The sequence below is a fragment of the Legionella fairfieldensis ATCC 49588 genome (genome assembly GCF_000621525.1).
Lineage (GTDB): Bacteria > Pseudomonadota > Gammaproteobacteria > Legionellales > Legionellaceae > Tatlockia > Tatlockia fairfieldensis.
The window spans coordinates 1-112,100 of the sequence record NZ_JHYC01000001.1; the positions used below are offsets into that span (position 1 = coordinate 1).

Here is a 112,100-nt window from a genome sequence, read left to right on the forward strand (position 1 = left end):
GATCGCTTCCTCATGCCTCGTTAATAACTCCTTATCTCCTAATGCCCCGCGTAAATAATATAATTTCATCGTTTTATTCAACTATGACTGGAAAAACTTAGTGTTAGATCAGAAATTATAATACTTGCATTCCTTTTACAACCAACAAATCAGATCACGGTTTAATATCAGACAACATATTTTCTTCGCCAAATACGTCACTTCGTGTATATAATCATAAACTTGCAGGGACAATTGCCATTCAAAAGGAACGGATATGCTGAAACGTGACATCTCACGCACCAATGTATTAATTGCTGCTGCTGGAGGAATGATTGGCTCTGGCTGGTTATTTAGTCCTTTTATCAGTGCACAAATGGCGGGTAGCAATGCCTTAATCAGTTGGGTTATCGCAGCCATTTTTATGTTGTTTATTGCTTTACCGCTTTGCGAATTGGGTACAATGTTTCCTATTTCAGGTGGAATGACTAATTATCCCAGCTTCACCCACGGTAAGGATGTGGGGTTTTTGTTTGCCTGGACATCCTGGCTCTCTTATGTGGTTATGACGCCCATTGAAATTCAAGCCATTTTGCAATATACAGGACATTTTTTCCCCTCTTTACTTGTTAAAGATACCACAACGTTTGCGCTATCAGGACCAGGATATCTCATTGCCATTGGTATTATGCTTTTTGTTGTTTTTATTAATTCTTATGGCGTCAAGATACTGGCTGAATGTAATAAAATTGCCAGTATTATCAAATTTTTTGTTCCAGGTCTTGCTATTGTTTCTTTGTTATACGTTGCACCATCAATGGATAATATTCAATTAAACTTGACTAGCAAAAGAGCCTGGTTCGAAATATTTACGGCCCTTTCAACAGGCGGCATAGCCTTTGCTTTTACGGGATTTCAAAATGGTTTAATGCTCGCTGGCGAAGTGCAAAATCCTCAACGTAATATCCCTATCGCCATTCTGGGTGCCGTTCTGATCGGCTTTATTTTGTATTTCATGCTGCAACTCAGTTTTTTGGCAGCTATTCCACAATCTTATTTAAATCAGGGGTGGCAACATTTAAGTTTTCCTGGTGATAGCGGCCCGCTGGTGGGTTTAACGTTACTACTAGGTCTGGGGGTGGTGGCTATGTTATTAATGTTTGATGCCGCATTTTCACCCTTTGGCAGTACGCTTATTTTTACTGCGGCTACCTCCCGTATTTTGTATGGCATGGCTTTAAACAATCATTTACCGCGTTTATTTACAAAATTAAATCGCCACAGAATCCCGTACATATCACTATATGCTAATTTTTTAGTCGGTGTTTTATCCTTCTTGCCTTTCCCCGGTTGGCAGAAAATGGTCGCTTTTCTTTCCTCTTGCAGTATTTTATCTTATGGTATCGGACCTATTTGCCTGTTAGCCATGCGGAAACTACAGCCTGATCACGAGAGGCCCTTTAAACTCTCAGCCAGCCTCTTTTTTTGTCATGCTGCTTTTTATGCTTGTAATTTAATGCTTTACTGGTGTGGTTTTGATATTTTATGGAAACTTGATTTGGCGTTAGCCATTGGTTTTATCATTAATCTCATCTATCAAAAACGCAGTGTTACCTCGTGTAGCCGTAGTTTATACTGGTTTGGCTTTTACATGGCTTCCATGTTGTTGTTATCTTATTTAGGTTCGTTTGGAGGGACCCGGCTTTTACAATTTCCGTTTGATATAGTTGTTATTCTTCCACTGAGTATAGTCATTCTCCACTTCTCTCAACGGGTAATTATCGATAGTAAAGTTCATGAAGAGTTAACATCGAACATGATAATGGCAGAAGCTACAGAGACTTAGGTATAACATTGCCTTGAATAACGGGCAGCAAACATTCAGACTTTACCTGTGCGTTAAAAAATGATTTAATTTTTTTTCAACACTTAACTATTGTCTCTGAGGAGAAGTAATTTCCAACTACTAAATATAGGGATTTAATCAATGAAAAAACTTTCTAATCAATTAATAAGCCTGTTTATACTGCCAATATTTTGCACAACGATATGGGCGCATGGCGTTATCGAAAAACCGGCTTCTCGAGAGCAGTTTTGCGGTGTAGAAACCAAACCTCATGAAATTTATAGTGATAAAATGACTCATGAAAAATGCCGTCCTGTAATGACTTTAAGTGATGGGTCCATAGACAACAGCATTTATAATTTTATGGCTGTTCTTACTCATACCACGGGGCGTTCTGATAAACCCATCGACCAATTGCCTGTCAATGTTTGCGGATTTAACTCTGAAACCTGGCATGGAGGAAAAACACCTTGGGACAAAGCAATGGATTGGCCCACTGTACCTATAAAAGCAGGTCCTGAGCAATTTATCTGGAATATTTCCTGGGGAAATCATTTTGGTGACACAGAAGAATTTGTTTATTGGATCACAAAACCTGATTTTCAATTTGATCCCAATAAGGAACTAACCTGGAATGATTTCGAATCCACTCCTTTTTGTAAACTTAAATACAATGATCAAAGTCCGGATGCAAACCCTAATGTCATACCTGACAAGGTAAATAATAAATTTATCACGCTTTGCAACGTACCCGAACGTGCTACCAGAGCAGTGATCTATGCGGAATGGGGTAGGAACTCATGGACCTACGAGCGATTTCATTCGTGTATGGATGTTGTTTTTTCTGATACGCCACCACCATCAACTGAGGTTAAAGCTATAATCAAGTCTATTCCCACCCAAATAACAGGAGCTCAGGAAATTGATTTGGATGGAACTCAATCGACAGGTTCAAATTTAACCTATACCTGGTCTGTAGATGCTGATGATCTCACACCTTATCAATTAACTAATGCCAATACTGCTACAGCACATCTATCGCTCCAGAATATACAAGCCAGTCAACCGGTAACGATTTACTTGACGGTGACGCAAAATAATGTCCGCTCACAAACCAGTGTGACATTTACCCACGCCCCTGCGATAAGTTCTCCCTGGCAATTAGTAGGCAACGCAACGGTTGCAGAAACGTTAAAATCCGAGGATAAAATCCAATTAAGATTAGTTGATAGTGCGGGAAAAGATTATTTTCTTCCTTCAGTACCTTTGGTACTTGACGCAGAATCGTCTAAAGCAGAAAACATTGCCTATACTCTTGCTCAAGTCATCAACCCGGATAATAACTTCTCTGTAAAAATTGGCGTTCCTGATGCAAATAATGTCATTGAGCCGGTAAGAAATTTATCTAACAAAATTTATGTACCAGTAAATAGTATTATAAAGAATGCTTATATTCACGTTGTGCCACCCACAAATACGGTAGAAACCTGTACTGTTGAAAGACAAAATGGTGCAAGTAGTTACTGGATGGGATATAACATTTATGTGGATAAAGCGCCCTTTATTTTAGACTTTAGCTCAATTGGTATAGATTTGGATAAAGTTAATATTTCTGGTGTATTTACCGATGTAATCAAACAAAGCAGCACCGAACTGTTAATTAAAACCAAACCTTCCTGGGTTTCTAAAACGACACCAGGATATATGGGATTTCATCCCAAAAGTGGCAGTTATCCTCCACTCGATAAAACCACTCCTGCCAGCTGTCAGACAGATAGCTCTAAATAATAATAGATCCCTGAATACCTGATTTTAAGGTATTCAGGGATTTAACATGAAAGTCAAGTCTATCTCTTTCCCTTTTTTTTCTATAGAATGACAAAGTTCCAATGTTTTATTCAGCTTTTCTTCCTGTGGATAGTTTCATAAATTAACCAATCTGACAATTCATAAAAATGCCCTTTGTTGAGGCAATGATCCTTATTTTAAGAGGCTTTTCTTCTATTACTCCTAAAGAGACTTATCCCCAGAATGTGTGGATAACCTTGTGTATAGTACGTTTAAATCCTTGATAATCCTTGTAAAGTCTCTTGCCGCACCAAAGCTATCGAGCTGCTTCTTTTTTTGCAAAAAACTTATGTAATATTAGACAATGAACGAATATATTGCCGTATTCTGATTGATGCAATCCATGGTGCAAGTAAATTTGCTCTGTTATGAGCCAAATGCTTCAGCAACCGCTAAAAACGCCAATAAACGTTAAAGTAATGAATTATTTTGGACAAAAAAACATTCGAAATTGTTACAAACATTAACGCTTTTTGGGTTAAAAAAGCGATTCAACTACGCTATGATTTGCGCTCAAATGATTGCCAGTGACTGGCATCAAGATACTCTCATTACCGTTGTATTTCATGTTGTAACAACCTGTCTTACACGTTAACCCGTAACAAGGAATCAAGGATATGATGTTTAAAGTGTTTAACATTCCTGCTCGTAGTTTCCTGCAACAAATTCAAAATGCCCTGAATAAAGGCGTGAAAGTTTACAATGTCCATGCTGAATTGGGCGGTCATATCAACGAACTTTCAAGTACCGAATACAATAGCCAGCGCCAAATCGCTGAACGGCTTTTAACGGAACAAGACAATAATACGTCCTCCAAACAAGTATTAAAGACCAAAAAGCATGAAGTGCGGCAAATCAATTATTTAAAGTTCAATGAAAGATATCGTAATAAAGACTTCTGGCGCAAACTGCAATTGGATCACTCGGGTAGTCAGGACCTCATTAGGAAGCTCGAAAGAGAATGGAGTCGTCAAGCCAGTCATTCTCATTTTACGGTAGACGCTCTTTTTGAGAGTGAAGCACAGTTACAAGAGTTCCAATTACTCCTTAAATACGCCCAACAAGAGGCAGCTAAAAAACAGTATAGAAAGGATGAAGCACTTAAGTCTTACCTGGATTATTTATGTCAGTTTACAGAGACGATAAAACAAGAAAAGGAGGCAATCGCTGAAGCACTCTACTATCGTCTTAAAATAGCCTTTAGTAATAAAAGCGTTACCCATTATAATCCAACATTTTACTTGCTAACGACACTGCATACTCAAGGCATCAATCCAGTTAAGGGTATGACAACCAATGAATTACTTGTTCATTCAGAACCGCCTTTCCCGTTTGCCAAAGCCATTGCTTATATCCAACGTGAGGGTTCTGCACCCCTTCAACACGCCTTGGCCAAGTTGCTTGAATTAGCGAAGGATTACCCTAGCGCGCTTGAAGTGAGGCAACAAGGCCATCGTATTTTTTTAATTCCGAACGCATTAAGTCATTATATTCCCAAATCTCGTTTTATGAGCGCTCTCTTTTCAGGCGCTCAATTACGTTATCAGTTCTTCCAGAATAAAACGGATTTACTCATCAAACTTGCCATGCTGTATACTCCCTTTAAACCACCCAAAACCACTTGGGAAAGTATGCAAAACGAGTGGCAAACGCTCGTTGACTTACAAAAAAACCTGGACACTGAATTACAGACCACGCAACAACGAAAACGAACCTGGTTTGCGTTTCTCTTTAAGAAGACCAACACATTCCTCGATAAATGGCAAATGATGGTTCAGCATGAACAATATTCGGTAACAAGCAAACAATTAACTCAGCTAAAACGTATGCTCAAAATGCCCTTGCCATTAAATTATGCGTTTGCTGAGGCAACTAACGAGTCCGTCAGCACGTTTAAGCAAACTATGCGCCTGCAATTGAGCGCGCTGGAAACAAGACTGAAAAATGACACGAAGTGGGTTAACTCCAGAGAACAACAGGAGTTTCAGGCGCTAAAACAAGCGATAATAACTCAGTGGGATCTTTATGATACACAGAATAAAGCCCCTTCTATCGAATCGGTTCTTTTTCATTTATCCACCAAACCCGCCGTCTTCCTTTCAACGGATAAATTTGCCTTACTTGAAAAGGAATTGGCTACCCAAGACTCTATTCAATTGGAAACGTGGGCAAAGACTGTTGAAGTGGAACGAATTGCTTTGCATGTGAGCACTCTTTTAGAGAACTTGCCCTCATTAATGACCACGCAATCCGCTCTTGATGCTGATTTATCGTATGATAAGGCGCTGCGTTATTTGCATCAAGTCAGTCGCGTCCTGTCTTTTTTTTCACATACACACTTAAGTCAATCACTAGAAATGATAACAATTCACAATCGATTAACTGCTTTTGTGTTGTGTTATCAAAATTTTATTGAAGGACAGACTCAAGATACGGTACAAAAAGACAATGCTTCATTGATTCGCTTGGAAAAAACCATCCATGCCGTGATATCCATACAACCGGAATGGGAATCAATCCGCCATCTTTTGTTTAACGCCGAAGGGGAGCGTGACCTGATCCTCAAAGGTCAGCCCGCTATCGATGTGCATGCTTGTCTTGTGCAATCTCAACAGGAAGAAAACATACGACGGGAACAACTTAATGCCCTGCTCACTCAACACGACATACTTTCTAACGATATTCAAGAAAGCATTGCACGTTCAAAACAAGGTCGAGAAACAAGAAAAGCCAGGCTTGCCGCTTTTTTTACGCCGAAAGATAACTTGCCTGGAATCATTTCAGAAACCATCGTAGCCCCTAGTAGCCAGCCTTGATCTAATTTTGTTAAAAGGAGTCATTATGACAAACACGTTAAAAGAATTTAAAAATGCAGTCGGTCTTCAAATTAGCAATTACCTACAGGAACATCATCCTGTTAATTATCGTAATACATCATCAAGACATCTCATTGTCATTAAACTTCATGGAGACTCTTTCGCTTATTTGTTGGATTTTGAAGAAAAAACCTGTCAATTTATTACCGATACAAAAATCATCGATGACCTCACCGAAACAGAAAACGTCAGTAAATTATACGATACAGATGAAAAAGAAAAACGCTCTATTCATCAGTTGCTCAGTCAATTAGTGCAACCCATTGAGGAAATGGTGGGTTTTGAACTCTGGAAATCCATTCGAGAAGAACTGAAAGCAATGCCAGGATTTTGGAGTTTTCTAACGCCTTTACGCGCATTGACTTTAAGTTTACAAGACATACTCAAAGAATTTTCACCGAAGGCACTTCATCAAGAGGATAATGCTCTATTCAGAACATTAATTAACAAACTAAAAGCTGAAATCGAATATTTGCTCCAGTTAATTACTGAATTAACTCAACAAAGCCGGGAGCTTACACTCGAAAATGAAAAACTGAGAATACAGGCTGATGCCGGCGAGATGAGTGCCGAAGAAGCTGAACGAACAATTAAAAAAAAATACGACCATATCCTTTCTCAAAATGCTGGTCTTGTCGAGCAGTTAAACCAGGCAAAAACAAACTACGAGACCCTTGCTAAAAAATACAAGCAGGCTAAAACAGACACTACTGAAGCCAATAACGAAATAAGGGCACTGAATATTGAAAATGAACAATTAGCGGAAAAATTGGAACAGACCATAGCCTCTGTAGAAGAGAGCAGCCAGGAAATAGAAACTATTATTGATTCATTTATTAAGGTTCACGGCCCCCATTCAAATGAGCCTAAAACGACCGCTACAATACACAATATGCTATCAATCCGTGCAATCAATGAGCGACATAAACAATACCGTCTTGCGTCAGGTGGTGGCAATTACTCACAATTCTTTAAGAGAACTATGGCGACTGGCCAAACCACTTCAGTTCCTGGTCATCACCATAACAATGGATTCGCGATGTAATCGCGAGTCCGACAACTTTATTTATTAGAACCTCTTTATCAACAAGCTTTATACGTTATTAATGAAAGCATTTATGAAATAATCGGTGGTTAAAAACGCATTAAGTTAATGATCAGAAAAACATTGTTGTTCTTGTGTGAGACTCGTGATTTAAAAAGGAAGCACTATCGTTAAAGAAACGAAAAATAGTAAGGGCATTTTCATACCCTTACTATTAAAATTACGCACTTAATCAATTTTTATTTTTATTTTCCACGTGAGCAGCATGATGTGCTGGCGTAGGCATTTTATGGTCGTGCATACCCACTTTTCGTTCTGCCATATTTGTTTTAGATTCCGGCATATTGATCTTGCTATCAATTATTTTGTGTTCAGGCATGCTCATTTTATGATGAGACATACTCATCTTATGCTCAGAAGATGAGGCTGGTTTATGAGCAGGCATATTTATTTTACGTGCTGATGAGCTACTTGCCTTCCGGCTGGACGCACTTGCTTTACGAGTGGAACCAGCACGGGCAGAAGTACTCGCTTTATGGCTGGTAACTCCTGTTTTGCGCGCAGGAGCTGCTTTTTTGGCGGCTGCACTGCGAACAGAGCTGCTTGCCTTGCGTACCGAAGCAACCGATTTACTACCAGCTTTTGCGGCTGCCCTGGATTTGGTGGATGAGGCTTTACTTGGTGAAGCGGCTTGTGCTGCTTTTTTTATTGCTCCAGCTGCTTTACTTTTTGCCTTCAAGGGATTTTTCTTGCTTACAGAAGAGCGTAAAGAAGACATAACTTCTGGCATCATTCTATTCTTAAACAAATTTCTTTCCACGTGTGTGCCCTGTTCTCTCATTTCGTTTGACAAAGTCAAGAACGCACGCTCCATAAGCTCGAAAGATTGCTGCATACAATCCAGCACACGATGACTATTTTCCATTGCCAAACTAACTTGTTTTCCTAAAAATTCTTCAGGTCGATGCATTTGAGATAACTCATCAAATCGAAGATAACTTAAATTTTTAAAGGTTCTTACTTGCAAATCCAATAATGCTTGAAATGGTTTTTGCATTTCATTTGTTATTGCACTCCAATTCTTTAAATAATCCTGATTCATGATTTTTTCTCCATTTTTGTTGCGTTGCACTATTTTATCCTAGTAGAAGAATTAAAATTTTGCGAATTTTTTAATAATTAAAGCAACTCAAATGGAATCCTGATCTGCAACACTGAACAGACACTCCGCATATTTTGTACACACAAAACCACCATACGTATCAATCCAGTTAGCATCTTCCCGCGCGGGGATTTTGATTCGTCCCGGCCACCAGATGGAATAAAAACCTACAGAATTTTTATAGGTACATACGGCACCGCGACCTAATCCGGCAACTAATATATTGGCTCGAACGAATTGAGTCCCTACCTCTCCTTGTGGACGATTCAATGAATAGGGATCAGCAAACCATGGCTCAGGAACTTTGCCCCATTGAAGAGAGCTGGTATTGGGATCGGGGCATTTCACCGTGGCAGCTTGCGCCATTGAAGCAATCAGGAAAAAAAGTATCCATCTTCCTTTCATTATTAATTTGATCCTACTTACTTGATGAATATTTTTTACATTATACCATTGTACACTAAAATTTCTTTGTTATAATGGCCACCTGTGCCGGGGTGGCGGAATTGGTAGACGCGCCGGATTCAAAATCCGGTGGTGGTGACACCGTGTGGGTTCGAGTCCCACCCTCGGTACCATTAAGGGTCTTTTAAGGACTCTTGATGGATCTCAAACACTACCACAAATTAGCCTTTACATCGCCCTTAATTGTTCGTTATTTTCATAGCGAGAGGCGGCTCCCTGAACATTATTTTAATTTCTCTATATTTCACATTGAACGATCGTTAGAAAATTATAGAATGATAAAACTGAATATAGTAAATTGACTATCGTTTGTATTAACTCCAGATTAAAGGCTCAATATGTTAGATATAAAATTAATAACAGAAAATACAGAAAGTATCAGAGACAGTATCCGCAAAAGAGGAGTTAATGCTGATTTAGATACGTTATTAAACCTTTATACTACACGCAAGTCACTGATGTTGAATGTAGAAAACCAACGAGCTGAATCCAATCAAATTGCAAAAATAATACCTCAGTCACACGGAGAGGAAAAACAGGAGCTTATTAATAAAGGACGTACCTTAAATCATAAAATTGCCATGCTCGAAGAGGAGCTGCGAAAAATTGATGAACTCTATAACGAAGCAATGCTTAATATACCTAATCTTCTGGCCGATGATACCCCTCCTGGTGAAAGTGACGCAGAAAACGTAGTGTTGAGAACCCATTTGGTTCCTCGCGAGTTTGATTTTGTACCCAAAGATCATATCGAAATAGGAAAAGCACTTGATTTAATCGATTTTGACAGCGGTACCAAAGTCACTGGTGCAAAATTTTACTTTCTAAAAAACGAAGCTGTGCTGCTCGAATTAGCGTTAAAGTTATTTGCGATGAAAATTGCCGCTGAGTTTGGCTACACCACTCTTATTACTCCTGATTTGGCGAAAAAGTCTATCCTGACTGGAACCGGTTTTTCTCCGAGAGGCGAAGAGTCTAATATTTATAATTTGGAAGATCTGGATCTGAGCCTCATCGCAACCGCTGAAATTACTGTTGGTGGAATGCATGCGGACGAGATCGTTGATGAAAATAAATTACCACTGAAATATGTAGCTGAGAGTCATTGCTTTCGTAGAGAAGCTGGCGCAGGCGGCAGGGAAAGTAAAGGCTTATACCGTGTACATCAATTTTCCAAAATTGAACTTTTCCAAATTACCAGGCCAGAAGATGGTGAAGCTGCTTTGGAAGAGATTTTAAAAATAGAAGAAACAATCTATCAAAAACTTCAATTACCCTATCGAGTTGTTCGTATATGTGCTGGCGATTTAGGGGCAGCAGCTTTTAAAAAATATGACATTGAAGCATGGATGCCCGGTAGAGACTCGGATGAAAAATATGGTGAAGTAACCTCTGCTTCGAATTGCACCGATTTCCAATCACGTCGATTGAATATCCGATATCGCGATAAAGAGAACAAAAGAGTGTACCCGTATACTTTAAATGGTACCGCTATCGCTTTAAGCCGAACATTAATGGCAATCCTCGAAAACTACCAGCAAAAAGACGGCAGTGTAGTCATTCCCGAAGTATTACGTACTTACATTGGCAAAGACATCATAGGAAGATAAATACAATGAAGAATTTGATGGGCTTATTTAAAGTCAAACATAACACCAGAGATAATATTTTATCTCCTTTAGAACAACTTCCAGAATGGCTTGCATCAGAGATTGCATCTAAAATTGACAAGAACAGTTTTGCTAATCTTCGCCGTGCCTCTAAAACAACCTTGAGGCTATTTCATGAGTTATCAAGTGCCCATAAGCTCCTCTATCATGTAGAAAGAGCTAATTATGCTGCTGCGGCAAAAATGGTAGAAGAACATCCTATGCTAATGTTCCAACATGTTCAGTAAGACCATAAAAATACCCGGCTTAAGACAGATTAGAACAATGATAATACGCATGCCCTCGCATGGAATGACGGCAGTTTAGTATTTTATTAATGCTGCACCCTGATTTCTCCATGCTCTGAATAAAATTGGCGGTAGCGATACCAGTTCTTACCTTTGAGACGAAAAAGATAGTTTTGGATATGATAAAGCACTTTATGAAGCAAGTATTAATAATCAACCTGACACTGTAAGATTTTTGATGGAGGCTAATGCGAGTCTAAGAGAAAAACGTGAATACAGCTTTAGTAGGGATTTCCGTATCGGATACGAAGAGTATGACTATTATAATGCTTTAGTTGCAGCTGCCTCTCGTCAATCTTGGATGGCAGTTTTAAGTATAATAGAAACAGTAAAAGCAAATTCTACGAATGATTGTGGGCATGACATCGCTTTTTATTTTGCATGTAAATATAAAAATCTAGATGCGGCTAGAAAGTTATATGCTGCTGGAGCTAGCATTCGGCATAAATTCATAGAAGTCTATAAGACTTCTATGAATAATCAATTTCCTCCTATGTATCAATTTAACAGTATGCAGTGGGCATTACTTAACGATGATCCTGATATGGTTTGTTTTTTGCTTAGCGCTGGTTATGAACTCAGCTCCTCATTGTTATATACTACAAAAAATCAACAAGGGGATGGTTATTCAAAGCAAACAATGGATCTTGACCAGTTTGTTACTTTATATGATTGTCGTGCCACTTTATCTAAAGGATTGTTAGATTTCAAAAATGATTATCAAAATATAAAAAATAATCAGATATTTAAAGAGCATACGTGTCATTTAGAATCCATTGCTAAAGAGAAGCACAAAGAAAAAGCTGCTTCAGAAAAAACAGAAACTTTAAAAAATAATAAACAGAACTTTTTAACGAGTGTAAATGATTTTCTTCGTCCGCTAAAAAAACAAAATCACTTTGAACGATGTTTAATATGGAAGTCAAACGAGCGTAAAGATATTGATACAATTGAGCAATTGCATAAATCAAAAGATGTTGAGGAAATAAAAGCTTTTATTAAGAACACTAAAGGAACGAGCAAAGTTTCAAAAAAACTGTCAGAATTCTTAGAACAAAATCAAGTCAATCAAGATTTTTCCGGTTCAATCGATATGCAAGGCCCAAGTATATGATAAAGTAGAGAGGCAGGTTCTGTGGAAAATGGAAGAAACCCGTTAGCAGTAACTGGAGGGTGGATGAAACATACATCGTAAGTATTCACGTAATGTCGTCAACTTAAGAAGAAATTTGTGCCACAGCTTCAAGCTGTCTCTTTCTCGCATAGGCACCCTCATCCCCAACCCTTCTTCCTCAAGGGAGAAGGAAGTCAAATTCCTGGTGAGTGTTCACGGAGTATGTAATTAAGAAGTATATAACGTCAATGTCTTTCCCGCGCACAGGCAGGAAAGACGAGTCATGGAACAAAGTCTGGCAGAGAAAATTTGCATATCCCGTGAACGCTTAATGGCACATAGGTTTATCTTTATCATGCTGTAAATGTCCATGTTTGGTAAGGGTTATAGGTCGTTTTCAAAATAAAGATGATATGGAAACCTTCCAGCGTCTTTATGAAGTAAGAGCTAATGAGTTTAAGGAGCTCCTGTCTCAACCAGAATCCTTGTTGAGTCAAAATAAAACACCTGCGTTTTAATGCTTTTAATAAGTGAGTTAATTAATCAACCGACCAAATTCTGCGGGTATTTTAACATAGAATAACTCTACCTTTTTCTGAGCTAAAAAAGCCAATAACTTCTCTGCCTCCTGTTCAGTGACAAGCATCACAATCGCAACGGGCTGATCTAACAATTCAAAAAAATGAGCGCTGTGTAACTGACGATGAAGGCCAAAACCAAGCGCGCCCGTAAATGCCGTAGCACCGCTAATACCGTGATCGCGAGCAATGTCTATAAGCCACGCATAAAGTGGTTGCTTTCCATGATTCTCATTCTGTTCGATAAAAAATTCTAACTGGTAGCCTTTCTGCATAAAATGGTTTCCTTCCCGTCAAGCGTTTGTTCGGCATCCATATCAGTATGTTCACGTATCATAAAAAGAAATGGGATAAATCCTAAAGCAAGTACAAAAGCAATTTGATACAAACCAACCCATCCAAACCACATCTGCAACATGGCCGCCACGGGGCCGGAAAAAATACGAGGTAAAGCAGACAAAGCAACCAGTAGAGAAAACTGGGTTGCAGTATAAGGTTGTTTTACCAAACGCATAAAAAAAGCGACTAAGGCCGTTGATCCCATGCCTGCTGCAAAGTTATCGCAAACGACTGCTGTAGCAAATAAAAAGAGATTTTTACCAGTAAGTGCTAAAGCAACAAATAAACTATTAGTCAATGCCTGTAAAAGGCCAAAAACAAGCAAGGCTCGAAACAACGACCAATGAATAAGTAAAAAACCAGCGGCTAAACCACCTAAAATAATCGAGCTAATACCCATTACTTTATTCACATAACCAATAGTATCTAACGAAAAGCCAACTCCTTGAATTAAAAATGGCATCACAATCCCACTCGTTGTGGTGGTAAAAGCCTCTCCCAGCTTGTAAAATAAAATAAAAAGTAATAAAGGAATAATGCCTCGCCGAGTAAAAAGCTCTCTAAAAGAAGTAAGAAACATCCCTGCAAAGCTCATGTCATTTGTGAGATAGTTTGAAGGTTCACGGCTCCAGAGAGTAGCGGTCATGCCAATCAACATTAACATTCCCATCAGACGATAAGTATAAGGCCAACCAAAATGTTTTGCCATGATCAAGGCAAAACCACCACCAATCAGGAGAGCCAAACGATAGCCCAAAACAGCTAAAGAAGCGCCTAATCCATGTTGTCGAACTGGTAAATATTCAATACGGTGCGCATCAATAGCTACATCTTGAGTGGCCGAAAAACAGGCCAAAGCAAAAGCGAGAATTCCCATCCATTGAGGCGATGTTTCAGGCGATAACCAAGCCATTGCATTAAAACCAATTAACAAAGCAAACTGCATTAAAAAAATCCAGCTACGCCGTTTCCCTAAAGAAAAAAGAGAATAACGATCAAGTATTGGCCCCCAAATGATACGATAAAGATAGGGCATGCCGGCCAAACTTAGCATACCTGTCGCTAATACAGACATACCAGTCTCGGCAAACCATGCTTGTAGCGTACTGCCTGTTAATGCTAACGGAAGTCCTGAAGAAAAACCCAATAAAAAAACAATCAGCAGGCGCTTGCTCATGTTTAAACCCGGTTAAATTATATTTACTAAAGGCTTTGACAAACAATCATTCACTTCGACTGCTTATTTTTCTACAAACAAAACATAGGAACAGAAACACTCCTGGTATCATGAGGATACCAGGATGAAATAAATGTTTATTACGCATCAGATTTTTTGACAGAAATTAAATGAATTTTAAAGATTAATGTTTCGTTAGGTCCGATAGGGCCGCCTACGCTACGAGGACCATAAGCAAGTGCCGAAGGAACATACACTTCCCAGGTAGAACCTGCGGGCATTAATTGTAAAGCCTCAGTCCAGCCTGGTATAACCTGCGATACTTTAAAAGTAGCTGGCTTGCCTGTTTTATCTGTACTATCAAAAACCTGTCCGTCTATTAATCGACCAGTATATTCTACGGTCACTGTATCCTCTTTCGCCGGTTTTGCACCTTCTCCTTTTTCAATAATTTTGTATTGTAAGCCACTTGGCAGACTAACCACCCCCTCTTTAGTCTTATTGGCATTTAAAAAGGCTTCTCCTTTGGTTTTATTTTCTTCAGATTTTTTATTGAATTCAGCAGTACGTTTCATCATCAAATCTTTTTGAAACTTATTGAGAACGTCTTTCATCTGATCTTCAGTTAACAACAACTGGCTACCGTTCATGCCATCCTGCAAGCCTTTTGCCATTGCGGCAGGGCTTATATCAATGCCTTGCTTTTTGAAATTTTTTCCCAAATCAGCGCCAATACTATAAGACAGCTTATCCATGTCGCTATTCAATGATGTTGCAGAGGGTGCTACTGTAGCAGCATCAGTTGCAGCAATTGTCGTTGACATTGCCAAACTCATGACAGCTGCAGCGACTAGTCTCATCTTCATAAACAATCCCCTTTATTTGTCTTTCGTCAGAATAATCTTGCAAAAATGCACCATCATTCTGCCTAAAATCAAATGAAATTTCCAGTAAAGCGAGTTAAAAGAAATTTGCTGAATCATTCATTTTTATTCTACGGGTAGTTGTTTATACCGTATTTTCCTTCTAAACTTGCCATTATTTGCACTAGTTTGAGCCTTGTCATGAGTATTAGTGTATTTGATTTATTTTCAATCGGTATTGGGCCTTCAAGTTCTCATACAGTGGGGCCAATGCTCGCTGCGAATGCCTTTCTGAATTTACTGGAACAACGAGAATGTTTTAATAAAACTACCCGGATAAAAATCGAGCTTTATGGCTCATTAGCATTAACCGGCAAGGGTCATGGAACGGATAAAGCCATTCTTAATGGCCTGGAAGGAAAAGCGCCTGAAACAGTCGATCCAGCAAGTATGATCCCGCGTATGCAGGAAATTATTGCCAACCGGGTACTTTGTCTGGGAGGAAAAAAAAGTATTTCTTTTGATGAAAAAAATGATTTTTTATTTTTTCAAAAAGAACTTTTGCCAAAACACACGAATGGTCTGCGTTTTACAGCCTATAATGATGCCAATACGGTATTAACAAGCCAGATTTATTATTCAATAGGTGGTGGTTTTATTACCACTGAGGAAGAATTTGACCAACCATCTACTTCGCTGGAAAAGCCTCCTTATCCTTTTGCTACTGCCCGGCAATTATTGAAATTATGTCATGACAATCATCTCACTATAGCCGAATTAATGATGGCCAATGAACGTACCTGGCGTGACACTAAAACTATTCATGAAAATATTCTGATTATTGCCAAAGTAATGAATGAATGCATTGAAAATGGTTGCAAGCATTCTGGTATTCTGCCTGGCGGCTTGCAAGTTAAACGGCGTGCTCCTGATTTGTACAAAAAACTAATCGAACATAAAGGAATACCTAGTATCTTTGAGCAATCCGATATTATGAACCGACTTAATCTGTATGCCATGGCTGTCAACGAAGAAAATGCAGCGGGAGGACGTATTGTTACGGCACCAACCAATGGCGCCGCCGGTATCATTCCAGCGGTGCTTAAATATTGTCAGGAAGCGCATGATCGTTTAAGTGATGAAGATATTTACACCTATTTCCTTACTTCTGCTGCCATTGGCATTCTCTATAAAGAAGGGGCATCCATTTCTGGCGCCGAAGTAGGCTGTCAGGGAGAGGTAGGCGTTGCTTCCTCCATGGCGGCAGCAGGGCTAACCGCTGTTTTGGGGGGAAGCATCGCGCAGATTGAAAATGCGGCTGAAATTGCCATGGAGCATCACTTGGGCATGACTTGTGATCCCGTAATGGGTCTTGTGCAAATTCCTTGTATAGAACGTAATGCCATGGGTGCTGTTAAAGCGGTTAATGCGTCACGTATGGCCCTTATTGGTGATGGTCAGCACCAGATTTCTTTGGATAAGGTCATCAAAACCATGAAAAAGACCGGTGAAGATATGCAAAGTATTTACAAAGAAACCTCGTTAGGTGGTTTAGCGGTTAATCATCCGGAATGTTGAAGGAACTATAGTCTTGACCAGTTAATTTATACCTTAACCAGACTTGCAGCCCCAATGAAATAAAATAATTACTAACGGATATCAATCCAGAGATACGATGTGAATTCTATTATTTAAAGGAATTGTATGAAAAAAGCCACCCTGATCACTTTTGTGATTACCCTGCTATTTTGTTGCTACTCTACTCAAACGCTAGCGGGAAAAGAACGCTGTCCAAGAGAAGCTATTCATTGTGTTTATAATATGACTAATAGTCCTCCTAAATGGGTTAGGATAACAATGCAGCCAAGAAACCTGACCATGATTCTTTGTCTACGCAGTCAAGATGTTGTCTATCTTGAGAAAGATGACATAGAACAAGATGGCACGCTACCCGGCAGCTTATTGACCTGGACACTAAGCCAATGTAGTAACAAAAATTGTGAACAAAGCCATCTTTTAGGGGTGGATCAGTTTAGTTTGGCCTGGAGTGGAAACCATTACGAGACAAAACCCGGAACTTACGGCTTTATATTTGATCCAACATTTGGAGAAACGTGTACCTTCCTTGATGAATAGCATTCAAGGTTGTAACTCTTCATTCTCTTTATTCGTGGCCATCGCTTTTCGAGTATGATCTTCAGCAAGAAGCATATACATTGCTGGAACGACAAAGAGAGTAAACAGGGTGCCAATTGAGATACCGGTTGCGATCACAAGCCCAATGTTATAACGACTTTCAGCACCTGCGCCTGTAGCCAGAATAAGTGGGATAACACCTAAAACCATCGCTGCCGTTGTCATTAAAATAGGACGTAAACGAATAGCTGCTGCCATTTGAATTGCTTCTCGTTTCGTTTTACCATTTAGTTGTAATTCGTTGGCGAACTGAACAATTAAAATACCGTGTTTACTGATCAATCCAATTAACGTGACTAATCCTACTTCACTGTAGATATTAAGCGTTGCATGACCAATACCAAGACTCACAAATATCATTGCACCAAAAATTGACATAGGCACACTAATTAAAACAATAAGCGGATCTCGAAAACTTTCAAATAAAGCCGCAAGGGATAAGAAAATAATAATCAGCGCAAAGAAAAAGGTAATGATCAGACTGGAACCTTCCTGAATAAACTGACGTGATTGTGCCCCGTAATCAATGTAATAACCTTGAGGCATGACTTCTTTGGCAATATCAGCAAGCGTTGATAGTGCCTTTTGCATGGAAACGCCAGGAAAAGCAACCGCAGAAATGGTTACTGAATTAAGTTGCTGAAAATGATTCAATGATTCAGGCACAATCTGCCTTTCAAGTTTAGCGACTGTTGAAAGAGGAATCGAAGACCCATTGGCTGTTGTAATATAATAATTCAATAACTGATCCGTATTCAGGCGAAATTCCCTTTTCATTTGCGGGATCACCTGGTAGGAACGACCGGCATAATCAAAATAATTAATATAGTTTTCACTCAGTGATGCCCCAAAAAGATTACCAATATCCTGCATAGTCAAACCAAATTCCGCTACTTTATCTCTATCGATGACAACTTTGGTTTGGAGTTGATCAATTTTAAGATCAGGATCAATATAAGCAAAAATGCCACTGGCCCGGGCCTTTGTTAATATATTTTGCAATACCTCGTTTAAGTTTTCAAAAGTCTCCGTGGTAGTGATTACGAATTGAATAGGTAGCCCACTTCCGCCGCCGGGCAAGGAAGGTAACTGAAAAGCGGCTATTTTAGCGCCGGCTATTTTATCAAGATCCTTCTGCAAAAGAGGTTGCAATTGATTAGTAGTACGCTTGCGTACATCCCATGGTTTAAAAACCATACCTATTATTGACTTATTCAGACCACCATTGCCATCAACCTGAAAAATATGGTCTGTCTCGTCAAATTTTTGAAAAAGTTTGTTGACCTGATTAGAATAAAGACGAGTCTGTTCCAGGGACGCATTGGCAGGCGCAGTAACTTGTGCAATGACAATCCCCATATCCTCCTGAGGCGCTAACTCAGAATCTGAAGTAACAAACAGAAAATAATTGCTTAATAAAATAAGAGTTGCGAAAACTGCAATAACCGGTAAATAGTTTAATCCTTTGGCTAACATCCGTTCATAGCCTCGTTCTAACTTTTTAAAAACCTCGTCGATATACTTCATAAAACGGTTTTTAGTATTATCAGCACCCGTTTTTAAAAATTTTGAACACATCATGGGTGAAAGTGTTAAAGCGATTACCGCAGAAACAGTCACAGCACCAGCCAGAGTAAAAGCAAACTCTGTAAATAAAGCGCCTGTTAATCCTCCCATAAAACCAATAGGCACATAAACCGCAATTAATACAACGGTTATTGCAATAATAGGGCCTGATAACTCCCTTGCACCCAACAATGCGGCTTTAAATCGGGTCTGTCCTTCTTCAATATGGCGTTGCACATTTTCTACAACAATAATTGCATCATCAACGACTAATCCAATTCCTAATACCAAAGCCAGCAACGTTAATAAATTAATAGAATATCCCAGTATCGTCATGATAAAAAAAGAACCAATGATCGATAAAGGAATGGCGATAAGAGGAATAATCACCGAACGAACAGAACCAAGAAAAAGAAAAATAACGCCTGTTACAATCAAAAAAGCCTCCAATAGGGAATGAATAACTTCATTAATTGAAGACGTGACAAACAAACTGGCATCATAAACAATATTAGCTTTCAAGCCTTGAGGCAATTGAGCCTGAATACCAGGGAATATTTTTTTTATATCGCTGATTACCGTTAAAAGATTCGCTGAAGGAGCGACAAGAATTCCGATGTACACGGCCGTACGACCATCAAAACTGACAAGAGAATTATAGTTTTGCGCACCTAATTGTACATCAGCGACATCCTTTAATCGAACAATAGCCCCATTTTGCGCTTTCAGTACCATGTTCTTGAATTGTTCCACATTCTTTAGATCGGTACTGGCGGTAAGATTCTGGATAAACATTTGACCGTCAGTACGCCCTACTGCGGAAATAAAATCATTATTGGCAAGTGCAGCTCCTATATCTGCCGCAGAAAGACCATATCCTGCCAATTTAACCGGATCAAGCCAGGCACGAAGAGCAAAGGTTTGATTACCCAATATTTGAGCATTCTGTACTCCATTAACTGCTTGTAATTTAGGTTGAACCACGCGAATCAAATAGTCTGTAATCTTATTAATAGGTAATTCATCGCTGTAAAAACCAATATACATCGAATCAATCGTTTGGCTGACTGAGACAGTAATAACAGGTTGCTGTGAATTTTTAGGTAACTGATTAAGAACAGCGTTAACCTTGGTAGTAATATCCGATAACGCTTTCAGAGGATCGTAATTAAGACGTAAGTAAACGGTGATTGTACTGGTGCTGGGTGTGCTTGTGGAGGTCATATAATCAATACCATTGGCCTGAGCAATGGAATTTTCCAGAGGCGTGGTAATAAAACCGGCAATAACATCCGGATCGGCACCCACATAGGTTGTTGTTACAGTAACAATTGCGTTTTCAGTGAAGGGATATTGCATTACCGGTAAAGAACCCATTGAACGCAAACCCATGGCTAAAATTAATAAACTAATTACGGTAGCAAGTACCGGGCGTCTAATAAAAATATCCGTAAACGGCATGTCACTCCTTAATGTCTGGTGCCTTTAGCAACCTATTCGCTATTATTTTTCAATTACTTTCGGTGCAGGATCATTACTCGGTTGTATTTCATTATTTATCCTGACAGGACTACCATTTTTAAGCTTGAGTTGGCCGCTTGTCACAACGGTATCCCCAAGATTTAAACCTTTCAAAATAGCTATCTGGTCACCTCGTGTTTCTCCCACCGTAACAAAAACCTGATTAGCTACAAGAACAGGTTGATTTTGATTGTCTTTTTTACCACTGTCTTTGACGACATAAGCAATATCACCGTAGGGATTAAAGCTAATTGCTGATTGAGGCAGCGTTAAATAAGTCTGGGGCTTTCCAGTATCGATCTCAACGCGTGCAAACATGCCTGGCTTTAGTAAAAAATGAGGATTGGATAAAGTGGCTTCCACCTCAACGTTGCGTGTGCTGTTGTCTACTGCCGGTTGAATTGTCGTAATTTTTCCACGAAAAATTCGGTTGGGAAACGTATCGATTCTTATTGAAGCGATCTGTCCTGTTTCAAGTTGTGCCAACGTTTGCTGAGGTAGAAAAAAGTCTGCATAAATAGGGTCCAGTGCTTGCAAAGTAGTTACTGTATCACCTACATTGAGGTACTGACCCGGGTTTACATTGTTAATACCTAATTGCCCGGAAAAAGGGGCACGAATAGTCTTTTTTTCTACCGTTGCCGCTTGCTCTTCAACCCGAGCCTGGAGATTTTTAAGGTTCCATTCATCGGCATCCACAGTTTGTTTACTCACCGCATGCACTGCATATTGCGCTTTATCACGCTGGTAGGTGATTTTTGCAAGTTCAACCTGAGCTTGCAAAGAATGCAATTGGCCTAATTCTGTACCTGCATTTAATTGCACCAAAACCTCCCCTTTTTCGGCTTTTGTCCCAGGGGTAAAATAAATAGTTTGAACCATACCGGCCAATTCTGTTGTCACGTTCACCCCTACTCGGGCGCGCAAACTCCCCACAGCATTTAGTTTCGGCTGCCAAAGGGATGCTTCAACTTTCATGGTAGAAACAGTCACTACAGGTTCTGTTAATGAAGCCAGATATTTTTTGGTCATAATGGCTTTAAAAGCTTTCCAACCAAAAACCAGGCCGAAGAGAATTACAACACCAATTAACATGATAATCATTTGTTTTTTCAAGAAAAGTCTCTCTCTTAAAAGACAAAATAAGTAATAACAGCCAGCCTCGTACTTACCCTATTGCTGACCAGCCTCCTATCCTGCACATTGCTGCACACACCAGGGTTTATGCCACCATCCGCCTCCCAAAGCCTGAAAAAGTCCTGCTGTATCGATATAACGGGCCGCCTGAGCCTGGATGCGATTAATTCGGGCTTGTTGATACTGTTGCTGCGCATTTAACAGATTAATATAGCTTGCACCACCCAAGCGATATTGATCAACATTCAGTTGAAGAGAGCGTCGGGCCGCCTCTTCAGCAAGGCGTTGAGCTTTTAGCGCCCTTGCATCCGTTTCTAACGCCCGCAAAGCATCGGCTACATTTTGAAAAGCCTGCAAAACAGCTTGTCGGTATTGAGCACCAGCCTGTTGATAAGCTGCAATATTAGCTCGCCGCTGTGCGCGTAAAGCGCCACCATGCAAAATCGGCTGGGTAAACGAACTCATAATACTCCATATAGAATTCTGATGGGTAAACAGATTGGATAAGGAATTGTTAATCCAACCATAATAGCCCGTAATTGTAATTTGCGGGAGTAAATTCGCTGTGGCAACACCTATTTGAGCACAAGCTGCATGGACAAGCGCTTCGGCGGCACGTACATCAGGCCGTTGGCGTACAAGTTTTGAGGGTAAGCTCAATGGAATATTAGCAGGTAATTTCAAACTATTCAGTTTAACAACAGGTAAGGGTCTATCGGGGAAAGTCCCTACTAATGCAGCCAAAGCATGTTTTGATTGCGCCAGACTTTTCTGTAAAGCAGGCAAGGTAGCTTTGGACTGTTCAACCAGTGTTTTCTGAGTCAGGACATTCGTGCTGGGAATTCCTCCCAGGCGATACTGGTGCTGTAAAATGGTCAATATATTTTGCTCAGCCTTAATTAAATCAATTGTTGCTTCAATCTGAGCCTCATAAGAAGCAACGGTCACTGCTGTAGTGACTATATTGGAGGTTAAAGTAAGATAAGCGGCAATGACTTCAAATTGCTGGTAATCGACTTGAGCTCTCAGGGATTCGATTTGTCGTCTGGCACCACCCCAGGTATCCAGTGTATAAGAAACATTAAATGACGTATTAAATAAATTAAATGTAAATGCCTCGTCTCCAAATCCTATTTGTTGTACAGAATATCGTTGTCTTTGAGCAAAACCGTTGAGATCAAAAGCAGGCCATAGCGAATTACCAATTTGGACATTCAAATTCTCCTGTGCCTCTCGCAAAGCCGCTCTCGCTGCTGCCAAATCGGGACTGTGTGCTAATCCCACCTGGATTAATTGATTAATCGCTTGCGAATGGAACAGTTCCCACCACATAAGCGGAAGGTCTTTCCCCTTGAGAAAAGTCTGTGCTTCTCCTCCAGCGCCTTGCACTTGAGCTGTTTTGGCAGGAAGAGGTGATTCAGTGTATCGTTTCACCTTTGGTGAGGGAGACGGGTGAAAGTCCGGCCCTACCATAGGGCAGGCAGTTAAAAAAGCGGTCAGGCATAATAGTCCAATTACCCTGCTGATGCGAAAACTAAAAATGCACACTTACCGCAATCCTTGTGAATTTGGTGATTTTACTAATCTATCATGAATTTATAGCGCATGTTAAATCTAAAGATACTAAAATACTACAAAGATAAAATTAACTGCGAATGCTTTTATATAAAGAAATATTTTTTACCAAAATGTTCTATATTTTTCTAAATAGGAATAGGTATTAAAGTGAGGCATGGCATTAGATTAAGATAACGCACAAAAGCTCAATCCTTGAGTAGTTGGTCTATAATAGGAGGACCAGTTAATTACAATAGTACAAATGAGCTTAAGATGTTATTTTTTAATGAAAAAAATAATGAAAACCAGAGCAACAGAAATTTATTACTCAATGTTCCGATGGAGAATTATTTATTTATACCAAAAAACAAGCACTCTGAGAATATAAAAGGTTTTTTCTCACACGGTGTTTGGGACTGTGTATGCGGATTTATTTCAGGTAAAAATGGCTATGCATTTTTTCATTTTTATAAAAAAAATGACCCCGATTGCATCCTCAATTTAATTAAAAAGGATTTTGAAAGTGATCCAGAATTGCGTATCACGTTAATAGGAGGCAGTTTATCGAATGCATTCAATCCCTGGAAAGAAAAAAATAGACATGTTAGTGCTGAAGATTGGAATAATAATTACGCTCAATTAACGGGTAATGATGCCATTAACTGGATAAGAAAAACAGAAATTAATCCTGACTCTTCTTATTTTCATCCCGAACGCAAGAATAGGCATAAATTAGAGAAAATAGTTCAAGAATGCATTATTGAACTCGACAATGGATTTATAGAATACGATTATAAAAAATTGGATTTGATGCTTAAGGATCTCAATTTAACAGTTAGGGGATTTGGTGGTGCCGCCAGTTTTAATGTAAGAGGTATTAAAGATCTTGTTGGATATCAAAATATGGGAAGATTATTAAGGGCTTTTAGCGAGAGTCGGATTGTCTCAAAAGAAAATATTTCTCATTATCATTGTGTTCCAGGTTACGACGTAGTAGTAAATTTTAACAAGGGTGATGAGTTACTTACTACATACCAGGAACAGCCTCTTGGCACATTAGATACCGGTGAAGAAAAGTATGACGTCCTGATTTCCGATGAAATCGGGGCATTAGGATTATCCATTGTTAGATTAGAAGAAGCCAGTGTTTCTGAATATACCTCTTTAAATAGTCAGGATCTTATTCCTAAATTTAAAAAGTGATAAACACAGCACCAGGTAGCTCTATCACAATAATTTGCAAATAATGTTCAGCGGATAATCCTTTAGGATAGACAATAAATACAGATAATATGAGTTGGAAGTCTTGTTTTTTAAATTTTTATTCCTATTAACAATTAAAACGAATTTGATAAACTTTTTCACAATGCTCCCGATAAAACAAATCACTTACTGCATAGCCCACTACACAAGCCAACTGAGAATTGATATAAAGCAATGGAATACGGTCGCGAAGCCAGGGAGGAATACTCCATTCCTGAAATAATTTTTTTAATCGTTTGGTTTGTCCATGCCAGGAAAATAATTCGCCGCCCTGTCGAAATCGAATTTCCAGGAGACTGTGCTCCGGACAATGCAACCCTTTATTAGTCAGTTTTGCATGTAAATCACCGATCCCTTCCAGGTATAGCGGTTCTGGAAAAAAAGACCAAGGCAAGGAAACAGGCAATATTGCCTGATTATTCTTTAAAAGATAAAGCGTTTGTTGATAACGTCTTATACAGACATTATCCCAACTGACCTGCGGATTCGCATCTCCTCGTGCATCAATAACCTCTGTAATAAGACGATTAAAAGTCACTGTATCAGGTAATCTCAGCTGATGACGCTTAAGCCAGACACGCAGCACATTGTCAATTCGTGCCTTACTTAACGAAAGTAAAGGAGTCAGTGACAAAGTCATCGTTTTATAGCTTAATTCTGGACAGTCAATTTTTGCCAGATCGTCCAGATTGGCTTCAGCCTGCTGACAATGATTAGCGCTTCGTGCTAAACAAGTGACTACTTCAGGCCAACGTGACTGGAGTAAAGGAATGATCTGATGTCTTAAATAATTACGGGAAAAACGGATGTCTTCATTACTTTCATCGTCTATCCATTGTAACTGATACCAATTGGCATAATTTTCTAATGTTTGACGAGAGTGTTGCAATAAAGGTCTTAATAATTGACCCTCCATAAATTCTTTCGCAGTAGCCATAGCACTTAAGCCTCCCACACCCGCACCGCGAAAAAGTTGTAAAAGTAACGTTTCAGCCTGATCATCCTGATGATGCCCCAGGATTAAACAGTCACCCGCCTTAATTAGCGAGGCAAAAATCTTATATCGAGCTTGCCTGGCTTTCTCTTCTATATTAGCCTGACGGTCAACTTCGACCTTTTTAATCCTTAAAGGAAGCCCTGATGCATTACAAAATCGCTGGCAATGCTCTTCCCATAATAAAGCATGCATACTTAGTCCATGATTAACATGCACAGCCACCAGCTTTTTACGCAACTCAGATTGCTCAGCTAAATTATGAAGCAACACAGTTGAGTCAAGCCCACCGCTAAAACCAACAAAAATTCTGGTGCATTGAGCTAATTGCTTTACCCAATCCGGGTCCAACAATGATTTAATCACAAGCTCCCATCGCCATAAATTTCTCATAACGTTGATTAAGTAGCTCTTCCATGGGTAAACTTTTCAACACACGCAATTCATTAATCAGACAATCCTTCAAACGAGAAGTCATGTCGGTAATATCACGATGAGCTCCTCCTAAAGGTTCAGCGATGACATTATCTATAAGCCCTGCTTCAAGAATTTTATGAGCGGTGATTCCCATGGCACGAGCTGCTTCGCTTGCTTTGGCAGCGTCTTTCCAGAGAATGGAGGCACAACCTTCGGGGGAAATAACTGAGTAAATGCTATATTGCAACATAAGCACTCTGTCTCCTACGCCTATGGCCAATGCACCACCAGAGCCTGCCTCTCCGGTTACCGTACAAATCACTTGTGTTCTAAGCTTGGCCATTTCAAGTAAATTTCTGGCAATGGCTTCTGATTGATTACGTTCTTCTGCGCCAATGCCGGGATAGGCGCCTGCTGTATCAATGAATGTAAAAACAGGCAACCTGAATTTTTCGGCCATTTTCATTAATCGCAATGCTTTACGATATTCTTCGGGGCGTGCCATACCAAAGTTACGATAGACTTTTTCTTTAGTCCGTTTACCTTTTTGATGACCTAAAACCATGACCGCCTCACCATTCAGGCGAGCCAGACCACCAATAATAGCCGGTGCAGAAGAATAATGCCTGTCCCCGTGCAATTCTTGAAAATCAGTAAAAATATTCTCAATATAATCGGTAGTCTGCGGACGCAAGGGATGCCTTGCCATTTGTGCCACCTGCCAGGGTTCCAGATTAGAAAAAATATTAGCGGTTAACTCCCCACATTTTGCTTCCAGGCGTGCAATTTCTTCACTCAAATTCACTTCATTATCACTGCCCACCATGCGCAGTGCCTGAATTTTTTGATTCAGTTCCTCGATAGGTTGTTCAAAATCCAAAAATTGTCGGCTCATCACTTACTCGTTGGCGAATTTATTTTCATGCGTTATGATAACCGTAACTTCTTTTTGATGCCACCGTTCATCGCATTCTATGCTATTAAATGCCTTTTCATTATTACCTGATGATTACCAATTACAGAATAAACGCATTGATATCTGGGAATTCCCTTTAGATAAACTGCCTCCCAAAGCCAATTCATTGCTTGATGAGGCAGAGGCAATACGGGCAAATCGTTTTTATTTTGAGCGACATCGCCGCCGTTTTACAGTAGCACGTGCTCTGTTACGCCTGATTTTAGGTCGTTACCTTAAAAAAACCGCCGATCAGGTGATTTTTTCCTACAATAAACAGGGGAAGCCACAAGTCGCACACCCACTGGCTATTGAGTTTAACTTAAGTCATTCACGTGATTTGGCACTCCTTGCCATAGGACAACAATTTCCATTAGGTGTTGATCTGGAGTTTTTTTCTGCAAGATCCTATGATGGTATCGCTAAAACTTTATTCTCCCCCCAAGAATTACAACTGTTTTTAAAACTTCCTTCTTACTTAAAAACGCAATCCTTTTTTCATATCTGGGCCCAAAAAGAAGCCTTTATTAAAGCCTGTGGTTTAGGTCTTTCCTATCCAACACAGTGTTTTACCGTGTCTATTCTCCCGGCATCGCCGATTCTGGTCGCAGACTCTCTCCATAATAAGGAGTGGTTAATAAGTCCTTTTACACCACAGCCAGGTTGCAGTGCAGCACTTTGTCATCATCCAGACATTCAGGAAATACGCTATTTACGTATTAAAAATCTTATAGAGGTTTTTGCGCATCTACCTGATAACTCACACTTTTGATTTTTCGTCTATAGTTGTTATTAACAGAGATATTAATAAGGATATGATGATGGCTGGGAAAAAAGCTAATACTGACAAACAGACGGCTCTGGAATTAAAACGCAACTGGGGCTGGCTATTAGCCTTAGGTATTTTATTTGTCATTCTGGGCTGTATAGGAATGGGAATGGTTGTAGGATTAACTTTGGCCAGCATGCTCTTTCTTGGTATTCTCTTGCTCATTGCAGGCGTTTCCCAAATCATTGATGTATTCAAGGCAAAATACTGGAAAGCAGTGGCGTGGCATGCGTTGATTGCCGTATTTTATATTATTGGTGGTTGTCTGGTTATTTATGATCCTTTTTTAGCCTCTACTTTAATTACCGCATTGTTAGCGGGTGTTTTAATTGTTATTGGTGTAACCCGTTTCATCATGGCATTAAAGCTTTATGGCTCTGCTGGTTGGGGTTGGTTATTAGTCGCAGGTCTTATTGCTATTGCACTGGGAATAATGATTTTAGTGCATTGGCCAATCAGTGGATTATGGGTTATCGGGTTATTCATCGCTATTGAAATGATTGTTGATGGCTGGACTTATATTTTTCTGGCGTTGGCGATTCGACGCGCTTAAAATCCATTGAAATTAATCCAATAAGAGAAGCCTCTTCACAAAAAAGAGGCTGTTTTATTTTTATAAACGGTCTTTAATGAAACAATTCACTCCTATACAATTAAAACTACTTCATCATCTTGCCGATGGCCTTTGCCATAGCGGAAATGCGCTGGGTGAAGCGTTAGGAATCTCTCGCACCGCTGTATGGAAACACATCACCCATTTAACCGAGCTGGGCCTGGCTATCCAACGGATAGCGCATCAAGGTTACCAACTGGAGCAACCCATGAAATTGCTTGATGAGCAATTAATTCGACAGGCGTTGATGAATAAAAATTTCAATAAACCCTTTCATTTTCATCTCTATGCTTCAATTGATTCAACGAATCGTTTCCTTAAAGAATTGGCGCCTGATTCCTTAATTAATATTTGTTGTGCGGAAACGCAGACTCAAGGACGAGGACGTTTCAACCGTCATTGGATTTCTCCTTTTGGAGAAAATATTTATTGCTCCAGCCGTTGGGAATTGAATTGTTGCTTTTCACGTTTATCCGGCTTAAGTCTTGTAGTAGGTCTTGCCATTTTGGCAAGTTTACAAGACAGTGTATTACAACAGGATATTCGCATAAAATGGCCCAATGATATTTTATGGCACAATAAAAAACTGGCAGGTATTCTTATCGAAATCATTGCCGAAACCAACGGTTGTGCCCAGGTTATTATTGGTATTGGTATTAATGTCAACACGGCAACTCATCAACAATCCCTTCCTGATAAGCCCTGGTGTTCCTTACATGAAATTACCGGCTTGTATTTTGATCGCAATATTTTAGTAAGCCATTTAATTTGGCATCTTGATCAATATCTGGATAAATTTTTACGGGAAGGTTTTACCGCATTCAGTCAGGATTGGGCCGCTGTTGATTATTTACACGGGCAATTTATTAACGTATTACAACCTTCTGGCCAGATAAGTGGCTATGCTTGCGGCGTTAATGAATTGGGTCAACTTTGTTTAAACGATAATAATGGAATAATGCATTATTTATCATCAGGAGATACATCACTCCGTACATCCAGTGAGGAATAAGAATGCCCCGATTCAAAACTCCTGTTCTGTTCGGGGTGGAATGACTGCGAATAGAATTCTGGCTATACTGATTCTTCAGTATCTGGCGCTTCTTTTTCTTGCTGAATACGTAAATAAATTTCTTCACGATGTACAGAAACGTCTTTGGGCGCATTAATACCTAAACGCACCTGATTGCCTTTTACCCCTAAAACGGTAATATTAACGTCATCGCCAATAATCAATGTTTCGCCAATACGCCGAGTCAAAATTAACATAACAAACTCTCCCTTCTGACAACCATCTTTTTCCATAGAAGCTTCCATGGCGCTCTTGATAGCTGCATTGTGTAAACAAAAAGCAAAAATTCGCTCTACCTGTAATTTTACACAAGCATTCTTAACGAAATATTAAGAAAAAATTTTAATTTTGATTTTTTTTTGATCAGGACAAATTTTTTATAAGTATAGAATAAATATTGATCACTTTGTTATACTATTTTTAAAAAATCAATATTGTTTTAACCTGTCTGGAATTAATCCGGAAATTAACAAGTAATTCGCGAATAAAAAGGTATTTTAGTGGACGCAGGTTATTGAATAATAAATAAAGATCATAATAAGATGTAATTTTTAATGATCAATTATTTATGACTTAATCAGGAGTAAATATATTCTAAAAAGGTCACTATGCCATTTAATAATGAAGACAATAACTTAAAAAATGAGACTGATTTTAGCTTATTCTTCATTCCTTCGTCACGAACTCTCTACACATGGACATGGAATGTTCTGAATTTTACCACCGTTGCCGGATTAACTAGCGCTGCCATTTTAACAATTCAAAGTCCTATAAAGACTATACTTTTAAATTTTACAAAAAACGGGGCATTTATCCCTTCTTTCACTGGGGGTACTTTAGCTTTTTTTCGAGCCATTTATGCGGGAACAACTCCTGCTTTATCAGGTTCATTATTACGAACCGCTTATGTAACAGGGATAAAAAATGACAAAGTCACCGAAGAAACAAATGAAGAAAAAAGTAAAGGAGCCGCCAAAATTAATCCCATCTATATCGCTTTTGTCTCACTAGGTAACGTTCTAATCACACAAATACCCAATTCACTTTATCAATTAAAACAATTAGAACAATTAGGAAAGTTGGACGGACATATTTCCAATGGGTTTAAATGGCATACACTGTATAATGTTTCTCGTCTTATGTCAGGAGGTTTTGCAGTAAGGTATGTGGCAGGATTAGTTGATTTTACTTCACTCTTTTTAGTTGAAGAGGACATTGCAAAAAAATTACCATTTGAAAATAAAAAAACGAATCATTTTGTTGCAGGAGCATTAAGCGGGATGATTGCTTCCTTTTTTTCCAGCCCATTAACAATGTTTTATGATTACACCCTTATTCATGCAAAAGTTATTAATGGCAAATTAATTAATAAAAGCGCTTTCAGTATTTTAAAGGAAATCAAGCAGGAGTTTATCAATAATCCTAAACTGGCCACCCGCTTGTCAGCGACAAATATCAAAAAACAACTACCTGTTCGAATGGGCTTGACAGCAGGAATATTTTCGATAGTAGCCGGTATGGGAGAAGTATTAGGTAATGAACCCCTTAAAAAAATGGTTCCCGAAAAATTTCAACCTTCTCAACGTTTTTTTGCAGCAAATGCACAAGAGAATCACATTTATAAGGAAACAATTGCTCCTCCCCCAAACGAACCTGAAACCAACAAGTTAATACCGAAGTAGTATAAGTTACCCCGGTATAACTATCATAATGCTCATTTCACACGAAACTCCGCCTTGATTTTTATTGGCATTATTCTTTTTTCCCAGACTGAAATTTTAACGCCAGGCCAATTAATGGTAAATAAGCGATTAACAAGCCTAAACCACCATTCACAATCCCACATCCCACCCCTATTGCTATAGGTAACAACCATAGTAAATTAATAAGCAATACTCCCAGAGTAACTGGCAAATGTTTTCCATAGTAACGTGCAGCATATTGATAAGCATGACTACGATGAGCTTGAAAAAGACTTTCTCCACGCATGGCACGTCGCAATAAGCAAATTGTAGCATCAGTAATAAAAACACCTGAGAGAATTAACCAACCCCAGAAAAAGTGGCCATCAATCGTTGCAGCCTGAATAGATAGAACGCCTAAAACGAAACCCAAAAAACCACTGCCAGCATCCCCCATAAAAATTCGCGCGGGTGGAAAATTCCAGCATAAGAACCCTGCAACAGCAAACATAAGACATAAAGGCAAAAACAGTTCATTGAAATGACCACTAAGGTAATACAACATACCTCCTCCCAGCAAGACAGTGATCGCCTCCACCGCCGCAATACCATCAATACCATCCATGAAATTATATAAATTCAATAACCAGACAAGATATAAAACGGCTAGACTACTGGTGACCAGACTGCCTGTCAAAGTCCAGGCAAAAAAAGGAATACTCGGCATACCCCCCAGAAGATATAATGCAAAAATACTTGCGGCAAAATGACCTGATAAACGCCATTGAGCTGAAATATTATTGCGATCATCAAGAAAACCAAGCATCGCTATAAAAGAACCTCCAATTATCAAGGTAAAAAACAAAGCAGAAGAAATAAATTTAAGATAAAATAAAAATACTACACTCGTTAAAAAACAAACCACAAAGGAGACCCCTCCTCCTCGTGGCGTTGGTACAAGATGCGAACTGCGGTGATTGGGAATATCCATTAAATTAGCAACTAACGCATAGCGACGCAAAAGCCAGGTTAAAGAATAAGAAAGAATAAAAAGAAAAACCCAATAAAATCCGAGCATTATTTCCTCACCTAAAAGCATAAATATTAAACATAAACAAATGAATGAGTTTACACTATAAATATCCCTACGGTATTGCTTTAAACGAAGGAAAAGCAATCCTTTCAACTCTTATTTTAAATTTTAAAAATAGTGTATTATGAACTAATTAACCACATTGCATAATAAAAGTTTACATTTAATGTTTTATTAAGTACGATAATGTTATATTTTTTATTTATATTGTGTTCTAAATGAACAAAAAAAATCATCCGAAACAATCGGAAAAAGCTCTAAAATTAGAAAAAACCAAGCCGACTGTCAAAGTAGTGGAAGGAACCCACATTATAATTGACAATAATCGTCCTCTCCGGGAAGGCGAGAAAGAAGAGACTATTTCAAAGAATGCTTTTCATAGAAGGCAGCTTGTCAGAGTAGTGAAAGGAACCGGCATTAAAATTGATCCTAATCGTCCTCTTCAGGAAGGAGAAGAAGAGGAAACTATTTCAAAGTATACTTTGTATAATAGGCAGACTGTCAGAGTAGTGAAAGGAACTCACATTAAAATTGACCCTACTCGTCCCCTTCAGGAAGGAGAAGAAGAGGAAACTATTTCAAAGAATGCTTTGCATAAAAGACAGACTGTCAAAGTAGTGAAAGGAACCCACATTAAAATTGACCCTAATCGTCCTCTCCAGGAAGGAGAAGAAGAGGAAACTATTGCAGAGAATGTTTTGCGTAAAAGGCGGACTGTCAAAGTAGTGAAAGGAACCCGCATTAAAATTGACCCTAATCGTCCTCTCCAGGAAGGAGAAGAAGAGGAAACTATTGCAACGAGTACTTTGTATAATAGGCAAACTGTCAGGGTAGTGGAAGGAACCTGCATTGTAATTGACAGTAATCGTCCTCTCCAGAAAGGAGAAAAAGAGGAAACTATTACAAAGAGAACTTTGCATAATAGGCAGCCTGTCAAAGTAGTGAAAGGAACCTGCATTGTAATTGACAGTCATCGCCATCTCCAGAAGGGCGAGGAAGAAGAATCTATTTCACAGGGGGCTTTGTACCTAAGGCAGCCTGTCAAAGTAGTGAAAGGAACCCACATTGTAATTAATAGAAATCGCCATCTCCGGAAGGGCGAGGAAGAGGAAACTATTTCAAAAGGGACTTTGCAAAGCAGACGGGCTGCCCAAGTAGCGAAAAAAAAACGTATTGTGATTGACAATAATCGTCCTCTCCTTCCTGGAGAGGGCGAGGAACCCCTTGCGAAGGAACCGTTGACGGTCAAGAGACAATCTGTTGCAAAAGATGTTTTAGAAAAAGGGAAGAGAAAATTTAGTTTTTTTGGTGCAAACTCACCTCTTATTGAACCAATGACCCCAACTTCAGAAGAAGCTGCTGAGTTAATTTATCTAATGAAAGATCAGGGCAAGAAAGCACGGCCCAATGGCTAAATTATACAAAATTAAATTGATTCCAGTAGCACGTATTCTTGTAAAAAACTCCTTCATGGTCAGACCCTGTTGACATTTCTACTATCTTAGCCAAAAGAACTAATTTTTTGCGATCCGAACTTCAAGAGACCCTGGATAAAAAAGTTAAACTATAATCATTGTTAATGAAAGTATTTTTTATTTTTTAAAATTAGAGCAACATTTTTATTTAAAAACAGAAAGAGAAATGATATTTTAAGCAAAAAATTAATCTTAAATGATAGCATGAAGCACTTAACTGAACTAGGCTCCTGGATTGCCTTGGAAAACCATTCTCACTATTTGCGTCTGGCAACAATGAGTGAGCTAAAAAAAAATTCCACCTCTCGTGAAGCGCGCCTTAAACTCGCTACCGAACATGTTTCTATTGATTTTACCAATCAGCGCCTGAATGAAACCACCATTGACTTACTCATTGGCCTGGCTAACGAACGCGGCCTCAAAGATAAAATTAACGCGCTTTTGCAGGGTGATAAGGTGAACCGAAGTGAAAATCGCGCCGCGCTGCATACCGCTCTTCGTATTTTTGATAATACCACATCGATTCGGATTGATGGACAGGATATAGTTCCTGATGTTCTGGAAACCCGTGAAACAATGCGAAAGATTGCCACAAAAATTAGAGAGGGAAAATGGTTAGGGTTTTCCGGTGAGTCCATCACCGATATAGTAAACATCGGTATTGGCGGCTCTGATTTCGGCCCCCGTTTTTGTATCAATGCATTATCAGACTTTGTAACACCTGAACTTGGTTTTCATTTCATTTCTGATGCAGACCCTTTTGCTTTTGAAAACGCTGTAAAAACGCTTAGGCCCGAAACAACTCTTTTTATTATTTCATCCAAATCATTTACAACCCGGGAAACACTATACAATACTAAAAAAGCATTAAACTGGCTAAATAACGATCGTCATAGGGACAAACATTTCATTGCTGTTACTGCCAATATAAAGAAAGCACAGGCATCAGGTTTTTCAAATGTATTGCCTATATGGAATTGGGTTGGTGGAAGATATTCTCTTTGTTCTGCTATTAATCTGATCACCTGTATTGCAATTGGTTACCCACGTTTTACAGAACTGCTTATGGGTGCTCATAGTATGGATCAGCACTTTTATAATACCCATTTTCATGAAAATCTTCCTGTAATGTTAGCTCTTGTTGGATTATGGAATATTAATTTTTTACATATCCCCAGTTTGCTGCTTCTTGTGTACGCCAAACAACTTGAACAATTTGTTCCCTATATTCAGCAATTGGATATGGAAAGCAATGGTAAATCTATTGATAATCTGGGCCGTTCAGTTAATTATGCGACAAGTCCCATTATCTGGGGTGGTCCAGGTAATCAGGCCCAGCATAGCTACTATCAATTACTTTGTCAGGGAACCCATAAAGTTGCTGCGGATTTTATATCCACTCAAGAATTCAACGGTAGTCTGTTAAGTTCGTTCTGCGAAGACAAAATTCGTGTATTAAATCAAGGCTTAAATCCACCCGGTAATCCTAACGGCTACATTCCAGGTGGTATGCCAATCAATCATATCCAGATCACCTCCTGTTCACCGGCCTGCTTTGGATCATTAATCGCACTCTACGAGCATAAGGTATATGTGCAAAGTGTTTTATGGAACATTAACTCGTTTGATCAACCAGGCGTTGAAAGTGCTAAACGCTTAAAACAGATCCTCGATACACAAAATGCGTAGCGGACAAACAGATTGAAGATACACCCCGGCGCTTTACTGTACAACATTACTTGTAAGCGTTCACGGATATGCAAATTTTCTCTTCCAGACTTTGTTCATGACTTGTCTTTCCCGCGCATTTATAAAATTAGCACCGTGTCTGATTTGTAGATAGTCTCCGCCTGCGCAGGAAAGAAATTGACGTATATACTTCTTAATTACCTATTCCGTGTACACTTACCATTACTTTTCCTGTTGTGGTTGATTAAGCAAATAATTCTTTACCATAAGGTTTAACGCTTCACTTACAGGCATTTCTGGTGTCCAGCCAAGTTTTTCACACGTTTTGCTGATATCAACTCGCAATGATCCACATACCCGTTGGAAAATAGCTTTTTTACCTGATAAGTTGGCCAGTAAATGCAGTATATTTTGAGGTATGATCAATAAACGAGCCGGTTTATTCATTGCCTGACCAATTTTACGTAATAAATCGGTTGTAGATAAATCCTCACCATCACTAACTAAAAAAATCTGATTGGCAGCTTTCGGATGCTCAATACAAATAGCAATTAAACTCATTAAATTATTAATAGAAACAAAACTTCGTTTATTGGTGATCGCACCAAAAGGTAAAGGAATTCCTTTTTGTAGACACCGCATTAAACGTTGGAAGTTACCTTTGACTCCTGGACCATAAATTAAGGGAGGACGAATAATAACCACCTCCATCCCGGTTTCTTCTGCCAGGTGCTGTAACCCCTGCTCAGCTTCATATTTGGATTGGCCGTAAGCATCAAGCGGCTGAGGTAAATCATCCGCTAAAAAAGTCTGATTACGGGCTGTTGATTCGCCATTTACCTTAATCGAGCTAATAAAAATAAAACGCTTGACGCCTAAATGGGCAGCTTGTCTCGCGAGATTTAATGTTCCTTCTACATTAACTTTTCTAAATTCATGCAATGGATCGTCTGCTTTATCTTTCATGATGTGAACCCGGGCAGCAGTATGAATAACTACATCACAACCATGCAGGGCATCGTACCAATTTGATTCGGCAGACAGGGGTCTGGAAAGCAGTACAGTAATCTTGGGGTCCGGTTTTTCTTCGATTTTTGATCGGCTCACCAGCCGTAAAAAACTATTTCCTTGTTGTAAAAAATAGGCCGTTAATTGGCGGCCTAAAAAACCGGTTGCTCCCGTTAAAAGAATAGTTTTTTTTGTTTGCTCACTCATTCTGTCCCTTTAATTACAATAGTGTCAAAATTACCAGGTGTCATTTTTTTACCGCCCCCTGTGATTGCTAACGTCAGGCATATAAAAAAAAAGAAAAGTTGTTCCTGAAGGCGACGGCGACATTGAAATGCGCAAGTTGCCAGACGTAGCAAATCAACTCGACCTAATTTAGACCAGCTCTTCACAAAGGAATGAGAACCCAGATCCACAAGAGAAGCAACCAGATAAGCCTGAGTTAACCACCAGCCATTTTTGATTTGTTTTATTCGATTTAAATAAGCCTTTACACCCGTGTTAACTCCTACCTGATTTTTTCCATGTTGTCTATAGAGCATGGATGGGGCCGGGTCAATAAACCACTGATACCCATTTGCCCGAGCAAACGCATAACAATACCAATCATGTAAGCTTACTTGTTGTACAATATCCCAATTTTTTATCAACCGTTCTTTTATCGCACTCATCAGTTTGACAGAAATCACATAAGTACAACCGGGTCCAGCAGCCTCAAATAAAAAATCCCAGGTTTTTTGAGATTGTGCTTTATTCACTAACATTTTTCGCCCATTGGGCCAAAAAGCCATTACGTTACTTGAGTATGCGTGAAAAGCATTTTTTTTTAAAAATACGGACGCTTTATAAAGTTTATCCAAATACCAGAGGTCATCCTGATCGGAAAAAGCAATATAATCAAACTGAGAAAAATCGACATCCCGAATCAAACGAAAAAAATTTTTAGCGGCGCCACCAAATTTAACACCATAGGGTAAAAGAACAATTCGGGGATCTCGTTCAGCTAAATTGCTAAACCACTCTTCACTACCATCTGAAGAAACATCAATACTAACAAAAATAGTGACACAAACGCCGGTCTGATTCAGAATAGTTTGTACCTGTTCTTCAATGTATTGCATACCATTATAAACTGCTAAAAGAACAGCGCACTTAGGCCGAAAATTATTAGATATAGTCACAGATAGTCCTCAATTACTTACTTCCAATAAATCAGTCTGTCTGATTTTATTCCTCATTCTACCTTTCAACGCCAACGCTGGTTTTTCCACTATAAACCATGAAAATACAGCTAAAAATAAAGTAATGGAGAATGAACTACCAAAGAGACTGATCGGGTTAATGTGTGGAAAAAAATGAATTAATAATTGTTGCACAGGAAATGCATAAATATAAAGCCCATAAGAATAATCACCATATTTATCCAGAAAACTGAAAGACAATTTTCTACTAAACGCGATTAAAAAAATGAAATAAGAAAACCCCAGAAGAGAAAAAATTGCCTGATATTGTGGAGGACTTAAGAAAAAGAGAATACACGACAAAAACAAAATTCGATAACTTAAAATAATTTTTTCTTTTAACAGGTAAACAAGGGCACCTAACATAAAAGAGAATACAGCCTGAACTGTTATCAAATTACTTGAGTGGCTATATTTACTTAATGCATACGCTGAAATAAAGACAATCAATAAAGGAATTCTTAAATACTTTCTGCTAAAAGAGCCTATAATGCCCACCAGACCCACAATACAATAAAGTTTAAATTCAATAGGTAAAGTCCACAGTGAACCATTAACTGCATCCGGAAAAATGTTATTTTCAAAAACACCGGGAAGATTCATTTGTAAATGAAAAAGAGTAATATTCTGGAAAATATATCGAAAGGTTAACCCCGAATTAAAATAATCTCTTAAGGTTAAAGAAGTAGCAATTGGCCCGATAACCAATGCGGTTATAAGCACAGATACTAGTAACCCTGGGAAAATTCTTAATGCTCTTGCTTTGATGTAGTAATAAAAATTGTTATGTCTTATGTAACTTTCTGTCACCAAAAATCCACTAATTGTAAAAAAGGCAAGCACCCCCAAACTACATTGAAGGGATGAATAAGCAATAAAACTCCCTAATGGATTGGGTATTCTTAATAAGTCCCAGGAATGGCAAAAGATAACGAAAACAGCGCTCATTAAACGCAAAAAAGTAAAATTATTTATTCGTTCGTGATGCACATGGGCAACTGTGTTCAACAAAACTCTCCTCTATTATTCCATATACTCAGTGGAAAACTGCTCTTCCTTCATAAGGCAATTCTATTTTCCACTTCCTCCGAGTCACTCTTAAGCGCCATTCTACATTGATTTGGCTTCGCTTCATTCTCCCTTAAAGAAAACCAGGCGATAGCCCCAACAAAAATGAGCATATAACTGGGTATCCATATAAAAGGTCTTTGATAAAGATTGATAATAAATACCAGAAGAAATGTATATATTTCTCGTTTATTTTTCAATTTTCCAGCATTAACAAACGTATACAAAAATAAAAAAAGTAATAAATAAACAAAACCTGTTAAACCATAATTGGTCAATATAATTTTCCAGGTTGAACTAAAGCCATCATATACGCTATTAGCGTCGCTGGAAATACCAAAAAGTATTGTTCCAATACTGCCATGTAAATAGTTAGAGAATAGCGCCTGCATTTTAGGGGAATCTCGATTATCTAACTGTTTAATGTATTCAATGACTTTTTTTACCTGTAAATAATGGTTTATCTTTTTAGCCAAATCGATCTTTTCAGTATTATAATTTTTTTTGATATTATTTTCTATTTGTACTAGTGGGACGGGGCGAGTATGAAGAGGGCTATATGGCATTACAAAGCAAAGCGCACCGGTCAAACCAAGCAACACCATCATTTTGAATTTTTTTAACAAACAACATGCCGTAAGACTCATCAGATAAAATGCCAAGGAGAAAGAAAGAATTCCGCCTGTTAAAATCAGAACATTTTTCCATTTTTTCTTAATCTCAAAACAACTTACTGTCAAAAAAAGAGCAGCGAAAGTACCAACCGTTCCTGGCTCATCATAAATACCCACGAGCCTCGCCAGCTTTCCTCCATAAGGCAATAGATTGATAGTATTGCTTTGAAATACAGAGCCAGCGTAATGAAGATAATACACATTTTGCTGTATCTTAAAAATACTGTTGGCTTCCAGGTGATTAAAATTTAAAGGAATCGCCATTAGCATTAATAACCAGATGATAATAGAAGGAACTAATGAAATAGCAAACAGAAAAGAAAAAACTTTCATTGCCAAAATTTTATCTCTTGCACTTAAATTAAATAAAACCAGCATCGAAGGAATTAATAAATACCAGGTTTTATGCGTATGTACAGAAGTCCACAAACAACTTAAATATAAAAGAAAAAGACAAAAAAAGAGAGCCGAATACAGATTGAAATTATCAAAATTATTATACGCTTTCGAATAAAAATAACTGACTATCACGGCCCCCGCACTAAAACAGAAATACAGCGTTTGATGTTTCCATGTAAAATAAGGAAGCATTGAAACAAGTGCCAGGAATGCCATGCTAATATGAATTACATTGATTTTCGACAAAAATCCTTTTTGTAAAATTTCAAAATAAGCATCCTTCATTGGGTAAAAACTCCTAATTCACCTTAATCATTCTTCAAATAGATCATTAAACCATGTTCGTATTATCAACAAACATTTAGTTTCCCGCATCCTGAGAAAAGCGCAGGTTAAAAAATAACAGATTATTGTCTTTAAAGAAATAAACTGCGCAATAGATTAAATACAACGTGTAGTTAAGCAAATAAGCATAAGATAAACCTATTATACCCAATTTATCGAAAAGAAAACGTGAAAAAATATAAAAGCTTGCACCAAACAATAGTTCAGCGATTAAAAATAACGTCGTTCTGCGCTTAACAAGCATATAATAAGAAAAAACCCAGGCTGTTATTTTAACAACGCTTCCCAGAAGTTGAAAAGCAAGAATATCTCCTGCCATTAAAAAATCATTTGAAAATAAAAGATTAATAATCCAAAACCGTCCTATGTAAATCATTGTCGCCAATAAAGATGCAGCAACGAACCCTAAGATTAAAACTTCCTTTACAACATTCAGTTCTTCTTGCCTATTCTCAACCTGACTTAATTTAGGTACATAATAAGTGGTTAATGCCGTGGTAATAACGAGTAAATAAAGTTCTGAAATTCGCCATGACGCTTCCCATATACCAGCCATATCCCATCCAATAGTGGTAACAATATATATTCTGATAAACATTAGAATTAAAGGCGTGGAAATCAGTGTGACTATACTCATTAACCAATAGGGGAAAAATTTTTTGTACACTAAAAAATTAAATCGAGGTATTAACCATTGCCACTTAAAATTCGTGACACCTGTCAACAAGCTTACCCCTAAAAAAACGGGTAACGCCTGCATACTTATGAGCGCCACCAAGCCACCAGTCAGCCCATAAAAATTTACCAGAATAAGCGAAAAGATAAGGAGCAATAAACTGGCAACTGACTTACATACAATCAGTCTGACAAGCTCACCCCAGCCATTGAAACTGGCAATAATTACCTGGTTAATCATTATTAAAACACCACAAAATGCCAACAGATAAAATAAATTACTGTAATCCGATGTTTTTAATATCACCTCAGAAAGTTTCGAGGCAAAAAGGCAGATAAAAATAGCGGCTCCCAGCGTAGAAAATAAACCAAGCCCCAAAGCATTTCCTAAAAAATCGTTAGACGTTTTGCTGCCGGGTTTTTCCTGAGCGCTGTAGCAAACCAGACCTGTAGTAAATCCCCCCGAAATTAATAAAATAAAAGCAGTTATGAAGCTTTGAAATTGACCAAAGAAAGCAACCCCCTCTCGTCCCACATGAACAGCGATGTATTTAATGACTACAAAACCTGAAGCAAGTTTTATTGCAGTTTCTATAGAAGAAAGAAAAGAGGTTTTAAATAGATTCATTGGAATTTATTGACTTTATCGATAACCTGGGCCACTTCATCGTTCGTGAGGACTGGACTCATCGGCAAACTCAGAATTTCACTGTGAAGTTTTTCAGTGACCGGTAAACAAAATGAAGCATATTGTTTATAAGCAAGTTGTTTATAGGGAGGAATGGGGTAATGTACCAGACATTGAATACCTGCTTCTTGCAGATAAAACTGTAAAGCATCTCGTTGCTGGCAGATGATAACAAATAAATGCCATACATGATCCTCGTCTTGCAATGCGGGTAATCGAATAAGAGAATTGTGGATACCTTCTATGTACGCTTGCGCAATTTCACGCCTTCGTTTAATCTGAACATCAAGGTATTGAAGTTTTACCCTGAGCATTGCAGCTTGTATTTCATCCAATCGACTGTTTAATCCCTGATAAGCATTCTTGTATTTCTCGTAAGAACCATAATTACGCAAAGCGCGTAAAACAGCAGTTAACTCTTTATCATTAGTCGTGATTGCACCTGCATCACCAAGTGCTCCCAAATTTTTTCCAGGATAAAAACTAAAACCAGCTGCATCCCCCCAATTACCCGCTTTACGCATTGCTAAAGAAGCACCATGCGCTTGAGCGGCATCTTCAAGTAATAGCAAGTTATGTTGTTTGGCCAGACTGATTAATTGTGGCATTTCTGCTAAACGACCGTAAAGATGAACCGCTAATATTGCTCGTGTTCTCTTTGAGATAGCTGCTTCTACACGCTCCGGATCAACATTAAAACTATGCACATCCGGTTCAACAAAGACGGGAACCAGCCTGTTTTCAGTAATTGCCAGGATACTGGCAATATAAGTATTTGCAGGAACGATCACTTCATCGCCCTCTTTTAAATACCCTAACTCTTTCCATGCTCTTAAGGTCAGTATTAATGCGTCCAAACCATTCGCTACCCCAACGCAATAATCCGTACCACAATATGCAGCAAATTCTTTTTCAAAATTTTCCAGTTCCGTTCCGGCAATATACCAACCAGAATCAATAACACGAGCGCAAGCCTGTTTTAGTTCTTGTTCGAAGGTCTTATTGACTTTTTTCAGATCGAGGAAATTTATCATTTAATTCTCATAAAAATTGGCAAACTATCAATATAACGTCCTTGAGCGTGTTATAAGATTTATAAAACAGGACGCTTGTTCGTCACCTTTAATTAATGCACCGCAAAATAATTCTCTGCCTTTCATTAAGCGAGTGTTTTCCTGGCGCCATTTAAAATAGTAAGGTTAATTTAATTGGAGCTTTTGCTTACCCAGTGATTAATCAGGCTATTTTTGTAGTGAAACTGAATCATCATTCACATTCTCAATAAAACAATTATAATCACGAATATAATCTGCTTCGTTATAATGTTCACTGGCAAATACGATTAGAACACAATCTTCACTAAAATCGTGTAATTCACGCCAGATCATTTTATTAATAAATAAACCTTTAGTGGGGGTATTCAACCAGAAATTTTCTCGTGTTTTACCATTATCAAGCACTACCCGACAACTGCCAGCCACGCAGACAACAAGTTGTTGCAAACTTTTATGCGCATGAAATCCACGGCTAACTCCTGCCTTCGTATCAAAAATATAATAAACACGCTTCATGTTAAAGGGAAGATTGGAGCCTTGTTCAAGCGCAATTAAACTGCCTCGTTGATCACCAACCGCCTGTAAATCAATTAACTCTGTCTGAATATAATTTGCATGAGGCAAGATTTCAATGTCTCTTAAAAGAGGAGCTAAGCTATCTTTTTCACTCAGTATTGGCTCTTCACCAAGTGGCCACTCGATTGCCAATTCAGGATCATTCCAGCGAATACCTGCCTCGCACTCTTTACTATAAAAATCAGTTGTTTTATAAAGAAAATGAGTATGATCCTCCAGAGCAAGAAAACCATGGGCAAAACCTTCCGGAATCCATAACATTTTCTTATTATCGGCACTTAATTCAACACCCACAGAACAACCAAACGTAGGCGAATTTTTTCGTATATCAACAGCAACATCATAAGCCCTTCCCTGAACGACACGAACGAGTTTACCTTGAGCATGAGGTGGCAATTGAAAATGAAGCCCTCGCAAAATATTTTTTCTGGAACAGGAATGATTATCTTGAATAAAAGGACGAGGAACAGGTAAACCAAGCTTTTGTAGTTCACAGTGAAACCGTTCTTCGTTAAAGCTTTCCATAAACCAGCCCCGGTCATCGCCGAACACAGCAGGTTCAATAATCACTACATCAGGAATAGAAGTCGGTATTAATTTCATACGGTAATCTCATTCAATTGACGAAGCAGGTACTGTCCATAAGAAGTTTTTTTAAAGCGCTCGGCTTGAGCGCATAGTTCATCAGCTGTAATCCATCCTGAATGAAAAGCAATCTCTTCCAAACAGGCAATTTTCAACCCCTGCCGTTGTTCAATAGTATGCACAAAATGACTTGCTTCTAACAAAGAATCGTGAGTCCCTGTATCCAGCCAGGCAAATCCGCGACCTAGTAATTCCACATTAAGGCTCTGATCTTCGAGATAAAAACGATTTACATCAGTAATCTCAAGTTCGCCACGTGCAGAGGGTTTAATATTTTTGGCGACATCCACCACGCGACTATCGTAAAAATAGAGTCCGGTTACTGCATAATTGGACTTGGGTTGTTTAGGCTTCTCTTCAATGCTTATAACGGATCCCTGCTCATTAAATTCTACGACGCCAAAACGTTCCGGATCTGAAACATGGTAACCAAAAATTGTAGCGCCCTTTTCATGCAAAGAAGCAGCGCGCAAATTGGTTGAAAAGCTTTGCCCATAAAAAATATTATCACCGAGAATCAAACAGCTGTTATCACCGTTAATAAAATCTTCACCGAGAATAAAAGCCTGAGCTAGTCCATCCGGCGAAGCTTGCTCCATATAGCTAAGTGCAATTCCCAATTGACTCCCATCCCCCAGCAAAATCTGAAATTTAGGTAAATCCTCTGGGGTTGAAATGATAAGAATTTCTCGCATTCCAGCAAGCATTAAAACCGAAAGAGGATAATAAATCATCGGTTTATCATAGATAGGAAGCATTTGTTTTGAAACACCCAAAGTAAGCGGGTGCAAGCGAGTACCGGAACCTCCAGCTAAAATAATACCTTTACGTTTTTTCATCAGAGCTATCCTAAAAATTCTTTAAGCATTCTATTAACCCCAAATTCCCAATGTGGTAAATGCAGGGGGAAAACATCAGAAAACTTTGTGGTGTTCAATCTGGAATTAAGGGGTCTTTTTGCAGGCGTAAAGTAATCAGCACTGTCAACAGGATTAATAGTCTTTACTTGAAAACGCTCCCCCAGATTTCGAGCTTCTTTTATAATAAAATTTGCATAATCGTACCAGGACGTTTCACCTTGAGCAGCAATATGATAGAGACCTTTAACCGTGGGGTTTTGTAAGGCGATACATAAAGCATGAGCGGTAATATCGGCCAGAAAATCTGCTCCTGTAGGAGCACCAATCTGATCATTCACCACGTTAATAGTTGTTTGTTCATACGCAAGACGAATGATAGTTTTAACAAAATTATTACCACGATTACTATAAATCCAACTGGTACGAAAAATCAGATAATTACATCCGGATAATACCACTGCCTGTTCACCGGCTGCTTTGGTCTTTCCATAATGATTGAGGGGCGCTACGGGATCATTTTCCTTCCAGCAATCAGAACCTTTTCCATCAAAAACATAGTCAGTAGAATAGTGAACCAGCCAGGCCCCTATAGCAGCAGCTTCTCTCGCTAATAAACCCGGCGCTTTTGCATTAATAAGCTCAACGGAAGCCCGCTCACTTTCTGCTTCTGCTTTATCTACCGCAGTATAAGCTGCAGCATTAACAATAATGTGGGGTTTAACAGTACGAATGGTATGAGCGACTTCATTTAGCCTTGAAAGATCACCACACAACGGAAAAGAATCCTCACGAATCAGGGCAGTAACTTCTCCTAAAGGCGCCAAAGCTCGTTGTAATTCCCAACCTAGCTGACCATTTTTACCAAAAAGTAAAATTTTCATTGTTAAACGGTACACATGTGATTATGACTACCAACAACACGGTAACTACCGTCTTTAATGCTGTTTACCCATGCGCTATTTTCAATATACCATGCCACTGTTTTACGTATTCCGCTTTCAAAGGTTTCTACAGGTGACCAGTTTAAAGTCTGCTTAATTTTGGTAGCGTCAATTGCATAACGCTGATCATGACCTGGCCTGTCTTTAACATAGCTAATCAAATCAACATAGTGTGCTATTGTTGCAGGTTTTATGGGGGCCAACTCTTCCAGTAAAGAACAAATAGTACGAATCACGTCAATATTTTTTTTCTCATTATGACCCCCGATATTATAAGTTTCCCCTACTTTTCCTTCTTTCATAACAAGATAAAGCGCACGCGCATGATCCTCAACGAACAACCAGTCTCGAATCTGCGTACCATTTCCATAAACCGGTAAAGGTTTACCTGCCAGAGCGTTAAGGATAGTCACGGGGATCAACTTTTCTGGAAACTGATACGGGCCATAATTATTAGAACAATTCGTTACTAATATGGGCAAACCATAAGTTCGATGCCAGGCTCTTACCAAATGATCTGAACTTGCTTTGGTAGCAGAATAAGGTGAACTGGGGGCGTAATTGGTCGTCTCCTTGAAAAAATCATCCGAGGTTTCCAGATCCCCATAGACTTCATCAGTCGAAATATGATGGAAGCGAAAACACTCTTTTCGTGCATCGGATAAGGATTGCCAATAAAATCGGGCTGCTTCAAGCAGTACATAAGTTCCAACGATATTAGTTTGTATAAAGGCCGAAGAGTTATCTATGGAGCGATCAACATGGCTTTCTGCCGCCAGATGCATGATGACATCCGGTTGATGGAATTTAAAAAGCGCATTTATTTTTTCTGCCGAGCAAATATCTACCTGCTCAAAAATATAACGATCACTCCTGGCAACACGTTCAAGCGATTTTAAATTGCCTGCATAAGTTAATTTATCCACATTAATAACAGTATCCAATGTTTCATCGAGGATATAACGAATTAATGCCGAACCAATAAAACCCGCACCACCTGTAACCAAAATTTTCATAGCAATAACCACCAATTCACTTACTGGATGCAAGAAATATAGGAATCAGGATATTTCCTGGAGCAATCCCTAATAACACATCACACGTCTGTCATCATACATTATCCTTTCCAATGCGCCTTAAATTTTAGTTGCCTCCATAAAACCTGCGTGCCATGACTTGTTCACGGCCTCCGGAAAAAATGCTCCCTTGTCTCTCAATCTTCAAAATATTGCAGACCAGCCGCGGTACATTATCCTTATTAAGTCAACTAAAATTTAAGGTTCATTGGAAATGATTATACCCTTGCGACTTAGGCCGACTTTATCACACTTAAATAATCGCTCGCAAGAAAACTTATGAAGATAAAAAACCGATTATCCATTTGTTTTTTTATCTATAATACGTCTCCAGAACAGTTAATCGGTATATCGTGTATCAAAAGGTGTCTTAATGCGTAATTTACGACAAACGAACCAGAAAATCATATTGAATAAAGCAAAAAAAACTGTTTTTTTACTAAGTATATAATCGACATATTTGGACGATTTACAGCAGGATATAAAAGTATTCATAATGCCATCCATGCCAAATTCCTGCGCTCTTTTATAAGAAAGTTCACAGATTTTTTGATACTTATCAGGGTTCAATTCAATTAATTCCATGATTAGATCAACCATCTTGTAGCGGCGTTGGGTCAAATCTTTTTCCCCCACATTAAAACCTGTCAAATTGTGAAAAAAACCATAACACTCTGCCTGTTTATCCATCTCTATAGCCTGTAAACAAGGCAGTTTACAAGCGGCGGCTTCTACCAAAGCAGTACCAAGTCCTACAAACAAAAAAGCGTCTTTTAGCACCTTGGCAAAATCTTCATAGGGAATTGCTCCCGGCAGATGAACCACTTTTTGCATGTTTCTGCTATAAACAAGTTTTTTTAATTGTTGAAACTGCGCCCCTTCTCCATAAATATAATATTCAACATTAAATCCACGATGAATTAGCTCAGCAACAACATCGAGCATGGTAAAATTATAGGTTTTAAAATCAGTAATTCTGCCGATAGATACTATTTTATAAGGACTTACACAGGGGTATCTATATTCAATATCAGCAAATCGTTGTACGTCAACAGGTATTGGAACGATTGGGGATGGCAAAAAATCATGCTGCAATTTTTCGCTATGGCGATCCTTTATGCCCTGGTTCATGAAAAAAATATTGTCTTTGGGGAATTTCTTGATTAAATCCGCGGACAACCTCGCCAATTGATTTTTAGAATCAGTCAATCCACAATATTCAAGAGGGTGATAAACACCGAAACAGATTTTGGCCGCAGAAAAATAGGCACGCCGGATGTATAGACTATAAATAAGAGGAAAGAAACTGAAAGTATAGATACAATCGTAATACTCTTTTCCAAACCTTTTAAACGCTCGATTAATACTAAAAAAATGCCACCCTATGTATACTTTGGCGTATTGTCGAAGATTACGAGTTGTGTTTTTGTCCACTTCTCGCATAAGAAGTACATCAACAGAATAATTATTTTCCTGAAAAAATTTTGCCATTCTTAAAATCAGAGTTTCCACTCCGGCAGCACCCATTCGGGTCGATATGAGTAAAATCTTCACGTAACTATTCCCCTTAGAGGTAGTAATCCAATTCCGGGTTCAACAGGCTTAACACTCGGCAACCAGGTTACGCACAAAACGGGCAGGAACCCCGGCAACCAATGTCCCGGCGGCCACATCCTTTGTGACCACTGAACCTGCCGCAACTATCGCCTTTTTGCCTATATGAACACCAGGCAAGGTAGACACACCGACACCAATAGTTACATCATCCTCGATGACAGGTCCTTTTATATGTTCTCCATAACCAGCACGGATAAGATTATCATTGGTCGTAGCCACCATGGTACTTATAAACACATTATTTCCTATCGTAGCATTACCTGTGATATGCGTGTTATCCATTATCTTGGTGGCATTCCCAATCAGGGTGTTGTAATTAATCGTTGTATAGCGACTAATAATACAGCGAGAGCCAATCCTGCATTTTTCTCGGATAGAAGCGCCATCGCCAAGCAGAGTATTATGACCAATCTCCACATCATAGAACACCACCGCATGAGGACCGATGGAACATTCATCGCCAATAACTAATGATTTCTTAAAGAGAGGTGGTCGTGCGAGAGCACCTGCGCCTTTTGGTTCCTTGCCGATAAACGCACCCGGAAATAACTCCACCGCTTTACCGATCGTTACGTTATCCGCAATGACTACATGAGGATGAATAATGGTGTCATCCCCAATAGTAACCTCCCCGATGACGGCATAAGGGCCTATGGATACATTCCGACCAAGAATTGCCTTTTCTGAAACGATTGCCGTTGAATGAATTAACACTGGAGCTCCTCTTTTTGCCAGGCAATCGTTGCAATCACTCTTACCTTTTCTCGGAAATCTATCATAGAACCGAGATAGCAACAAGAAACAGGCAACTGGAAAATGAGTAAAACAATCACTTACTGCGTAATTAATTTTCAAAACAAATACCCCAATGAGATCATCAGGATATTTTGTTGTAAGAATATTCGCATAATTAACCCAATTGGAGATATACTGTTGTGATGTTTATGATTTGGAAGACTGCATGTCCTTAAAGGTCATGTATGATGAAATTGCAAAACATTATGTTATCGCGGATCGATTTGGTTCAATTCGTGAAAGCCATCGTGTAGCAATAGAGCAAATTAAAAAAGAACATCTGGGCTTAAGACCTCACTATAAAGTGCTGGATTTCGGTGTAGGGAATGGACGATTTCTGGAAAAGCTTAAACCTTATATGCCAAAGGCTGATTTTACTGGTATTGATATTTCTCCCGAAATGTTAACGCATGCCCGTAAAATTTTACCTTTAACAGCTATCGAAGGAAATGTGACAGAAGCAAGCCGTTATTTACCTCACCACAGCCAGGATTTAATACTGGCGCATTTTATTAACGCCTATATTCCTCTCCAGACTCTGTTTAATGAGGCTAATTTGCTTACACGTGCCAATGGGCATTTTTCCCTAATTACAACCACCTATGAATCTTTTCCTGTAGCGCAACAAAATTTAGCCAATTTTATTGCAGAAGGTTCGCTCATCAGTAGTGTGGTGGGTCATTACTATAAATCAATGGTTAAAAATACTACAGTTGCCTCAGGATTAGAGGAATTAAAACATGTTTTTGCCCAACACCAGTTTAAAATTATTCATCATCAACGTCTTCGTATTCCAATTACCTTGGAAAATATTGAGGAACTTGCCCTTTTCGGTATTGAGGGAACCTGGTTTTTAAATAGTGTTTCGATGAGAATGCTGCCTAAAAATTTTTTGTTGCAACGTCTAAAACGACTTTTTGGTCGAATTTTTACTTTTCCATATCATGATACTCATATAATCGATGTTATTTTAGCAAAAAAATAAGATAACCAGCCAAGTTACATAGACACTCTGCTTAAATTGATGCAATTGGGCTATTGAATAGAGACTTACAAATAAGAACTGAATTAAGCCAAATCCAGATTATTTCGCTTGAAAACCCTGTCGGCACGATAGCTCGAACGCACTAAAGGGCCTGCTGCCACTTCAAAAAAACCTTTTTCTAAACCAATTTCACGTAATCGGACAAACGTCTCTGGAGTAACATAGCGCATCACAGGCAAATGATTTTTCGTAGGTTGCAAGTACTGCCCTAAAGTTAAAATATCTACTTTTTGCGCTCGCAATTCATCCATAGTCTGAATGATTTCGTCATCCGTTTCACCAAGTCCTAACATTAAACTGGTTTTTGTTAACACCTCAGGACGATATTGCTTGGCAAAAGCAAGTAGGTTTAGCGTTTGCCAGTAACCCGCGCGATTATCACGGACTGGATGAGTCAATCTCTCCACCGTTTCAACATTTTGGGCGAATACATCAATACCGCTATCCAAAAGAAGAGCTATATCGCTTTCCACGCCTTGAAAATCAGGGGTTAACGCTTCTACCCTGGTTTCAGGACACCGTGATTTAATTGCCCGTACTGTATCCGCATAATGCCTGGCACCTCCGTCTTTTAAATCATCACGGTTCACAGAAGTGAGTACGACATAATCGAGCTTCATTAAGGCAACTGTATTTGCTGTATTTTCAGGTTCCTGGGCATCAAGCCAGCCATGAGGATTTCCTGTATCTACGGCACAAAAACGACAAGCTCTTGTACACACTGCCCCCATCAACATAATGGTGGCAGTTCCATGGGACCAGCATTCTGCAATGTTTGGGCATTTCGCTTCTTCACACACTGTAGCCAATCTGTGTTTAACAACCTGTTCTTTTACCTGGTGATAGGCGGGTGTTGTATGATTAACGATACGCAGCCATTTCGGTTTGGGTAAACGTTCAGACGATTCGCAAGACTTAATGCCGTCTTTAATAGCCGTTACCCCCTGCGAGGTTTTATATTTTTGACCACTTTCAACAACAACAGGAATATCAATTAATTTACTCATGATACTATTTATAATAAAAGATATGCTGATAATCCCAAATCAACTCTTGCAAATCAAGTTAATCCTGTTTAGAACACAAAAATAAAGTCCAATGGCTTTATTAATTTATATTTTTACTGTCAAACTCATTGAGTCTCCAACCACTAAACTTTCTCCCTTGTTTTTCTCTGAAAATAACAAATATCTATTACTGGCAGGAAAAGTACTCTGACACTTGGCTATATCAGCTAATAGTTGAGAGAATTCCTTCGCTTCTTTCGCATGTATTATTTTTAACCGCCCGTTCTCCATCTCCATCATTGTTTTTTTGCATAGTCCTTTAAAAATCTTATAATTTAATAAGCTCTTGTTATGAAGATAGACTAAAGTATGTGTTTCCAGGCTCACCCAATAACGCTCTTCAATCCGAACGTCAATCTCCCTTTGCGGATTACTCTTTTCAGATTCTGTTATTTCTTTTACTTTCATGCTAACGCTTTTTAAATTAGTTCCTATACGCCTAAAAAATTCTTGTTCAGCAGGATTTAACTCATTAAACCAGATATATGGAGAAAAATTAGTCTGTTTACCTTCAGAAGCAAGTAGAATCAATTTAAATTGGTTGTTATATTTTTTCCCTATCTTGCCTATATTTTCCGTAAAAGGGTTCTCAAGAAATTGATGGATTGCATCTCTAAACTCTGCATAAGAAAGTTTTCCTTGCTTATACAACATGAGTCCATTATCAATATACAGCGCATATTGTTCTAATTTATTAACCAGCAGGGTATTTTCTTTATTCGAATTCTTTAAATTAGCAATCTCTTCACTGAGAAAAAATAACTGCTGACTGAAGTTTTTTACCCAATAGGTAGCCGTGTTATTAATTTGCATCAGATAGGGTAATTCCATACCAAGAACTGCGAACTTTAATTTTTCTATGATTTCTTTGTCAATGTTACACTCTCCAGCGTCAAGAGCCTTTATACATTGAAGTTTAAATAACTGATTATTGATTATATTTGGCGCTCTAAAATATGCCTTTGCACTATCAATTAAGACAGATAGAAGCTTCATTTTGGCTTCATTAATTTTATCTTCTTCCCGGAGAATACTTTCTTCAAGTGAATTCAGTCCCCAATAAAAGTTTTTTTCATAAAAATTTATATCAGTATCTGATTGTAAATAATTAGTACCCAACCAACTCAGAACAAATTGAATATCTAATAGCAAAAAATTTAAGGAAGAAAAGTTAACTCTACTGGATTTTATTTTATTAATAATGGATTTAATAGCAGATAAAGAACTATTCTTAAATACATTATAGGTCAGACGATCTGACTGATAGGTATAATTATAAAAAGAAAACGTAATTATATATAACTCAGAAGTAAATAATTCAGCATTAGTTTTATGCAGACTCTCTCGTAAAGAGACGAGTAATTCGTTAAAACAAGACTCCGCTCGTGAAAAATAATTAAAAATTTTAGCAATATCATCCACAAATTTATCAAATTCCACGCTTTGCCCAAGCAATGGAGCAGCCTGGGAAACAAAGTAGCGAATGTCCCTTCTTAATAATTCTGACTGAGCTTCAGGTTGGGATGAAAAAATTCCTTTGAGTGTCTCAAGATTAGCAGTCAATTTAAAACCTTTCTCCCCTGATAACCCTGAAACTTTTTTTAACAGATAATCGAAAACCATGCGCTCAAGGTTTCTAATGCCCCTCAACAGTTTTCTTCCTTCAGAATATTTTAATTCTAAACGGTCCGTAAATAAACCAATGAACGACCAGTTTTGGATTTCCCAATCAACACTCATTTTCCCATAGATAATAGTAATCCCTAACAGATAGTTTGCAAAATCTTGTAAGTTAATTGACTCCTCATTTGAAAATTCAAAATACAATTTTTCAATAATACTTAACATCATTTCAAAAAAGAAATCACTATAATAAGTATTAAATTCATTCAACCATTTATAATATTTTTCAAAAAATTTTTCCTTTTCTGAATCTTTTTCTTTAATTTTAGGTTGTAATGAATTAATTAGATGTTGATACCACATGTTGACTCGCTTTTTTTATTATTATTTCAATTAATTTTAACGTTTGACCAACCAATATTTTTGTCTTGTTATCAACCATCCTGTCAATAAAGACAAAATAAGAGTAACCAGTGAAAGGATTAAACTGGAAAATCCTTGAGGATAAAAAACAAAAAAGACACCAATAATAAGTAGAATACACCATGCGGTACAAGTTAACAGGGTTTGCAATTTTTCCCAACGCTTACTCTTACGTAGAAAAATAATGAATAACATCAATAAAATTGAAGGCAATGAGTAAATCAATTGGTAACTGATTTCATAAATCCCTCTCTTTACAAAAGAAAACTGATTAATATCTAGCCATTGCCTAAAAACGACAACGAAATTAGGGACACACACCTGTTGATAGGCTTGAAGCAATAATCCCGTCAACACAACCACCACAGGGATGGCCAGGGTTTGATGTTCTTCTTGCAACCCCTGAAAGGAGAACTTAACAATATAAGCGAACAATCCCATACCAACTAACACCGTAAGTAGACGCAACCCCGGCTTTATTTGATAAAAAAGCACTTCATGACCTTGTTGAAGATGATGAGCAATAGCCACCCCTATTAGAAATAAAATACCAAGGCCCACCTGTATTGTTAGTTTTTTATACAGCCACACAAAAGCAAATAAAGCAAAAAGACAAAATAACGCACAAGGATTCAATGCATCAATCAGCGCTATAGCAGGGATAAACGAAACTGCGGAAAGCTTGTTTGTCATATCTGAGCCAAGCCAGCTGGCATTGGCAGCTTGTTTTAATGCACCGATGGTATCAGCATTTAATTTTCCTGTTTTATTAATTTGTTGATAACAGTAATTTAAATTGTCAGCCAAAACTTTACCTGTTGTGGTTGCCTCATCAAAACCAATCCAGTGAGAATTACAGAAAAATAAAGCAGGTACCGAATAATTACTGCTCCCCTCTTTTTGTAAAGCCTGGTGAAATTTCTCAAGAGCCTCTTTATCCTCATTAATAATATAATGATGAATCTCAAGCCATGTCTCTTTAAGGGCTAATTCTTGCAAAAAAGCATCTGCCTTTTGACAATGAGGGCAAGTGGACGATATAAACAGATCAACACGTAACTTAATCTGACCACCCTCTCCCCGAGTAAACCAGCCTGCTGGCTCTAAAGAGGCCCAGGAAACACTTACAAAAACAAACAGAAAAAGACCTGAAATGCTTTTTAACGCGTTACGCATACTCGTATCCTTCTTCGATTTGACAGTCATTTGAAATGATATTATTAAAGCTTTCGGTGCTGAATCTACTATAAAACATAATATTAACCAATAAATTAAATTAATTATTTCAAACAATTACATCCTTTGTGATGGACAAAAAGAAGTTGATTTTCGAGCACATGGACGCAACATACACATAGGTGAGCCTCGGCGCATAGACAAATAGCCTCTTGGCCAAAACCCAAATAGTAAAATGGCAACAGACTCTAATAGGAAACCTGAATATAATTCTCAAGTTGTTCAATGACTCGAGCTTTGTCCTCAAGCAAATGAAAAAGAACATCCCCAATTGAAAGAATCGCAACTATTTCATCATGCTCAGCTACTAAAACATGACGTCGCCTGGTGCGGGTAATGACTTCCATGGCTTTTTCAACTGGATCAAAGAGACTTAAAATACTCACTTCGGAATAAGCGATATCAGCAGCGGTCGTCCTATAAGCATCCAATCCTTGATTAACACAATTTCTAACTATATCTCGCTCAGTTACCATGCCCAGCAGATCCTTTCCATCTTGAACAACAAGTGCACCAATGTCTTTTTTGCTCATCATTTCAACACATTGAGCTACGCTGGCCTGAGAGTGTATATAAATAACAGGAGGTCTTGGTTGAGGCAGGGCCGAATAAATCAGATGGGTCATAAAATTCTCCCTCGGATTTTTTCATAACTAAAGCTGATCCAACGCAGAGAATTCACCTTTCTTCAAATAGTGCCGCACAACTTTAATTACGAAGAGCAATTGTAAAGCAATACTCTGCCTATTAAATATAGCACAAATAAAGAACTATCAGGGGGGAGTTTAATAGAAAAAGCTTAATGGCGAATACGCCATTAAGCACTCAATCGTTAACTAACTACACGCCAGGAGCCATCTGCCTGTCGACAGGCTTTACCATAAATTTGTTGCGGTTTACCACCAATGATTGCTTTCGTAATATATTCTCGGCAGGGCTGCTGATTGATATAATAAGTTCTCATGGGCTGTACCGTGTAGCGATAACCAGTATCAGGATTTTGCCAGGCTACAGCTCGGCCTGTGGGGGCTGTTTCCAATGCTTTTTGCATTTCCAGTCTATCCAGCCTGTCCATGGTACGACCAATATTACCGCCAAGATAAGCACCAAGCAGAGCGCCCCCTGCAGCGGCTGCTACCTTACCTGAACCACCACCAAACTGGCTACCAACAAGTCCGCCAACAACTCCACCCGTTAAAGCGCCAACGCCTTCATTATTTATCTCAGCGCAACTCGTAAGTAAAACAGCAGAGAACGACGAGATCAATATTATCTTTTTCATTTAAACTCACCTGTGTAATGGTTCACAAAAACGGTTTCTATTCTAGCATCACGTTTATATATTATCCATAACTTCTCTTAATACTATGATTCCTGAAGTACCCGTGGAGAAAACTGACACAATAATTCATAAGCAATTGTCCCGGCGGCATGAGCAATCGTTTCTACAGGAATATATTGCCCCCATAATTCAACCGCATCACCAATCGTTACCTCAGGACAATCCGTTAAATCAACGGTTAACATATCCATAGAAACCCTTCCTACGATAGGCAGGCGATAACCTTTTACCCACACAGGGGTATCGGGTTTAATATGACGTGGGTAACCATCACCATAACCGGCAGCCACCACGCCAATAATGGAAGGTCTGGTTGTTCGCCAAACGCCTCCATAACCAATAGGAGTATCTGCTGGATAATGGTGGATGGCACTTATTGCGGAAACAAAACGCATAACAGGCAGCAATCCTAATGTTTGGCCAACCTGATTACTAAAAGGAGATACGCCATACAGCATAATACCAGGACGTACAACATCAAAATGAGCTTCAGGCAGATCAAGCAGAGCGGCTGAATTGGCCATACTTCTTACGAGCTTCGCTGGAGGCAACTTTAATGCCTGAAATACACTTAGCTGTGTCTGGTTGACAGGGTTCTCAATTTCATCGGCACAAGCAAAGTGAGATAATAAACCAATCTCTGCATCGACCCAAGGACAAGCTGCCAAAGCAGCAACAACATCATGGACTTCTTCGGGCATAAAACCTAAACGATGCATGCCACTGTCTACTTTTACCCAAACTTTTATTTTATCGGGCAAAGGCTTTGCCAATAACCATTGCAACTGGCAGGATTGATGAATAACGAATTGAAATTTGTAGTTAACAATAGTCTGTAACTCGTCTGCACTAAACATGCCCTGAAATAAAACACACTCACTCTGTACACCAAGCTTGCGAATAGCTACCGCCTCTTCCAGACAGGCAACCCCGAATGCATCAACTTTTCCTGCAAGAACAGGGACTACATTGGATAAACCACAACCGTAAGCATTCGCCTTAACCATTGCAATTATTTTGCACCCCGGGGCATGCTGCTTCACCTGATTTAAATTGTGTAGTAATGCTTTCGTATCAATTTGTACATGAGCAGGTCTTGTCACTAATCTACTCCCTGGTAACCGTCAAAAGCCAAATCCTCAAAGCGGGTATATTTACCAAGGAAAGCAACCCTGACTTTCCCAATAGGACCATTACGTTGCTTGGCAACAATGATTTCTGCCACACCTTTATCCGGGCTGTCTTCATTGTATACTTCATCCCGATAAATAAAACAGATTAAATCCGCGTCCTGCTCAATTGCTCCTGATTCACGTAAATCAGACATTACCGGGCGTTTATCATGACGTTGTTCCAAACTTCGATTAAGCTGGGATAAAGCAATCACAGGCACTTCAAGCTCTTTGGCCAGTGATTTTAAGCTACGTGAAATTTCTGAAATTTCCGCAGTGCGATTATCCGCTTTAAAACCGGGTACTTTCATAAGTTGAAGATAATCGACAACAACGAGACCCAACTGGCCGTGTTCTTTCGCCAGCCTGCGTGCTCTTGCCCGCATTTCTGCAGGGCTTAGCGCTGGCGTATCATCAATAAATAAAGGTGCTTCGGAAAGCATATGAACGGCTGAAGTAACTCGAGGCCAGTCGTCATCATTAAGTTTTCCCGTACGGATACGGTGTTGATCGATACGCCCCAAAGATGACATCATTCGCATTGCCAATGAATCAGAAGGCATTTCCATCGAGAAAACCAATACCGGCTTACCTGCTTTAATAGCCGCATGCTCAGCCATATTCATAACAAGCGTGGTTTTACCCATCGAAGGGCGCCCGGCAACAATCACCAGATCAGAAGGTTGCAGACCAGATGTCATTTCGTCCAAATCTGATAAACCGGTAGCCAGTCCCGTAATAGCATCACCATTGTGATAGAGTGCATCAATTCGTTCTACTGCTTTCACCAGAATGGATTTGATACTCTCAGGCCCACCGTCTCCACCGGTTTGTTCAGCAATAGCAAAGACTTTGGTTTCAGCAAAATCAAGAAGCTCGGGTACCTCCCTGCCGCCAGGATTATAAGCTGAATCCGCAATATCGCCAGCCACGGCAATAAGCTGACGCTGTACCGATTTTTCTCGAACGATATCAGCATAAGCTGACACATTGGCGACACTGGGCGTATTGTTGGCTAATTCAAATAAATAAGTTTCACCACCGGCATCGTCCAGATCATTAGTCGATTTTAATGTATCAAGAAGTGTAACTACATCAAAAGGCTGCTCTTTTTTGGCCAATTCAATAATGGCTCGATAAAGAATGCGATGTTCCGTACGATAAAAATCAGCTTCGCACAATTTGGAACTTATCTTATCCCATACCTGATTATCTAACATCAAGCCGCCAATAATTGCCTGTTCAGCTTCTGCAGAATGCGGAGGACGTTTTAATGGATCAACTGTATTTTTGCGTGTTTTTACTTCTACCATGATTTACCAACAGGATTAGTATCTTTTCTGAACAAAAAAAGACACACACAGGAGTGTGTCTTTCTTAATTTTCTTAATTTTTTATGAGCGCACCCAAACCTGAGTACGGCCTAACACCGAAAAACCGACATAACCGCGTACATAAAGTTTTTGCCCTTTTAACGTCATTTTTGCGCGATAGACTTTTCCGCTTTTTGGATCAAGAATATGGCCTCCTTCCCACTCGCCATTTCCTTTATCTTTCAAGCCCCATATAATACGCAAACCCTTAACCGGTTTTCCTTTAAAATTTCCCGGGCATTTTGCACAAACACCTACATCGCCTGGCTGAGGGTAAACATCCACAACAGTCCCGGTCAGGGTATTACCCGCAACATTCAGCCGAATTACCGCTCTCTTTTTTCCTGTTTGATCATCAATAGCCGTCCAGTTACCTGCCGGCGATTGCGCTAAAATAGCAGGAGCAAATAAAGCGGCAAACACAAACGTCATCAACACTTTCCATAGTCTCATAAGTTTCTCCTTGAATTTTCTTTAAGAAGGATAGGCTATCATTTAATCGATTGCAATTACTTCCTTTCTACTCAGTGAGAGGCATAAAAAATTGTTCTACATCATTAGCGGTCAGGGTCATGGTACCCGTTGCATTATCAGATAGAATTCCCTCAAATAATTGTCGCTTTTTCGCTTGCATGGATAATATTGCCTCTTCGACGGTCCCTGATGTGATTAATTTATAAACAAAAACAGGATTCTCTTGTCCAATACGATGGCTTCTGTCTGTAGCTTGTTCTTCAACTGCCGGGTTCCACCAGGGATCGTAATGAATCACGGTATCAGCGCGTGTTAAATTTAATCCGGTTCCTCCAGCTTTTAAACTGATTAAAAAAATGGGTGCTTTTCCTTCCTGAAAAGAATGAACTAATGCTTGCCTGTTTTGCGTCTGGCCGGTTAATTTTAAATAAAGGTAATTACGTTTGATTAACTCTTCTTCTATCAAACGTAACATTGAAGTAAACTGCGAGAATATCAGAACTCGTCGCCCCTCTTCCATCAAATTATCCAGTAGCTCCATCAGTGTATCCAGTTTGACAGAAGTACCCTGTGCAATTTCTGCTCCAGGTACAGTTAATAACCGTGGATCACAGCAAACCTGCCTTAATTTAAGCAATGCGTCAAGAAGAACGATATGACTTTTACCCATACCCTGCTTTGCAATGGCTTCCCGGACTTTTTTCTCCATACTCATGCGTATAGCTTCGTATAAATCTCGTTGGCTGCCAGCCAATTCTACCGTTCGTATCATCTCAGTTTTTGCAGGTAATTCACTCATCACCTGATTTTTGCTACGGCGCAGCATAAACGGTTGCACTCGTTTAGCCAGTAAGGTTTTGCGTTCCATATCACCTGATTTTTCAATAGGAGTCCTGAAAAACTGCCTGAACTGTCTGAGATCTCCTAATAAACCAGGCATCAAAAAATGAAATAAAGACCAAAGCTCACCCAAATCATTTTCCAGCGGTGTTCCCGACAAACATAATCGGTGAGTCGCTTTAATCTGTTGAATAATCTGTGTTGTTTTAGTGCGTGCGTTTTTTATTGATTGGGCTTCATCAAGAATTAAATAATAGAATAAATAATCGACAAAACGGGTTTTATCCCGCTGAATAAGGCCATAAGTGGAAATAATTAAATCGTAATTATCGAAACTGTCTTCATGGCGTTCAGCACCATGAAATATCAGAATTTTCAACGCAGGAGTAAATCGTTTGGCCTCTTCAAACCAATTACCTATGAGGCTCGTCGGGGCAATAATCAAACTGGCTTTAGTCAGACGACCCTGCTCTTTTTCTACTTGTAAATGGGCCAGAGTCTGGACAGTTTTACCTAATCCCATGTCATCAGCTAAAATCCCGCCAAAGTGGTTTAACCGCAAAAACTGCAACCAGTTCAAACCTTGATGCTGATAATCCCGTAAGGTAGTCTTTAATCCTTGCGGAATTTCAACAGCAGGAAGTCTGTTAAGCGTCACTAATTGCTGTAACTGGGAACGTAATGCTTCACTACCCTGCCAGCGTGCGGAAATGCATGCCATTGCCTGTTCTGTTTCTTGCATCAACACGAGCTGATAACGTTCTATCTGCAAAGACTGGTTCTCTTTAATATGACGAACCCCATATTGTAAAAGAAAACGCATCAGCGGCTTGATTCGCCCCAAAGTAATGTTTAAAAATTTACCATCAGGCAAAGGTAATTTGACACGCTCCTCATCGGATAAACTATCAAGATTTTTACTATCAAGCTGGCCAATAAGTGTGGCAACCAAAGGCACAATACTGACTTGTTTGCCTTCCACTAAAATACCTAATTGATAAGAAAAAAAATCATTGCCAGCATCATCAATTTCAGAAAACCAATCCAGCTCGTCCGCGTCAATCAATTCTTCATAAACAGGATGAACAAACTCAACTCGCCACTGTTTACTCTTCAATAAAGGAATCACCTGACTGTATAAATGCGGCAAATCATCGCTATTTTTATAGCGTTTTAACAGGAGTAGTTCCTCCCCATTATCAATAAATAATTTTTCATAGGGTTTAAGGCTGCGGCAAGGAAGAATTTGTTTTAATTCCTTGAAGATTTTCTTTTCATACTCCAGATCGCGAGGAACTTCCAGTAAACTATCGTTTCTTTCGCTAAAAAGACTTGGAGAAGTCTCTTTTATACTAATTACCTTACCGTCGTAATCAAACAACAACTCAACTATAAAAAGAAAATCATTGGAAGAAAAATACTCTTCAATTTCAATGGCATCAAAAATAATTACCGGTTGAGGCTTGATGACTTGTATTTCTCTTTTTTCATACATTTTAGGCGGTGGTAATTTTCGATCAACTTCTGCCAGTTTTTCACTCACTAATGAGACTTGTTCTAACGCGACGGAAGGCAGATTTAATAAGGTTTTTAACTGATTCATCGAGTAGGAACTGATTAAAAGGCCCAGGCAATTAGCTTCGTTATCGTAATACCAGGCTTTATCCAAAAACAGAGGGCTAACGTTTTTTTTCGCGCACACGAATGTCAGAGATTGACTGCCATCCAGATTGAGTTGCCATTTCATCCGGACATTCAGCGCCCGCCCCAATATCAGACCTGTTTCATCGGTATTTGCCAGGTAAGCTCTGCCTGTGGCAAGAATTTTTTCCAGTAAATCGCTGTTGCGAGTCTCTAAACAATCAAACCAATCTGATTTAAGTAAAAAAGCCGCAATAATTTCTTCATCAGAAGGAGCAAAATACTGTTTGCGACTTTCTGTGATTGTATGAAAAAAAATCTTCTTGCCTAACCCTCCTTTTTTAAGGCATTTTGCCAAAGCAAATCTCACGATGACGCGGTGCCCGTAGTCACTCAAGTGAGGCTCCAGTAAATAAGTGATCACATGCGTAGGACTGATTGCCTTTTTCTCAAGATCTTTTTCGTATAATGATGTTGTCCATTCCTGGAGAGGAACATCAGACTCACTGGATGAGGTTCCAGCATGAATATCATTTTCTCTGGCCTGCAACGCAAACAGGCTCGCTGCTGCATGCTTGCAGTTAAAACTATAAGTGCAGGAACATTGAGCAGCCTGGGCAGGCCATGATTTTAAATCCATATGAACATTATAAATTTGCCCGGAACGCCCTTTAACACGTGCTTTAAGGAGACCATCGCTCAAACGAAAATTTAATACATGGCCTTTTTGTTGATATTCTTTACCGTGCCTTAATACGGTAGGTAAAAAAATATCGGTAATTCGTGAAAATGCCTCTTTTAGCATGAATCTACAACCTGTTTTTAAAATTAATCAGAGATGCCCCTGATTTAAAGTTTCGTCAGGAACCAAAAGCAATAAGCAGAGAGACGTCTCTATTATAACTAAATATTAAGGCAGGGAATACAGAACATGTTTATTCCTCTCTGGAAACGTGTTCTCCTGATAAAGTTATCAAGAACAGTATGTGAAATATATCTCCTGGCCATAACGCCCGTTAAATTTAGGTTTAATTGTTATAGAATGAAGAATTCTTAATTCAAATAAGTGTAAATCATCATGCAGCAACCTCTCGCTATACTTATGGCACAAATTAATCCTGTAGTAGGAGCCATTGAAGCCAATGCAGAAAAAATAGTATCCATTATTCAACGTGAGCAACAACGCCATGAACTTATTCTTTTCCCGGAACTGGTTCTCACGGGTTATCCTCCTGAAGATTTGTTATTTCGTAAAGCATTATATGATCGGGTAGAAAATGCCTTGCAGAAGATAAAAGAAAGCACGGAAGATTGTTATGTCATCGTAGGGCATCCCTGTTTTGAAAAGGGAAATTGTTTTAATGCTGCCTCTGTTATTCATCGTGGAAAACAAATCGCTGTTTATCGCAAACAAAAATTACCTAATTACGGCGTTTTTGATGAATACCGTTATTTTAAACCGGGTCCTGCCGAGACTTGCATCCTCGACATTAAAGGATACCGATTGGGGCTTTGTATTTGCGAAGATGTCTGGCAAACAGGCCCCGTAGAACAAATAGCCAACGCGGGTGCAGAGGTCATGCTTTGCATTAATGCCTCTCCTTTTGATTATGACAAGCCGAATCAGCGTCTGCAATTGCTAAAAACCCATGCCCGCCATGGAATGGCGGTTATCTACGTTAATCAATTTGGCGGCCAGGATGAATTAGTCTTTGATGGACAATCCTTTGCGCTGAATAATCAGGGTACGCTTTGTGCTCAAGCCCCTGCTTTTCGTGAACAGTTACAAACAGTAATACTGGAGGGGGATCAGTTAACTTCTGAACTGGCACCTCTACTTGACTCCGAACAGTTACTTTATGAAGCGCTGGTTTGTGGTACACGTGATTATATCGAAAAAAACGGTTTTCCCGGTGTCTTAATTGGCTTATCGGGCGGGATTGATTCCGCGCTTACTTTAGCTATTGCAGCGGACGCCCTGGGACCTTCTCGCGTGCATGCTGTCATGATGCCATCCCGTTACACTGCAGAGATAAGCCTTCTTGATGCCCAAGAACAATTAGCCAAACTGGGTATAAAAAACACCTTGCTTTCTATTGAACCAGCCTTTAACGCGCTTCTTGAAACACTGGCGCCTTCTTTTAAAAATTTGAAGCCAGATACCACAGAAGAAAATTTACAGGCCCGCATCCGGGGAATGTTACTCATGGCTTTATCCAACAAGACAGGCCAGATGGTACTGACTACCTCCAATAAAAGTGAAACAGCCGTCGGTTATACTACCTTATACGGTGATATGGCTGGAGGATTCGCCGTATTAAAAGACGTATTGAAAACACAAGTTTACGCGCTGGCCCGCTATCGTAATCGTCTGACACCCGTTATTCCAGAGCGCGTGCTGACCCGCCCTCCCTCTGCTGAACTGGCAGAAAATCAAACTGATCAGGATACCTTGCCTGACTATGATGTCCTGGACGCTATTATTAAAGAATATATGGAAAACAATCAAGACTCCTCTGATATTATTCAAAAAGGTTATTGTCCTGACGATGTCAATCAGGTTATTCGTTTAATAAAACGCAACGAATACAAACGCCATCAGGCGCAGCCAGGTGTCAAAATCAGTCCTTGTTCTTTTGGACGAGACTGGCGATACCCAATTACATCAGGATTTTAACGAAGGAGAACTATCTTGTGGTGCTATTTCAATTGGTCTGCGACTAAAAAAACCAGCTACCTCTGAATATCTGGTCATATCGAGTTTCCCTTGTAATGTTTCTGTTTTCTCGGAAGCTGGCAGCGTATTTTCTTTGCTCGGTTGAACCAATAGTAATCTTGTTGCCAGGCAATGGTCTAATGTAGAAAAATCATTCAGATTAACCGGTTTAACCGGTTTATAATCCACAAGCAGTTTAGCAAGTTGTTCTAACTGCCCTTCAGATAACGATTCGGGTTCTTCCGGCCATTGATCAAGCATTTGTTTAGCCTCTTTACATTGTTCCCGATTTACTTCCTTGATTTCTTGTAATTTACTATCCACAAAAAAAATCTTCCATTGACCTTCCCGTTTGGTCACAATAAAAAAAGAAGGCTGTTTATAGATCACAGAATCATTTGTCTGGGGCGAAAAATCATTCACGCCTTTACACAAAACCTGTTTCTTCGGTTTTAATTGCTGATTAATGCAATCTCGAATTTGGTTTTCAACCGAATCCGAAACATTTCGAGTGTTCAATTCTTTATTGGAAACCTGTTGATTTATTATTCTTAATATATCAGATAAGGGTAATTGGTTGATGCGCAGAGGTTCGCGCCATTCATAATTTAATTCCTTTTGAGTAACAGTTCCGCTAATTAAATCACCTTCAGGGTGTATAAAGGCATATTCGAGTCCCTCACTAATCACTCTCAAGTAAAGTTTATTGTTTTCCTTTACGACATTTTTTGTCAGACATGGTTGATAATAGGGATAACTGTTTAATTGCTCAGGCGTCAAAAAATCATAGTTGGCGAGCAAGTTATGAAATTTTTTCCAGTCATCAGTATTAATTTTTTGTAAATCATCCTTCCCTTTTTGTTTTTGATATAAGACCCAATGGCCTGTTCTGGCATCAGGTTCGCGCGTTAGAAAGTAAGTACCGGTTTTACGCTGATAGCGAGGAATTTTTTTTACATCATCGCTGATGATTAGTGTTATCCTGTCTTTTTGAAATGCATTCTCTACATTGGTATAATTTTTAGCAAATTCCTGAGTTCGCTTCCTTATAGAAGCGGGTGAGAGGGATTCAGAATGTTGATTGATGATGTCTTTCTGTTGCTTTAAATTTGCCTCTTGCCACTGGAGGAAAGATATTCGATTCTTAATCTCCTGCATTACCAACGGGGATAAACGAGGAATAAATTGATATAAATCATAGTCTGTCTCTTCATCATACCCTTCAATTTCTTTAATCAAAGCGAGATATACTCTTGTATTACTTGAAGTAGACTCCCATTTCCCCTCCTTAAAAAACCTCTCAAAAGCCTGTAAACGAATAATAAGTTGAGAGAGATCATCTTTTAAAAAATTTTTAAATTTGTTGGAATTGAGACGGGTAAACGAATAGAACCAACCCCAGAAATAAGAATCTTTCGGTGCATCATATTCCTGCTGGGCTTTTTTTACTATCCTTATTAAATGGTCTTTATCGATTGCAGCAATAAAATCCACCAGTTTGGTCGCAAACTCTGTTAAATTATCATAGATTCTGGTCATATCCTTACTCTCTAATCCTGAATGATCCCTCTTTCCATCTTAGTCTATGATTGGCGTAATACAAGCATAATCGTTTTAATTGAAAAAAGCTGCTTGCAAAATAAAAGCAAATCGCTAACATTGAATTGCTTTAAAATAATAAATAAGAAGGGATGTCATGAGAATTGCATTTTTTTCCGCCACGTTGCTGGCTTCAGGACTGGCTTTAGCAGCTACACCCATTGATGGCTGGTATTCAAGTGTATTTGGCGGTTATACCTACTTGCCTAATAACATTAAAAAAATCTATTACGGCAACTTCTTTGATCGAGTCTCTTATGATGGAGGTTACCACGGAGGGGCGCGCTTTGGCTTCCAGAGTAACCCGATGCGCTATGAAGCTGAATTCACCTACCTTAAAGCCGATGTCCATTCCTTTGAAAGGAATAAATTTTTTGGTTGGCAACGATTTAAAGAACGACGAGCTGGCGGACAGGCTAATGCGGCTCTGGGAATGGGTAATATTTATTACGATTTTCCTGAAATAGTTCCCTGCATTGTTCCCTACCTGGGTGTAGGTATAGGATATGGATGGATTGATGCCAACTTAAAAAGCTATCGCTATTACAGACGTCCTGGAATACGACTGTTTAAAGGTTCGGATAGCACATTTGCTTATCAGGGGACCGCTGGCCTCACCTTTAATTTTTCTGAAAGTTACGCCATTAATCTTGCCTATCGTTATGTGGGCACCACCCATCTTGATCATCTGGGTAAAGTTTTTCAAGGTAACCTTGGAAGTATAGGTGTAGTTTACCGTTTCAATGAATACTATTATAAATAAGGGTAGCTAATGAAATATTCTACTAAATGTGCCCTGACAGGCCTGTTATTGAGTAGTTGTTCCGTATTTGCAGCAACGCCGGCGGAAGGCTGGTATGCCGGATTAATGGGAGGCGCCAGTTTTTCATCCAGTCTAAGATTTCAAATTAACGATCCCTCGTATGTACTGGATGCTGCCTTGGATAATCCTGTTATAGTTGGCCAGCCTTTTTTCCCCACATTTATTACCCCTGGATTTAATCCTTTTCTTTCCTCGTTGCTCCTGGTTCCCGCTCGTTTCAAACACGGAATTGGTGGCGATTTTGGCGGACAATTGGGTTATCGTATTTGTAATTTCCGTATTGAAGGAGAATTACTCTTTAATTACGCACCTTTTTCTCGTCTCAATGTAGGTGGTGTAATCATCAGAAAACATGTGACACCCACCATTCCTATTCATTTAAATGGACATACTACTGTAGGTGCAGGGCTTATTAATGCCTTTTATGATTTTTATGATGAAGAAAATGACCCCACCTGGGTTCCTTATATCGGATTGGGCGGCGGTTATGCTGTCATGCATAATACTATCACGTTAACTGTTCCCTATTTATTTACCACCGCAGTAAGCCAGGAAATCAGGGGAAGTAAAAACGCGCCTGTCGGACAGGCAATTCTTGGCGTTGCCTATTATTACTCCGATTCTCTTGCCTTAGGGCTTGACTATCGATATCTGACTACCAAGTCGATAACTTTTAATGGATTTAGTGCACGCCTGGAAGCTCATAGCGTAAACTTTAATTTCAATTACTGGTTTGAAGACGTTTAAGGCTTACTGATGAGTTTTCTTATCGCACCTTCTTTACTTTCAGCGGATATGACTCGCATTGGTGACGAAGTTTCTGACGTAATCAATGCGGGTGCTGATATGATTCATTTTGATGTTATGGATAATCATTATGTGCCTAATCTTACATTTGGCCCTTCTCTTTGCCAGGCGTTGCATAAACGTTTTTCAGAACTGATCATTGATGTTCATTTAATGGCTCAACCTGTGGATGAATTAATTATGCAATTTGCAAAAGCAGGAGCCAGGCGGATTAGTATTCATCCTGACGCAACGATTCATCTTGACCGCAGTCTCCATCTCATCCGTCAACAGGGCTGTGAAGCGGGTCTGGTACTAAATCCCGCCACACTGCCTGATTGTCTGAGCTGGTGTATTCATCGACTTGATTTTGTTCTGGTAATGCTGGTTAATCCGGGCTTTGGTGGACAGAGCCTGATACCGGAAATAATTAATAAAATAAGCTGGTTAAAACAAAAATATCCTGCCCTGCCTATCTGTGTGGACGGTGGTGTTACTATTGAAAACATTGCCAGCCTGGCTCATGCCGGCGCTTCTCAATTTGTTACAGGTTCTGCGCTATTTTCCAGTGATGATTATGCTCAGACAATTTCGACCATGCGCCAAAGGCTGATTTAAAACGATGAAAACGATTTTCTATATAATGGTCTTACTAAGCCAAAGCACCACTATAGTTTATTCAGCCTCGGGCCAGGCTTATTTAGAGCGGTTCATAGCCTATACACAATGGAGTCAAAATTTGCCTCAGCAGCCTGATGCAAATTTTCTCGCTTTTATCGCTGACGATACTCCCCTTGCCAAAAAATTACGGGAAAAATGGCTTTATTACCTGGCACAACAAAAAGACTGGGATAGTTTTTCCAAATATTATAAAAATTCAGCTGACATCAATTTGCAATGTTTCGCTCAAAGGGCCAATTATAATACAGGTAAAACAGAAGAAGCGCTTGCGGCAGCGCGATTGCTATGGCTCTCCGGAGCGTCTCAACCCCCTGCTTGCAATGCTTTATTTGATTTATTGACTAAAAGCAGTCACTTTGACGAGCATCTGATTAATCAACGCATTATTCTTGCTTTGGACCAAGGAAATCTTTCGTTAGTTTATCATTTATTAAAACAATACCAACAACCACGTCTTAAAGACGTTCAGTTATTAAATGATATCGTACGACATCCCGATCACATTAATCACATGGAATCTGGTGATTTACACGATTATTTTTATTTGTATGGCTTAAAACGGATGGTATCGATTAACATGGACAAAGCCATTCTTTATTGGCAGGAAGCAACAACAAAACATTTTTTAAACGAGGCACAACAACAAGCCTTTCTTGTCCATCTTGTCTTGTATAAAACCATGCGTAACCACAACGATGCACCTTATTGGTTCGCTAAAATAAAACCCGTTTTTTATACCGATTTACTGTTGGATTGGCAAATTCGCTTTGCGCTTAAACGACAGCAATGGAGTGAGGTGGAGTATTTAATTGCTCAATCGCAAGATAAGGAAAAACCCTGCTGGCAATATTGGCTGGCGCGGGCTTTGGAGGCAAAAGGCGATAAAACAAAGGCCAAAACAATTTATGAATCGATCGCTAAAAACAGGCATTATTACGGTTTTTTAGCCAGCATGCGTTTGAATATCACACCTACTTTTGAAAATGAAATGCCAGTTAACAATCTGGCCTTGTTAAAACCCTATCAAGCTTTCACCGATAACATTAAATTGTTATACATCAGCAAACAATTACTGCAAGCTTCACGGCTTTTGAATGACTTTGTCAGCGAACTGCCTAAAGACGATAAAAGCGCTCTGGTGTACTGGCTTGCCCACGAACTTCAATGGCATGATAAGTCAGTTTATTTAAGTAATAGTGACGATTTAAATAATCAGTTATCACTGCGCTTTCCTTTAATATATCAGCAACCTATCGATCAATATGCCAAAAACTATGAGGTATCTCCGGAGTTTATTTATGCCATCATTCGTCAGGAAAGCGGTTTTCGTTACGATGTTATTTCGCCGGCGGGTGCACGGGGTCTAATGCAACTGATGCCTTCGACAGCAAGTGTCATTGCCAAACATGAAAAGATTGCTTATGGCGATAAAAATCAGCTTTTCACCTCCCAAAAAAATATTAATATTGGCGTTGCCTATTTAAAGCACTTGACTTCTCGTTACAATCGCCATCCAGTGTTGATAGCCGCGGCCTATAATGCAGGTCCGCGGCAAGTCAATTATTGGCTTAAAAATCACCCTCCTAAAGAGATAGATATCTGGATTGATACACTCCCCTGGCACGAAACGCGTAATTATTTAAAAAATATCATTGCCTTTTATGCCGTTTATCAATACCGTCTGCAACAAAAACCTGATTTGCGCTCTTTTATGAAGGCACTGTAGAGCCTGACTTCAATCTGTTTCACAGCCAAAAAGCTGTGCTCATTTGCGCAAATTTTAACTTGCAAAACAAATTGAGCACACGCTCTGATGATAAAACATTAGGTTTTACTGGGAATTACCTGGGCCAGAAACGGGAGGTAAGTCATACTCTTCACTCGATGGAAGTTTCATTTGACTAAACAGGCTAGAGAAAACATTGCCTAATGAGAACGACTTGTTGGCGGAAGGGAAAAAACTATGAATGTGTTTATCAATTATTTCCATCACTTTATTCTTGCTTTTAAAAGAAAGCGCTTTGTTTTCTTTAAACCGCTGAAACGCATCTTCTGTGGGTTTCACCAATGCTTTTTTCTCATGGACTGATTCGGTAGATAAATATTGATTAAAATTAATAATAACATCTCGCAGGAATTCATCAAAATAATCTTCCAGGACTTTTACATTGCCTGTAGAACAAAGGCTTTTACAAGCATAGAGTCTGAGTTCATATAATTTATCTATCATGGTGATCAATTTTGAATTTTTATTTGAACAAATAAAATTAACTAATTCTCTTTTCTTATGGTCACTAAAATTTAACTTACTAATTACCACAATAGCATCGACTTGATCGTCATCCAATTCTATAGAAGGTTCTAATTGAAGAAGGCGTAGTTCCTCTTTTGCCAGCTTTTTTCTTAGTGTCAAATAAAGAGGAGCTTTACTAACCACCGCATTCCTCTCTGCTCCAAAAACCTCTTGACGAAATTCTTCAGGAGTATAGCAAATATGCGACTCTTCCCAATAATTTTTGTAGTGTTCCAGATCTCCTTTCTGTGCCGGTGAATCCTTCGCATAGCCTGCTTCAACTAACCGCATTTGAATCTGAAGTGAGACGATGGCACTGGCGTTAGAAGTATTATGTTTTTGTACTGGCATCAACCATATGTTCGTACTGGTTGTTGTGGGAAATTTTGCTATCATTTGTTTCGCAAACAAATCATTTTCCAGATCATAAGAACAAAGGAGAATTGTTGCAGATTCTACATTTCTGCATTGAGTCAGGTCATTATACTGCGAATATAAAGACTTAAATGAATAATATTGATTAAGTTGTCCAGGAATGGGTTGATCCGCAATAATATCTATTGGGATATCCAGATCGTCCAATGCTAACGCACTGGCAAAAGTGCTAACACCACCTCGACTATATCCTGCTAATCCAATATGTGTAATGTGGGGATCAATGCTTGAAATTTCTGGTTTTCCGTAGATACTATTATAGTTCCAAGTCATTGCGTCACCCAGCTCTGATTCCAGTTTTTCCAGATTTATTGTTTTACTTTTAGCATCAAAAGCACTTCTTATTTTATTCGCAACAATTTTTAAATCAGGATAAGCTGAATTCCCACCTATATTCTTATGTTCACATCCGCGAAGATATACACGAATTACATCATCTTTATAACCAATACCTTCCATACCCTCTTTATAATTTTCTACACTCTGTCTGGTTCCTGCAAAATAAAAAATTATCTTTGTCACTTAAATTCTCCCCTAAAAACTATCTGTAAAAGAATAACCGTTTTAAATTAAGATAATATTAAAAACAGTTGTAAAATCTGGACGTCAAACCAGATTCTTGTTTTTGCTGCGGCTCCATAATATTTGCTTTAGCGTTTTCAACAAGCCGACAAACGGCAACCAAATCTGCGCGGATGTCCAACGGCGCGTGCTTCCTCGCCACCGCGAAGGTACCACCCGGGTTTTTATCTAATGCAAAATCAGAACCCAGCCTGCATCTTTTGGTACTAATGTCTTCTCTTCTTTACTGCCTGTCATGTTTACACCGGGTTATTATTGCACAATAAAGGTTCATATTAAACAAATATGAATTTTATTGCAAATAAAAAATACTATTCGTATAGGATAGAAATGCCAATATGATTGATAGGTGACATCAAGGAAAGCTTAAGACTAATTGAAAGAGTAGCCTCCATAGAATAAGACATTGGATAGCGACTTTCGTTGGCAATTCGGGTCAATAGCTATTTTTTGTCCGGTACAAAGTGACACGTGATTAACAAATAATTTGCTCATTGTTTAATGACGCTTTAACGCTGTATTACGTGCGAAACGCAATACAATATAACGGGCGCGTTCTATTGCTTCTTCCATTGCTTGAGCAGGTGATTGAATGCTGGCAAAAATAACTTCCAAAGCTTCGTCGTTAATGAGTCGAATCTGGTTTTGTGGCTCCACTGATGAGCTAATTGGTTCCTCCGATTGCCTTCCTAAATCCTCTTGCGCCAGAGCAAGAACAGGATGCGTTTTTTTTAAAAGAGAAGCATAGATTCCACTAAGACCCACCGGCAAATATCCCGTTTTTTGATGCCAGCGTTGTTGTGTTTCAGGTTGAGTCAAATAAGAAAAAAACCGGGCAATGCCTTGATAACTCTCCTGAGTTTGCCCGGCTATAGCCCAAAGGGCTGCCCCGCCGGCAATATTATTATGACGTTGACTGCTAATCTGAGTATCCAGGGGTACCGGTGCCACACCTATACCAAATTTGACAAGTTCAGCCAGACTGTTGTAGCTGCCGGAAGATTGACTAAACAGCACACAATGACCACTTGTAAACAAAACCGTCGCATTACTTGCCCGCCCGCCATATTCAAAATAATGATTCTCCTGCCATTTTTTTAAACGTTCAAGATGATGGATAAGGGCGGTAGTATAAGGTTTCTTATTGCTCCTCGATAAGCCATGAATCGCGGCGAAAGATTCTAATTGTATCCAGGATGGGTAAGCACTGGTATAAGAACAGGCATAACCAGCTTCTCTTAACTTGGCCGCTAAAATCTCCATATCTTGCCAGGTACGTGGAAATGATGCTTGCGTATACCCTATTTTCGCCAACGCATCGGCATTATAAAAAATAACAGGAATTGAAATATTAAAAGGGAGTGCCAGAAGCTGGTTCGTTTCACTATAAAAATCACGTACAGCAGGAAGAAAGCTCTCTTTAGGTAGCAAAAATCCCTGTTCTTGCATCAGTTCATCGACTGGTTTGATAATCCCTTTGGGATATAACATCGTGGCCTTACCTACCTCAAAAACCTGCATAATTGCTGGAGGTTGTCCCGCCCGAAAGGCTGCTGCAAAACTGGTTAAAGCTTCGGTATACTCTCCTTTGTACACAAGCCTCACCTTGTAATCAGATTGGCTCTGATTAAAACGTGTAACTAATTGAGTTAATTCTATACCTATCTGCCCGGCAAGCGAGTGCCACATAATTAATTCCACTGGCTTTGCCTGCGAAATCGATAAAAAAAACTGCAAAAAAATAAAAATTATATAGCGCATCACGATAAAAGATCAGGATAATCGCTAAACACGGCATCCACTCCCCATTCAAAAAGTTTTTTGGCTTGTCGTTTACGATTTACAGTATAAACAAAAAGCATATAACCCTGTTCTTTAATTTGTTGCACGCGCGCAGCATTAAGCGCCCGCCGATTAAAATGGACTGAGTAACAGTGTAATTCTTTCGCTTTAATCAACCAATCGGCATCCCATTCATCAAGAAGCAAACCCAAAGGTATTTCTGGCGCAAGATTGCGGCATAATGTTAACGCGGCAAAATTAAAGCTGGAAAGTAAAGGCAAAGGTTTTGTTTGAGGCCAATAGCGATTAATATGAGAGAGTATTGCAACAGTTGTCTGCTCTGTCGTACCCGGATAAGGTTTTATTTCGATATTGGCTTTAACGTCAGAAACAACGAGCCACGCCAACATATCTCGTAAATGAGGAATTTTTTCTCCCTGATAACGCCGGGCAAACCATCTTCCAGCATCCAGTGACTGTAAATACTCAGCGGTTACCAGACCTGTTTCACCTCGTCCATTGGTTGTACGTTTCAGTGTTTCATCATGAAACACTAACGGCTCGCCGTCAGCACTTAACATGACATCAAACTCAACATAACGACAGCCTAAGGCCAAAGCCTGTTCAAATGCTACCATTGTATTTTCGGGGGCGTAAGCAGAAGCACCCCGATGGCCAATTATCCGTTCAATTGTTTGCAACTGCACTTCCCTCCTGTCGATTGGAGGCAAGCTCCACGACAGCACCCATCACTAATTCATTACTTACCGTCACCGGAGGTGCTGGCGTTGCTGCGGCAGTCATTACCGCAGTATTTATTTGCTGATCATTAAAGTACGCTTTGGCTAAAGGTAAAACGGGTTCTCCATCGAAGAAAATGATTCGATTAACACTGTAATTCTGAGTGGCATACGCTTTATTCAACCGACTTAATTCATTATTGACCTGCTGATATAACTGCTCTCGTAATTGGGATTTCGCCTGTTGGATTTCTGCAAGGCCAGGCTTAAACTCTACACTGCCTATTTCATAGGTCGCCCCCGGTTTACTCACATCCTTGGCATGTTTATAAATATCGGTTAAACCCGCCTGAGGTATTCTTGCCTGCGCTACAACATATAATTTTTCTAATCCTGAACTATCCTGAGATCGATCAAACTGGGTCAATTGCCAATCGCCTGTGGCAATTTTTGTTAAATTACTCATAATATCTGCACGTGCTTTCACCAAATCAGCATTTGATAAAGTAGCGTTAATAGCCACTGTCAATAAGGCCGTTTGTGTGGTAACCCATTGTTTCGCTGAAACCTGAAAGACCACCTTATCCAATATTGTCCTGGGAGGCAAGTCTACTGCGCTCACTAAAGGGCTTAAGGTTGCCAGGGCCACTATTGCCGCCAGTTTTCTCATTATTATCTCCTGGGATATTATTAGACAGGTACTCAGTTTACACTAAGCCTTAAAAGCTTCCAATTCTTAAAATGGATAAAGTAGAGTTCCAGACTCCTGCTCTTCTTTACGGGCATAACGCAAAAACGCAGGTCATTGATGATCATAAAATGAATGAAAACCTGCCTTGATCTACAATAAAATCTTTCGTTGATTTAAAATTAGAATAAGTCTATAACATTGAGACAGGAATTTAAGGGGAACATTAATAATGATGTCTGTCGATAAAATAAAAAATGAAACAGCCTTGGCTATTCAGGATGATTTTCTTGATTATGCACTGTCTCATGGCTTTGGTGATTTACATTTTAAAGTAGATGCCGCTACCGGTATGAAAGCTATTGTGGCCATTCATAACACCAAACTGGGTCCTGCGCTCGGTGGATGTCGCTTTATTGAATACCCGAATACCGCTATGGCAATTAATGACGCCATGCGCCTGGCAAGAGGCATGAGCTATAAAGCCGCCTCCGTGAATCTTCCGCTCGGTGGGGGTAAAGCCGTGATTATCAAACCAGCAAAAACTTATGATCGCGAAGGCTACCTGCACGCTTTTGGCCGTTTTGTGAATGAGTTAGGTGGACGCTACATCACTGCTTTAGACAGCGGCACCCAGTTACATGATATGGATATCATTGCCCAACATACACCGTATGTCGCCAGCTTGACGCGCTATAATGGCGATCCTTCTCCTTCTACTGCAAGAGGCGTATTAAGAGGAATTCAAGCCGCTGTGGAATTTAAACTGGGAAAACATTCTCTGGCTGGTTTACATGTCGCCATTCAGGGTTTAGGTCACGTCGGTTATTTGTTGGCAAGCTATTTACATGAATCAGGCGCCAAACTAACCGTAGCGGATATTAACGATGCTGCTGTAGAACGCGTTGTTCGCGAATTTGGCGCAACTGCTGCTCCTATCGAGACAATCCATAAAATAACTTGCGATGTCTTTTCACCCTGTGCATTAGGCGCTATCGTCAATGACATGACTATCAATCAATTCCACACAACGATTATTGCCGGGGCTGCTAATAATCAATTGGCTCACAGTTATCATGGACAACTATTACATGAAAAAGGTATTCTTTATGCGGTTGATTACGTTATTAACGCCGGTGGTCTTATTTTTGCTGCAAGTAAATATTTGCACACGCCTGAAAAATTGATTAACGAAAAAATCGATGACATTCACACCTCGTTACTGGAAATATTTACTCGGGCACAACAAGAAAATCGTCCAACCAGCGAAATAGCCGATATTTTAGCTCAGGAAAAACTTGCCTAGAAACTATTTTATAAGTAACTTGTACAGTCTGTCGCCTTTTGCATTGATTTCATTACCGATAAACTGGCAACAGACCTGATTTTAAAGCGAGACCTATGAAACAATTAAATATCACTCCTCCCTTATATAATTACATGCTTGATATTTCATTACGCGAAGCGCCTGCCTTAAAGGCATTACGCGAAGAAACGGCAACCATGGCCCTGGCACACATGCAAGTAGCCCCTGAGCAAGCTCAATTTATGCAATTTTTACTCAAGCTTTTGGGCGCGCGCAAGGTACTGGAACTAGGTACTTTTACTGGTTACAGTGCTTTGGCTATGGCTCTGGCATTACCAGAGGACGGTCAGCTAATTACCTGTGATATCAATACTGAATGGACGTCCAAAGCCCATCGGTTTTGGCACGAAGCAGGGCAAGACAAAAAAATACAATTGCGATTGGCACCGGCCCTTGATTCATTGCATCATTTACTTGAAGAAGGCCATCAACATAGTTTTGACTTTATTTTCATTGATGCGGATAAGACCAATTATCTGAATTATTATGAGTTAGCCTTACAACTGGTAAGCCCACGAGGCTTGATTGCGATTGACAATATTTTTTGGGATGGCAAAGTCATTGACGAACAGGAAACCGGTGGCCAAACTCGCGAAATCCGCCGCTTAAATGCTTTTATAAAACAGGATAAGCGAGTGGAGGTCAGTCTCCTGGCCATCGCAGACGGGTTATTTTTAATAAAACCCCACAATAAATCAGATTGATTCGGAAACTTACCTGATTCGAGCATTTAAGACCAACAAGGAGTAGTCATGAATGAACATGCGGTAGACAATCCCTGCGGACTGGATGGTTTTGCTTTTTTAGAGTTTTCAAGTCCTGATAAAGCTATTTTACATAAACAGTTTAGTGAAATGGGTTTTCAAATTACAGCAATTCACAACGATCAGGACATTGCTCTTTATCAACAAGGTGAAATTCAATTTATTGTCAATGCGGCAACTAATTGTCAGGCTGAGCAGCACGCTGCCGTGCATGGCGCAGGCGCTTGCGCGATGGGTTTTAAAGTAAAAGATGCCCAACATGCCTATACCTACGCTCTTCAACACGGTGCAACTCCTTTCCAGGACTGTAGTCATGCTGAACATGGTTTGCCCGCCATTCAAGCCATTGGCGGCAGCGTTATTTACTTCGTGGACGACAAATTTAAACCCTTCGGCTCCCATTGGCAAAATAAAACAACCCTGTCGCAAACAAAACAACACTGTGGTTTAACTCGAATCGATCACCTCACCCATAATGTCTATCGTGGTAACATGGATAAATGGGCTCAATTTTATGAGTCTATTTTTAATTTTCGCGAGATTCGTTTCTTTAATATTGTGGGACAAATGACCGGTTTAATTAGCAGGGCTATGGCAAGTCCTTGTGATAAAATTAAAATCCCCTTGAATGAATCCAAAGATGACAAATCGCAGATCGAAGAGTTTCTGCAGGAATATCACGGTGAAGGTATTCAACATGTTGCGCTTGCTACCGAGGATATTTATCACACCGTACATACTTTAAGAGAACAGGGCGTATCTTTTCTAAATGTCCCCGATACTTACTATGAAATGATAGATGAGCGACTTCCCTGGCACTCCGAACCTTTGGATAAATTGCAACAGGAACGTATTTTAATTGATGGTGGCTCTGATCCTAAGACTGGTTTACTTCTACAGATTTTTACTGAAAATGTATTTGGTCCGGTATTCTTTGAACTTATTCAACGACGTGGCAATCAGGGCTTTGGTGAAGGTAATTTTCAGGCACTTTTTGAAGCGATAGAGCGTGATCAGATCAGACGTGGTACCTTACAAGAAGCACAATGTTCAAGTAATGATTAAGTAGACGGCATTACATAAACGCTTACCAGGGATTATTATGAAATTAGCCAGCCTTAAATCTTCAACCTGCCGTGACGGCGAATTATGTCTTGTTAGTCAGGATCTGACCCGTGCTGTAAAAGCAGGACATATTGCTAAAACATTACAACTCGCCATAGAAAACTGGCAGGAAGTCGAAGAACCGCTTCAGGAAATTTATCTTGCTCTTAATCAAGGAGAAATAAAAAACAGTTTTCCCTTTGAATCACACCAATTTGCAGCCCCTCTTCCTCGCTCTTATCAATGGGCTGACGGCAGTGCGTATGTTAATCATGTAGAATTAGTCAGAAAAGCACGAGGGGCGGAAATGCCAGCGGATTTCTGGACAGTCCCTCTGATGTATCAGGGTGGTTCAGATGCATTTTTAGGTCCTAACGATCCTATTCTCGTTTCCGATGAAACCTATGGGGTTGATTTTGAAGCTGAAGTGGCCATTATTACTGATGAAGTACCCATGGGCATAACAGACAAAGAAGCAGCCGTACATATTAAATTACTTATGTTGGTTAATGATGTATCGTTACGTCATTTAATTCCTGCTGAAATTAGCAGAGGGTTTGGATTTTTTCAATCTAAACCAGCCAGCAGTTTTTCGCCTGTTGCCATCACGCCGGATGAATTAAAAAACCATTGGGATGGACAGCGTATCAGTTTACCTCTATTCAGCTACCTGAATGGCGAGCTATTTGGTCAACCCAACGCCGGGGTCGATATGACATTTTCTTTTCCTGATTTAATTGCTCATGCCGCTAAAACACGGTCTTTGGCAGCTGGTACAATTATAGGTTCCGGAACAGTTTCCAACCTGGATCGCAGCAAAGGTTCTTCCTGTATCGTTGAAAAGCGTATGCTTGAAACAATTGCAACAGGGAAACCACAGACTGACTATATGCGTTATGGCGATACAGTGCGTATAGAAATGCTCAGTCCGCAAGGTCAGTCCTATTTTGGCGCGATTGATCAAACCTTAATGCCTTATAAGGTGTAAAATGAAACTTTATGATTATTATCGTTCGACAGCAAGTTATCGTGTACGCATCGCTCTTAATATTAAAAATATTACTTACGAGGCCCTTTCTGTTCATTTAACTAACAACGGTGGCGAGCAACATTGTTCAGAATATCTAAAACTTAACCCGCAAGGTTTAGTGCCTACACTCAATGAGAATGGTCATATTATTAACCAATCAATTGCTATTATCGAATATCTCGAAGAAATGAACCCCACCCCAGCCTTATTACCGCAAACACCCTTAGGCCGTGCACAGGTCCGAAGCATGGCATTGACTATTGCCTGTGATATCCACCCTCTTAATAATTTGCGCGTATTGCAACGCTTGAGAACAGACTTTCAGGCCGATGAACAACAAATTCAAGCCTGGTATCATCATTGGTTAAAACTCGGTTTTGATGCATTGGAAAGTCGTTTACAAGCAATACCTCATAAGAGTCAGGTCTGCTATGGTAGTGAAATAACGATGGCTGATCTGTGTTTGGTTCCTCAGGTTTACAATGCCCAACGCTTCAATTTTTCCATGGCTGATTACCCGCTCATTAATGCAATTAATCAATACTGTCTAACCTTGCCCGCTTTTATAAAAGCCGCCCCTTCAGAGTAATATAATCGGTAGAGGCGGGAATTCATCAGCAAGTAGCGCTACTAATTACAGCATCTTTTGATGGAGAGTCTGCGGAGGAGGTCTGGTATTTTATAGTCAATTCATCCAATTTTTTATTCATCTTACGCATTTTTTCAGAAAGACTCTTATCAGAAGAAAAAAACGTAATACCCCTACCCAAAGCACCTGCTGCAGCAAACGAGGCGAATCCAACCATAGGAGGGCCCATCGGTAAACAGATAACAGCTATTATAGCTACACCTAAAAGAATCAGGGCGCAGCCCAGAGCTTTCATTCCTGTTGAAGGCTTTCTTTGCATCTTTCGATATTCCATAAAGAATTAAAAGGATTATTTTATCATGTGATTAAAATTAATTCAATATGTTATTTTTATGTTGTTAAAACCAAGCCCTTGCTACCTCGGCAGTTGCAATTCCTTTATCACTGCGTTGCAAAATCCGCCATTTTGCTTCACAACGTTGTACATGTCCTACTAACATGGTTTGATTATTACAATGATAGCGAATCTGTAAACCATACTGGCTTTCACCTTCATCAACAGCCTCGCATTTCTCACCTGTCGTCAGTTCAATAGCCCAAGGATAGGTTTTTGACATATCCAAAGCAATATGCCGACTATTATCCACCGGTGCTGGCAAATTAATCACGATACCCTCGCTTGTCCATGGAGATTGCGGACATAACGCTTTTTTCTGTGAACCGTACTGCTTCACAAAGCAAGGATCATAAATTCGGGTTTCCACGACACAACGCCAAGCGTCCTCGCGCTTAATTCGGTGGGATTGCTGCCAGCATTGACCTGATTTTTCTTCTTTGATAATTACAGGTGTTTCGTCGCTAAAAGGACGGTATAATTTTAATTCAGTATCTTCTGCATACGAGTAAAACGACATTATTATTGCAAAAATTAGTCCTGTCAGACGTAGCATGTGTTCCCCCTATGAATTTGATTAGTGTATCATCCTTCAAGTTATTAATTTATAGTTGTGCCCTTTCAACCAGGTTCGTGGTTTTTCTATTTTCTGGAGTACATAATGACAGACGTTTACACAGTAAAACAATGTTTGCAAAACGAAGTAAGTGTTAATCAACAAATTATCGTCCAAGGCTGGGTAAAAACACGAAGAGACTCCAAGGCAGGTTTGTCTTTTATTAGTTTGCATGATGGTTCCTGTTTTTCTCCCATTCAAATAGTGGCTCCGGATACTTTAAGCAATTATCAACATGAAATTCTTAAATTAACGGCGGGTTGCGCGATTACTGCGACAGGTAAACTGGTTGAATCGCAAGGCAAAGGGCAACAATTTGAAATTCAGGCAGATAGCATTAAGGTAGTGGGCTGGATAGACGATCCGGACAGTTACCCTATTCAAGCTAAACACCACACCCTTGAATATTTGCGAGAAGTAGCTCATTTGCGCCCTCGCACCAATACGATTGGTGCAGTCACCCGTATTCGACATTGCCTGGCTCAGGCCATCCATCAATTTTTTCATCAACAAGGTTATTTCTGGATCCATACCCCTATTATCACTGCAAGTGATTGTGAAGGCGCAGGTGAAATGTTTCGAGTAAGTACACTCGATTTACTTAATATTCCTAAAAATTCGAATGGTCAGGTTGATTTTTCCAAAGACTTTTTTAGTCGTGAAGCTTTTCTGACAGTATCGGGCCAATTAAATGCCGAGGCATACTGTCTGGCCATGTCTAAAGTGTATACTTTTGGTCCGACTTTCCGTGCCGAAAACTCAAATACCAGCAGACATCTGGCTGAATTCTGGATGGTAGAACCTGAACTTGCCTTCGCCAATCTGGGCGATATTTGCAATTTAAGTCAGGCCATGCTTCGCTTTCTCTGTAAAAAAGTGCTGGATGAGCGTGCTGATGATATGGCTTTTTTCAATCAATTTGTGGCCCCGGGATGCATTGAACGTCTGGAACATATTGTCTCGTCCGAGTTCGAAGTAATGACCTACACCAACGCGATAAAAGCATTAAAGAACGCTGAACGGAAATTTGAATACCCTGTTAGCTGGGGATTAGATTTACAGTCCGAACATGAGCGTTATCTGGCTGAAGATCTATGTAAAAAACCGGTGATTATTACAGACTATCCTAAAGATATTAAAGGCTTTTATATGCGACTCAATACCGATGGCCGCACGGTTGCTGCCATGGACGTTTTAGCACCAGGGATTGGAGAAATTATTGGTGGGAGTCAGCGGGAAGAGCGGCTGGAAATTCTGGATAAACGCATGGACGAGTGCAATCTGAATAAAGAAAGTTACCAGTGGTATCGAGATTTACGCCGTTATGGTACTGTTCCGCATTCTGGTTTTGGCCTCGGCTTTGAGCGCCTGGTAAGTTATGTAACCGGGGTGGCAAACGTTCGCGATGTTATTCCTTTTCCACGCACCCCTGGCCATGCTGACTATTAACTTTTCTGCTCAATTTTTCGCATATCACCCCCCGCGCAGGCGGGGGATCTGTCTTTCAAGCAAAGCAATCAGGTAATTTCGAGAATTAGATTCCCGTTTTCATGCTGAATTGGCTACACAATCGCTCCCTATTTTCCATGACATTGATCACCAAAATCCAGCTAACACAACTCCCATGTACTTTTCTAGGCGTTAGGTTTTTTTACGTTATTATTTTCTTCGTTTTCCTCAGAAAATTCGGGATCCATTGCGCGAACTGATTTTTCTAACCTGGTAAAATGTTTAAAGTTATCGCTTACAAAAAACTTATCATAAGTATGTTTATTGTAAATGAGCAACGTACCAAAGCTGGCAATGGCTTTAAGTAAATTATTTAAAATATCTTTCAATCCTAATTCTTCCATAGGTTTGCGTGCTTTCTCAAGCGCCATTTTACAGTTAGTTTGAAAATTTTTTAGGGTTTTTGCGGTTGGATTTTTCAGATAGGATTCACGTTCTTTATTTAATTCCTCGTGTAAAGACCATGCAGTTGAGGAGCGGTCTTTTTCTGCCTCAAAATAAAGTTGAGATAAATAATGGTTGAAGTTCACTTTATCCAGTTCAACTTTGTATAATTTTGCAAAAACCTCTGGCTTGCCTTGTGCCTCTTTCTCTGCAATTTCATAGGAATATTTTGCTTCTATGCTGGCCTTTTTGTAGGTTTTATAGAAAAGATCACAATACGCATTATTAGTCTCTTCAATTTCTTTTCCTAACTTGCTCTTTTCTTTTAAGTATGTTTTAAAAGCGCCAGGATTAATGGTGCGAATAGCGAGGAAATGTTTTTCTTGCGTTTTAGAGAAATGCAACTCTTGCTGTTGTTTAAGGATGTATAACTTACTAGCGTAGTACTTTAATTTTTCCTCAGCTGATTTTGCTATATCTGTGTTGCTCATTATATAGTCCACTTTATGATTTAATATGATTAAATTATAAGCCAATTACATTAACAAAAAATTAAGTCTCAAAACCAGCAGGTGTAAACTTATGCCGACAAAAAATAGCCATTGAAAGAGTTGGCATCCATAGGGATTTTTAATATTGTTGATGATTAATTTTAAATTTGTAAACAGAGTAAGAAGGGGATTAAAGAGTAATCCCCTCAGCCTATTAATCTTCTATGTTAACTTCAATTTTTTTCTCAGCAGTTATTTCCTTTTTGGGAATCGATATTTCCAGTACACCATGGGTGTATTTAGCAGTAATATTAGCATCATCTGCCGTTTGAGGAAGGCTGAAGCGACGATAAAATTGACCTTGAGCGCGTTCTCTTCGCGTATAACAGCCCTTACTTTCTTCTTTTTCAAAATTGCGCTCTCCTTTTAAAGTCAAAATATGTTCTTCGAGCGAAATATGAATGTCTTCTTTTTTAACTCCAGGTAAATCTGCAATAACTAAAAATCGACTCTTTTCTTCTTTAACATCCACGAGAGGTGCCCAGGAACTGGTTTCAATGAAAGAGGCGTCATTACTTTGCTGAGAAGTTAAAAATTTTTCCAACATATCTTCTACCTCACGATATATGGGAAAATAGTTTTTTCTTAAATTATTCATAATATTCTCCAAAGTTAGTGTTTCGGATATTTTTTAATATGGAAACACTCTTTTTAATTTTCAAGTTTGAAGTATGAATAATTTTCTAATTCTGGCTAAAATTTGCGCTAAATTATCACGGTTTTTAACTCGTAAAACAGGTTCAAGACACGCCTTAATTCAAATTGTATAAATAGTCGCTAAAAGACTGGCCAATTTCTGGGTGAGCCATTCCTAATTCAACCGTTGCTTGTAAATAACCCAACTTCGAACCACAATCGTAACGTTTGCCATGGAATTGATAAGCTTGCACCACTTGTATGTCTAATAAACGCTGAATACCATCAGTTAACTGGAGCTCGCCGCGCTCATCAGCAACTGTTTGCCTTAAACAAGAAAAAATAGCAGGTGTAAATAGGTAACGCCCCACCGCGGCAAGATTTGAGGGAGCCATTTCCATTTTGGGTTTTTCAATCATATTCTGTATCGCTGAATAGCTCTCCCCCGCTTCTACCACACTCACCACACCATATTGAGGGACATCGTGCCAAGGTACCGGTTGTACAGCAATCACAGAATGTCCATCCTGTTTGAAATAGTCAGTCATTGCTGAAAGACAAGGCAATTTGGAGTCATCGATTAAGTCATCCGCCAACAAAACCGCAAAAGGCTCTTCCCCCACAACGTGCTCCGCACAAAGCACCGCATGGCCTAAACCCGAAGGCTGATTCTGTCTGACATAAGTAAATTGAATGCCCGGCGGTGAAACACTTTTCACCACTTCCAGCAACTCGTCTTTTCCTTGCTCCTCTAAACGCATTTCTAATTCAAAATGTTTGTCAAAATGATCTTCAATAGCCCGTTTAGTAGAACTTGTAATAAAAATCATATGAGTAATACCGGCTCGTACTGCTTCTTCCACCGCATATTGAATTAACGGCTTATCGACGATAGGCAACATTTCCTTGGGATTCGCCTTTGTTGCAGGTAAAAAACGTGAACCTAAACCTGCTACAGGAAAAACAGCTTTTTTTACTTGCATGCTCATAGCTCCTGCTATTATGTGCTATATAACGCACTTATTTATCAATACCTTTTATAATACACGGACGTCCAACTGAATAATAATAAGCCAAATTGGCATTCATCACATCGGATAATTTAAAACAATTACGACCATCAATGAGTGGAGCCTTACCTAGTTGTTTCTGTAAAGCCTCTAGAGAACAGGATTTAAATTGCGGCCATTCTGTAGCAATCACCAATGCATCCACCGCTCTGTCAAATACCCCCTCAGCGGAAGAGCACCAACTAATTGCTGAACTGCTATTAAATAACTTTTTTGCAGCAGGCATTGCAGCCGGATCGAAAATACGAAGATTCGCCCCGGCATCCAATAAAGCATTAACAGCGACAAGACTACTCGCTTCGCGTAAATCATCGGTTCCTGGCTTAAATGATAGTCCCCAAATGGCAATGGTCAATCCCTCTAACTTGCCATTCATATGTTTTTTCAGGCAATTAAAAACCCACTGCTTTTGTGATTGATTGACCTTTTCTATGGCCTCTAATAAGTGGGTATCTACACTTACCTCTGCGGCTGTATGGACTAAAGCCCGGACATCTTTAGGAAAACAAGATCCTCCATAACCAATACCGGCCTGTAAAAAATGAGGCCCAATACGATGATCAAGAGCCATACCCTGGCGAATTTCATCGATATCTGCACCAAGGCTCTCAGCAAGTTGACTAATTTGATTCATAAAACTGATCCTGCAAGCAAGCATCGCATTAGCTGAGTATTTGGTAAGCTCTGCTGAGCGTCGGCTCATGCGCAACAAGGGTACTCCTTGTTCAACCAAAGGCTGATAAATGGCCTCCAGGGCCGCCAGCGCCTGTTGTTCTCCGCCAATAATTATTCTATCTGCATTTAAAAAATCATAAACGGCAGTGCCCTCACGCAAGAATTCCGGATTGGAAACGACCGCTATTTTATTTTTATTACCAACCTGGGCCATTGTTTCCTCAACACGAGCTTGAATAATATCGCCAGTACCTACCGGAACAGTTGATTTGGTAACTATGAGACCATTCCCGTTTGTTTCACGGGCAATGAATGAGGCAACAGCAAATACTTGTGATAAATCAGCACTACCATCTGCCAAACCGGGTGTTCCTGTAGCAATAAAATGAACACTGGCCTGATTGACTGCATAGGTTAAATCAGCAGTAAAAAATAATCTTTTATTCGCTATTTGCTCCTGCAGAAGTTCGGGAAGCTGCTCTTCATAAATCGGACAATTCGCCTTCTGAAGCTGGACAATACGTTGCTCATTCACATCCGTACAAATAACCTGGTGACCTAATCTGGCTAAACAGACTGCTGTCACCAACCCCACATAGCCTGCCCCATAAACCGAAATAAGCATGATCGTCTCAAAAAATTTTTTATCGCGTTACTAAATAATTACAACAGTTTAATGATTTTAATTATTCAAGGTTAACATTATCGCTAATCAGCAAGAATGTTCAGCCTGTAATTAAATTCTTTTCAAATGAACAGGACGACGAGAAATACGCTCCCGATGTATTAAATATAAATTGCGCGAATAAATAAACACACCGGTTGATTGGCCCAAAATAAAAACAGGGTCCCGTTTATAAATGGAATAAATCAACAATGTTATTCCTCCCAGTAAACTCAGATACCAAAACGCAACAGGAATAATACTTTTTTTCTCCCTTTCGCTAACTAGCCACTGAACAATAAAACGGGCAGAAAAAATCCCCTGCCCTAACAAGCCTAAAGCAAGCCAAAGATAATCAGGGTTCATAACGAATAACCTCCGGTGAACAGGGACGCTTTAATAACCAACGAACACCTATTAAATCATAAATTCCAACAAATAAACGATTCATTACTCCATATTTGGAAATGCCATGTTGGCGAGGACGATGATTCACAGGTAAATTAATTAATTTAAACCCCGCTCGTTTAAATAATGCAGGCAAGAAACGATGTATATGATTAAAATGAGGGAGTTCCAGAAAAGCTGTACGGGGAAATAACTTTAAACTGCAACCTGTATCAGGACACTCGTCCTTAAGAAAAAAACGTCGTATGCCATTACCAACACGCGAAGATAATTTACGTAAATAATTATCATCCCTTTTCCTGCGATTGCCTAACACAACCGTGCGAAAATCTTGCAATTGCTCTACCAACCGTGGAATATCAGCAGGATCGTTTTGACCGTCACCATCTAATGTGACTAAAAAAGAATACTGGGCTGCTTTAGCTCCACTTAACAAGGCAGCGCTTTGGCCAAAGTTTCTTTTATGACAGATAACTTTCAGGTTGGTTTTAGCCTGCGATAATTTCTGCAAACGTTCTATCGTACCATCAGTGCTGCCATCATCTACAAAGATAACTTCATAAATAAAACGTTCGAGAGGGAGAGCCGTCACTATTTCTCTATAAAGGGCTTCAACATTATCCACTTCGTTGTACACGGGTATTATTAGGGACAAATCAATGCAATTATTAAATGCCATTATCTTACCTGCGCAGCAAATTTTTTTAGTATATCATGTCTCCATACAGGTACCAGCCAGGATTTGCGCCGTAATATACTGAGTAAACAGCCTACTTCTATCAGAACCAGATAGCCAGCCACCAATACATCACTAAGATAATGATTGGTCAGTAACACGCGAGAAAGAGAAACACTTAAAGCAATCAATAAGAAAGTATAGAAATAACGAGGAAATACAATACCCAACCCCAACATAGCCCCGGTGATGGTAGTAGTATGCCCCGAGGGAAACGACCAATAGGAAGCCTGCATGTGAAAACCATAAAAACCGAATAATTGCTCGTTAAATAATACACTGGGGCGAGCGCGTCCTAAAATTAATTTTAAAAAACCACAAATTAAAGAAGGAACAGCAACACACATAAAGAGAAACCAGGCACGGGATTCCCAATTGACTTCTTTACGAATATAACGGAAAAAAATTGCCAAAATAAAAAAAACAGGAAGATAAAGTATACCCATCCCTAACTTGGTAATCCCACTCAACAGAGGTAAATTTGCTTTTAAATTAAGAGAATACAAATAATAAGCAAGCGGTTTATCCAGATAAAACCAGGACAATGCAACTAAAGCAGCATAGGTGGCTAAAGTAAACGGCTTGGTCATAATTGCCAGTAATCGATCAAATGGCGACATATTAATTTTCTCCTGTATTATCCTTTCCAACTAAAAAAAGCTCCACCCAACGCCCTTTGCTGTAATTATATCCCTTGACCCTTGCCAAAACAGATAAAGCCAGATGATCACTTACCCAATGATCAAAAATCGCTGATTCTATTATTGCTTTACGCGAAGGATCGGCCTGTAAAATTTTCTCAGCGACAGAAGCATCAATAAACTGCACTATATTTGTATTAAAATTAAAGACGACGCTTGGCTCCTCGTATCCCGCTACCAGTAGCGGCTTCTCCTTGGAAAAGTTATTTTTATCAACCAGTTGTGCAATAGTAGAAGAAAGCCATACAGGCTGTAAATACGGCAAAAGACCTCTAAAAACTAAAGGATAGGTAATAAGTGCCATCAATAAAATGACAAGACTAGCGCGTTTATAAGCGTTATGCCAGGAAAAATAAACAGCAAGGCAACTCAACACAGCGACTACTATAAAGAGAGTAATACCTGCTGAACTAACTTGTTGCATAACAAAATAAGGTACGCTGGCTAAAGCCAGTGCCAGACTTACAGACAGGATAGCCCAAAGAATTTGTAAAAAATGCAGGCCCTTTTCCCCTGACTTTGTTTGATTATCCTGGTGTACTGCTAATGCACTAAGCAAGGCAATCGCCGGGAAAGTGGGTAAAACATACTGGGGTAATTTTGTTGGCATTATTTCAAAAAATAGCCAGGTAGGTAATATCCAGCATAATAAAAATTTAACTGCTTTTTCATGGCGATGATAAAACGCATAAACTCCAGCCTGCCACAAAAAAAGGGAAGCGGGCCAAAAAGTAAGCGGTAAAAGTAGCAGGTGAAACAGCGGGGGCTTACCGTGTGATTCATGGCCTCCTTGTAATTTGGGTAATAGATCCTTGTGAATCATTTGCAGGAGGTAATTACTCTGTTCTGCAGCATTAACCTTATGCAACCAGGCAAGACTTAAAAGCGTCAATACAATTAGCCCGCTAAAAACATGCAACCGCCGAAGCCAGGCTATCTGTCTTTCAACAAGACAAAGGCTGACAATAGATAATCCGCCAACCAAAGGAGTCACCCCTTTTAACACAAAACCATAAGCCATGGCCAGCCAAAAACAAAGCGCCCACCCCCATGAGATTGGTTTATTGTTTTCTCTCTGGTAAATGATCCATAAAGCGCCTTGCATTAATACCACCGAAGCTAATAAAGACGCGTCAATGACCGCCATATGGGCTTCAAATACCAAAAGAAGTGAGGCAGCAAGAAAAGCAGAAGCAAGAAGTGCTATCCGTGCTTTCACAAAACGGCGAGAAAAAAAATAAGTGAGCAAGATAGATAGTAAAGCTCCTGATAAGGAAGGAATACGATAGGGCCATATTACACTGGCATCAGCCTGACTAAACAGTTTTACAAAAACAGCTTGCAACCAATTGATACCGGGCGGTTTTTGAAAACGCGTTTTCTCCTGAAAACGAATTTGAAAATATTGCCCGGTTTGTAACATTTGACGAGTTGCCTGCGCAAAATGGGCCTCATCTCTATCGATAGCCGGTATTTGATTAATACCGGGCATAAAAAGTAACAGGGAAAAAAAACCCAATAATAAATAATGATTTAATTTAATCAAAATTACTACTCAGAGAAAATGAAATATAATATAAAACATCGCTTGCAAATACCAGCGAACCAAACCAGGTCAATTAGGGCAGCTTGGTGCCTGACAAAAAATTCAAAGAGTACCGAATTGCTGCCAAGTCGGCAATTCTAATAGCCTTAAATTTTACTTGACTTTCAATGATGCCTACTATGGGCTTGTCCGCAGTACCCAGGGGTTGCGGCACGAAAACAATCTGGGGGTGAATCAAGATAGTAGAAATATTAATGGATACTCGTTAAAATGGCTTTTTTAATAAGCTGCCCACCTATGTTTGAACTAACAACAATCCAGCGCATAATTATCTGGATACTTCCCGTACTCTTTGCCATTACCTTACATGAAGCGGCGCATGCCTGGGTTGCTTATCGGTTAGGTGATACAACCGCTAAAATGGCAGGACGTTTAAGTTTTAATCCCCTAAAACACATTGATCCTGTTGGCACAATCCTCATACCTATTCTTGTTCTTATATTGAGCCAATTTAATTTTGTTTTCGGTTGGGCCAAACCAGTACCTATCAATGCTTCATTATTACGTAATCCACGCCGGGATATGGCGCTTGCCACTGCTGCTGGCCCTCTTGCCAATCTGTTAATGGCATTTTTATGGGCTATATGCCTTAAATCAGGAGTTATGCTTAACCCTCGTACCTCTAATATCGCTTTGTTTATGCTATTGACAGGCCAGGCAGGAATCATAATCAATTTACTCTTCGCCTATTTAAATTTAATTCCGATCCCCCCTCTCGATGGCGGAAGAATAGTAGCGAGCTTATTACCGATTAAGCAAGCGATCCAATATCAAAAAATAGAACCTTATGGAATTTTTATTATTTTAGCCTTAATATTTAGTGGTGCTTTAGGTTGGCTAATTCGCCCTCCTGTTAACTGGTCTTTATCAGGACTTCGTGCTTTATTTAATTTATGAAAATTCTTGCTGACGCCTCTTTACCCGGCCTGCTACAAGCGTTCCCTTCTCCGTTTGAAATCACTCTCTATCACAAAGCCGATGAAATTCCCTCGCGTCTTCAAGATCAGGAGATTTTACTTTGCCGTTCCACGTTGAAGGTTAACGATACTTTATTAAAAGGTCACTCTCTCCGTTATATTGCAACGGCAAGTAGTGGTACTGATCATATTGATAAAAAATATTTATACGATCAAGGAATTACTTTAATTGATGCCAAAGGTTCCAATGCCATTGCTGTCGCTGATTATGTAATTGCTACCTTGGCTTTTCTGCAAAAATACAACGATTTTTATGGTACGAAGGCCGGTATTATTGGCGTCGGGGAAGTAGGCACAAAAGTCAGGGCACGTTTGACTGCAACAGGGATGGATATAGCCTGTTATGATCCACCCAAGGCAGAACAGGATTTGAATTTTTCTTCATGTTCCTTTGATGCGTTAACTCAATGCGACCTCATCTGTATTCATGCTAATTTACACAATGAATCGTCTTATCCAACCAGAAATTTGCTGGATAAAAATTTTCTTGGTCAATTAAAAGATCATGTGGTTATTATCAATGCCTCTCGAGGAGGGATCGTTAATGAAGAGGCTCTTTTACAACAACGAAATTCCCTGGTTTATTGCACTGATGTCTACAATAATGAGCCTGCCATCAGTCCTGACATTATCAATTTTGCTACATTATGTACCCCCCATATCGCGGGTCACAGCATCGAAGCAAAATATGCCGCTGTTGCGCTAATCAGTCAAAAGTTATCTGCCTGTTATCAGCTTTCGCCATGTTCTCTAACCGCGATCGCTCAGGAGCAACCCATTATTTTACCCGGTAATTCATGCTGGCAAGACAGTGTTTTAGACCTTTACAACCCTGTGCATGAAACCATTCTTTTAAAAAGAGCTGATAATTTGGCCTTAGCTTTTCAAAAGCTACGTAAAGCACACAAAAATCGCCATAACTTTTGTATACATGATGTACGTTTTATTAGTAAACAGACCAGAAAAATTCTTGGATATCAGAATTGCTGAACTTCAGCGTATTAACAGCACAGGCATTATTCTGGACGCATTTGAAAACGTCCAGAAAATAAGCAAGTTAGACAAAATCAAAGTGATAAGCAGCAGAAATGGAAACTTCATTTAAAAACACATGCTTTGCTTTAAACGGAGTGATTGTAGAGGCCAGACCTGATACAGTCTCAATAAAATTAGAACCTGTTCTTAGCTTTCCTGCATCAACAAAACGGTAACCAAGACCTATATTAAATTGATTGGTCAAATAATAATCGGCACCTACACCTGCATCCCAGGCAAAACTGGTAGATGATTTACCACTTACTATAGTGTTGTAACTCAACGGTGAAACAAAGGGGATATTGATATTTTGTAATCGGTCTATTTTGTTAAGACCAATACCAATACCACCTTTTACGTAGGGCACAAAACCACCCCAGTTAACCGAAGGCTTTAACAACAGATCAAATAAGAAAGTTTGTACACTGATTTTTCCTGCATTATATTGACCATACACATCCGGTGCAAAATTGGCATCATCCTCAACCGTCAACATATTCCAATCATAACTGCTACGATAAACATAACTAAATTGCAGAGCGAGATTCTGGTTCCATTCATAACCCGCAAAAGCACCTCCGAATCCCGCCGAACCTATATCACGATTCCAGTCGGTATTGACAGGCGTGGTAAAGCTAAATTCCTGGCTGGACGGATAAGTAATCACCGGTTGAAAATGAATATCGGTTGATACAGAACCACCACCTTCAATGCCAATATAAAATTTGGGAGGGACCGCAGCAACATCGCCCATGGTTCCAGCAAAAGCAACACCATAGCTTAGCATAAAAATTGTCATCGCAGTTTTTGTTAACTTCATCTAACTCTCCTTATTAATAAATTCATTTTTACAGCTTTCAGTTAAATTAATTCCCTTTTATCAATCTGCGGATAATCAGTTGATCAGAAAAAGAATGACGAACAGAACCAATTTGCTGATAATCTTCGTGACCTTTGCCAGCAATCAGAATAATATCATTTTTATTCGCCAAATTTAAGGCTTTGGTAATTGCCTGCTTACGATCAGTAATTTTATAAAGATTGGATTTGGAGTCAATCCCTGACTCAATAGCCTCCATGATAGTTAACGGATCTTCCGTACGAGGATTATCACTGGTTATAATGAGAATATCTGCATATTGGCTGGCAATTTTGCCCATTACAGGCCGTTTCGCCTTATCTCTATCACCACCACAACCAAATACAACCACTATTCGTCCTTTTTTTAATTGTTGTAAAGTTGCCAAAACATTTTCAAGCGCATCCGGTGAATGCGCATAGTCAACGATAGCATAGGGTTCCTCCGCTACAATTTCCATTCGACCCGGTGCCGCCTGCAATTTTGACAATACAGAAATAACTTTATCCGCCGGATGACCAAAAGCCAACAGGCTTGAAAAAACAGCCAACGCATTGTAAATATTGAAAAATCCCAAGGCATTAATTTTTAATTCATACCTTCCCCAAGGTGAACTTAATTCAAGAAAAGTGCCTTGTAAACTGATATCCCAATTGAGGGCGCGCACATCAGCTGCGTCACTGAATCCGTAACTAATAATCTGACAAGATTGACCGACCTTGCTACGCATTAATTGGCTACAGGTATCGTCCTCATTAAGAATAGCGTGATCAAGAGTTGGTTTAGCAAACAAGAGTGCTTTTGCGGCTGCATAATCCGCCATAGTGTGATGATAATCCAGATGATCATGGCTTAGATTAGTGAAAATAGCTTGTCTAAAGGGAATACTATCCACGCGTTGTTGAACCAACGCATGAGAAGATACTTCCATGCAAACGTGTTTTATAGCTTGTTGCTGATAACTATACAAAAGTTGTTGTAAACATAAGGCGTCAGGGGTTGTATTCAATAGAGGTTCTAACGCGCTGACATTCCCTTGTCCTATCGTTCCAATATAAGCCGCTCCTTCGCCTAATAAAGTATGCGCCTGCGCTAATTGATAAGCAACTGTCGTTTTTCCGTTAGTGCCTGTAACACCGGTTACCAGCAGTTTTTTTGCGGGTTCGGTATAAAAACGGCTGGCAATTTCTCCAAGCTTTCTGGCAAGCCCGGGGAGTGCCACACAAGGAAAATGAACAGGCAATTGAACTGTGGAAGGCCAATTTTCTGGTTCATACAATAATGCAGCCGCACCCGCTGCAATAGCCTGATGAATAAAAAGACGTCCATCACTACCAGAGCCAGGATAAGCAAAAAATAAAAATCCGGGTTTTATTTGCCGACTGTCATTATGTAGCCCTGAAATTTCACAATCAGGGATCAAGCCATTAACCCACGGACGCATTAACTCAGCCAATTTCATCATAATCTCATGTTTTATCCGGAGGAATGTCGAGAATTCGTAAAGAACCAGACATTACCTGTGCAAAAAGAGGAGCAGCAACAGCTGCTGCATAATACCCGTTTTTAGTAGGTTCATGGATGACTACCGCTACTACCAGACGAGGATTAGAAACCGGCGCAATGCCTACGAAGCTTGCAATATGGCGATCTTTTTCATAGCCATTTTTCCCGGCAATTTGCGCAGTTCCTGTTTTTCCAGCAACCCGATAACCCGGCACTCTGGCCGCCCTCCCTGTACCTTCCTCAAGAACAGCTTCCAGCATGGCAAGCACCTGGTTTGCCGTTTTTTCATCAAGAACGCGCTCTCCACCTGACTTTATTTCATTATGCAATAAAGTCACGGGAATTAGACGTCCCTGATTGGCAAAAATCAAATAGCCTTTGGCTAATTGTAAAGCAGTGACTGACATCCCATAACCAAAACTCAAGGCGCCTAACACAAAAGGATTGGCATCTTTCACATTAACAATTCCACCATCACTTTCACCAGGATAACCACTCTCTGTTCGTTGGCCAAAACCACTGCGTTGTAAAAGACCAATTAATTGTTCCGGCGGGCTTGATAAAACCATCTTTGCTACACCCACATTACTGGAATGTTGTAAAACGCCAGTAACATCCAAAATGCCATAATTATGGATATCTCTGATCAAATGACCATGGACTGCCATCCAGCTTGGCCTTGTATCAATAATTGTATCTGGTTTAAAAAGACCGCTGCCTAAAGCACTCGCTATACTGAAAGGTTTGATTACCGATCCCGGCTCAAACGTATCCGTGATTGCTTTGTTACGATAGCTATCCCGCGTGTAACGGCTGCGTGCATTAGGGTTAAAGGAGGGCGCATTAGCTGCTGCCAGAATTTCTCCTGTTTTTGTATCAATTACAACTACAGAGCCTGATTTTGCAGCAAACTTCTCCAATGTATTCTGTAATTCATGATAAGCCAGATATTGAATGCGTTTATCAATACTTAGAGGAAGATCATGACCGGGCCGCGGTTCTTTTATTACACCCAAATCCTCAATAATCTGTCCCATGCGGTCTTTTAAAACCCGTTTCTGGCCCGTAGTACCCATTAACCAATCTTGATAAGCGAGTTCCAGTCCTTCAATACCCCTATCATCGATATTAGTAAAACCAAGCAATTGCGCGGTACTATCACTTTCTGGATAAAAGCGCTTGAATTCCTGCTGGAAATTAAGTCCAGGAATTTTGAATGCCTCAATTTGCTTCGCGAGGGTGGGAGGAAGTTGACGGCGAAGGTATAGAAACTCTCGTTTGTGAAACTGTTTGACAGCACCCATCAATGATTTAGGTGAAATATTTAACAATCTGCATAATTCGTTTAACTGTTTTTTATTGGGTGCGAATGTCTTGGGATTTATCCAGGCTGATTGCACAGGTGTACTTACAGCAAGCGGTGCCCCTTGCCTGTCAATAATTATGCCGCGATGAGCAGGAATATCGATTATCCTTAAACTTCGTGCATCTCCCTGGCCCTGCAAAAACTGGCGATGAAGGACGGCTAAATCCACCATCCGCCATGAAAGTGTACCTAACAATAATAAAAAGAAAAAAGATACAGCAAGCAGCCGCGCCACATGGCTTTGACTTTTCATTTTATTTGTAATACAAAAGTATCTTTATCCGTTGGCAACCGCATTTGCAATTGTTCGACTGCCAATTGCTCTACTCTTGCGGTCGTTGCGAGACTTGCCTGTTCAAGGAGTAATTGACCCCATTGCAATTGTAACTGATTAGTTTGTTGCTCAAGATGCTGCAACTGGCTAAAACTTAAGCGATGTTCATTAGTTGTGTAAACTATTGCCAAGGCAGTAATCAGAACCAGCAATAAGAGAGACAAAAGAAAAGCCAGCTGTTTTGAGATACGCATATCCAGTAATTGTCCATTAAAAAAATTACTTTGATTTATCGCTTTGGCTGCGGCGTTCATGTTATTTTTTCTCCTATTCTCAATACCGCACTACGAGCTCTGACATTCTGCTTTACTTCGCTTTCTGTCGCTTTTACGGCTTTGCCTATTCTCTTAAAATTCGTTTGGAACTCAACATCACGTATAGGTACTCCCGGCGGAGGACGCTGGCCTTGTTCTTTATTACGCATAAACTGCTTTACAATGCGGTCCTCTAAAGAATGAAAACTGATGACAACCAGACGCCCACCCGGAGCCAAAGCGTCGATTGCCGAATCAAGACAACGTGTCAAATCATTTAACTCCTGATTAATATGAATACGTATGGCCTGAAACACTCGTGTAGCAGGGTGTTTATGTTTTTCCCATTTTGGATTTGCCTGTTTTACAATTTCAGCCAATGCTTCGGTTGTCTGGATAGGTGATGCTGCTCGCGCCGTAACAATCGCTCTGGCTATACGTCCAGCAAAGCGTTCCTCACCATAATCTCTGAAAATTGAAGCCATTTCCTCAGCCTCTGCTTCATTAATAAAAGAAGCTGCATTTAATTCCTGCTTTAAGTCCATTCGCATATCCAACGGCCCTGCCTGCATGAAGCTAAAACCACGTGCAGGATTGTCTAATTGTGGAGAAGAAACTCCCAAATCCAACAAAATACCGTTGATTTGCCCATAAACACCCGCTTGTTGGGCAAACTCGCCAAAGTGAGCAAAAGAACCATAATAAATATGAAAACGCTTATCCGCAGAAAAATGTTGTCTGGCATAATCAATGGCCTCAGGATCTTTATCAATAGCAATTAGTCGCCCGGACGCTGATAATTGCTGCAAAATTGCACGGCTGTGGCCTCCTCGGCCGAAGGTTCCATCAACATAGATACCCTCTGCCTGAATGGCCAATCCGTTCAACGCTTCTTGCAACAATACTGATTGATGTGCCGTCATTGTTGGTCCTATTACAAAGAAAAAGTTTTCATTTCATCAGGCAATCCATCTTCTTTAGATGCTTCTTCCATCAACCATTGCTCACGTTTGGTTTGCCATAACGCATCATTCCATACTTCAAATTTATTACCCTGGCCAATCAATACGCCATCTTTCTCCAACGCCGCATAGGTTCGTAATGACGAAGACAACAATAAACGCCCATTACTATCTAACTCCACATCCATTGCATGCCCTATTAATAACCGTTGAATTCGACGGGCGGCTGCATTAAAACTTGGCAATTGTTGTAATTTGTCTTCAATTAATTGCCACTGTGCTGAAGGATAAAGCAATAAACAGGTTTCTTCTATATCAATAGTGACCACTAAAGATTGTTTACCCTGCGCAGTTAACGCGTCACGATAACGCGTTGGCACGGCGAAACGACCTTTGTCATCAATTTTGATAGGGTTGATTCCACGAAACATGTTTTAATTTATGCAGTACGGTTAATTATTAACCTTCCCACAATTCTCCACTTTTTTGTTATTTTAAACCACTTTTATACACTATAGAAACACAATTTCACGAGCGTCAAGTTTTTGTGAGTTATTTTTAGGAAAAATGTTTGCAATTATTATCTTTTAGATAAAAAATGAAATAGTTCATTTCACAATGATAAATTTATAAACAGTTGTGACGATTTAGTGCAAATTTCAGCTTGAATGAGAAGAATTGCCAGTTCTATTTGACCCCATTCAAGCTGAATTTTGCACCAATCAGCAGGCTTTTTAGCTGGAACGACTTGAAGATACACCCTTATTTATTCATTTAATTCTGCTGCCAGGCGAATTCCTTGCAATACCAAATCAGGAATAAGATGATCATAAATACCCTGCTTTTCAAATAATGAAGCAAATCCACCGGTTGCTAAAACCGTTACCTCTTCTCTGGCAAAACATTCTTCTTTGATGCGAATAATTAATTCGCGACAAGCACCTAAAGCACCATAAAACACCCCAGCTTGAATACTTTCAATTGTTGAGCGTCCCACTACGAGTTCAGTTCTCACAATTTCTACGGCGGGCAGCTTCGCCGTTTTCGTAGTGAGGGCTTCTACTGATAAACGCACTCCGGGTAAAATAGCCCCCCCTAAGTAGGCTTTTTGCGCATTTATCACACAAAAAGTGGTCGCCGTTCCAAAATCAATAACGATGATATTCTTTCCTGGAAATGAATTTGTTGCTGCAATGGCATTGGCGATACGATCAGCGCCTACTTCCACAGGGTTCCGATATTTAATGTTTAAACCGGTTTTTACTCCCGCTTGCAATAAAAAAGGTTCTACTGAAAAATATTTAAGGCAGGCAGAGCGCAGAGAATAATCCAATTGCGGCACGACAGAACAAATAGCAATTCGATTAATAGCTTCGGGTGAACATTGATTCTCACGCAGCACTGATTTAAGAAAAATACCTAACTCATCGGAAGTACTCGCTTGAGAAGTATGACGAAAACGAAGGCGTATTTCTTCTTCTACAAATACACCACCATAGATATGCGAATTACCTACATCAATGCACAACATCATAGTTCAGCACCAATCACAATAAATGCGTGATAGTAAGGCTAGTGAAAGGGAGAATCAAGTAAGCAGTATAAAAATGCAGGACAAAATCATACTTGGGTTTTTCTAACATTCAGAAAGAAAAAGTCGGTCGATAAGCCGGGTTCTGTCGCGGACAATCATTCATCTGGGGCATGCGTCACCGCATGCCTCAAGCGACCTACCCGAATCCCACACGGGCCGTGTGCGCCTGTCGTGAAGACAGGCAGGATTCCTATTTGGTCTTGCTCCGGGTGGGGTTTTCCCTGCCACGACTGTTACCAGTCGCGCGGTGCGCTCTTACCGCACCATTTCACCCTTACCTGATAATGCTCAACAGGTATTAACAGGCGGTATATTTTCTGTGGCACTTTCCGTAGGTTCACACCTCCCAGGCGTTACCTGGCACCCTGCCCTCTGGAGCCCGGACTTTCCTCCCTTTGTAGTATACAAAGAGCGATTGCCTGACCGACTTTGTTGTCTATACTAGCAGAGCGATCACTGAAAGACCAGAATTATCTATCCACGAGTACCGATAAACTCATCATCAAAGTAGCGCTTTAACTTGGTACGCAAAGTTCCACGACTCACTCCAAGTACACGAGCCGCTTTTGATTGGTTATAACGGGTTAGTTCCATTACTGTACGAAACAAAGGTGCTTCGATCTCTTCGACAATTAATTGATAAAGATTCAGGTTCAAATCTTTATTTCCCACAGTATTTAAATATTTCTTTACTGCACCAACAACCTGTTGTGTTAATGCTTCATTACTTTGTTCAACCTGTTGCATAACCGCGCTCATCACTTTCTCCAAACTCAAAAAATAGTTAATTAATTTAACCAACCTGACTAATAAATTGATTAAGATGACTGATATACTATCAAATATCACAAAGACTGTAAACATTGCCTTAATGATATTCATTTATTAAGGGAATATTAAGGAAAAAATCATCATTTTTCAAGCAATTTTACATAATTTTGAGCTATAAAATTATTTAACTCTCAAAAAAGTACCGTGGTAATTCAATAAGCGTATAGATTTATTATCATCAAAACTACAAGGAGTTAAAAAAAATGATAATATATATACCATATTGTTTTAATTTACTACTTTATAGTAGAATTACTTTTGATTCTAAATAATAGCTCCGTTTTCTTTGTTGAAATCGCGGAGATGACGTCTGGATTTAATGTAAAATGATAAATAACAAGTTCCCATCATTACAAAATGAAGTGCAAAATCTAATTTATCTCTTAGTTCGAAAAGCATATTCAGATCAGGAAGCTCTGGAAAATAGCGTGGTAAAAATTAAACGCTTGACTGATGAAATTAGTAAGAATTGCTCCGAAGAAGAAAAAATTGACATATGGTTGCAGATGGGTTTTATTTTAATTGATCCTTTTATTGCTTTATTGCCCCTAAATAATAGTAAATTCAATAATAGTAAATTCGCCTTATATCTGGCGAGCGAATATTTTAATAAAGCCCAGAAATTATCAGAGAACAGGAATTTTCAAATTGAAAACCTCCTTGACATAGCGATTTTTTTCACCGAAATAGAGAGTGCTTATATAAAAATAACAAATGAGCATCTATTGAAAAGTAAACTTAGCCAATTAAAACAGGCGAGAAACAATGTGAATTACAGTCCTTGCCCTGTTGCAAATAAGGCTGGTTTCGAACACATTAGAGCGCTTAAGGCACTTGAAGTAAGACAAAAATACAAGCACACTCTTAAAGAAAAAGATGTAATAAATTATCCTTCTGTTACTTTTTTTATTGTACGTCTCTATACTAATCTACATGAGGAATTAGAAAATTTCTATGAAAATAGTATACAGGTCCAGTTATCATTAAAAAATCCCTTTTCTAAAGAATCAGAAAACTTAAAAAATTTTGTGTTGTTTATGGCGGATATTAAGAAAATTATCAGGAATATCCCTTCAGGTCCTGAATCTTTAACACCAAATATTTCTGATGAGAGTCATAATCATGAGAGAGTCATGATGTTAGACAAAGAAAAAATCAAAAAAGAAGAAAATTACCAGCAAAGATATAATCAAGAAATGCTTGATGCAAAAAATGATTTTTTAAAGCGTCGTCAAGCACAATTAGCAAGTAAAAAAATTATTACTCCTAAAGTGAATTCTACCAAAGTAAAACCAGAAAGAAATAAAAAGATTCATGAAAAAACTTATGAAGAACAATTGAGTATTTCTTCTATTGAAGAAGAGGCTTATGAGCTTTTTAAACAAGGAAATTATGAAAATGCTATAAAAAAATGGGAATCTCTATTAAAAAAAGAAGCCTATAAGAATCGATTAAAACAAGTTGAAATTAATGCAAGCATTGGTGATTGCTACAGATTTTGGGCAAAAATTACCAAAATGGATGGTATTGAGCTAGAAAAAAAAGCAGAATATTACTACTTGTTAGCGCAAGAGCAAATTACAGCCGGATTAAACCACTTTTATGAAGATGAGAAATGGCTTTCATGGTCCGATTTTATTCACATGTCTCTTAACTCACTGAAACCTAAAAATTATTTAAATGAACTGAAAAAAGAAATTACTAAACAAGAGCTAACGTTAAATATTGATTCCCAGCCCCATCAATCTGTTGAGACTTCAAAACATCCTGCTGCCCACTCTGCCCAAAAGAAGAAAAAAAATAAAAAGAAGGCAGCTTCCTTTTTTGTAGAAAATAAGCTAACACCCACTGAGAAATTTATACCTGTAAATACCTCTTCAATACCATCTTCTACAATAACGAAAATAACCTCTTCTAATAGAGGACAAAATGAAAATGAGGTTGTTGCGAATATAAAAAAACTCATATCTCCTTCACTGCAAGCAATTATTGACGAACTACATCATCGAGGTCATCGCTGTTATATAGTAGGAGGAGCTGTAAGAGATGCAATTTTACATAAAAAATCAACCGACCTTGATCTGGTAAGTACAGCTTTTCTAGAAGAAATTCGAGAAATAGCAGATCAGCTAGGGCTGAAAGTTCAAATTATTGGCGCGAAAAAACCCATTGCTCGTATAGAAGTTGGTCATAATGAGCATTACGATTTTGCTCTTTTAGAAGGTCCGGTAAAACCAGAAAATAAGCACCATGTAAAACTAGATAATGGGCGAGTAGTTCCTATTTTCTATGGCACAGATATTCATATCGATGCCATGAACAGGGATTGTCCAGTTAATTCATTATACGTCGATCTTTTAACGAATCATATAGAAGACCCCACGGGTCAAGGCCGTCAAGATTTAAACAATAATCTATTAACTACGATTGGCGATCCAGAAAGAAGTTTTTCCATTGATCCCGGTAGAATGTTGAGAATCGTTCGTTTAAAAGAAACACTAAACTTTGCACTGAAAGAAGAAACAAGAGAAGCAATTAAGAACCGTGCAAGTTTAGTAAAATTCATTCATCCCTTACGATTTTTACAAGAACTTTATAAATTATTAATAAATGAGAAAGGCACTGAATGTTTCAATTTATTAGAAGAGCTGGGGTTACTTTCTTTATTTAAGACAGAACAAACTGATAAAAATATAATGCCTGCAATTATGGCAGAAATAGCAACGAATAAAATAGCGGAAAATAATGCCTGGTTATTAATTTTGGCGGGATTATTCTGGCCAGGCGCTGAAAAATGGGAGACCAAAGAAGAAAGAAACAGGCTATTAATTAAAATTGACTTCACACTTGTTAAATTTGCTGATTTTTTATGGGTAAGTAATCTGAGTGCAAAAATCAAGGAAGTTTGGTTACAATCGATTGGCGATACCCAACAATTAACAAGCTTGTCTATTGAAGAATTGAGTGTAGTGAATACATTTGAGAAATTAATCCAAAATCCTTTACCCTCTAATGCAATAGCAGCTTCAAATTATGGAAATCATTTTTTTTCCACTGAAAAGATTGCAAATGCCTGCCTCAATAAAAATTTAAATGCTAACATAGGAATGGGGACTTGAGATCCATAATACTTAATCCACAGTAAAACTCTCGCCACAACCACATTGTCCTTTTTGATTGGGATTATCAAAGACAAATTTATGATTTAAACCCTGTTTAACATAGTCAATATGCATCCCTTTAAGATACGGGTAACTGGTTTTATCAATACAAATTTGATAATCCTCTGTGAGCGGTTGTATAATGTCGTTGTCCTGTGGTGTTAAAACATAATCAATAACATAAGACAAGCCGGAGCAACCGGTCTTTTTAACCGAAAAACGAATGCCTTTACTTTCTTTCTGTTTGCTCAGATAAGACAGCACATGGCTAGCCGCCGCTTCACTTAAAGTGACTCCAGAGACTGTTTCACTGGTATGCAACATCACTTCACTCATTTTTCTCCCCCCTTTAATCTAACCTTCATCATTGTGACGAGCTCTTTATAGCCATCTTCAATCTGCAAGGCAACGAAGTAGCGGTTTGCCGGTATCGCCAATTCCTTTACCAGAGACGCATAATCAAAACACGGATGCGTTTCCAGCAAGCTTCCTTCTACATGCTGGCAAAGCCACTCTGCAGCAGCAATCAGATAAGGATTACCATACGCTTTAAAGCGAGCCTGTAATACTAATCCTTTTTCGTCACAAAGCAGATAAAAGTCACAAATATCCCCTCTTCCTGCTTCGCCGCAGCGATAATAAACACTCAAAGGTTGTGTTAAATCCACAGATCCCACATGCTCTGGTCTAAAAAAACAGGATTCTACAATTTCATTATACATCATAGTGGTGATATTTCATGCAATCGATTGATTTGATAACAAATTATATTGATAGCTTGCCTCACTTGTTCTTTGGTAGTAAAACGCCCTATTGACAAGCGAATGGAACTATAAGCCAACTCATCACTTAACCCTAAGGCACGTAGCACATAAGAGGGCTGTAAACTGGCAGAAGCGCAGGCGGATGTGGTAGAAATTGCCAATTCATTTAAGGCCAATAATAACGATTCACCTTCAATGCCTGCAAACGTTAAATTTAAATTCCCCGCCACACGTTGTTGTTCATGCCCATTGAGACGCAATCCCGGTAAATGTTTAATACCTTCCCATAATTGCTGACGCAAACGCAGAATGTTTGCCTGTTCTTCAACACGTGATGCTTCAGCAAGGGCCAACGCCTCCCCCAGGCCAACAATTTGATGGGTTGCCAAAGTACCTGAACGTAAGCCTCCTTCGTGTCCTCCACCAAACGATTGCGGTTGCAGGCGAACTCTCGGTTTATGGCGCACATATAATGCCCCTATGCCTTTAGGCCCATAAATTTTATGACCAGAAAAAGACATTAAATCCACAGCTAATTGACTTACATCAATCGCTAACTTTCCTGCACTTTGAGCCGCATCGACATGAAAAATAATCCCTCTTCCACGCAACAAATCGCTAATAGCAGCAAGATCCTGAATAACCCCAATTTCATTATTAACATGCATAATAGACACTAAAATAGTGTCTTCTCCAAGCGCATGTTCCAGTGTCTGTAAATCAAGTAAACCATCGGGTTGAGGCTTAAGATAACTCACCTTAAAGCCTTCTTTTTCCAATTGTTGACAACTATCAAGAACCGCCTTATGTTCCGTTGCCATTGTAACAACATGGCGCCCTTTTCGCTGATAAAAGCGTGCCGCACCTAAAATGGCGAGATTATTAGCCTCTGTTGCTCCAGAAGTGAATACAATTTCCTGGGGAGAAGCATGAATAATATCCGCAATCTGCGTTCGGGCATAATCTACAGTCTGTGCAGCCTGTTTACCATAAATGTGCGTTACCGAAGCCGGATTACCAAAAATACCATCCAAACCTAAATAACCCGCCATTTTTTCAACCACTCTCGGATCGACCGGAGTAGTCGCCATATAGTCTAAATAAATGGGTAGTTTATTCATATCTAAACTCCTGTTATTTTGTGCGCTTTAATACATATTGCATCTGGCTTAAAATGCCGCGCAAAATGTTCACCTCCGTATGTTCAAGTCTGGCACGATTAAATAAACGACGTATCCGCTGTTGCAAACGCTTTGTTGGATTAGTGGGTTTTAGAAACTCTATTTCCGTCATCACTTCCTGTAAATGCCGATAAAACTGTTCTATTTCATCAGCCGTTGCAGGTTTATCCTGCCTTAATTCAACTTCTGCAGCAGGAGACAGGAGCTTCATTCGCAATTCATATGTTATAATTTGTACTGCCTGTGCAAGATTTAATGAACTGTACGCCGGATTGGAAGGAATATTGACGTGATAGTGACTTCGCAATAATTCTTCATTAGTCAGCCCCGCATGTTCTCGCCCAAAAACAATCGCTACTTCTGTTTCATCTGATTTTGTACAAATTAGTTCAGCACAATCTGCAGGGGTTAACCCCGGTAAAGAAATACCACGAGGTCTGGCACTGGTGGCCAGTATTAATTGACAACCCTTTAATGCGTCATCAAGAGAAGTCGTTACTATCGCCTTATTTAATAGATCATCAGCCCCTGCCGCCATTTCATAGGCTTTTTGATCAGGAAATGACTTGGGTGATACCAGATAAAGATTATGCAAACCCATTGTTTTCATTGCCCGAGCCGTTGACCCAATATTTCCAGGATGAGAAGTGGCAACCAATACGATTCGAATCGATGAAAAATTCATAATTACGATCAATAATTAACAATAATAGCAACTATACCAGCAATGCCTTCTATCTGTACAAAAAAAATGTGTTAGAATCGCAAACTTTGTCGAAAAACGAGCGAATTATGCAACCCTTATTAAATATTGCTATTACTGCGGCCCGTCTTGCCGGTGATATTATTGTCCGTCATATGGAACAGCTGGATAGAATTAAAGTGACCGCTAAAAGTAGCGATGAGTATTTCAGTGAAGTCGATGTGAAGGCAGAGCAGATAATTATTCACACGATACATAAAGCATATCCTGAGCATGGCATTATTGCCGAAGAAAGCGGTATTTATAATGAGGATGCAGAGTCGGTGTGGATTATTGACCCACTGGATGGCACTACCAATTATTTACATGGCTTCCCCTGTTTCTCTGTTTCTATTGCTCATCGGGTAAAAAATCGTCTTGAACATGCCGTAGTTTATGATCCCTTGCGCCACGAGTGTTTTTCAGCCAGCCGAGGTCGTGGCGCCCGGCTTAATGATCGCCGAATTCGCGTTTCCAAACAGACTCAATTAAATGGTGCTTTGTTAGGTACTGGTTTCCCTTATCGTAATGCAAGTATGGCTCAGCGTTATCTGCCTACTTTTGAAGCATTGATCGGTAAATGCGCTGGCGTGAGACGAACGGGATCCGCTGCACTTGATTTAGCTTACGTGGCAAGTGGCCGACTTGACGGATTATGGGAATTGGGCCTGCGCCCCTGGGATATTGCCGCGGGTTGTCTCCTTATAAAAGAAGCCGGAGGGCTAGTCAGTGATCTACAGGGAGGGGAAAATCATATAAAACAAGGTGATGTTGTCGCTGGTACGCCCAAGGTATTTAAAGCTTTGCTCCAAACTTTAAATACAACTAACCGTTAAAGAACACCATTTCAAAAACATCTGCTCAAGGGATGCTTTAATCTTGTGACGGTTATCTTTTCGTGCCAGACAAGAAATGTAAACGGTACGGGAAAGCGAGATGCAAAGCTAGCGATGGATCTCACATTCCTTAACCCGAGCCAACCCAGGCACCCTCATCCCCAACCCTTCTCCCTCAAGGGAGAAGGGAGCAGATTACTCCGGCGCGGGAAAGACATCATGTAACACAATCTACAAACGTTTATTAAGCGTTTACACCTGGCTTTACCCCCATTGCAAGAGGTAGCTGATCAGCGATTGCTGTGCCAATATTCTTTGCTACTCGCTCAAAGATACTTGGTTTATGAGTATAATCAATCACTTGATCAATTTTGACTATCTCCCGTGCAACTTGCCCACTACTGGCAAAACCATCAATTAAACCACGCTCTTTTGCCTGTTGGCCAGCCCAGAAAAGTCCGGAAAAAGTCAAATTATCCACCTGAATTCGATTACCACGCCCCTCTTTCACCCGATTAATAAACACCAGATGAATGGTATCAAGCATATTCTGTAAAATAGCTTGCTGTTCGGGTGTTACAGGTGAAAAGGGATCAAGAAATCCTTTATTACTTCCTGCTGTCTGTAAACGTCTGGTCACGCCCAGTTTATGCATGGTATCCACAAAACCAAAACCATTGTATAAAACACCAATCGAGCCGACCATACTGGATGGATTCGCATAAATTTCATCCGCAGCGGCAGCCACATAATAAGCAGCAGAAGCACACATATCAACACAGACCGCGTAAACTTTAACATCGGGATATTTTTTACGATAGTATTGGACTGTATTGTACATATAATCAGCCTGCACTGGACTTCCGCCGGGACTATTAATACGTAAAATAATCGCTTTTAAACCAATATTTTCATAAGCCGCATCCATACTTTTAGCGAAATTTTCAGCACTTGCCGATTGTGTATCAAAAATAGTACCACTGATATCCACTAATCCTACATGAGGTTTGGTGCGCAAACTCTTATCTTCTTCATTAAAAGCAAATTGACGGGTAAATAGCAGGATCAATAAAAAAGCTATAATCCACATTACCCACCGCCAGCGGCGTTTACGTTTCTGCTCGCGCATATAATCTTTAACAATCTGATTTAATAAAGCTTGCGCATCAGGGCTTTCATTGGCGGGTATATTATTCATAATAGTTACTTGATTTTTAATAAATGAGCCCTCATTTTACGGCAGGTAACTCATAATTTAAACTGGGGTCACACTATGCGAATGGATAAACTTACTTCAAAATTTCAAATGGCTTTGGCTGACGCGCAATCGTTGGCTCTAGGCCGTGATAATGGCTTTATTGAACCTGAACATTTAATGAAAGCACTCCTGGATCAACAAGGCGGGAGTTGCCGACCTTTACTTACCAAAGCAGGAGTCAATCTCTCGCAGTTACGTACCCTGATTGATCAAGCCCTGGATAAATTACCTAAAGTTTCTGGTACAGGAGGCGACATTCACATTTCCAATGCGCTGAACCGCTTGCTTAATTTAACAGATAAATTAGCACAACAGCGCAAAGATGGTTATATTTCCAGCGAAATTTTCATTTTGGCGGCGGTTAACGAAGAAGGCAATCTGGGCAAATTGCTTAAACAAGCGGGAGCCGAAAAAAAAGCATTGGAAAAGGCCATTGATGAAATACGAGGTGGTGATCCCGTTAATGATCCCAATGCGGAAGAGCAACGTCAGGCATTGGAAAAATACACACTGGATTTAACCGAACGTGCTGAACAGGGAATACTCGATCCTGTTATCGGACGAGATGATGAAATAAGACGTACTATCCAGGTATTACAACGCCGTACAAAAAATAATCCCGTCCTTATTGGGGAACCAGGCGTTGGGAAAACCGCGATTGTAGAAGGTCTGGCGCAACGAATTGTTAATGGTGAAGTTCCTGAAGGACTCAAAAATAAACGCTTGTTATCTCTTGACTTAGGTGCTCTTATTGCAGGAGCCAAGTTTCGCGGTGAGTTTGAAGAGCGCTTAAAAGCGGTACTTAATGATTTATCCAAACAGGAAGGACAAGTTATTCTCTTCATTGATGAATTACATACAATGGTGGGCGCAGGTAAAGCTGAAGGAGCAATGGATGCAGGAAACATGTTAAAACCAGCCCTTGCTCGTGGTGAATTACATTGTATTGGCGCGACCACTCTGGATGAATACCGTCAATATATTGAAAAAGATGCGGCATTGGAGCGCCGTTTTCAGAAAGTATTGGTTAATGAGCCTAATGTTGAGGATACCATTGCTATTTTACGTGGTTTACAGGAGCGCTATGAATTGCATCACGGAATCGAAATTACTGATCCCGCCCTTGTCGCTGCCGCCACCTTATCCCATCGATATATTACTGATCGCCAGCTCCCCGATAAAGCCATTGATCTTATTGATGAGGCAGGCAGTAAAATACGTATGGAGATTGATTCCAAACCAGAAAGCATGGACAAACTGGAAAGACGGCTTATCCAGCTTAAAATTGAACGCGAAGCGCTCAAGAAAGAACACGATGACGCTTCTAAAAAACGCTTGCGTGATTTACAACAAAGCATTGATGAACTAGAAAAAAACTATGCTGATCTGGAAGAAATCTGGAAAGCTGAAAAAGCCACCCTGCAAGGAGCAAATCAGATCAAAGAAGCCTTGGAACAGGCTAAAATCGAAATGGAAACAGCAAGACGCGCTGGTGATCTCGCACGTATGTCAGAATTGCAATATGGCCGTATACCTGCACTGGAAAAGCAATTGGAACAAGTGCTTGTTTCTGAAAAAACAGATAATACAGATAATAAACTGGTTCGCACCAAAGTCACTGCCGAAGAAATTGCTGAAGTGGTGTCCAAATGGACAGGAATTCCAGTAGCAAAAATGCTGGAGGGTGAAAAAGACAAATTACTTCATATGGAAGAAGCGCTGCATAAGCGCTTAATAGGGCAAAATGAGGCTGTTGATGCAGTCGCTAACGCCATCCGGCGTTCACGGGCCGGCTTATCGGATCCCAACCGACCTATTGGTTCTTTTTTGTTTTTAGGACCAACTGGCGTAGGTAAAACAGAGCTTTGTAAAGCTCTGGCTGCTTTTCTCTTTGATACTGAAGAAGCCATGGTACGGATTGATATGTCAGAATTCATGGAAAAACACTCTGTTGCAAGACTCATAGGCGCTCCTCCCGGTTATGTAGGTTATGAAGAAGGCGGTTATTTGACAGAAGCCGTTCGTCGTCGTCCTTATTCTGTTATCCTGCTCGATGAGGTAGAAAAGGCTCACAGCGATGTATTTAACATACTTTTACAGGTACTGGATGATGGCCGCTTGACTGATGGCCAGGGAAGAACGGTTGATTTTCGCAATACGGTCATTGTGATGACGTCTAATTTAGGTTCACATCTTATTCAGGACATGAGTGCCAAATTAAATTACGACCAGATTAAAACGGCCGTTCTTGAAATTGTGGGACAACATTTCCGTCCCGAATTTATTAATCGCATTGACGATACGGTTGTCTTTCATCCTTTGGCAAAAGAGCAAATTGCAAGTATTGCTTCCATCCAGATCAGCCATTTACAAAAACGGCTGATGCAACAGGATATCAAACTGGAAGTTACCACTGACGCGCTTGCTCACCTGGCCGAAGCCGGGTTTGATCCAGTTTATGGCGCAAGGCCGCTAAAACGCACAATCCAGCAAAAACTTGAAAATCCTTTGGCCCAGGCTTTATTAAAAGGTGAATTTAAAGCAGGTGATAAAGTAGAAGTGGCGTGGAAAGATAAGCAGTTACAATTCAAAGTAACCTAAGTTTGGAATTAATAGAGTGACCCTGGAAAACAGGATTGAAATCCAGGGTCATGTTAACTACATTACTCACTATATCTTAGTGTCTGATTATTAGAATTTAATCAGACCCATACTCTTCAAAATAACATTATACTGTTAAATTTTATTACTTAAACTTTAAGGCAAAATTCTATCCAGCCAGCGCGGCAAATACCAATTTAAGTTTTTAACGAGCGCCATCGTGGATGGAACAAGAATTGTACGGATTATGAAAGCGTCCACAAAAATTGCAACCGCTATCCCTAAGCCAAACGCTTTGACCATCAAAACATCGGCTACCAGGAAGGAGCCGCAGATGAAAATGACAATAATTGCTGCACTGGTAATAATGCGGCTACTTTTTTCAATACCAAAAATAATACTCTTATTATTATCCTGATATAAATCATGAGCTTCTTTTATTCGGCTCAGTAAAAATACCTCATAATCCATGGAAAAACCAAAAAGGGCGCAAAAAATGATAACAAGCAAACTGATATCCAACATTCCCTGCGGTTCAAAATTAAGAAATTCATGCAAATACCCTTCCTGAAATACAAGGACCAAAGCACCATAACAAGCGCTGAGGCTTAGCACGTTCATTAAAATAGCTTTTAAAGGTAAAAATAAGGAGCGCAGTAATACCAACAATATCAAATAAGTAAAAACTATGATCCATAACAACGCATAAGGTAAGATATGGGAAATACTAGCCAACAGATCTACATTGCTTACCGGTGTACCCGTTAATTGTAAGGTCATATTCCTTACTTTGATATCTCGTAAATCAGTAATTAATTGTTTCATTTCCGGTGAATTGGTTTTGTATTTACCGACAATAGTCATCACCGTAAAATAATTGCGTGTAGTAGTATCTAGCAATTGTTTTATTTTAGTATTCCAATGCTCTTTTGCCTGATACAAGGCATAATATTGTGATTTTGTTAAACTGGAATCTGGAGTAACAATACCGTGAATTTGCTCAATTAAGGGATTTTGTTTTAGTTCACGGGCCAAATCATACAATTTCGAAATATTGTTACGCGATAAAATGGGAGAACGTTCCGTTTTTACTACAAGAGAAATGGGCGATAATGTCTTTTCATCAAATTTTTCAACGTAAGTATCAAAAAAATGGCGCTGTTCCGAATGAATTGGAAAAATACGAAAATCGGATACACCCAATAAGGTCGATAAAAAAGGATAACCGAGCATTAATAATAGAAGAAGACTTGAAACGAAAAAGAGCAAGGGACGGTTCACTACTTTGGTAGCCAGCCAGTGCCAAAAAGTGGATCTGTTTGTGTTGCTTCTTTTGAAAATTCTTATGGGTAATAAATTAATGCGGGTATTTAAGACCGACAGCACCGCAGGTAACAGGATAATGGCTGTTAAGACAGCAACAAATACAGCAACAAGCCCTCCTATTGCCACAGAAAACAATATATTAACAGGAAATAATAATAAAGCGCTAAGGCTAATAAAAACTGCCAGCCCACTAAATAAAACAGCTTTTCCAGCCGTTGCCTGCGTGCAAGCTATGGTTTCCTTGATTGTTAATCCTTTAGTTAATTCATCGCGAAATCGGCTGATGATAAATAAAGCATAATCCAGACTGAGGCATAACCCTAATAACAAAGCAATATTTAAAGTAAAAATTGATAACGAAAAAACCAGACCCAAAAAGTAAAGGCTTGTCAGAATAATGACCGCGCAACCGCCCCCCAGAACAATAGGCAGTAACGCGGCCACTAGTGAACCAAAAATAAGAAGTAAGGTAATAATAGAAACGGGCGTTGCAATAAAATCAGCTTTATAAAGATCAATTTGAGTTTGTTCATTAACCGATTCTGTAAAAACAGGTTCACCACCTATTTCCACCGTCATTTGAGAAGGTGTTTTTATTAACGACTTAAATGTAGCTACCAATTCATGGCTAATTGGTTCCACACGCTTCAATATAACAATAACATAAGAGGTGTGTTTATCCTTAGACCGTTGTTCCTTACTATCCGGTAAAATAATAGAGTGCTCTATTGGAAAATGCTTTAATCCGGCCAAGGATTCTTTAATTTTTTCTTTGTAGGAAGACTGCGTTGCCAATAACTTTTTACTCGAATAAATAATAATAAATTTATTATAATTACTATAACCTAATGTTTTATTCAGATACTCTTGTACCTGTGTGCTTTCGGCTTTATCATCAGTAAAACCCGTAGTTTTAAATGGCGTAATAATAGTCGGCAAAAAAGGAAGGCACGCTAAAATAATAAGAAACCACAACCCAATGATTGTCCAACGCCCACGATAAACCAACTCCCCCAATCGATAAAATTTGCTCTGTCGCATTGTAATTAAGATTCCTTCTCGCTTATCTTGCCTTAATACTTATTTATATCGGCACTCGCAGTGGCAACTAAATAGAGAGGACATTTATAAATTGTAGTAGCAATTATAAAACTTGCTAAATGTTGTGATATATTGGATAAGTTTTAAGGAAAATTACGAGCCAGATTTTTAACGCAGGGAGTAAGTTGTTATGAAACAGTTATTAGGGACATGGTATTTCACATACATGGTATAAGGATGGAAACCATGCAAAGAACCAACAACCACTTTTTTATACGCAGAATACTGATGTTGCTATGCTGCGGGTCGATAGTAATGACCGCACAGGCAGCCGAGC

The 112,100-nt window shown here is 39.4% G+C and carries 95 protein-coding genes, 1 tRNA gene, 1 other RNA gene and 2 pseudogenes; 34 read left to right on the top strand and 65 right to left on the bottom strand.

The annotated features are described in order from the left end of the window. Positions 1 to 256: 256 nt before the first annotated feature. The 4 genes from T345_RS0100005 (at position 257) to T345_RS13120 (ending at position 7,594) form a co-directional block, all read left to right on the top strand. Complete coding sequence (locus tag T345_RS0100005) at positions 257 to 1,825, top strand: APC family permease (protein WP_028387516.1); 1,569 nt, start codon at positions 257 to 259, stop codon at positions 1,823 to 1,825. Between the two features lie 141 nt (positions 1,826 to 1,966). Then, positions 1,967 to 3,613: a lytic polysaccharide monooxygenase gene (locus T345_RS14685; protein WP_084273695.1), complete on the top strand. Its 1,647-nt coding sequence runs from the start codon at positions 1,967 to 1,969 to the stop codon at positions 3,611 to 3,613. Positions 3,614 to 4,290: 677 nt separating this feature from the next. After that, on the top strand, positions 4,291 to 6,489 hold the full coding sequence (locus T345_RS0100015; protein WP_028387517.1) for a hypothetical protein: 2,199 nt from the start codon (positions 4,291 to 4,293) through the stop codon (positions 6,487 to 6,489). A 25-nt stretch (positions 6,490 to 6,514) separates the two neighbouring features. Further along, positions 6,515 to 7,594, top strand: coding sequence for a hypothetical protein (locus tag T345_RS13120; protein ID WP_035917835.1), 1,080 nt, complete (start codon positions 6,515 to 6,517; stop codon positions 7,592 to 7,594). Between the two features lie 232 nt (positions 7,595 to 7,826). Here the strand turns inward: T345_RS13120 and T345_RS14425 are convergent, their stop codons facing one another. Together T345_RS14425 and T345_RS0100030 are read right to left on the bottom strand one after the other, a co-directional pair. Beyond that, positions 7,827 to 8,726 (bottom strand): hypothetical protein, encoded by a 900-nt coding sequence (locus T345_RS14425; protein WP_051555060.1) that lies wholly within the window; start codon positions 8,724 to 8,726, stop codon positions 7,827 to 7,829. 57 nt (positions 8,727 to 8,783) lie between these two features. Further along, on the bottom strand, positions 8,784 to 9,122 hold the full coding sequence (locus T345_RS0100030) for a DUF3757 domain-containing protein (protein ID WP_423202088.1): 339 nt from the start codon (positions 9,120 to 9,122) through the stop codon (positions 8,784 to 8,786). Between the two features lie 125 nt (positions 9,123 to 9,247). On the opposite strand from T345_RS0100030, the gene T345_RS0100035 reads away from it, so the two are divergent. The 3 genes from T345_RS0100035 to T345_RS0100045 all read left to right on the top strand — a co-directional run bounded on the left by T345_RS0100035 (position 9,248) and on the right by T345_RS0100045 (position 11,118). Then, a tRNA-Leu gene (locus T345_RS0100035) sits at positions 9,248 to 9,334 on the top strand. A gap of 225 nt (positions 9,335 to 9,559) precedes the next feature. Further along, entirely contained in the window at positions 9,560 to 10,831 is a 1,272-nt protein-coding gene (gene serS / locus T345_RS0100040; protein ID WP_028387519.1) for a serine--tRNA ligase, read from the top strand. A gap of 5 nt (positions 10,832 to 10,836) precedes the next feature. Then, positions 10,837 to 11,118 (top strand): hypothetical protein, encoded by a 282-nt coding sequence (locus T345_RS0100045; protein ID WP_131777724.1) that lies wholly within the window; start codon positions 10,837 to 10,839, stop codon positions 11,116 to 11,118. Positions 11,119 to 11,140: 22 nt separating this feature from the next. Here the strand turns inward: T345_RS0100045 and T345_RS15530 are convergent. Continuing rightward, a pseudogene (locus T345_RS15530) lies at positions 11,141 to 11,297 on the bottom strand (IS91 family transposase); the annotation flags it as partial. A 59-nt stretch (positions 11,298 to 11,356) separates the two neighbouring features. Here T345_RS15530 and T345_RS0100050 point away from each other — a divergent pair. After that, positions 11,357 to 12,292 (top strand): hypothetical protein, encoded by a 936-nt coding sequence (locus tag T345_RS0100050; protein ID WP_028387521.1) that lies wholly within the window; start codon positions 11,357 to 11,359, stop codon positions 12,290 to 12,292. Between the two features lie 535 nt (positions 12,293 to 12,827). Here the strand turns inward: T345_RS0100050 and T345_RS0100055 are convergent. The 3 genes from T345_RS0100055 to bamJ form a co-directional block, all read right to left on the bottom strand. Beyond that, positions 12,828 to 13,145 carry a DUF190 domain-containing protein gene (locus tag T345_RS0100055; RefSeq protein WP_028387522.1) on the bottom strand — a complete coding sequence of 106 codons (318 nt, stop codon included), beginning with the start codon at positions 13,143 to 13,145 and terminating at the stop codon, positions 12,828 to 12,830. Beyond that, positions 13,124 to 14,386: an AmpG family muropeptide MFS transporter gene (locus T345_RS0100060; RefSeq protein ID WP_028387523.1), complete on the bottom strand. Its 1,263-nt coding sequence runs from the start codon at positions 14,384 to 14,386 to the stop codon at positions 13,124 to 13,126. Before T345_RS0100060 ends, T345_RS0100055 begins: the two co-directional genes overlap by 22 nt. Before the next feature lie 140 nt (positions 14,387 to 14,526). After that, positions 14,527 to 15,252 carry a BamJ family beta-barrel-assembly machinery protein gene (gene bamJ, locus T345_RS0100065; protein WP_028387524.1) on the bottom strand — a complete coding sequence of 242 codons (726 nt, stop codon included), beginning with the start codon at positions 15,250 to 15,252 and terminating at the stop codon, positions 14,527 to 14,529. A 198-nt stretch (positions 15,253 to 15,450) separates the two neighbouring features. Between bamJ and T345_RS0100070 the strand changes: the two genes are divergently transcribed. Further along, positions 15,451 to 16,827, top strand: a complete 1,377-nt coding sequence (locus T345_RS0100070; RefSeq protein ID WP_028387525.1) for an L-serine ammonia-lyase — start codon at positions 15,451 to 15,453, stop codon at positions 16,825 to 16,827. Between the two features lie 126 nt (positions 16,828 to 16,953). After that, a complete protein-coding gene (locus tag T345_RS0100075) occupies positions 16,954 to 17,385 on the top strand; it encodes a hypothetical protein (protein ID WP_028387526.1) in 432 nt (143 codons plus the stop codon). A 3-nt stretch (positions 17,386 to 17,388) separates the two neighbouring features. On the opposite strand, the gene T345_RS0100080 is transcribed toward T345_RS0100075, so the two are convergent. From T345_RS0100080 to T345_RS0100090, 3 genes are all read right to left on the bottom strand, one after another. Continuing rightward, positions 17,389 to 20,472 (bottom strand): efflux RND transporter permease subunit, encoded by a 3,084-nt coding sequence (locus tag T345_RS0100080; RefSeq protein WP_028387527.1) that lies wholly within the window; start codon positions 20,470 to 20,472, stop codon positions 17,389 to 17,391. Positions 20,473 to 20,514: 42 nt separating this feature from the next. Continuing rightward, positions 20,515 to 21,636 (bottom strand): efflux RND transporter periplasmic adaptor subunit, encoded by a 1,122-nt coding sequence (locus T345_RS0100085; protein ID WP_035917838.1) that lies wholly within the window; start codon positions 21,634 to 21,636, stop codon positions 20,515 to 20,517. An 87-nt stretch (positions 21,637 to 21,723) separates the two neighbouring features. Beyond that, complete coding sequence (locus T345_RS0100090) at positions 21,724 to 23,217, bottom strand: efflux transporter outer membrane subunit (protein WP_242604570.1); 1,494 nt, start codon at positions 23,215 to 23,217, stop codon at positions 21,724 to 21,726. 282 nt (positions 23,218 to 23,499) lie between these two features. Here T345_RS0100090 and T345_RS0100095 point away from each other — a divergent pair, with 282 nt between their 5' ends. Further along, on the top strand, positions 23,500 to 24,429 hold the full coding sequence (locus T345_RS0100095; protein ID WP_028387530.1) for a hypothetical protein: 930 nt from the start codon (positions 23,500 to 23,502) through the stop codon (positions 24,427 to 24,429). Positions 24,430 to 24,556: 127 nt separating this feature from the next. On the opposite strand, the gene tilS is transcribed toward T345_RS0100095, so the two are convergent. Both tilS and T345_RS0100105 read right to left on the bottom strand, forming a co-directional pair. After that, complete coding sequence (gene tilS, locus T345_RS0100100) at positions 24,557 to 25,849, bottom strand: tRNA lysidine(34) synthetase TilS (protein WP_028387531.1); 1,293 nt, start codon at positions 25,847 to 25,849, stop codon at positions 24,557 to 24,559. Then, a complete protein-coding gene (locus T345_RS0100105) occupies positions 25,842 to 26,795 on the bottom strand; it encodes an acetyl-CoA carboxylase carboxyltransferase subunit alpha (protein WP_028387532.1) in 954 nt (317 codons plus the stop codon). The genes tilS and T345_RS0100105 overlap by 8 nt, the downstream gene beginning before the upstream one ends. 79 nt (positions 26,796 to 26,874) lie before the next feature. Here T345_RS0100105 and T345_RS0100110 point away from each other — a divergent pair, with 79 nt between their 5' ends. From T345_RS0100110 to birA, 3 genes are all read left to right on the top strand, one after another. After that, on the top strand, positions 26,875 to 27,627 hold the full coding sequence (locus T345_RS0100110) for a 4'-phosphopantetheinyl transferase family protein (RefSeq protein ID WP_028387533.1): 753 nt from the start codon (positions 26,875 to 26,877) through the stop codon (positions 27,625 to 27,627). 49 nt (positions 27,628 to 27,676) lie between these two features. Further along, the gene (locus tag T345_RS0100115; protein ID WP_028387534.1) at positions 27,677 to 28,237 is read left to right on the top strand and encodes an HdeD family acid-resistance protein; all 561 of its coding nucleotides are present in this window, start codon (positions 27,677 to 27,679) and stop codon (positions 28,235 to 28,237) included. A gap of 76 nt (positions 28,238 to 28,313) precedes the next feature. After that, a complete protein-coding gene (gene birA / locus T345_RS0100120; RefSeq protein WP_028387535.1) occupies positions 28,314 to 29,309 on the top strand; it encodes a bifunctional biotin--[acetyl-CoA-carboxylase] ligase/biotin operon repressor BirA in 996 nt (331 codons plus the stop codon). A 62-nt stretch (positions 29,310 to 29,371) separates the two neighbouring features. Here birA and csrA read toward each other — a convergent pair whose 3' ends face one another. Next, a complete protein-coding gene (csrA, locus tag T345_RS0100125) occupies positions 29,372 to 29,566 on the bottom strand; it encodes a carbon storage regulator CsrA (RefSeq protein ID WP_028387536.1) in 195 nt (64 codons plus the stop codon). A 411-nt stretch (positions 29,567 to 29,977) separates the two neighbouring features. On the opposite strand from csrA, the gene T345_RS13130 reads away from it, so the two are divergent. After that, positions 29,978 to 31,051 carry a hypothetical protein gene (locus T345_RS13130; RefSeq protein WP_051555061.1) on the top strand — a complete coding sequence of 358 codons (1,074 nt, stop codon included), beginning with the start codon at positions 29,978 to 29,980 and terminating at the stop codon, positions 31,049 to 31,051. A 70-nt stretch (positions 31,052 to 31,121) separates the two neighbouring features. Here the strand turns inward: T345_RS13130 and T345_RS0100135 are convergent, their stop codons facing one another. Further along, positions 31,122 to 32,129: an MraY family glycosyltransferase gene (locus tag T345_RS0100135; RefSeq protein WP_028387537.1), complete on the bottom strand. Its 1,008-nt coding sequence runs from the start codon at positions 32,127 to 32,129 to the stop codon at positions 31,122 to 31,124. 233 nt (positions 32,130 to 32,362) lie between these two features. Between T345_RS0100135 and T345_RS0100140 the strand changes: the two genes are divergently transcribed. After that, on the top strand, positions 32,363 to 33,559 hold the full coding sequence (locus tag T345_RS0100140; protein ID WP_028387538.1) for a hypothetical protein: 1,197 nt from the start codon (positions 32,363 to 32,365) through the stop codon (positions 33,557 to 33,559). A 264-nt stretch (positions 33,560 to 33,823) separates the two neighbouring features. Beyond that, positions 33,824 to 35,308 (top strand): glucose-6-phosphate isomerase, encoded by a 1,485-nt coding sequence (gene pgi / locus T345_RS0100150; protein ID WP_028387539.1) that lies wholly within the window; start codon positions 33,824 to 33,826, stop codon positions 35,306 to 35,308. 222 nt (positions 35,309 to 35,530) lie between these two features. On the opposite strand, the gene T345_RS0100155 is transcribed toward pgi, so the two are convergent. The 13 genes and pseudogenes from T345_RS0100155 to T345_RS15495 form a co-directional block, all read right to left on the bottom strand. Next, complete coding sequence (locus T345_RS0100155) at positions 35,531 to 36,523, bottom strand: UDP-glucose 4-epimerase family protein (protein ID WP_028387540.1); 993 nt, start codon at positions 36,521 to 36,523, stop codon at positions 35,531 to 35,533. Beyond that, positions 36,520 to 37,497, bottom strand: a complete 978-nt coding sequence (locus T345_RS13135; RefSeq protein ID WP_207385043.1) for a glycosyltransferase — start codon at positions 37,495 to 37,497, stop codon at positions 36,520 to 36,522. Before T345_RS13135 ends, T345_RS0100155 begins: the two co-directional genes overlap by 4 nt. Positions 37,498 to 37,506: 9 nt before the next feature. Then, positions 37,507 to 38,565 (bottom strand): acyltransferase family protein, encoded by a 1,059-nt coding sequence (locus T345_RS0100165; RefSeq protein ID WP_028387541.1) that lies wholly within the window; start codon positions 38,563 to 38,565, stop codon positions 37,507 to 37,509. A 50-nt stretch (positions 38,566 to 38,615) separates the two neighbouring features. Continuing rightward, positions 38,616 to 39,983, bottom strand: a complete 1,368-nt coding sequence (locus tag T345_RS0100170) for a hypothetical protein (protein WP_028387542.1) — start codon at positions 39,981 to 39,983, stop codon at positions 38,616 to 38,618. Positions 39,984 to 40,059: 76 nt separating this feature from the next. Next, positions 40,060 to 41,346: an O-antigen translocase gene (locus T345_RS0100175; RefSeq protein ID WP_028387543.1), complete on the bottom strand. Its 1,287-nt coding sequence runs from the start codon at positions 41,344 to 41,346 to the stop codon at positions 40,060 to 40,062. Beyond that, positions 41,343 to 42,440: a DegT/DnrJ/EryC1/StrS family aminotransferase gene (locus T345_RS0100180; RefSeq protein WP_028387544.1), complete on the bottom strand. Its 1,098-nt coding sequence runs from the start codon at positions 42,438 to 42,440 to the stop codon at positions 41,343 to 41,345. The genes T345_RS0100175 and T345_RS0100180 overlap by 4 nt, the downstream gene beginning before the upstream one ends. Positions 42,441 to 42,647: 207 nt before the next feature. Beyond that, positions 42,648 to 43,085: a sugar 3,4-ketoisomerase gene (locus tag T345_RS15365; RefSeq protein ID WP_242604571.1), complete on the bottom strand. Its 438-nt coding sequence runs from the start codon at positions 43,083 to 43,085 to the stop codon at positions 42,648 to 42,650. After that, positions 43,086 to 43,640 (bottom strand): annotated as a pseudogene (gene rfbC, locus T345_RS15370) (dTDP-4-dehydrorhamnose 3,5-epimerase); the annotation flags it as partial. Next, on the bottom strand, positions 43,637 to 44,521 hold the full coding sequence (gene rfbA / locus T345_RS0100190) for a glucose-1-phosphate thymidylyltransferase RfbA (protein ID WP_035917843.1): 885 nt from the start codon (positions 44,519 to 44,521) through the stop codon (positions 43,637 to 43,639). The pseudogene rfbC and the gene rfbA, both read right to left, overlap by 4 nt. A 5-nt stretch (positions 44,522 to 44,526) precedes the next feature. Continuing rightward, positions 44,527 to 45,423, bottom strand: coding sequence for a dTDP-4-dehydrorhamnose reductase (rfbD, locus tag T345_RS0100195; protein ID WP_028387547.1), 897 nt, complete (start codon positions 45,421 to 45,423; stop codon positions 44,527 to 44,529). Positions 45,424 to 45,425: 2 nt separating this feature from the next. Next, a complete protein-coding gene (rfbB, locus tag T345_RS0100200) occupies positions 45,426 to 46,499 on the bottom strand; it encodes a dTDP-glucose 4,6-dehydratase (RefSeq protein WP_028387548.1) in 1,074 nt (357 codons plus the stop codon). Between the two features lie 399 nt (positions 46,500 to 46,898). Then, the gene (locus tag T345_RS0100205; RefSeq protein ID WP_131777727.1) at positions 46,899 to 48,113 is read right to left on the bottom strand and encodes a glycosyltransferase family 4 protein; all 1,215 of its coding nucleotides are present in this window, start codon (positions 48,111 to 48,113) and stop codon (positions 46,899 to 46,901) included. Positions 48,114 to 48,161: 48 nt separating this feature from the next. Further along, complete coding sequence (locus T345_RS15495) at positions 48,162 to 48,890, bottom strand: DapH/DapD/GlmU-related protein (protein WP_028387550.1); 729 nt, start codon at positions 48,888 to 48,890, stop codon at positions 48,162 to 48,164. 247 nt (positions 48,891 to 49,137) lie between these two features. Here T345_RS15495 and T345_RS0100215 point away from each other — a divergent pair, with 247 nt between their 5' ends. After that, positions 49,138 to 49,956, top strand: coding sequence for a class I SAM-dependent methyltransferase (locus tag T345_RS0100215; protein WP_028387551.1), 819 nt, complete (start codon positions 49,138 to 49,140; stop codon positions 49,954 to 49,956). A gap of 83 nt (positions 49,957 to 50,039) precedes the next feature. Here the strand turns inward: T345_RS0100215 and lipA are convergent, their stop codons facing one another. From lipA to T345_RS0100260, 9 genes are all read right to left on the bottom strand, one after another. Then, complete coding sequence (gene lipA, locus T345_RS0100220) at positions 50,040 to 51,023, bottom strand: lipoyl synthase (protein WP_028387552.1); 984 nt, start codon at positions 51,021 to 51,023, stop codon at positions 50,040 to 50,042. Between the two features lie 105 nt (positions 51,024 to 51,128). Continuing rightward, positions 51,129 to 53,069, bottom strand: a complete 1,941-nt coding sequence (locus tag T345_RS0100225; RefSeq protein WP_028387553.1) for a hypothetical protein — start codon at positions 53,067 to 53,069, stop codon at positions 51,129 to 51,131. A 36-nt stretch (positions 53,070 to 53,105) separates the two neighbouring features. Next, entirely contained in the window at positions 53,106 to 54,305 is a 1,200-nt protein-coding gene (locus tag T345_RS13140) for a glutaredoxin family protein (RefSeq protein ID WP_051555062.1), read from the bottom strand. Between the two features lie 248 nt (positions 54,306 to 54,553). Continuing rightward, a complete protein-coding gene (locus T345_RS0100235; protein ID WP_028387554.1) occupies positions 54,554 to 54,991 on the bottom strand; it encodes a CBS domain-containing protein in 438 nt (145 codons plus the stop codon). Between the two features lie 206 nt (positions 54,992 to 55,197). Continuing rightward, positions 55,198 to 55,647 (bottom strand): RT0821/Lpp0805 family surface protein, encoded by a 450-nt coding sequence (locus tag T345_RS0100240; protein WP_028387555.1) that lies wholly within the window; start codon positions 55,645 to 55,647, stop codon positions 55,198 to 55,200. 83 nt (positions 55,648 to 55,730) lie between these two features. Further along, a complete protein-coding gene (alr, locus tag T345_RS0100245; protein WP_028387556.1) occupies positions 55,731 to 56,810 on the bottom strand; it encodes an alanine racemase in 1,080 nt (359 codons plus the stop codon). After that, the gene (gene dnaB / locus T345_RS0100250) at positions 56,810 to 58,192 is read right to left on the bottom strand and encodes a replicative DNA helicase (RefSeq protein ID WP_028387557.1); all 1,383 of its coding nucleotides are present in this window, start codon (positions 58,190 to 58,192) and stop codon (positions 56,810 to 56,812) included. The genes alr and dnaB overlap by 1 nt, the downstream gene beginning before the upstream one ends. 81 nt (positions 58,193 to 58,273) lie before the next feature. Then, the gene (locus T345_RS0100255; protein WP_028387558.1) at positions 58,274 to 58,705 is read right to left on the bottom strand and encodes a DUF2147 domain-containing protein; all 432 of its coding nucleotides are present in this window, start codon (positions 58,703 to 58,705) and stop codon (positions 58,274 to 58,276) included. A 67-nt stretch (positions 58,706 to 58,772) separates the two neighbouring features. After that, positions 58,773 to 62,012 (bottom strand): DEAD/DEAH box helicase, encoded by a 3,240-nt coding sequence (locus T345_RS0100260; protein WP_028387559.1) that lies wholly within the window; start codon positions 62,010 to 62,012, stop codon positions 58,773 to 58,775. Positions 62,013 to 62,285: 273 nt separating this feature from the next. Between T345_RS0100260 and T345_RS0100265 the strand changes: the two genes are divergently transcribed. Then, positions 62,286 to 63,884: an NAD+ synthase gene (locus T345_RS0100265; RefSeq protein WP_028387560.1), complete on the top strand. Its 1,599-nt coding sequence runs from the start codon at positions 62,286 to 62,288 to the stop codon at positions 63,882 to 63,884. Here the strand turns inward: T345_RS0100265 and T345_RS0100270 are convergent. Continuing rightward, positions 63,873 to 65,462, bottom strand: a complete 1,590-nt coding sequence (locus T345_RS0100270; RefSeq protein ID WP_028387561.1) for a hypothetical protein — start codon at positions 65,460 to 65,462, stop codon at positions 63,873 to 63,875. The two genes, T345_RS0100265 and T345_RS0100270, sit on opposite strands and share 12 nt — an antisense overlap. A 157-nt stretch (positions 65,463 to 65,619) precedes the next feature. Here T345_RS0100270 and T345_RS0100275 point away from each other — a divergent pair, with 157 nt between their 5' ends. From T345_RS0100275 to T345_RS0100290, 4 genes are read left to right on the top strand one after another with little or no spacing between them, the layout of a single operon-like run. Next, complete coding sequence (locus tag T345_RS0100275; RefSeq protein WP_028387562.1) at positions 65,620 to 66,285, top strand: outer membrane protein; 666 nt, start codon at positions 65,620 to 65,622, stop codon at positions 66,283 to 66,285. A 9-nt stretch (positions 66,286 to 66,294) separates the two neighbouring features. After that, positions 66,295 to 67,092: an outer membrane protein gene (locus T345_RS0100280; protein ID WP_028387563.1), complete on the top strand. Its 798-nt coding sequence runs from the start codon at positions 66,295 to 66,297 to the stop codon at positions 67,090 to 67,092. 9 nt (positions 67,093 to 67,101) lie between these two features. Further along, positions 67,102 to 67,749 (top strand): ribulose-phosphate 3-epimerase, encoded by a 648-nt coding sequence (rpe, locus tag T345_RS0100285; protein WP_028387564.1) that lies wholly within the window; start codon positions 67,102 to 67,104, stop codon positions 67,747 to 67,749. Positions 67,750 to 67,753: 4 nt separating this feature from the next. After that, complete coding sequence (locus tag T345_RS0100290; protein ID WP_028387565.1) at positions 67,754 to 69,538, top strand: lytic transglycosylase domain-containing protein; 1,785 nt, start codon at positions 67,754 to 67,756, stop codon at positions 69,536 to 69,538. A 105-nt stretch (positions 69,539 to 69,643) separates the two neighbouring features. On the opposite strand, the gene T345_RS0100295 is transcribed toward T345_RS0100290, so the two are convergent. From T345_RS0100295 to T345_RS0100310, 4 genes are all read right to left on the bottom strand, one after another. Further along, on the bottom strand, positions 69,644 to 71,062 hold the full coding sequence (locus tag T345_RS0100295) for a hypothetical protein (protein WP_028387566.1): 1,419 nt from the start codon (positions 71,060 to 71,062) through the stop codon (positions 69,644 to 69,646). 558 nt (positions 71,063 to 71,620) lie between these two features. Further along, positions 71,621 to 72,883 carry an extracellular solute-binding protein gene (locus T345_RS0100300; RefSeq protein WP_131777731.1) on the bottom strand — a complete coding sequence of 421 codons (1,263 nt, stop codon included), beginning with the start codon at positions 72,881 to 72,883 and terminating at the stop codon, positions 71,621 to 71,623. After that, positions 72,883 to 73,542 carry a glycerophosphodiester phosphodiesterase family protein gene (locus T345_RS0100305; RefSeq protein ID WP_423202089.1) on the bottom strand — a complete coding sequence of 220 codons (660 nt, stop codon included), beginning with the start codon at positions 73,540 to 73,542 and terminating at the stop codon, positions 72,883 to 72,885. Before T345_RS0100305 ends, T345_RS0100300 begins: the two co-directional genes overlap by 1 nt. Positions 73,543 to 73,591: 49 nt before the next feature. Beyond that, the gene (locus tag T345_RS0100310) at positions 73,592 to 74,314 is read right to left on the bottom strand and encodes a hypothetical protein (protein ID WP_028387569.1); all 723 of its coding nucleotides are present in this window, start codon (positions 74,312 to 74,314) and stop codon (positions 73,592 to 73,594) included. A gap of 250 nt (positions 74,315 to 74,564) precedes the next feature. Here T345_RS0100310 and T345_RS0100315 point away from each other — a divergent pair, with 250 nt between their 5' ends. From T345_RS0100315 to maiA, 5 genes are all read left to right on the top strand, one after another. Continuing rightward, positions 74,565 to 75,638, top strand: a complete 1,074-nt coding sequence (locus tag T345_RS0100315; protein ID WP_028387570.1) for a Leu/Phe/Val dehydrogenase — start codon at positions 74,565 to 74,567, stop codon at positions 75,636 to 75,638. Between the two features lie 95 nt (positions 75,639 to 75,733). After that, complete coding sequence (locus tag T345_RS0100320) at positions 75,734 to 76,402, top strand: class I SAM-dependent methyltransferase (RefSeq protein ID WP_028387571.1); 669 nt, start codon at positions 75,734 to 75,736, stop codon at positions 76,400 to 76,402. A gap of 48 nt (positions 76,403 to 76,450) precedes the next feature. Continuing rightward, complete coding sequence (gene hppD / locus T345_RS0100325; RefSeq protein WP_028387572.1) at positions 76,451 to 77,527, top strand: 4-hydroxyphenylpyruvate dioxygenase; 1,077 nt, start codon at positions 76,451 to 76,453, stop codon at positions 77,525 to 77,527. A gap of 37 nt (positions 77,528 to 77,564) precedes the next feature. Then, the gene (locus T345_RS0100330; RefSeq protein WP_028387573.1) at positions 77,565 to 78,554 is read left to right on the top strand and encodes a fumarylacetoacetate hydrolase family protein; all 990 of its coding nucleotides are present in this window, start codon (positions 77,565 to 77,567) and stop codon (positions 78,552 to 78,554) included. A gap of 1 nt (position 78,555) precedes the next feature. Beyond that, positions 78,556 to 79,185, top strand: a complete 630-nt coding sequence (gene maiA / locus T345_RS0100335; RefSeq protein WP_028387574.1) for a maleylacetoacetate isomerase — start codon at positions 78,556 to 78,558, stop codon at positions 79,183 to 79,185. A gap of 25 nt (positions 79,186 to 79,210) precedes the next feature. On the opposite strand, the gene T345_RS0100340 is transcribed toward maiA, so the two are convergent. Together T345_RS0100340 and T345_RS0100345 are read right to left on the bottom strand one after the other, a co-directional pair. Then, positions 79,211 to 79,504, bottom strand: a complete 294-nt coding sequence (locus tag T345_RS0100340) for a hypothetical protein (RefSeq protein WP_028387575.1) — start codon at positions 79,502 to 79,504, stop codon at positions 79,211 to 79,213. 79 nt (positions 79,505 to 79,583) lie between these two features. Further along, positions 79,584 to 80,135 carry a hypothetical protein gene (locus T345_RS0100345; RefSeq protein WP_028387576.1) on the bottom strand — a complete coding sequence of 184 codons (552 nt, stop codon included), beginning with the start codon at positions 80,133 to 80,135 and terminating at the stop codon, positions 79,584 to 79,586. 105 nt (positions 80,136 to 80,240) lie between these two features. Here T345_RS0100345 and asnS point away from each other — a divergent pair, with 105 nt between their 5' ends. Then, on the top strand, positions 80,241 to 81,644 hold the full coding sequence (asnS, locus tag T345_RS0100350) for an asparagine--tRNA ligase (protein ID WP_028387577.1): 1,404 nt from the start codon (positions 80,241 to 80,243) through the stop codon (positions 81,642 to 81,644). Between the two features lie 185 nt (positions 81,645 to 81,829). On the opposite strand, the gene T345_RS0100355 is transcribed toward asnS, so the two are convergent. From T345_RS0100355 to T345_RS0100395, 8 genes are all read right to left on the bottom strand, one after another. Further along, complete coding sequence (locus tag T345_RS0100355; RefSeq protein ID WP_131777729.1) at positions 81,830 to 82,624, bottom strand: hypothetical protein; 795 nt, start codon at positions 82,622 to 82,624, stop codon at positions 81,830 to 81,832. A 169-nt stretch (positions 82,625 to 82,793) separates the two neighbouring features. After that, positions 82,794 to 83,237, bottom strand: coding sequence for an Hsp20/alpha crystallin family protein (locus T345_RS0100360; RefSeq protein WP_028387579.1), 444 nt, complete (start codon positions 83,235 to 83,237; stop codon positions 82,794 to 82,796). Between the two features lie 154 nt (positions 83,238 to 83,391). Further along, a complete protein-coding gene (gene galU / locus T345_RS0100370) occupies positions 83,392 to 84,258 on the bottom strand; it encodes a UTP--glucose-1-phosphate uridylyltransferase GalU (protein WP_207385044.1) in 867 nt (288 codons plus the stop codon). 37 nt (positions 84,259 to 84,295) lie between these two features. Next, positions 84,296 to 85,645 (bottom strand): UDP-glucose dehydrogenase family protein, encoded by a 1,350-nt coding sequence (locus tag T345_RS0100375; protein ID WP_028387581.1) that lies wholly within the window; start codon positions 85,643 to 85,645, stop codon positions 84,296 to 84,298. 111 nt (positions 85,646 to 85,756) lie between these two features. Beyond that, positions 85,757 to 86,050 (bottom strand): lipid-A-disaccharide synthase N-terminal domain-containing protein, encoded by a 294-nt coding sequence (locus T345_RS0100380; protein ID WP_028387582.1) that lies wholly within the window; start codon positions 86,048 to 86,050, stop codon positions 85,757 to 85,759. Then, positions 86,040 to 86,771 carry a glycosyltransferase family 2 protein gene (locus T345_RS0100385; RefSeq protein WP_035917846.1) on the bottom strand — a complete coding sequence of 244 codons (732 nt, stop codon included), beginning with the start codon at positions 86,769 to 86,771 and terminating at the stop codon, positions 86,040 to 86,042. The genes T345_RS0100380 and T345_RS0100385 overlap by 11 nt, the downstream gene beginning before the upstream one ends. After that, on the bottom strand, positions 86,771 to 87,448 hold the full coding sequence (locus T345_RS13145) for a phosphatase PAP2 family protein (protein ID WP_051555063.1): 678 nt from the start codon (positions 87,446 to 87,448) through the stop codon (positions 86,771 to 86,773). The genes T345_RS0100385 and T345_RS13145 overlap by 1 nt, the downstream gene beginning before the upstream one ends. 1 nt (position 87,449) lies before the next feature. After that, positions 87,450 to 89,075, bottom strand: coding sequence for an ArnT family glycosyltransferase (locus tag T345_RS0100395; RefSeq protein ID WP_028387584.1), 1,626 nt, complete (start codon positions 89,073 to 89,075; stop codon positions 87,450 to 87,452). A gap of 297 nt (positions 89,076 to 89,372) precedes the next feature. Here T345_RS0100395 and T345_RS0100400 point away from each other — a divergent pair, with 297 nt between their 5' ends. Then, positions 89,373 to 90,032 (top strand): site-2 protease family protein, encoded by a 660-nt coding sequence (locus T345_RS0100400; RefSeq protein WP_028387585.1) that lies wholly within the window; start codon positions 89,373 to 89,375, stop codon positions 90,030 to 90,032. Beyond that, a complete protein-coding gene (locus T345_RS0100405; protein ID WP_028387586.1) occupies positions 90,029 to 91,102 on the top strand; it encodes a 4-phosphoerythronate dehydrogenase in 1,074 nt (357 codons plus the stop codon). Before T345_RS0100400 ends, T345_RS0100405 begins: the two co-directional genes overlap by 4 nt. 67 nt (positions 91,103 to 91,169) lie before the next feature. Here the strand turns inward: T345_RS0100405 and T345_RS0100410 are convergent, their stop codons facing one another. The 9 genes from T345_RS0100410 to T345_RS0100450 all read right to left on the bottom strand — a co-directional run bounded on the left by T345_RS0100410 (position 91,170) and on the right by T345_RS0100450 (position 98,781). Continuing rightward, the gene (locus T345_RS0100410) at positions 91,170 to 91,967 is read right to left on the bottom strand and encodes an outer membrane protein (RefSeq protein WP_028387587.1); all 798 of its coding nucleotides are present in this window, start codon (positions 91,965 to 91,967) and stop codon (positions 91,170 to 91,172) included. A 46-nt stretch (positions 91,968 to 92,013) separates the two neighbouring features. Continuing rightward, positions 92,014 to 93,468 carry a UDP-N-acetylmuramoyl-L-alanyl-D-glutamate--2,6-diaminopimelate ligase gene (locus T345_RS0100415; RefSeq protein ID WP_028387588.1) on the bottom strand — a complete coding sequence of 485 codons (1,455 nt, stop codon included), beginning with the start codon at positions 93,466 to 93,468 and terminating at the stop codon, positions 92,014 to 92,016. Positions 93,469 to 93,475: 7 nt separating this feature from the next. Continuing rightward, entirely contained in the window at positions 93,476 to 95,131 is a 1,656-nt protein-coding gene (locus T345_RS0100420) for a peptidoglycan D,D-transpeptidase FtsI family protein (protein WP_028387589.1), read from the bottom strand. Continuing rightward, on the bottom strand, positions 95,128 to 95,466 hold the full coding sequence (gene ftsL, locus T345_RS0100425) for a cell division protein FtsL (protein ID WP_028387590.1): 339 nt from the start codon (positions 95,464 to 95,466) through the stop codon (positions 95,128 to 95,130). The genes T345_RS0100420 and ftsL overlap by 4 nt, the downstream gene beginning before the upstream one ends. Next, positions 95,463 to 96,389: a 16S rRNA (cytosine(1402)-N(4))-methyltransferase RsmH gene (rsmH, locus tag T345_RS0100430; protein ID WP_028387591.1), complete on the bottom strand. Its 927-nt coding sequence runs from the start codon at positions 96,387 to 96,389 to the stop codon at positions 95,463 to 95,465. The genes ftsL and rsmH overlap by 4 nt, the downstream gene beginning before the upstream one ends. An 11-nt stretch (positions 96,390 to 96,400) precedes the next feature. After that, on the bottom strand, positions 96,401 to 96,859 hold the full coding sequence (gene mraZ / locus T345_RS0100435) for a division/cell wall cluster transcriptional repressor MraZ (RefSeq protein ID WP_028387592.1): 459 nt from the start codon (positions 96,857 to 96,859) through the stop codon (positions 96,401 to 96,403). Between the two features lie 335 nt (positions 96,860 to 97,194). Next, a complete protein-coding gene (locus T345_RS0100445) occupies positions 97,195 to 97,962 on the bottom strand; it encodes a type III pantothenate kinase (RefSeq protein WP_028387593.1) in 768 nt (255 codons plus the stop codon). A 115-nt stretch (positions 97,963 to 98,077) separates the two neighbouring features. Then, an RNA gene (gene rnpB / locus T345_RS14440) (RNase P RNA component class A) lies at positions 98,078 to 98,453 on the bottom strand. 43 nt (positions 98,454 to 98,496) lie between these two features. After that, on the bottom strand, positions 98,497 to 98,781 hold the full coding sequence (locus T345_RS0100450) for a helix-turn-helix domain-containing protein (RefSeq protein WP_028387594.1): 285 nt from the start codon (positions 98,779 to 98,781) through the stop codon (positions 98,497 to 98,499). 398 nt (positions 98,782 to 99,179) lie between these two features. Here T345_RS0100450 and T345_RS0100455 point away from each other — a divergent pair, with 398 nt between their 5' ends. Beyond that, the gene (locus tag T345_RS0100455; protein WP_028387595.1) at positions 99,180 to 101,972 is read left to right on the top strand and encodes a tRNA nucleotidyltransferase/poly(A) polymerase-related protein; all 2,793 of its coding nucleotides are present in this window, start codon (positions 99,180 to 99,182) and stop codon (positions 101,970 to 101,972) included. A 12-nt stretch (positions 101,973 to 101,984) separates the two neighbouring features. Here the strand turns inward: T345_RS0100455 and T345_RS0100460 are convergent, their stop codons facing one another. Genes T345_RS0100460 through T345_RS0100475 form a run of 4 tightly spaced genes read right to left on the bottom strand, consistent with a single transcriptional unit; the run spans position 101,985 to position 104,644 of the window. Further along, positions 101,985 to 102,350: a HesB/IscA family protein gene (locus tag T345_RS0100460; RefSeq protein ID WP_028387596.1), complete on the bottom strand. Its 366-nt coding sequence runs from the start codon at positions 102,348 to 102,350 to the stop codon at positions 101,985 to 101,987. Then, a complete protein-coding gene (locus T345_RS0100465) occupies positions 102,347 to 102,739 on the bottom strand; it encodes an iron-sulfur cluster assembly scaffold protein (RefSeq protein WP_028387597.1) in 393 nt (130 codons plus the stop codon). Before T345_RS0100465 ends, T345_RS0100460 begins: the two co-directional genes overlap by 4 nt. Continuing rightward, positions 102,736 to 103,899, bottom strand: a complete 1,164-nt coding sequence (locus T345_RS0100470) for an IscS subfamily cysteine desulfurase (protein WP_028387598.1) — start codon at positions 103,897 to 103,899, stop codon at positions 102,736 to 102,738. The genes T345_RS0100465 and T345_RS0100470 overlap by 4 nt, the downstream gene beginning before the upstream one ends. Before the next feature lie 13 nt (positions 103,900 to 103,912). Further along, positions 103,913 to 104,644 carry an RNA methyltransferase gene (locus tag T345_RS0100475; protein ID WP_028387599.1) on the bottom strand — a complete coding sequence of 244 codons (732 nt, stop codon included), beginning with the start codon at positions 104,642 to 104,644 and terminating at the stop codon, positions 103,913 to 103,915. Positions 104,645 to 104,751: 107 nt separating this feature from the next. Between T345_RS0100475 and T345_RS0100480 the strand changes: the two genes are divergently transcribed. After that, positions 104,752 to 105,537: an inositol monophosphatase family protein gene (locus T345_RS0100480; protein WP_028387600.1), complete on the top strand. Its 786-nt coding sequence runs from the start codon at positions 104,752 to 104,754 to the stop codon at positions 105,535 to 105,537. Between the two features lie 244 nt (positions 105,538 to 105,781). Here T345_RS0100480 and T345_RS0100485 read toward each other — a convergent pair whose 3' ends face one another. Next, positions 105,782 to 106,735, bottom strand: coding sequence for a S49 family peptidase (locus tag T345_RS0100485; RefSeq protein WP_028387601.1), 954 nt, complete (start codon positions 106,733 to 106,735; stop codon positions 105,782 to 105,784). Positions 106,736 to 106,810: 75 nt separating this feature from the next. Between T345_RS0100485 and clpB the strand changes: the two genes are divergently transcribed. Further along, on the top strand, positions 106,811 to 109,396 hold the full coding sequence (clpB, locus tag T345_RS0100490; protein ID WP_028387602.1) for an ATP-dependent chaperone ClpB: 2,586 nt from the start codon (positions 106,811 to 106,813) through the stop codon (positions 109,394 to 109,396). A gap of 156 nt (positions 109,397 to 109,552) precedes the next feature. On the opposite strand, the gene T345_RS0100495 is transcribed toward clpB, so the two are convergent. Further along, positions 109,553 to 111,763, bottom strand: coding sequence for an MMPL family transporter (locus T345_RS0100495; protein WP_035917848.1), 2,211 nt, complete (start codon positions 111,761 to 111,763; stop codon positions 109,553 to 109,555). Positions 111,764 to 112,100 lie beyond the last annotated feature (337 nt).

Coding starts and splice junctions, on each gene's coding strand:
- T345_RS0100005 (WP_028387516.1), top strand. CDS start 257: ATGCTGAAACGTGACATCTCACGCACCAATGTATTAATTGCTGCTGCT.
- T345_RS14685 (WP_084273695.1), top strand. CDS start 1,967: ATGAAAAAACTTTCTAATCAATTAATAAGCCTGTTTATACTGCCAATA.
- T345_RS0100015 (WP_028387517.1), top strand. CDS start 4,291: ATGATGTTTAAAGTGTTTAACATTCCTGCTCGTAGTTTCCTGCAACAA.
- T345_RS13120 (WP_035917835.1), top strand. CDS start 6,515: ATGACAAACACGTTAAAAGAATTTAAAAATGCAGTCGGTCTTCAAATT.
- T345_RS0100030 (WP_423202088.1), bottom strand. CDS start 9,122: ATGGCGCAAGCTGCCACGGTGAAATGCCCCGATCCCAATACCAGCTCT.
- serS (WP_028387519.1), top strand. CDS start 9,560: ATGTTAGATATAAAATTAATAACAGAAAATACAGAAAGTATCAGAGAC.
- T345_RS0100045 (WP_131777724.1), top strand. CDS start 10,837: ATGAAGAATTTGATGGGCTTATTTAAAGTCAAACATAACACCAGAGAT.
- T345_RS0100050 (WP_028387521.1), top strand. CDS start 11,357: ATGGAGGCTAATGCGAGTCTAAGAGAAAAACGTGAATACAGCTTTAGT.
- T345_RS0100055 (WP_028387522.1), bottom strand. CDS start 13,145: ATGCAGAAAGGCTACCAGTTAGAATTTTTTATCGAACAGAATGAGAAT.
- T345_RS0100060 (WP_028387523.1), bottom strand. CDS start 14,386: ATGAGCAAGCGCCTGCTGATTGTTTTTTTATTGGGTTTTTCTTCAGGA.
- bamJ (WP_028387524.1), bottom strand. CDS start 15,252: ATGAAGATGAGACTAGTCGCTGCAGCTGTCATGAGTTTGGCAATGTCA.
- T345_RS0100070 (WP_028387525.1), top strand. CDS start 15,451: ATGAGTATTAGTGTATTTGATTTATTTTCAATCGGTATTGGGCCTTCA.
- T345_RS0100075 (WP_028387526.1), top strand. CDS start 16,954: ATGAAAAAAGCCACCCTGATCACTTTTGTGATTACCCTGCTATTTTGT.
- T345_RS0100080 (WP_028387527.1), bottom strand. CDS start 20,472: ATGCCGTTTACGGATATTTTTATTAGACGCCCGGTACTTGCTACCGTA.
- T345_RS0100085 (WP_035917838.1), bottom strand. CDS start 21,636: ATGATTATCATGTTAATTGGTGTTGTAATTCTCTTCGGCCTGGTTTTT.
- T345_RS0100095 (WP_028387530.1), top strand. CDS start 23,500: ATGTTATTTTTTAATGAAAAAAATAATGAAAACCAGAGCAACAGAAAT.
- T345_RS0100105 (WP_028387532.1), bottom strand. CDS start 26,795: ATGAGCCGACAATTTTTGGATTTTGAACAACCTATCGAGGAACTGAAT.
- T345_RS0100110 (WP_028387533.1), top strand. CDS start 26,875: ATGCTATTAAATGCCTTTTCATTATTACCTGATGATTACCAATTACAG.
- T345_RS0100115 (WP_028387534.1), top strand. CDS start 27,677: ATGGCTGGGAAAAAAGCTAATACTGACAAACAGACGGCTCTGGAATTA.
- birA (WP_028387535.1), top strand. CDS start 28,314: ATGAAACAATTCACTCCTATACAATTAAAACTACTTCATCATCTTGCC.
- csrA (WP_028387536.1), bottom strand. CDS start 29,566: ATGTTAATTTTGACTCGGCGTATTGGCGAAACATTGATTATTGGCGAT.
- T345_RS13130 (WP_051555061.1), top strand. CDS start 29,978: ATGCCATTTAATAATGAAGACAATAACTTAAAAAATGAGACTGATTTT.
- T345_RS0100135 (WP_028387537.1), bottom strand. CDS start 32,129: ATGCTCGGATTTTATTGGGTTTTTCTTTTTATTCTTTCTTATTCTTTA.
- T345_RS0100140 (WP_028387538.1), top strand. CDS start 32,363: ATGAACAAAAAAAATCATCCGAAACAATCGGAAAAAGCTCTAAAATTA.
- pgi (WP_028387539.1), top strand. CDS start 33,824: ATGAAGCACTTAACTGAACTAGGCTCCTGGATTGCCTTGGAAAACCAT.
- T345_RS0100155 (WP_028387540.1), bottom strand. CDS start 36,523: ATGAGTGAGCAAACAAAAAAAACTATTCTTTTAACGGGAGCAACCGGT.
- T345_RS0100170 (WP_028387542.1), bottom strand. CDS start 39,983: ATGAAGGATGCTTATTTTGAAATTTTACAAAAAGGATTTTTGTCGAAA.
- T345_RS0100175 (WP_028387543.1), bottom strand. CDS start 41,346: ATGAATCTATTTAAAACCTCTTTTCTTTCTTCTATAGAAACTGCAATA.
- T345_RS0100180 (WP_028387544.1), bottom strand. CDS start 42,440: ATGATAAATTTCCTCGATCTGAAAAAAGTCAATAAGACCTTCGAACAA.
- rfbA (WP_035917843.1), bottom strand. CDS start 44,521: ATGAAAAAACGTAAAGGTATTATTTTAGCTGGAGGTTCCGGTACTCGC.
- rfbD (WP_028387547.1), bottom strand. CDS start 45,423: ATGAAAATTTTACTTTTTGGTAAAAATGGTCAGCTAGGTTGGGAATTA.
- rfbB (WP_028387548.1), bottom strand. CDS start 46,499: ATGAAAATTTTGGTTACAGGTGGTGCGGGTTTTATTGGTTCGGCATTA.
- T345_RS0100215 (WP_028387551.1), top strand. CDS start 49,138: ATGTCCTTAAAGGTCATGTATGATGAAATTGCAAAACATTATGTTATC.
- lipA (WP_028387552.1), bottom strand. CDS start 51,023: ATGAGTAAATTAATTGATATTCCTGTTGTTGTTGAAAGTGGTCAAAAA.
- T345_RS0100225 (WP_028387553.1), bottom strand. CDS start 53,069: ATGTGGTATCAACATCTAATTAATTCATTACAACCTAAAATTAAAGAA.
- T345_RS13140 (WP_051555062.1), bottom strand. CDS start 54,305: ATGCGTAACGCGTTAAAAAGCATTTCAGGTCTTTTTCTGTTTGTTTTT.
- T345_RS0100235 (WP_028387554.1), bottom strand. CDS start 54,991: ATGACCCATCTGATTTATTCGGCCCTGCCTCAACCAAGACCTCCTGTT.
- T345_RS0100240 (WP_028387555.1), bottom strand. CDS start 55,647: ATGAAAAAGATAATATTGATCTCGTCGTTCTCTGCTGTTTTACTTACG.
- dnaB (WP_028387557.1), bottom strand. CDS start 58,192: ATGGTAGAAGTAAAAACACGCAAAAATACAGTTGATCCATTAAAACGT.
- T345_RS0100255 (WP_028387558.1), bottom strand. CDS start 58,705: ATGAGACTATGGAAAGTGTTGATGACGTTTGTGTTTGCCGCTTTATTT.
- T345_RS0100260 (WP_028387559.1), bottom strand. CDS start 62,012: ATGCTAAAAGAGGCATTTTCACGAATTACCGATATTTTTTTACCTACC.
- T345_RS0100265 (WP_028387560.1), top strand. CDS start 62,286: ATGCAGCAACCTCTCGCTATACTTATGGCACAAATTAATCCTGTAGTA.
- T345_RS0100270 (WP_028387561.1), bottom strand. CDS start 65,462: ATGACCAGAATCTATGATAATTTAACAGAGTTTGCGACCAAACTGGTG.
- T345_RS0100275 (WP_028387562.1), top strand. CDS start 65,620: ATGAGAATTGCATTTTTTTCCGCCACGTTGCTGGCTTCAGGACTGGCT.
- T345_RS0100280 (WP_028387563.1), top strand. CDS start 66,295: ATGAAATATTCTACTAAATGTGCCCTGACAGGCCTGTTATTGAGTAGT.
- rpe (WP_028387564.1), top strand. CDS start 67,102: ATGAGTTTTCTTATCGCACCTTCTTTACTTTCAGCGGATATGACTCGC.
- T345_RS0100290 (WP_028387565.1), top strand. CDS start 67,754: ATGAAAACGATTTTCTATATAATGGTCTTACTAAGCCAAAGCACCACT.
- T345_RS0100300 (WP_131777731.1), bottom strand. CDS start 72,883: ATGCGCTATATAATTTTTATTTTTTTGCAGTTTTTTTTATCGATTTCG.
- T345_RS0100305 (WP_423202089.1), bottom strand. CDS start 73,542: ATGGTAGCATTTGAACAGGCTTTGGCCTTAGGCTGTCGTTATGTTGAG.
- T345_RS0100310 (WP_028387569.1), bottom strand. CDS start 74,314: ATGAGAAAACTGGCGGCAATAGTGGCCCTGGCAACCTTAAGCCCTTTA.
- T345_RS0100315 (WP_028387570.1), top strand. CDS start 74,565: ATGATGTCTGTCGATAAAATAAAAAATGAAACAGCCTTGGCTATTCAG.
- T345_RS0100320 (WP_028387571.1), top strand. CDS start 75,734: ATGAAACAATTAAATATCACTCCTCCCTTATATAATTACATGCTTGAT.
- hppD (WP_028387572.1), top strand. CDS start 76,451: ATGAATGAACATGCGGTAGACAATCCCTGCGGACTGGATGGTTTTGCT.
- T345_RS0100330 (WP_028387573.1), top strand. CDS start 77,565: ATGAAATTAGCCAGCCTTAAATCTTCAACCTGCCGTGACGGCGAATTA.
- maiA (WP_028387574.1), top strand. CDS start 78,556: ATGAAACTTTATGATTATTATCGTTCGACAGCAAGTTATCGTGTACGC.
- T345_RS0100340 (WP_028387575.1), bottom strand. CDS start 79,504: ATGCAAAGAAAGCCTTCAACAGGAATGAAAGCTCTGGGCTGCGCCCTG.
- T345_RS0100345 (WP_028387576.1), bottom strand. CDS start 80,135: ATGCTACGTCTGACAGGACTAATTTTTGCAATAATAATGTCGTTTTAC.
- asnS (WP_028387577.1), top strand. CDS start 80,241: ATGACAGACGTTTACACAGTAAAACAATGTTTGCAAAACGAAGTAAGT.
- T345_RS0100360 (WP_028387579.1), bottom strand. CDS start 83,237: ATGAATAATTTAAGAAAAAACTATTTTCCCATATATCGTGAGGTAGAA.
- galU (WP_207385044.1), bottom strand. CDS start 84,258: ATGCAAGTAAAAAAAGCTGTTTTTCCTGTAGCAGGTTTAGGTTCACGT.
- T345_RS0100375 (WP_028387581.1), bottom strand. CDS start 85,645: ATGCTTATTTCGGTTTATGGGGCAGGCTATGTGGGGTTGGTGACAGCA.
- T345_RS0100380 (WP_028387582.1), bottom strand. CDS start 86,050: ATGAACCCTGATTATCTTTGGCTTGCTTTAGGCTTGTTAGGGCAGGGG.
- T345_RS0100385 (WP_035917846.1), bottom strand. CDS start 86,771: ATGGCATTTAATAATTGCATTGATTTGTCCCTAATAATACCCGTGTAC.
- T345_RS13145 (WP_051555063.1), bottom strand. CDS start 87,448: ATGTCGCCATTTGATCGATTACTGGCAATTATGACCAAGCCGTTTACT.
- T345_RS0100400 (WP_028387585.1), top strand. CDS start 89,373: ATGTTTGAACTAACAACAATCCAGCGCATAATTATCTGGATACTTCCC.
- T345_RS0100405 (WP_028387586.1), top strand. CDS start 90,029: ATGAAAATTCTTGCTGACGCCTCTTTACCCGGCCTGCTACAAGCGTTC.
- T345_RS0100410 (WP_028387587.1), bottom strand. CDS start 91,967: ATGAAGTTAACAAAAACTGCGATGACAATTTTTATGCTAAGCTATGGT.
- T345_RS0100415 (WP_028387588.1), bottom strand. CDS start 93,468: ATGAAATTGGCTGAGTTAATGCGTCCGTGGGTTAATGGCTTGATCCCT.
- T345_RS0100420 (WP_028387589.1), bottom strand. CDS start 95,131: ATGAAAAGTCAAAGCCATGTGGCGCGGCTGCTTGCTGTATCTTTTTTC.
- ftsL (WP_028387590.1), bottom strand. CDS start 95,466: ATGAACGCCGCAGCCAAAGCGATAAATCAAAGTAATTTTTTTAATGGA.
- rsmH (WP_028387591.1), bottom strand. CDS start 96,389: ATGACGGCACATCAATCAGTATTGTTGCAAGAAGCGTTGAACGGATTG.
- mraZ (WP_028387592.1), bottom strand. CDS start 96,859: ATGTTTCGTGGAATCAACCCTATCAAAATTGATGACAAAGGTCGTTTC.
- T345_RS0100445 (WP_028387593.1), bottom strand. CDS start 97,962: ATGATGTTGTGCATTGATGTAGGTAATTCGCATATCTATGGTGGTGTA.
- T345_RS0100450 (WP_028387594.1), bottom strand. CDS start 98,781: ATGAGCGCGGTTATGCAACAGGTTGAACAAAGTAATGAAGCATTAACA.
- T345_RS0100455 (WP_028387595.1), top strand. CDS start 99,180: ATGATAAATAACAAGTTCCCATCATTACAAAATGAAGTGCAAAATCTA.
- T345_RS0100460 (WP_028387596.1), bottom strand. CDS start 102,350: ATGAGTGAAGTGATGTTGCATACCAGTGAAACAGTCTCTGGAGTCACT.
- T345_RS0100465 (WP_028387597.1), bottom strand. CDS start 102,739: ATGATGTATAATGAAATTGTAGAATCCTGTTTTTTTAGACCAGAGCAT.
- T345_RS0100470 (WP_028387598.1), bottom strand. CDS start 103,899: ATGAATAAACTACCCATTTATTTAGACTATATGGCGACTACTCCGGTC.
- T345_RS0100475 (WP_028387599.1), bottom strand. CDS start 104,644: ATGAATTTTTCATCGATTCGAATCGTATTGGTTGCCACTTCTCATCCT.
- T345_RS0100480 (WP_028387600.1), top strand. CDS start 104,752: ATGCAACCCTTATTAAATATTGCTATTACTGCGGCCCGTCTTGCCGGT.
- T345_RS0100485 (WP_028387601.1), bottom strand. CDS start 106,735: ATGAATAATATACCCGCCAATGAAAGCCCTGATGCGCAAGCTTTATTA.
- clpB (WP_028387602.1), top strand. CDS start 106,811: ATGCGAATGGATAAACTTACTTCAAAATTTCAAATGGCTTTGGCTGAC.
- T345_RS0100495 (WP_035917848.1), bottom strand. CDS start 111,763: ATGCGACAGAGCAAATTTTATCGATTGGGGGAGTTGGTTTATCGTGGG.